The following is an 84,907-nucleotide window of genomic DNA, read 5'->3' as shown; positions in this document are numbered from 1 at the left end:
CGGCAACGTGGTCGGCCTCATGCCGCACCCCGAGCACGCGGTCGAGCTCGGCTTCGGGCCGGACACGGCGACCCACATGGCCTCCGGCCTCGACGGGCTCCCGATCTTCCGCAGCGCCGTCGAGGCGCTCCTCGCACGCGTCTAGACGTTGCCTGAAGCGAAGAGGGCGAGCGCGCCGATGACGCAGGCCGAGGCGACAACCCCCGGGACCACCGCACACGGCAGGCACCTCACCCCGCGCATCTTGCTGCGCGCCGTCTCGATCGGCGAGGCCATCACGTGGGCTCTTCTGCTCACCGGCATGTTCCTCAAGTACGTGACGCAGACCACCGACCTGCTCGTGTCAGTCGGCGGTTCGCTGCACGGCGCGATGTTCATGGTCTACCTGGTCGTGACGGCGTTCGTCGGCATCAACCAGCGCTGGCCGTGGTGGATGTTCGGGCTCGGCTGGTTCGCGGCGATCCCGCCGTTCGCGACCCTACTCTACGACTGGTGGGCCGAGCGCCGCGGCGCACTCGAGGGCGGCTGGCGCGACGCGCCCGCGAAGGGCTTCTCGTTACAGCGCATCGTGCGGTGGTTCGTCGACCGTCCCATCACGATGAGCGCGGCCGTCATCGTGCTCGCCGTCGTCATCCTCACGGGCTCCCTGAGCGGGGCGCTGGTCGGGCCGACCGGCGCCCACTAGGGCCGCCAACACACCCCAGACGAACGAAGAGGGCGGATGCACGCGCATCCGCCCTCTTCGTCTGTCCCAGGTCAGCGACCCGGCGGCCTAGCGGCCGAAGAAGATCTTCGCCTGGTCCCAGCGGTCCTGCGGGACGGTCTTGAGGCCGTCGAGCGCCTCCTCGAAGGCGACCGTCTGCATCTCAGTGCCGCGAAGCGCAACCATGTTGCCCCACTGCTTCGCGTTGACCATGTCGACGGCGTACTGGCCGAAGCGGGTCGCGAGCACGCGGTCGAACCCGGTCGGCGCACCACCACGCTGGATGTGGCCGAGCGTCGTGTTGCGGGTCTCAATGCCCGTGAGCTTCTCGAGCTCAGCGGTCACGTAGTCGCCGACACCGCCGAGCAGCGGACGCCCGGAAACCTCGGTGCCCTGTGAGAGCACATCGTCCATACCCTCGGGGATGAAGCCCTCGGCGACGACGACCAGCGGCGAGCGGCCACGCTGGTGCACCTCCTTGACCCATTCGGCGACCTGCGTCATCGCGACCTTCTGCTCGGGGATGAGCACGGCGTGCGCGCCGGCCGCCATGCCAGAGTGCAGGGCGATCCAGCCGACGTGGCGACCCATGACCTCGGCCACCATCACGCGGTGGTGCGACTCGCCGGTCGTGCGGAGACGATCCATGGCGTCGGTCGCGATCTGCACGGCCGTGTCGAACCCGAACGTGTAGTCGGTTGCCTGGAGGTCGTTGTCGATGGTCTTCGGCACGCCGATGACCGGGATGCCCGCGTCAGCCAGGCGCTTCGCGCCGGCGAGCGTGCCCTCGCCGCCGATCGCGATGAGAGCATCCACCGAATGGCGCTCCATCATGACGGAGATGTTGTCCGGTCCACCGTTGGGGCCGTCGAACGGGTTCGTGCGCGAGGTGCCGAGGATCGTGCCGCCCTGCTTCGCGAGGCCGCGCACCTTCGTGCGGGGGAGGTCCATGACATCGCCCTCAATGACGCCCCGCCAGCCGTCGCGGAAGCCCACGAACTCGTTGTCGTAGGTCTTGATGCCGTGGAGCACGCTGCCGCGAATGACAGCGTTGAGTCCGGGGCAGTCGCCGCCGCTGGTCAGCAGTCCGATCTTCATGCGTTCGTTCTCCTCTGGGTGTGGCAATACACGCAAACAGCCATCACGGTCGAGTAGCCCACCCACTGCGGAACGAATTCAGTGCAGAAGCGGATTCCTGCGTTGGAAGACGGCTCGACTGCGACAGTACCGGGTCCGGGTGTCTCGCGCGATTTCTGCCGATTTCCCAGCCCCGCCGCGAGCTACGCCGAGGCCTTGCCGACCATGCGCAGCGCGAGGAAGATCGCGCCAACCATGAGCACGGCGCCGACCGCCGACGTGACGGTGCTACCAGCATCAAAGGCGTGGAACGCCGAGTCGAGGAGCGTCTGCGCCTGCGCCGTCATGCCGCCCGCCTCGAGCTCGTTCGAGACGTTCACGGCGCCAGCGAGGGTCTCGCGTGCCGCGTGCGCCTGCTCAGCTGTCGCGCCCTCCGGCACAACCATGCCGGACCGGTAGCTCGCGGTGAGCACCCCGCCGAGCACGCTTGTCCCGAGCACCGCACCAACCTCGTACGCCGTCTCCGAGACCGCGGATGCGGCACCGGCCTTGGCGGGCGGCACACTCGCGATGATGACGTCGTTCGAGAGCGTCTCGGCGATCGCGATGCCGGCCGCGAGCAGCGTGAACGCCGCCACGAGCATCCAGAGCGGCGCGGAGCCGCCCGTGATGGCGAGCGACAGGTAGGCGAGGAAGGCGAGCCCGAGCCCGAACGCCATCGCGATGTGCACCTTCACGTGGCGCACAACCCGCACGATGAGGAGGCCGGCAACGATCATCATGACCGTTCCTGGCAGCAGCATGAGGCCAGCCTGGAGTGGCGTGAGGCCGAGGATGAGCTGCAGGTGCTGCGACAGGAAGAAGAGCAGTCCGACGAGCGCGACGACGCTCACGAGGTTCACGAGCACCGAGCCGGTGAAGGCGGGCACCGCGAAGAGTCGCATGTCGAGGATCGGGTTCTCCTGCTTCAGGAGTCGCCGCACGAACAGCCAGCCGGAGAGCAGGCCAACCAGGAGCGCGCCGACCGAGATGAAGTCGAGGCCGTCGGTCGCCGTGTGCTTGATGGCGAAGACGATGGGAGCAAGCGCCGCCATCGAGAGCAGGATCGCGGGCACGTCGATGGGGCCGGGGTTCGGGTCGCGCGACTCGGTGACGAGCAGGGGCGCGAAGATCAGGAGCGGCAGCAGGAACGGCACCGCGATGAGGAACACGGAGCCCCAGTGGAAGTGCTCGAGGAGCACGCCGCCGACGATCGGCCCGATGGCCGTGCCCGCTGAGAAGCCGGTCGCCCAGATGGCGATGGCGAGGCGGCGCTGCGCGCGGTCGTGGAACATGCCGCGCAGCAGCGAGAGCGTGCAGGGCATGATCATGGCGCCGAAGACACCGAGCAGCAGTCGCGAGAGCAGGAGCATCTCGGCCGAGACGGAGAACGCGGCCAGCACCGAGACGAGCGCGAAGCCCGTCGATCCGATGAGCAGCAGCTTCCGGCGGCCGATGCGGTCGCCGAACGAGCCCATCGTGACGAGCAGTCCGGCCAGAACCAGCGGGTAGATGTCGATGATCCAGAGCTGCATCGCCGCACTCGGCTCGAGGTCGAGCGCGATGTAGGGAAGGGCGAAGCTCAGGACCGTGTTGTCGATCGACACGAGGAGGACGGGGAGCATCAGCACCGCGAGGCCGAGCCATTCCTTCCGGCCTGCGCGCTGTTCGATCAGTGTGGTCATGAAAGAGGACTATACCGACCAGCCGGTACAGTTGGCAACTGTAGGATGGCGGCCATGAGCTCCGCCAGAGAGAAGATCCTCGACGCCTACGAGGAGTCACTGACAACAGTGGGCGTCGCCGCGACCACCCTCGACGCCGTCGCCCGCATCGCCGGCGTCTCCAAGGGCGGGCTCATCTACCACTTCCCGTCGAAGGAGGCGTTGGCGGATGCGCTCATCGCGCGCTTCGCGGGCATGGCTCGGGCCAGCGCAGATCAGCTGCAGGGCGACGCTGCGACCACGGTCCGCCACTTCATCGAGATGAGCAGCTCCGTCGGCGACGAGCTCGACACCGCCTGGCTCGCCGTCATGAATCTCTCCCGCAACGGCAACCAGAGCGCAACCCGGGCCATCCTCGAACTCGAGCGTTCGTGGCACGACGCGATCCTCGAGTCGACCGGCAGCCCCCTCGTAGCCCACATGACGAAGCTCGTCGGCGACGGCCTCTACCACTCGACGTCGTTCGTCACCGAGTCACGCGAGAGCCTCCCCGAGGCAGCCAAGCTCCTGCCGAGCGAGGAAGAACGCGAGGCGATCATCCGCACCCTCCTCGACCTGCTCGAGGACTAGCGCGCTTCACCTGACCAACTTGCGGGACGAAACACCTCAGACCGACCCCGGGCACGAATGTCAAGCTGTGTGGAGTCACTTGCGTCATGCTGCGACGGGTTCGTTGGGGAGGTTGATGCCGACTCGGCTGGCTGGTGATGGGGTCTTCGGGCGGGCTCGGAAGCGCGCGGGATGAGCGTCGTGGTAGACCTGAAGTGCGGTATCGCGGGCCGTCCAGATCTGCCGCCAGGAGCCGTCGTGGACCTGCGCGGGCGTGAATAACGCGATCGCGGAATGCCGATGCTCCGTGTTGTACCAGATCACGTAGTCCTGGATGTAGGCGCGGGCCGCGTCGAGGTCGGTGAACACTTTCGGGTAGCCGGGCCGGTACTTCATGGTCCGGAATCCGGCCTCGGAGAACGGGTTGTCGTTCGACGTGTACGGGCGGTTATGCGACATGCCCACGCCATGCGCGGCCAGGGCATCGCGCAACAGAGTCGAGCGCATCGCTGCCCCGGAATCCGCGTGCACGAATTGGGGCGCGCCATGCGCTCGAATCGCGTCCTCGAACATGTCCCTCGCGAGGGAATCTACTTCCCGGTCCTCGACACGGAACCCCACGATGCGGCGGGAGTAGATATCGATGACCTTGTACGCCTTGAACGTCTTGCCCCGCCAGGGCGAGTAGAGGTCGGTGATGTCCCACGACCACACCTGCCCCGGACCCGAGGCGCTCGCTCGTGAGATCGCCACGGCGATCGAGGGCGTCAGCACTCCCTTCGATGCCATCCTCCTCGCCCAGTACTCACTTGCCCCCGCCGCTCCCCTGCTGAGCGAGCAGCTCGACGTCCCGCTCTTCTCCACCCCCGGCAGCGCGGCCGATCTCCTGGCCGCACGCCTCAACGCGGCGGGACAACGCTCGTGATCGGCGCGATCGCCGACGACTTCACTGGCGGCACCGACGTGGCCGTCGCGCTCCGGCAGGGCGGGCTGCGCACGCTCATCTATTTCGGCGCACCAGACCCGGTCGAATCGCTGCCCGAGCACGACGCCATCGTCATCGCGCTCAAGACACGCACCGTGGCCCCGGCTGACGCGGTCGCCCAGTCGCTCGCCGCAGCCGAGTGGCTGCTCGCGCACGGTGCGACGCAGCTCTTCTTCAAGTACTGCTCGACCTTCGACTCCAAACCGGAAGGCAACATCGGGCCGGTTGCGGATGCGCTGGCCGCACTTGTCGGATCCCGGGTCATCGTCGCGGTTCCGAGCGCGCCTGAGCACCTGAGGACGCAGTACATGGGGCATCTGTTCGTCGACCGGCAGCGTCTCGACGAGTCGCCGCTTCGCCATCACCCCCTCACGCCCATGACCGACTCGTCCGTGCCAAGGCTGCTGCAGGCGCAGACCACCGCTCGCGTCGAACTCCTGGACCTGCGAGCCGTGCGCAGCGGGAGCATCCACCTCCGCCAGCGCCTCGACGCGCTGGTGGACGCGGATTCGCGAGGTGCTACGGAGACACGAAGCTACGCAGTTGTCGATGCCCTGACAGAGGACGACCTGGTCCAGATCGGCCGGGCCTGCCTGGGCGACCCGCTCCTGACCGGCGCTGCTGGCCTCGCCAGAGGGCTCGCGACCGCCGTCACCGAGACGCGAGCCGCGTCGCTCGCCGCGTTCGAGCTGGGCGACGACCTCCTGCCAGCACCAGGGTCAGCCGCGGTGCTCGCCTGCAGCTGCTCGGCGCGCACGTTGCAGCAGATCGCCGTGCTGCAGTCGCACGGCCACCCCTCGTTCCAGCTCGATGCCCGGCGCACACAGGACCCCCTCGCACTCGCCGGGGACGCGCTGCGATGGTTCGACGAGCTGGACACCGTCAAGGAGCCGCTGTTCTTCTCCTCGCTGCCACCGGCTGAGCTGCGCGCTGTGCAGCTCGAACTCGGGACAGACACAGCGTCCGGCATCCTCGAAACCGCTATGGGGCTCATCGCAGTCGGGTTGCGCGCCAGAGGCACGGCGCGGGTCATCGTCGCCGGCGGCGAGACCTCGGGGGCCGTCGTGACTGCGCTCGGCATTCAGGGCGCCATTATCGGCGCCGAGATCGCACCGGGTGTGCCCTGGATCCACACGGTCGACGAGGCCCCGATCTCGCTCCTCCTGAAGTCCGGCAACTTCGGCGAGGTCAGATTCCTCGCCGAAGCTCTCGAGGAGACCGTGGTGGTTTGATGAGCCCCACCGGCGAGCAGCGTTCCCGGGAGGAGCTCGCCAACGCGGCACGTTCCCTGTTCTCGCGGGGCCTCACCCACGGAAGCACGGGCAACGTCAGCGTGCGCTCTGGTGAGCAGATCCTCGTTACCCCCACGGGGGTCAGCCTCGGGCGGGTCGAGCCAGACGCGCTCTCCGTTATCGATGCTGCCGGCCGTCACATCGACGGGCCAGCGCCGACCAAGGAGGCGTTCTTGCACGCCGCCGTACTGCGGGCAAGACCGGACGCGAACGCCGTCGTACACACGCACTCCACCTACTCGGCGGCGGTCTCCGACCTCGAGGCGCGCTACCCCGCCGTGGCCGTCACGCGCTGAAGCCGGACTCGGCCCTGCACGTCCACTTCTGGACTCGGTGAGCACCGCCGGCCAACTCGCGTGACGATACGAACGTGTGGCAGCCATTGCACGCCGGTGGGGCGCATCCATCACGGAAGTTGGACGGCGCCTACCGGGTCAAGGACGCGGCTCTGCCAGCCGACCTCAAGGCCGCGCTCGACGCGAACCCGGCTGCGCTCGCCTACTTCGAGGCGATGAAGAAGCAGGAGCGCTTCCAGGTCATCTTCCGCATCACGAACATCAAGACTCCCGCGATCCGCGCCGCGCGCATCCAGGACGTCGTCGAGAAGGCCGCCCGCGGCGAGAGCCACTACAAGTAGGCACCTCGCGCGGCGCCACCCCACGAGAAAAGCTGGCCAGATGCATCCCCCTGAGATCAGGAGAGGTGCATCTGTCCAACTCTTGTGCCCGTCGGGGCGGCCGGGGGCCGCCAAGCAGGTGCGGGTCAGCGCAGTACGCGCTCCGAGATGAACGCGCGCAGAGCCTGCTCGTCGTCGTCGAGCTCGACGACCCGCTGCGGGGCGTCGAGGAGGGCCTGCGTCTCCGCGTCGACCTCCACCTGAGCGCCGAGCGCCTCGGAGATCGTGTCGGCGAACTTCTGCGGCTTCGCGGTCTCGAGCACGAGCATGGGCACGCCGTCCTCGAGGTGCTCGCGCGCGACCTTCACGCCGTCGGCGGTGTGCGGGTCGATCGTGACACCGGATGCGTCGTGCACGCTGCGGATCGTCGCGAGGCGGTCCGCGTGGGTGCTCGTGCCGCTGACGATGCCGAAGAGCGGCTCGAACGTGTGCTGTGCCTCCGACAGGTCGATCTCGCCCGTCTCGGCGAGCTCGCTCCACGCGGCAGCGGTGCGACCGCCGTCGCGGCCGAGCAGCTCGAACACGAAGCGCTCGAGGTTCGACGCGCGCGACACATCCATCGACGGGCTCGACGTGGCGAGCGTGTTCTCAGCGTTGCGCGGGCGGTAGAAGCCCGTGCGGAAGAACTCGTCGAGGACGTTGTTCTCGTTGACCGCGAGGACAAGCTTGCGCACGGGCAGGCCCATGAACTTCGCGTACAGGCCGGAGAGGATGTTGCCGAAGTTGCCGGACGGGACCGCGAACGACACCTCGAAGCCGTCGCGCGCATCCGCCGACAGTTCGTCGGTCGCACGCAGCCACGCCCACACGTAGTAGGCGATCTGGGCCGAGATGCGGCCGAAGTTGATGGAGTTGACGGCGCCGATGTTGTTGGCGCGCTTGAAGTCGATGTCCTCCGCGAGGCGCTTCACGAGGTTCTGGCAGTCGTCGAAGACTCCCTTGACCGCTATGTTGTGCACGTTCTCGTCCTGCAGCGAGTACATCTGCGCGCGCTGGAAAGCGCTCATGCGGCCCTGCGGCGAGAGCATGAAGACGGAGACGCGCTCGCGACCGCGCAGCGCATGCTCGGCGGCCGAGCCGGTGTCGCCGGACGTCGCGCCGAGCACGTTGAGGACGCGGTCGCGCTTGCCGAGCACGTAGTCGAGCGTCTGCCCGAGGTACTGCATGGCCATGTCCTTGAACGCGAGGGTCGGCCCCTCGGACAGGCCGACGAGCGTGAGCTGCGCATCCAGTTTCTGGAGCGGCACGACGTCCTCGGAAACGAAACGACCCTCGCCGTACGCGTGCGCCGTGAGCTGCTCCAGGTCTTCGCGCGGGATGTCGGTCGCGAAGAGTCCAAGCACCGCCGTCGCGAGACCTGCGTAGTCGAGCGAGCGCCAGCTCTCGAGGTCCTCGTTCGTGAAGCGAGGTAGCAGCTCCGGCACGGCGAGCCCGCCGTTCGGCGCGAGGCCCTCGAGAAGAACGTCGGAGTAAGAACCGAGCGTGCCGCCACGGGTAGAGATGTATTGCAAGTTCGCTCGCCTCAGTCGTCATGTTTCACCGGGAATGTGCGCACCCATCGTATCGGGGCGGCTCAGTCGCGCGAGGTGCCCTTGACTTCCGGCGTCTGCTCCGGCGTCGGCTCTGGGGCCTGGACTTCCAGCGCGCGCGTCTCGTCGACGAGGTCGGCGCGACGCTTGCCTGCCGCCCCGACGGCGAACTGATAGGCGAGAAGCAGCAGCACGAGCCACACCGCGCCTACGACCAGCGCGACGCGCGTGTTCTCGAACCAGCCGAGCACGCCGAGCACGAACACGAGGAAGCCGAGGGTCGCCCACGACGCGTACGGCCACAGCGGCACGGGGAACTCGGATGCGCTGCGCCCGCCGCGCGCGATGTCGCGCTTCATGGCGATGTGCGAGCAGACGATCATGATCCACACCCACACGGTCGCGAAGGTCGCGATGGAGGCGATCACGAGGAACACGTCCTCTGGGATCACGGCGTTCATCCACGCGCCGACCGAGAGCGCCGCGACCATGAGCGCTACCGTCGCCCACGGCACGCCGTTCCTCGAGACGCGCAGGAACACGCGGGGCGCCTGCCCCTGCTCGGCGAGGCCGAAGATTATGCGGCCCGCCCCGAACACGTCCGAGTTGATAGCGGAGAGCGCCGCCGTGATGACGACGAAGTTCAGGATGTGCGGGGCCGCCGGGATCCCGAGGCCATCGAAGATCGACACGAAGGGGCTCGCGTCTCCCGTGATCGTGTTCCAGGGCGCCAGCATCATGATGACCGCGAGCGCGCCGACATAGAAGAGGAGGATGCGCAGCGGCACGCTGTTGATGGCTTTCGGGATGACGCGCTTCGGGTCCTGCGCCTCGCCCGCCGTGATGCCGATGATCTCGATGCCACCGAACGCGAAGACCACGATCGCGAACGACGCGATGAGCCCTTCGATGCCCATGGGGAAGAATCCGCCGGTCGCCGGGTTGAAGAGCGCCCCGATGCCCGACGCATCCGGCGACTGGTTGCTGAACCCGAAGATGATGATCGCGATACCGCCCGCAATCATCGCGATGATCGCCGTGACCTTGACGAGGGCCAGCCAGAACTCGAGCTCGCCGAACGCGCGCACGCCGAGCAGGTTGATGGCGGCGATGAACAGGATGACGGCGACGATCCACACCCACCGGGCCACGTCGGGGTACCAGAAGCCCATGTAGACGCCGAAGGCGGTGACGTCGGCGATCGCGACGACGACCATCTCGAACGCATACGTCCAGCCGGTGATGAAGCCCCAGCGCGCGCCGAGGTAGCGGTTCGCGAACTGCCCGAAGGACCCCGTCACAGGGTGACGCACCGTCATCTCGCCGAGGGCGCGCATCACCATGAAGACGGCGGCGCCCGCGATCATGTATGCGAGCAGCACCGCGGGGCCAGCCGCCTGGATCGCGGCCGACGAGCCGTAGAAGAGGCCCGTTCCGATGGCCGAGCCGAGCGCCATGAAGCGGATGTGCCGCGCCGTCAGTGCCCTCGCGAGCGGCCGCTTGCGCGTCGCCCCGGTGTCGATTGCGGTGTTCTCGACCGTGTTCATGCGCAACTCGTGTCTCTCGTGATTCGCGTGGCGCATCCACCCGACCGTCTCCTGCGCCGGCGCGCCACCTGCGGAATCGTAGCGCCTCGCGCGGTGCGGGTTTCGGCAGCACGGCGGCAGCGACAGCCCCGCAAGCTGGCAGCCCGGCAGCGGCCTGGGCGCTGCCTGGCGGCTGCTTGGCGGCTGCTTGGCCGCGGGCCCAACTGTCAATTTGAGGGCGAATCCGTGGGGGCTGTGGGCGACCGCCCCGGTTTTGCAAGGGCGCTCGGTCTGCGGATATGGGGCTGCGAGGCGCTTCGCCCCCAAATTGACGAGGAAGCGAGCGAGCAGGCAAGCCGATATGCGGCCACCCCAGCGCGCGACGCTCTGGCATCTCTGAGCGCGGCACGCTGACGGCGCCCGTCAGGCTCACGCTCGGCGCAGCAACATGCCGAGAACACACACAAAACTCCTGCAAGCGCACGGCTGCTTGCCCTAGGTTGGCGTCGAGCATCTGCCCCCGGTTCGCAGGGGCGTCGAGGAGGACACCATGCCAGAGACACTTCCGCTACCGGAATCGCCCCGCCAGGGCGTTGAGCGCTTCGACCTGACCGCCGTGCCGCTCGCCGTCGCGCGCTACGACAAGGTCACGATGGGCGAGCTGCGCACGCTCTTCGACACCACGTTCCAGGCCCTTGGCGCCGCGATCGGGGCTGACAAGGTGCAGCCGGCAGGGCCCGCCCTTGCCGTCTACCACGGTGACCCGTCGCAGACGTTCGACGTGGAGATCGGCTTCCCGGTCGCCGAGCCCATTCGAGAGAAGACGCTCGTCGGCGACATCACGATCCAGAACTCCACGCTGCCGGCCGGTCCTGCGGCGGGAGCTTCGCACCTCGGCTCGTTCGACGGCCTCGGAGAATCCTGGGGGCGCCTTATGCAGGACATCCTCGACTCCGGCGACGGCCCTGGCTCGATGGTGGAGATCTACGTCACCGAACCGAGCCCCGACATGAACCCCGACGACCTGCGCACCGACCTCATCGTGTCGCTCGCCCCGCGCGGGTAGGCCACCGGCAGGTCCGCAGACCTGGGCCCCGGGCATCCGTTCGGCGGCGAGCGGATGCGCAAGCCCCACGTCCGTGCAGGGAAAGCGCGGTGCACTCGCGCAGACCTATGACGCGCGCATCCGCAGTGCGTTCTGCCGGTGCGCAATGCCGACGTCTGCGAGTAGAACGCCCCGCGCGCCAACAGACCTGGGCCCGGGCATCCGTTCGGCGGCAAGCGGATGCGCAAGCCCCACGTCTGCGGCGGGACTGCGCCCGCCCCGCAGGAGGAGCAAGCTTCAGGCCGGGGTGCAGACGCCCCGCGGCCGCGTCTCAGACGAGGGCGGCGCCTTGGGAGGGGAGCACCTCGAACGTTGCGGGCTCGGTGAAGCCGGCCGCGGCGAAGGCGTCGTGGATGCTGCGCGAGATGGATGCGAGATCGTCGCGTTCCACGAGCGCGATCGCCGCTCCCCCGAAGCCGCCGCCCGTCATGCGCGAGCCGATCGCGCCTGCAGCGACGGCCGTCGATACAGCGAGGTCGAGCTCGGGCACTGAGATCTCGAAATCGTCGCGCATCGATGCGTGCGACTCGGCGAGCAGCGGGCCGATGCTGCGCGGCCCCGCGTCGCGGAGCGCATCCACGACGGCGAGCACCCTCGCGTTCTCGGTCACGATGTGGCGCACGCGGCGGAAGGTCTCCTCGTCGAGCAGCTGCTGTGCCCGCTCGAGGTCGTCGACGCTCACGTCGCGCAGCGACGAGACGCCGAGCCCCACGGCTCCCCGCTCGCAGGACGCGCGCCGGTCGGCGTAGCCGCCGTTGGCGTGGGCGTGCTCGACGCGCGTGTCGATGACCAGCACCGCGAGCCCCTGCGCCTCGAAGGCGAGCGGCACAACCGTCGCCTCGAGCGAGCGGCAGTCGAGCAGCACGCCGGAGTCGCGCTGGCCCAGCAGCACCGCGGACTGGTCCATGATGCCCGTCGGCGCGCCGACGGCTTCGTTCTCGGCGAGGCGGCCGATGCGGGCGAGCGTCCGCCGGTCGAGCCCGAGCTGCCAGAGCTCGTCGATCGCGACGGCCACGGCCCCCTCGAGGGCAGCGGATGAGGACAGCCCAGCCCCGAGGGGCACGTCAGACTCGACGTGTAGGTCGACCCCACGAACCGAACTCAGGTCGCCGCCCAGCTCGCCGGCCGCCCAGATGACCCCGAGGGCATACGCCGACCAGCCGTCGAGCGCATCCGGTGCCAGGTCGTCGATCGCGATCTCCTCGACGCCATCGCGCAGACCACTCGAGACGCGGACGAGGCGGTCGTCGCGCAGCCTGGCGGCGACAACCGTGTGCCGGTCGATCGCAAACGGGAACACGAAGCCCTCGTTGTAGTCGGTGTGCTCGCCGATGAGGTTCACGCGTCCCGGCGACGACCAGAGGCCGGTCGGTTCGCCACCGTGGACGCGCGCGAATGCATCCGCCGCGGCCGTCGCGAGCTCGGGCCGGGTCACGCTGCGTCCACCTTCGCGAGTGCCGCGCGCAGCAGACCTGCGGTGGCTTCTGGCGGGACGTCGCCGATGAAGGCGCCCATGGCGGACTCGGATCCGGCGAGGAATTTGAGCTTGTCCTCGGCTCGACGAGGCGACGTGATCTGCAGCATGAGCCTGATGTCCTCTCGGCGCCGCTTGACGGGCGCCTGGTGCCAGGCGGCGATGTACGGGGTCGGGGTGTCGTAGATCGCGTCGATGGCGCGCAGCACGCGGCGGTACTCGCGGGCGATCTCGTCGCGCTCCTCCGGCGTCGTCTCGGCCAGGTCGGCTACGTGGCGGTGCGGCAGCATGTGCACCTCGAGGGGCCAGCGGGCGGCGAACGGCACGAAGAACGTGACGTGCTCGCCGCGGATGAGCACGCGGTCGGAGGCCTGCTCGAAGTCGAGGATGTCCTGGAACAGCGTCGGCCCGTAGCTCTCAACCGAGCGAATGAGGGCGGCCGTGCGGGGCGTGATGTACGGGTACGAGTAGATCTGACCGTGCGGGTGGTGCAGCGTCACGCCGATGTCCTTGCCCCGGTTCTCGAAGGGGAAGACCTGCTGCACGCCTGGCAGCTGCGAGAGGGCGGCCGTGCGGTCGGCCCAGGCCTCGACAACGGTGCGGGCGCGCGAGAGCGAAAGCGAGGCGAACGACCCCTCGGACTCGGGGCTGAAGCACACGACCTCGCAGCGACCGATCGACGGCTTGGTTCGACCGAGGCCGACGGATGCGAGTTCCGCGAGCTGCGCATCCGGGTCGAAGTCGGCGCCGGCGAGCGTCGGTCCGAACGAGGGCGACTTGTTCTCGAAGACGGCGACGTCGTAGTTGCTCGGTACCTCGGTAAGGTTCGCCGGCGACGAAGGCGCGAGGGGGTCGAGGTGCTTGGGCGGCAGCATGACGCGGTTCTGGCGGGCGGCGGCGATGGAGATCCACTCACCGGTGAGCGGGTCCTGACGCATCTCGGCGACGGGCGGCCGGTCGGCGGGCACGCGGCTGTCGAGAGCGCGCTCCGGGTCGAGCGTCGTGTCGGCGTCGTCGAAGTAGATGAGCTCGCGGCCGTCGGAGAGCAGCGTCTGGCGCTTGACGATGTTGTTCGTGAGGGATTGCACGCTCCGATTACGCCACTTTCGTTTTCGAAAGTCAAGCGCGAATTTGCTTGCGAAGGCGTAAGCTGTGCAGTGTGGTGAACAACGACACGACCCCAGACCGCCCAGCGGAGGCGCGCAGAGCCGACGTGGTCGAGCTCGTCAAACGTACCGGCTTCGCCAGGGTCGCGGATCTGAGCCGCGAGCTCGGAGTGTCGGAGGTCACGGTGCGGTCAGACCTGACCGCGCTCGAGCGCGAGGGAATCCTCGGCCGCGTGCACGGCGGGGCCATCTACGGGCACGGGCCCGCGGGCCTCGAGACGTCCTTCGAGACGGCGCAGCAGAACGCCGCCGACGAGAAGCGCCGCATCGGCGCCGCCGCGGCCGCGCTCGTCACGAGCGGCTCGAGCGTGCTCCTCGATGTCGGCACGACGACGACCGCCGTCGCCGAGGCCCTGCTCGCGCGGGACGACCTCGACGACGTCGTCATCATCACCAACGGCCTCTCGATCGCGCTCGCGCTCGAGTCGGCCATCCCCCGCTTCACGGTCGTCGTGACCGGCGGCACCCTGCGGCCGCTGCAGCACTCGCTCGTCGCGCCGTACGCCTCCGCGATGCTCGAGCAAATCCACACCGACCTCGCGATCATCGGATGCACGGGCGTGCAGGTCGGGGCGGGCGTCACGAACGTGAACCTGCCGGAGTCGGAGCTCAAGCGCGCCATGCTGCGCACCGCCGACCGCTCCGTCGTCGTCGCCGACGCGAGCAAGCTCGGCCGCGCGCACGTCGGCGTCATCGGCGGCCTCGACGAGTTCGAGAGCGTCATCACCGGCACGGAGGCTGATGCTGCCGAGGTCGCTGCGCTCCGCGCCGCCGGGTGCGACGTGCGCCTGGTGTAGCGCCGCTCCCGTCACTGTCCATTTCCAGTGCGATTTCGGCGCCTGCGGACGCCGAGAGGCCGCAAACCGCCGAAATCGCACTCGAATTGGTCAGCGGCCCTAGGCGGGCTCGCCCTCAGCCACCAGAGCAGCCTCGAGGCTCGCCGTGCGGGCAACCGCGAGCGCGGGCGCCGGATGCACGTCGACGGACACGACGCTGCCCGGCTCGAGCGCCCCGGTGTCCCTGCTCCGCATGTGCGCGCGCAGGAGCGTGCCGTCGGCGAGGCGAGCCTGGACGACGACGTGAGCGCCGAGGAACCCGGTGGAGACGACGCGCGCGAGCGCCTCGCCGGCCGGCAGCCCGCCCGAGGCATCGGACGCAGCCGACGCAGCCGGCGCATCGACGTTCGTCGATGGTGCAGCAGTGCCCGAGGCACCGACCGCCGCGAACGACACGTGCTCTGGCCGCAGCAGCACCTCGACCTCGCCCTCCGCGCTGCCGTCGAGCAGCGGGACGCGCTGCCCGAGGACCGTCGCCACGCCTCCGTCAGCGCTCGCCCGCACGCGCGAGTGGTGCCCGATGAAGTCGGCGACGAACGCGTTCTCGGGCGTCGAGTAGATGGCCTCTGGCTCGCCGAGCTGCTCGATAATGCCGCCGCGCATGACGGCCACCCGGTCGGCGACCGCGAGGGCCTCCTCCTGGTCGTGCGTGACGAACACGGTGGTGATGCCCACCTCGAGCTGGATGCGGCGGATCTCGTCGCGCAGCTGCACGCGCACCTTCGCATCCAGCGCGGAGAGCGGCTCGTCGAGCAGCAGCACCTTGGGCTGCACGGCGAGCGCCCGGGCGAGGGCCACGCGCTGCTGCTGCCCGCCCGAGAGCTCGTTCGGGTAGCGATCGCCAAATCCGCCGAGGCCCACCAGCTCCAGGTACTCGGGCACGCGCACGTTGCGCTCCCTCGCGGAGATGCCGCGCCGGAGGCTGAGCGGGAACGCGACGTTCTGCGCGACCGTGAGGTGCGGGAAGAGCGAGTACGACTGGAACACCATCGCCATGTCGCGCTTCGACGCAGGGACGTGGGCGACGTCGCGCCCGCCCACGATGATCTCGCCCTCGTCGATGTCCTCGAGCCCGGCGAGGGCACGCAGGGCGGTGGTCTTGCCGCATCCGCTTGGCCCGAGGAGCGCAACCAACTCGCCGGGCTTGATGCTCAGGTCGAGGCCGCGCAGTGCGACGGTCGAGCCGAAGCGACGCGTGACGCCCCGCAGCTCGACGCCGACGGCGGCCTGCGAGTGCGCTGCGGAAGCGGCCGATGCGGCCGGCGCGGGGAGGGTGCTGGTCATGAGGTTGCCTTTCCGGGCTTGCGCTTCGAGCGCCCCGCGAGCAGGTCGAGGACGATGAGCAGGATCGTGGTGACGCCGAGCGCGAGCAGCGACATGACGGCCGCGATCTGCCCGTCGGACAGGTTGATCTGGAAGAGCGCGGTCTGCAGGTTGTCGCGCGCGAGGAAGCGCGCGACGGTGAACTCCCCGAGCACAACCGCGATGGTCACGAAGCTCGCCGAGATGAGGGCTGTGCGGATGTTGGGGAGGATCACGCGCAGGATGATGACGGGCCAGGATGCGCCGAACGAGCGGGCGGCCTCAGTGAGGGTCCTGAGGTCGATCGACCTGAGACCCGCGTCGATCGAGCGGTACGCGAACGGCAGCACCAGCACGACGTAGGCGAACGCAAGCCACACCGTGTTCGAGCCGAGCGGGGTGGACGCGATGAAGCGGTAGATGGGCGCGAGGCCGACGACCAGCACGACGGCCGGGATCGTGAGCGGCAGGAGGCAGATGAACTCGACCGCGCGATCCATGGCTGGCACCTTCAGGCGCACCCACACCATGGTCGGCACGAGCAGCAGGAGCATGATGGCGACGGTGAGCACGCACATGATGAGCGAGTTCGTGAGGCCCGACCAGAGCACGTCGAGCGTCGAGTACTCGCCCGTGTTTCCGGCGAAGACCCGCTCCCACGCGTCGAAGCTGACCTCGCCCGTGAGCGGGAAGCGGATGGAGAACTCGAACAGGCTGACGAGCGGCACGAGCAGCGCGACGGTCGTGAGCGCGAGCACCGTGATGCGGAAGGTCTGCTGGCGGCGGCGCGCGCGTTCGACGAGGCCGCGGCGGCGGGCGGGGGTGGCCGCCGTCTGCGCGGAGGCAGTGGTCTGCGTCATCGCGACAACCACCTCGAGCTGCGCTTCTGCAGGAGCGCGTAGAGGGACATGACGATCGCGACGACCACGATCATCCCGAGGGCTAGGGCCTGCGCATACGACTCGAGGCCCGCCGTGTTCTCGTTGCGAAGCGCGGCTTCGATCTCCATCGGCACGATGATCGTCTGCTGCGAGATGAGGGCGGCCGCGGTCGCGAAGGCGGAGAAGGAGTTCGCGAACAGCAGCAGCACGGACCCGAGGAAGCTCGGCGCGAGGAGCGGGCCGGCGACCCGGAACCAGTAGACGAACGAGCTGCCGCCGAGCATGACGGTCGCGTCGCGCCATTCCTTGCGGATGCCATCCACTGCCGGCAGGAACACACTGACCATGAGTGGCACCTGGAAGTAGAGGTAGACGGCGACGAGGCCTGGCACGCTCGAGAGGAAGCCCGAGTCGACTTGGAAGCCCGCCGCGCCCTGCAGAAAGCGGGTGAGCATCCCGTTGGTGCCGATCGTGGCAACGAACGCGAAGGCGAGCATGACGCCGCCGAACTGCGCGAGCACCGAGTTGAAGGCCGTGAAGACGCGTCGACCGATGCTGTTCGCGGGGCTCGTGGAGAGCGCGTACGCGACGACGGCGCCAATGATGGCGCCGAGCACCGCGGTAACGACCGAGAGCCAGGTCGAGGTCCAGAAGATGGTGATGGATGCGGGCGAGAAGAGCCTCTCGAACCCGCTCGTCGTGAAGACGCCCTGGCGGGTGAAGAATGCGCCGACGACGACCAGCAATGTCGGTAGTAGGAGGAAGACTCCCGTGTAGACGAGGAAGGGGGCGACACCGATGAGAGACGTGCGCGACGCCGCCCGGGGTGCGCCCCACGGGCGGCGGCCGAGCGCGGAGGAGGCGACTGCTGGTGCAGCGGCTCCCACCGGCTCGGTCGCCGCCGCGAGGGGTGCGGTGGCAGTCATCAGGAGATCGTCGAGTCCCAGTTCTCGGCGAGGAACGCGTTTGCCGTCTCGGCCTCTTCCAAGGTCGGCGTCAGCGGCGTTCCGTCGACCTCGGGCAGGCTCTCGAGCGCCTCCTGGTCGAGCGTTCCTTCGGCTTCCATCCAGTCGAACAGCACCGGCATGGCGCCGCCGGCGAGCCAGATGTTCTGCACCTCGGGCGAGTACAGGTACTCCATCCAGAGTCGGGCCGCGGCGGGGTTCGGGGCGTCGACGTTGATGGCTTGGTTGTAGTACGCGGCGATCTCGCCGCCCTCGGGCACGAAGGTCGCCCATTCGACGCCCTTGGCCTCGAGGCGCTCGACGGTCGACAGCTGGTTGTAGCTCCAGTCGAAGACGACCCCGTGCTCGCCGGCGTCGACGGTGCCCGCGGTCACGTCCTTGAGGTTGAGGGTGCCTGCCTGCTTGAGCTTCGCGAAGTAGTCGAGGCCGGGCTGCAGGTCGGCGAAGTCGCCGCCAACCGCGTTGTTGGCCGAGAGGAAGCCGTTGAACGCGGCGCCAGCCTCAGCAGGCTTGCCGTTGAGGGCGACCGAGTTCGCGAACTTCGCATCGGTGAGCTGGTCGATCGAGGTGATCTCGCCGTACTTCGTGGCGTTGTAGCCGACCGACATGATGCCCGTGTAGTCGTTCACCCAGAGGCCGGTGGCCTCCTTGTTGGCATCTGGGATGTGCTCCCAGTTCTCGACCTGGTACGGCGCGAAGTAGTCGGTGGATGCGAGGGCGACGTTCGCGCCGAGGTCGAACACGTCTGGCGCCTGGTCGGTGCCCTTGTTGGCGTCGGCGGCCGCGATCTCCTCCTGCGAGGAGGCGTCGGGCAGGATCGAGTTGACGGTGATGCCGTACTTCTCGGTGAAGCCGGCCTTGATCTCGCCGTAGTTCGCCCAGTCGTCTGGCAGCGCGATGACGTTGATGGTGCCCTCGGCCTTTGCGGCCTCGACAAGGGCGTCCATGCTGCCGAAGTCCTCGAGGCTCGTCGCGGTCGCCGCCTCGGCGGTGTCGCCGGTCTCACCCGTTGCGGGGCTCTGCGAGCACGCCGTCAGGGCAAGTCCCGCGAGGGCGAGCGTCGCCACAATTGAAAGTCGCTTGTTCATGCGAAGTCGATGTCCTTCTCGGAATCGTGGTGGGGCCGGAGACCAGCTGGCCTGCCGGCGAAGCCCTGCCGACTGGCCGGGCGGAGACAGGCCACCACGCTCGCGTGAACACCAGCGGTCACCGGATGAACGCGGATGGACGCCCAGTTGAACGGCGGGCGTCGCCCGGTGAACGGCGTCCGACCTTTCCCGTCCGGCGCGAAACGAGCGCCCAGCCGAGCGACCACCCGCGCAACCCAGCGCGCGCATCCACGGCCCTTCGCGCGGGCACCCGCGAACGCCGTAGACTCGTCCGGTGCGGACACGCCCCGACTTCTCCGCATCGCGCCGCCAGAAGGAGCCTCGCCAGTGAGCAGCCAGACCACACACGTCCCGGACACCGTCGACAACGCGAAGGCGACTCCCGAGAAGGAGCAACCGTACGGTGCCCTCGGGCTGAAGCCAGACGAGTACGACAAGATCCGCGAGATCCTGGGCCGCCGCCCCACCTCGGGTGAGCTCGCCATGTACTCGGTCATGTGGTCGGAGCACTGCTCCTACAAGTCCTCGAAGAACTACCTGCGCCAGTTCGGCCAGAAGGTCTCTGACGAGATGAAGAAGAACCTCATGGTCGGCATGGGCGAGAACGCCGGCGTCATCGACGCGGGCGAGGGCTGGGCGGTGACCTTCAAGGTCGAGTCGCACAACCACCCCTCCTACATCGAGCCGTTCCAGGGCGCCGCGACCGGCGTCGGCGGCATCGTGCGCGACATCATCTCGATGGGCGCCCGCCCCGTTGCCGTCATGGATGCGCTCCGCTTCGGCGCCATCGACGAGGCCGACACGGCGCGCGTCGTGCACGGCGTCACGAGCGGCATCTCCTTCTACGGCAACTGCCTCGGCCTGCCGAACATCGGCGGCGAGACCTGGTTCGACAGCGTCTACCAGGCGAACCCGCTGGTCAACGCCCTCGCGGTCGGTGTACTTCGCCACGAAGACCTCCACCTCGCAAACGCGCGCGGTGCCGGCAACAAGGTTGTGCTCTTCGGCGCCCGCACGGGTGGCGACGGCATCGGCGGCGCCTCCATCCTCGCGTCCGACTCGTTCGACGAGAAGGGTCCCACGAAGCGTCCAGCAGTGCAGGTCGGCGACCCGTTCGCCGAGAAGGTGCTCATCGAGTGCTGCCTCGAGCTGTTCCGCGAGAAGGTCGTCGAGGGCATCCAGGACCTCGGCGCGGCAGGCATCTCCTGCGCGACGAGCGAGCTCGCGGCGGCCGGCGACGGCGGCATGTACATCGAGCTGGACAAGGTGCTGCTGCGCGACCCGAACCTGACGGCTGAGGAGATCCTCATGTCGGAGAGCCAGGAGCGCATGATGGCGGTCGTCGCTCCCGACAAGCTCGACGCCTTCATGGCGATCGTCAACAAGTGGGATGTCGAGACGAGCGTCCTCGGCGAGGTCACCGACACGGGCCGCCTCGTCATCAACTGGCGCGGCGTCGAGATCGTGAACGTCGACCCGCGCACCGTCGCGATCGACGGCCCCGTCTACGACCGCCCCGTCGCCTACCCGACGTGGATCGACGCGCTGCAGGCCGATTCGGCATCCGCGCTCCCCCGCCCGCAGTCCGGCGAAGAGCTCCGCGAGCAGGTGCTCGCGCTCATCTCCTCCGCGAACCTCGCGAACCCTGAGTGGATCACGCAGCAGTACGACCGCTACGTGCTCGGCAACACGGCCTTCGGCACGCCAGAGGACGCCGGCATGGTGCGCATCGACGAGGAGTCGGGCCTCGGCTTCGCCATCAGCCTCGACGCCAACGGCCGCTACGCGCAGCTCGACCCTTCGGCGGGTGCGAAGCTCGCCCTCGCCGAGGCGTACCGAAACGTCGCAGCCACGGGCGCCCGCCCGGCCGCCGTCTCCGACTGCCTCAACTTCGGCAGCCCGGAGAACCCCGAGGTCATGTGGCAGTTCTCGCAGGCCGTCGAGGGCCTCGCCGACGCCTGCCTCGAGCTCGGCATCCCCGTCACGGGCGGCAACGTTTCGTTCTACAACCAGACGGGCGACGTGCCGATCCACCCGACGCCCGTCGTCGCTGTGCTCGGCCTCATCGACGACGTGGCCCGCCGCGTCCCGTCGGGCTGGCAGGAAGAGGGCGACAACCTCTACCTCCTCGGAACCACTCTCGAAGAGCTCTCCGGCTCCATCTGGGCCGACGTCGTTCACGGTCACCTCGGCGGCCTGCCCCCGCAGGTGAACCTCGAGCGCGAGAAGGCACTCGCCGACCTCGTCATCGGCGCCGGACAGCAGGGCCTGCTCACTTCAGCGCACGACCTCTCCGAGGGTGGCCTCGCGGCTGCGATCGTCGAGTCGTCGACGCGCTTCGGCGTCGGCGCGCGCATCGTGCTCGACGGCCTCATGCAGAAGGAAGGGGTGGATGCGGCTACCGCACTCTTCAGCGAGTCAGCCGGGCGCATCCTCGTCTCCGTCCCGCACGACGACGACGTGCGCTTCCAGGCGATGTGCGAGGCCCGCGACTTCCCCGTCACGCGCGTCGGCGTGAGCGATGGCACGGGCGCCGACGCGAAGCTCGAGGTGCAGGGTCTCTTCGAGTTCACGCTCGCCGAGCTCTCCGAGGCGCGCGGCGCGACGCTGCCGAAGCGCTTCGGCGACGTCGTCGGTCCGAACTCGGCACCGATCTCCGCCGTCACCTCAGCCGCCACTTCAGCCGCGATCACCTAAGGGCCGCCGCTCTTGAGTCTCGGGATGGGTTCCACGCTTCGAGATGGGTTGCTACCCATCCCGAAACGGGAATCCCATCCCGAAACTGTTGGTGCGGGTGAGGTCTTCGCGAGCATCCTTGCGTCAGCCACGTCCGCGGGCTTCGCGCTCGACGACGGGCAGCGGATGGTCGCCCTGCGTCTCGCAGGCCTCGGCGCGCAGATCGTCGGGCACGAGGCAGCGCCTGGTGAGCGCCGCGCCGTGGGCCCAGATGCAGGCGACGTTTCCGGCGTTTCGAGCTCAAGCGGGCTCGGTGCCGTCGAGACAGAGGATGCCGATGCGCCCACTGCCGAGTCGGCGACCCCGCGCGGGTTGTACCTCTGGGGGCCGGCGGGTCGCGGGAAGTCGTGGCTGCTCGACGCGTTCTACGACGCCGTCCCGATCGAGCGGAAGCTGCGCGTGCACTTCCACTCGTTCTTCAACGAGCTGCACTCGCGCATCTTCGCGAACCGCGGCTCGGACACCGTCTTCGCGAATGCCGTGAAGGAGCTCATCGGCGACGCCCACCTGCTGCTGTTCGACGAGTTCCACGTGCACGATCCCGGCCACGCGACGCTGCTGACGGGCCTGCTCCGCTACGCTCTCGAGCACGGCATCACGGTCGTCGCCACCTCGAACTACCCACCGCAGGGCCTCCTCCCAAGCCCCGTCTATCACCACATCTTCGAGCCTGGCATCGAGCTCATCGAGCGTGAGCTCGACGTCGTCGAGCTGCCCGGTGCGGTCGACTACCGCCGTTCTCGCGCGGATTCCGTCGAGCGGCGAGGCTTTGCGACCGGCTCGTGGATGCACTCGGGTAGCGCCGCATCCGCCGCTGCCCGCCCGTCGACAGCCGAGGCGACAAGCCTGGAACTCGGCGGCCGCACCTTCGAGGTCACCGCCGTGCGCGGCCGCGAGTTGTGGGCGACGTTCGCGGAGCTGTTCATCGTGAAGACGTCGTCGCTCGAATACCTGCAGTGGGCGCGCGACTTCGACACGTGGCACGTGCTGGACGTTCCCCTCCTCGCATCCGTCGGGCGTGATCCGCAGCAGCGCTTCGTGAACGCCGTCGACGTGCTCGTCGACTACGACATCGAGGCACACTTCCACGCCGACGCTTCGTTCGACGAGTTTGTTGCCGCCGCCGCGGGTCGGGCCGACGCGTTCCGCATGGTCAGCCGCCTCCATCTCCTGCAGCGCTGACCAACATCAGTGACGGCTGACCAACTTCCGTGACGAATGGGGCCGCGAGCTCCGTTTGGGTTGCGGATGCCGGCATCCATCACGGAAGTTGGACAGCGGCAGAGAGGCGCAGCAGCGCCGACAGCGCCGGCGCCGGATACTGCGCTCGAGTTGGCTACGAAGGCACGGCGGAGCTCAGCCCTGCACCTTGCGCTGCCAGACGCCGAAGCGGTTGCCAAGCGGGTCGCGCAGGTGCGCGAACTTGATGGTCCCGTTGTCGACCAGCGGGATCACGGTCTCGGCGCCGTTCGCGGCGGCCTGCTCGAGCTTCGCCTCGATGTTCTCGACCTCGACGTAGAACACTGCCCAGCCGCCGCCGACGGTGTTCGAATCCCAGAGCCCGCCGCCGTTGCCTGCGCCGTCGACCATGCCATAGCCGCCGGGCTCGAGCGAGCCGAACGTCCAGCCGAAGGTGTCGCCGTAGAAGGCCTTGGCCGCCTCCGGGTCGGTCGTGCCGATCTCGAAGTAGTTCACGTTATCCGACATGGTCGTTGTCCTCTCGTTCAGTTGCGCCGCCGCGCCCCTGCGCTGCGACGCCGGCGTCGCCGCCGGTGAACCGATCGTGAGGTCTCACACAGTGTCAGAGTCAAGTGCCGGTCTCAGGCCGCAATCGGTACGTTCACCTCGGTGACCCAATTGTCGGGGTTCGGGTCGCGGCCAGGTCCGTGCACGTACACGTTGAAGATCGGGCCGACTCGGGTGCGGCCCCGCTCAGCGACCCAGGCGCCAGCGGTCGCGGTGGCATCCCCGATGGTCTCGAATCCACCCCGGTGCGTGACCGTCGCGACGCGCTGCTCGGGAAGTTCGACCACTTCGTATCCGTCGGGCACGGATGCACCGCGGTATTCGCGCCAGATCGCCATCTCGACGTCGGAATCGCGGTACTCGTCGTCGAAGTAGGTGGCACCGCCCACGTCGCCGAAGGCCGCCGGATCTCGCGAGGTGAGCTCGGCGACCGGCCCGCGGAAGTTGACCCAGAGCGGCCCTTCGGACGGGTAGTCCGCGACGGTCCGCCGCAGGTAGAGCACGCGCAGCGCGGGGAACGTGCGCTCAACGACGTCGGGCCGCCGTGCTCGGGCCTCGAGCTCGCCAAGCAGGTTCACCGCGAGCGCCTGCTGCTCGGCAACCCGCTGCGCCTGCGCCTTCAGCTCGTCGAGGTGCGACTGAAGGCGGACTCGCAGCACGTCCGGAGACTCGAAGAGCGGCAGGAGCTCGGCGATAGCCGGGATGCCGCAGCCCGCGTCGCGCAGCATCCGCACGCGTCCTGCGTCCTGCAGCTGCCCGGGCGCGTAGCGTCGGTACCCGCTGAACTCGTCGACTTCGGCTGGTACCAGCACGCCCCGATCCGCGTAGTGCCGCAGCATGCGCACGCTCAGGCCCGAGTATCGCGAGAAGTCGCCGATGCTCATCAGGCTTCCGGGATGCTCACCGTTCATGCGCCAAGTGTGGCACCGGGTTGGCTGAGCCGTCGATCGCTGTCCAACATCAGTGCGATTTTTGGCGTTCGACGCCGTTCGGGCACTGGATGCGCCATTTATGCACTGATGTTGGTCACGGCCCACGCAGCCCGCGCGGCCACGACACCGGCAACGGCAACAACGGCAACGGCAACGGCAACGGCGGAGTTCGCGCCGCCGCGCTACTTGCGTGCGGCCCGCGCCGCCTCGCGCCGACGGTCGCGCTCGGCGTCTGCCGCGGCGGCTTCCTCGGGCGTGGGTGCCGTGCCGCCGAGCACGCGCGGCTGCCACCACTTTCCGGTTCCGTCTTCCGGGTAGCTCGACTGCAGTTCGCTGAGCAGCGCCTCCATAGTCGACTTGAGCTTGGCCGTGGCTACGGCCGGGTCCTCGTCCGGCGAGACGTGAATGGGCTCACCGAACGAGAAGTGCACAGGAATGTTGAGGCGCTCCTTGAGCGTGATCTTGCGGTTCTTGGTCAGCAGCCGGTGCCCGCCCCACACGGCAACCGGAATGACCGGAACTTCGGCCTGCGCGGCGAGCCGCACGGCCCCGGTTTTGAAGTCGCGGATCGTGAACGACGCGCTGACGCCCGCCTCGGGGAAGACCCCGATGAGCTCGCCGCCTCGAAGTGCGGTAGCGGCGGCCGCAAACGCGTCGGCACCGGCCTTCATGTTGACCGGGATGTGCCGCATGCTGCGCATGAACCAGCCGACGACGGGCTTCTCGAAGACGCTCTGCTTTGCCATGAAGCGGATCCGCCGCTTGTTGTGCATCCAGGTCGCACACTCGACGAGGGCGAACTCGAGGTAGCCGAAGTGGGTCATCGCGATGACCGCGCCGCCGGTGTCCGGGATGTGCTGCGTGCCTCGGGCCGTCTGGCGAACGCGAAGCGCGGCGAATACCGTGCGGCCGACCCCGATCGCAAGTGAATAGACGGGTTCGCGAGTCATGTGGCTCCCTGATCCAAGTGTGAGATGCCAGTTTATTCGCGGCACCTGGGACAAATTCGGTGCGCGTACGGGTGCCGGTGCTGTCGGGGCATCCGGGGTCTTGCCAGGTGCTCGCTCCAGATGCGATACTTGCGATACTGCACGTTCGTACGATCTTTAGTGCAACTTTGTGCATTCATCCGCTAGGAGCAACTGACAATGGCTGTCCCCATCCCTGTACGGAGCCCGTTTCTCATCGTCAACCCCAAGGCGTACCTGACGGGCAGCGAGCTCATGAAGCTGGCCTACCTCACCGACGAGCTGGCGGGAGCGTTCGACATCGACGTCGTCTTCACCGCGCAGCACATCGACCTCCGGTCGGTGGTCGCCGAGACGACGAACCTGTGCGTCACGGCGCAGCACGTCGACCCGATCGTGCCCGGCCGCGGCATGGGCCACATCCTCGCCGAGGGCCTCGCGGAGGCCGGCGTCAAGGCAGTGGTGCTCAACCACGCCGAGCATCCCCTCACCTTGGCCGACCTCGACGCGACGATGCGCCGTTGCGAAGAGGTCGGTCTTGCAACAATCGTGTGCGCCGACTCCGACCTGCAATGCAGGGCCGTCGCCGACCTCGACCCGTCCGGCATGATCTGCGAACCCACCGCCAACATCGGCACGGGGCAGATGGATGCGGGCGACTACATCGAGCGCACGACCCAGATCGTGAAAAACGTCGACCCTTCGATCCTCGTCGTGCAAGCGGCTGGAGTGAGCCGCGGCGCGGACATCACGCGCGTCCTGCAGCAGGGTGCCGACTGCTCAGGCGGCACGAGCGGCATCATCAAGCACCCTGACTGGCGCGAGATCCTCACCGAGATGTTCCAGGCGCTCGCCGACCACCGCGACGCACAGGCATCCGCCTCCCCCGCAAACTGACCAGCTCCCTCACAGAGCCACCAGAGAGAAGACCACCACATGCTCATCGGACTCGACGAAGCGCTCCGCTACGCACAGAAGAACAACATCGCCATCGCGGCGGTCAACACCCCCTACTTCGAGGGGCTCCTCGGCACGATCGCGGCGGCCGAGAAGGCTGGCGTTCCCGTCATCCTGCAGCACGCTCAGGTGCACGAGAGTACCCTCTCGATCGACGACATCGGGCCCGCCATGCTGGCCCTCGCGACGCGAAGCGAGGCGCCGTTTGTGCTGCACGTCGACCACGGCGAGGACATCGACTACATCGCCCGCGGCCTCGACATTGGCTTCAACTCGGTGATGATCGACGGCTCGACCCTCCCCTACGAGGAGAACGTCGCCCGCACGACGGAGGTCGTGAAGCTCGCCAAGGAGCGCGGCGTGGGCGTCGAGGGCGAGCTTGGCGTCATGACGGGCAACGAGAACGGCGACCCGAGCCAGGGCATCGCCGACGAGACGCTCTACACCGAGCCGGCGCAGGCGAAGGAGTTCGTCGAGCGCACGGGCGTGACCGCACTCGCAGCCTCCTTCGGTACCGTGCACGGCATGTACCACCAGGAGCCGAAGCTCAACTACGAGCTCATCGAGCAGCTCCGCGACGCGACGGGCGTGCCCATCGTCATGCACGGCGGCTCCGGCCTCAGCCTCGACGAGTACCACCGGTCCATCACGCGCGGCGTCCGCAAGATCAACTACTACACGTACGCGGCGAAGGCGGCACTGGATGCTGCGCTCCGGGCCGCGGACGAGCCCAACACGATCCTGTTCCCCAAGGTGGCGAAGGCCGTCTCGGCGCAGGTCGAAAGCGACGTGGCCGAGTTCATCCAGGCGCTGCGCCCCGGCGCCTGAGCCGCGGCAGCGGCATCCACTGACACCCGCGCGCGCACCGGCGCACGCGCATCCATCACGACCTCGAGGAACCCCGATGACCGTCTTCCAGACCACTCTCCAGCTGCAGTCGCACGGAGGCACCCCCAGCTACATCGACGTCACCACTGAGGTGAAAGAAGCGATCGCGGCGAGCGGCATCACGTCCGGCACCGTGACCGTCATCTCGCCCCACACGACCTGCGCGGTCTTCTTCGAGGAGTTCGTGCACGACCGCCTCGAGGACGGCACCGAGTTCCTGCAGGCCGACCTCGATGACGTGCTGAACCGCATCGCACCGAACCAGACGGCCGTGCCGCCCGAGGGCGAGTACCGCTACCCGGGGCCGGAGCACTACGCAGACGTCGAGTCGTGGCCGGACGCCGAGGTGTACCTGCCTGGCGGCGACAAGACTGCGCTGCTCAACGCGGAGGCGCATATCAAGGCGACGATCCTCGGGTCAAGCGAGGTGTTCGCGGTCATCGACGGCAAGCTCGGCGTCGGCGTCACCGGCTACATCTACTTCGTCGACTTCGACCGCACGCGCGCTCGCTCGCGCAAGTGCCAGGTCGTTGTCATGGGCGAGTAGGTCCCCCAGCTTCCTCGCTCCTGAACGCCGCCACAGTCGTCGGCGAGCGACGCCGCCGGTCGATCGCGCCGCTGATTCCCCCGTCGGCGGCACGGTCGGCCGGCGGCGTTGTGCTGCCGGATGCATCCGGCAGGAGGCGCGCGTACCCTGCCGCCATGACGGTCGTAACGTTGACCCCCTGGGCGCCTAAGTACCTCCAGCTGCTGTTCGCAGCAAACTCGCTGGAGATGACGCGCTACTTGGTGGGCCCGGAGAGCGACGACGAGGTGCGCCGTCGGCATGAGCGCTACCTGCGGGCCAGCGCGGGTGAACCGCCGCGCACGAGGATGTTCGCGACCCTGGCTGACGGTGTGCCCGTCGGCGGCATCGGGGTGTGGCCGTCGCAGGAGAACGACGAAGCCGCCCTGGAGACCGGCTGGAACGTGCTGCCCGAGTGGCAGGGGCGCGGCATCGCGAAGCTGGCCGTGCGGCTGCTCATCCCGATCGCTGCGTCGCTCGCCGATCCGGGGCAGCGGTTGATCGCGAACCCGGATGTCGCGAACGGCCCATCGAATGCCCTCTGCCAGTCGACCGGTTTCGCGCCCATCGGCGAGCAGCGCTTCCCGTTCAGAGGCGGGGTCCTTCACACACGCATCTGGGCTCTTGACCTTGACGGCGTGTCCGCGCAGTGAGCGAAGCCCACTAGGCGCGGGCTCCCCACTCCCGCCCAGCGGATGCGGTTGAATCGTCGTGTGTCGATTCAAACCTTTCCCGCCCTTGCCCCGCTCACCTGGAGCCGCGCATCCGGTCAGCAGTCCTTCGATGTCAGCTCGTCAAAGTTGACGCTGACTGCAGAGGCTGGCACAGACTGGACCAACGACGCGACCGGCGGTGAACCGCAGCACGGCGCAACGAGCCTGGGCTTCGTCCCGGAGGGCGACTTCCAGCTGTCGGCCCGGGTGAGCGTCTCTGGCCCACGCACGACATTCGACGCCGGTGTGCTGGCGATCTGGATCGACGAAGCCCACTGGGCGAAGCTGTGCTTCGAGTTCTCACCGCAGGGCACAGCGATGGTCGTCAGCGTCGTCACGAACGAGTACTCGGACGACGTGAACTCCACCCTGGTCGCTGGTGACGCGGTGTTCCTGCGCGTCTCGCGACTGGGCGAGGCGTGGGCGTTCCACTCGTCGGCGGATGGCATCAACTGGGACTTCGTGCGCCTCTTCCGCCTCTATGCGGATGCGCCTGCGCACGTGGGCTTCCTCGCGCAGGCCCCGTTCGGCGACAGCTGCGAGGCAACCTTCGACGAGGTGCGCTTCCTCCCCGAGCGTCTCTCCGACCTCCGCGACGGCAGCTAGGCCGCTCGCCCGCACCGACGACCTACACGAGCTTCACGAGGGCGCGGGCGAGGTCCTCGTCGAGGATGACGCCGTTGAGGGCTCCCGTGCGCAGCGACCCCGCGACACCTGGCGCCTTCTCGGCGCCAGCCGCGAAGCCCACGACCTCGGGGATGTTGGCGAGCTGGTCGAGGGTGATGCCGATGACGCGCTCCGAGACTGGTGAGCCGAGCGCGCGCCCTGACGCGTCGAAGAAGCGGCCGCAGATGTCGCCAACCGGTTCCTGCGCGTCGAGTTCGGCGCGCTCGGCGTCGCTGAGGCGCATGGCGGAGACGATGTGGCGGGACGCGTGGAGGCCGTACGAGCCGATGCCGACAAACGCGAGTTGCACATCCGTCGCCCGCTTGATCGCGGAGGAGATCGACGACTCTCGGGTGAGCGCCGCCCAGGTCTGCGGCGACTCGACGACCGCCGGCGACTCGAAGCGGAACGCCTTCGCCCCCGACTTCTGGGAAAGCCGCTCGAGGGCGGTGTTGCCGGCCGGACCGGAGTCGAACGGCATGCCGCCGACAAGTGGGCAGAGAGTGAGGGCGCGGCCCGTCGACTCGAGGTGGATCTGCTCGACAAACGCGTCTATCGACTTGCCCCAGCTGAGGCCGACGGAGCCGACGGTGGGCACGCGTTCGGCGAAGTAGTCGGCCGCGGCACCTGCGACGACGTCGAGCGGATGGCGACCGGGCATGCCCGACACGACGACCGCGGAGCCGACGCCGAACGCATCCACGATCTCCTGCTCGAGCTCACCCACACGGCCAACCACGTGCGGGTCGTGGATGCGGATCTCGACGATCCCCTGGTCGCGGGCGGCCGACAGGATGCGCGAGACACTCGCCCGGGAAACCCCGAGGGCGGTGGCGACATCGCTCTGCGAGAGGCCGTCGAGGTAGTAGAGGCGCGCTGCCCGAACGAGGGTGTCGGCGTTACGAGGTGCTGGCATCCCGTCTCTCCTTCGTCGTGGTGCGGCGGTGGGTGGGACGTGCGGACGACGCCCCAGTCGTTTGCAGCTCCCTTGCCGCGCATCCACACCACTTCGGAGCCGGTCCGGCGCCGCGCACGGGGCGCGACGCCGGTTGTCCGATTCACATGATCCTACCGAGCGGCGGACACCCGGCAGGCCGAGGGAGCGCTCAGACGCCGATGACTCCTGCGGCCACAAGCGAGTCCTGGAGGCGACGCATGGCGATGAGCGGGCGGGTCTCGTCGAGCTCGACGTCATCGTAGGAGACGATCTCGCCTGCCTTGATGTCGCGCTTCAGGATGCCGCCGGAGATGAGGCCGATCGGGATCGAGTTGTTGGCGCGAGCCTCGTCGGCGTCCACGGCCCAGCCGTGCACGTGGTGTCCGCCCATGCCCTCGAGCTTGGTGCCGGCGGCGAGGTCGAACTTCGCCTTCGACGCGACCTCGGTGCGCCAGGTGATCGTCTGGAAGTCGGCGCGACGCTCGAGCACGGCCTCGCTGATTGAGAGGATTGCCTCGACGGATGCGAGGTGGTACGGCCGGTAGAGCGCGTAGTAGGGGCCCTTGCCGAGCTTCAGGTAGTCGAGCTCGTGCGTGACGACGTCGTCTTCCGACTTCACGACGACGAACACACCGGGCGCGACGTCGCCCTCGACCGTGTACTCGACGGCCGGGGTGGAGGTGAGCACGCCGCCGTCCTCGACGGGGATGAGCGTCGTCGCGAGGGTTGCGATGTCGGCGGCAGGGCCGTTCATGCCCGGCTTGTTGACGGGGAAGCCCGTGGCGTTCGACAGCGACGCCATCTCGATCTGCGTCTTCGTGCCGTCAGTGAACTCGCACAGGATGCGCGGGTTCATGTTCTTCGCCTTCGCCTCTTCCATGACGTCTTCCGGCACGTCGGTGGGGCGGTTGGGGTTGTTCTTGCCCTTGCCTGCTGCGACGACGGTGAGGCCGAGGTCGGTGGCGTGCTCGACGAGCTTGAGTGCCTCGACGGGCTCGTCGCCGCGGCAGATCGTGTAGACCTGCTCGCCGGCGTTGGCGATGCTCGCGAGGAAGAGCCCCACGGTGACATCGGCCTCGACGGTCATGAGCGCGACGTCCTTCTTGCCGAGGAGCGAGGCGTAGGCGACCTGCGCCGCGATCTCGGTGACACCCGAGACCTCGAGCACGACGTCGACGGGGAGCTTCGGGATGAGGAGTCCGTCGTTGATGACCACCGGGCGGCGGGCTTCGATGTGCTCAGCGACGATGCCGAGGTCGTTCTCCACCTGCACGTCGCTGCGGCCGGCGCGAGTGTATGCATCCACACCTCGCTGGACGGCGATGTCGGCGACGACGGCGACTTCCATGCCTTTCGCGCGTTCGATCTGGGCGATGAGGCCCGAGCCCATCTGGCCCGCCCCCACGACGCCGACGCGGATGGGGCGGCCAAGCTCTGCTTCGCGCTGGATGAGGCGCTGCGTGTAGTTCATGTGCGTTCCTTTTGTGCTTCGTTCGTGGGGAGGACTAGTTGCTGATGTGAGAGAGGCCGGCGAACTGCTTCGGGGCCGCGCCCTTGACCGCGGTGGGCTGCCCGCGCTTCTTGCTCTTGGCCGGTGGCAGCGTGACCTGCGCGCGCACCTTGTGGGGCAGCATGCTGATCGCCTGGCGCACGGCGGTTCCGAGGTGCTTGTGGCGGGCTTCTGCGCGGTCGTAGACCGTCTTGAGCGGCCCCTCGAGTTCGGGGGCGGGCTTGAGGCGGCCAAACACACTGAACCCGACGAGCGCGCGGGCCTCGACGACCTCGAGCGTGGTCGGGTCGACGAGCAGCACGGCGATCGCGCCGCGGAAGGCACCCTTGCCGCGTCCGCTGACGAGGTTCAGGTTCTTGCCCGCGTTCGCCTTGGCGATCTCGTTGACCTGGGCCATGTAGGCGCGCATCTGCACGCCGGACATGACCATGCTCAGGACAAGCGCGAGAACCAGTACGGCCGGGAATCTCCAGTCCATGATCTAGACCTCGTTCCGGCGCACGCTCACGAATGCGCCCTCGGTTGGTGTGGAAAGGGTGCCGGTCGCCTGGATGGCGCCGGGGAGGAGCGCGGTGTCCTCCGCGTTCAGGTACAGCACAACGTGCCCAAGCTCCTGCAGGTTCGGGTTGGCGAGGTCGCCGACCGCCGTGATCGTGACGGCCTCGTCGCCGAGCACGAACTCGTCACCGGCCTTGACCGGCACGAACTCGCCCATGTGACCCTTGTGCACGAGGCTGACTTCGGCGAGGGCGTCCGGCACGGGCTCGCCGAACAGGATGTAGACGCCGCCCTCGAACATGTCGTTCGCGTCGGGTCCGATGCGTGCGATTTCTGACTGCCAGATGGTCGTGGACACGTTGTGGTCCTTTCTTGCCGTTGACCGGCGGAGAGTGCGAAGTTCAGTGGTGGATGCGCGGGCGGGCCGGGGTGCGGCCCGCCCGGCACCACCTAGATGAGGAGGAAGGAGGCGAAGTAGGCGAGCACAACCGCGAGGGGCGACGTGATCTGCCTGGAGAAGAGCACGGCAGGGACACCGACCGCGACCGTCTCGGGTTCTGCCTCACCAAGGGAGAGCCCGACGGGGATGAAGTCGCAGCCGACCTGACCGTTGACCGCGAAGAGCGTCGGCAACGCGTACTGCACGGGCAGGGCGCCCGCTGCGATCTGCGTTCCCATGAGCACACCGACGACCTGGGCGATCGCGGCGCCGGGGCCGAGGATCGGCGACAGGAACGGGAGGCCCGTGATGACGCCGAGCAGGATCAGGCCGATCGGGTTCGACGCGAGCGGCGACACCGCGTTGGCGATGAAGTCGGAAGCGCCCGTGTACGTGACGACTCCGATGAGGAGCGAGACGTACGCCATGAACGGCAGGATCGTGTTCAGCGTGAGCTTGATCGCCTGGCGGCCAGACGAGAGCAGCGTGTTGATGAAGTAGCCGATGGCGTTACCGAACTTCACGACGAAGCCCGTGAATCCGCTTCCTTGAGCTGCAACCCTGGCGCGTGCATCCGCCTTGGCCTTCGCTGCGATCTCCTCCGGGCTCTGCGCCGGTGCCGTAGCCGCGGCCGGTGCGCCGGCCGCTGCGGTTGCCTCTGCGTCGAGCGCAACCACGTCGCGGGGCGCGACGTCGGAGACGAAGATGTCCTCGGTGATGAACTGGGCGAGCGGGCCGCCAGGTTCTCCCGGGTACACATCCACGGTCGGGATGCGCTTCTTCGGGTAGACGCCGATGCGCGCCGTGCCGCCGCAGTTGATGACCGCGCAGAGCACGTTCGCGTCAGGCACGTTGTTCTTGAAGCCGTCGACCGCTTCGGCGCCCGTCAGCTCAGCGATCTTCTGCGCGACGGGGTGGATCCCGCCGCCGGTGACCGAGAGGACGATGTTCTTCTCGGCGTTCGGGACAAGGGTCAGGCCGTCGCCCCAGCCGCCGCGGCCACGGTTGACCTTGACGCCCTTGTAGTCGGTCGTGCCTGCGCTGGCGTTCTCAGCAGCGCCGGCGTTCGTGTTCTCAGCGTCTGTGCTCACAGGACACCACCTTCGGTCTTGGAGCCCTGGAGGTGGCCCTGTGCGTACATCTCGTCGAAGCGAGCGAACGTCGCCTCGTGGCCACCGCGCTTGATGAGGATCCTCGTGATCCACTGCGTGGTTATACCGCGGATGAAGATGACGACGATGCCGACCATGAAGTAGAGGGCAGCGAGCGTCGCGTACTTGTCTGGCGCGATGGCGAGGACGCCGGCGGAGATGCCCGTCCAGACGAACAGCTCACCAGCGTTGGCGTGCGGAAGGAACGCCGTGACCGGGTGCACAAACGACACCGCGGAGTCGTAGAAGGCCGGCTTGTAGCGTTCGGGGAGGAAGCGACCGAACGTGTACGCCATGGGGTTCGTCAGCATGATGACGGCGATGATCGGCATGACCGTGTAGCGCGTGATCGCGTACTTGCCCGCCCAGCGGACGGCGCGCGTGACGCGCTCCTCGCCGATCCACGTGGTCACGGCGTACATTGCCGTGAGCAGCACGAGAAGGAGAGGGAGGATGCCCGTGATGAGACCCATGAGGCTCTCGGCGGAGGCATTGAAGAGGCCGATGAAGTTCTCGGCGATCCAGGTGATTACTTCCATGCCGGCTGCCCTCCCGACGTGGTCACCGAGCTGTGCTCGATGGTGCTGGCCGCATGGGCGGCGAGCGGCGACTTAAACCGCATGTTCTGACTCCTTTGTCGGGGGTGTGCACGAAGTTGCAAATAGATCTGATCGTTTGTGCACCTGCGTGAAGTGTAGGCAGGACCGACGAGGCACGCAAGAGGGAATTGACCAACTTGCGGGACGCAACCGCTCTGCGAGCCGCCGAGCGCGCATCCGCCGCCCCCACATCACAGAAGTTGGCCATCCTTGTCGACTGACGGGCCCTGACAGAACCTGTCTCCTCTCGGCCCGGAGACGTAGCGTTCTGAGCATGAGCATCACGAACCTGACCCTGAACAACGGAGTCGAGCTACCCGCCATCGGCTTCGGCGTCTTCCAGTCGGCGCCGGACGAAACGGCCGCGGCCGTCACCGAGGCGCTGCGCGTCGGCTACCGACACATCGACACGGCCGCCGCCTACGGGAACGAACGCGAGGTCGGACAGGCGATCGCCACATCCGGCCTCCCCCGCGACGAGATCTTCATCGAGACCAAGATCTGGATCAGCGACTACGGCTACGACGAGACACTCCACGGCTTCGAGAAGTCGGCGGCCAAGCTCGGCGTCGAGCAGATCGACCTGCTGATCCTGCACCAGCCCCTCCCCACAGCTTGGGAGAAGACGCTCCGCGCCTACCGCGCCCTCGAGCGCCTGCTCGCCGACGGCAAGGTCCGCGCGATCGGCGTGAGCAACTTCATGCCAGACCACCTCGCCTCCCTGCTCGAGGCGACCGACGTCGTACCGGCCGTCAACCAGATCGAGCTGCATCCCTACTTCCAGCAGAAGGAACTGCAGGCAGCGGATGCGCGCCACGACATCCTCAACCAGGCCTGGTCGCCCATCGGCGGCATCACGTTCTACCGCGACGGCGACGGCGGCAGCACCCTCGAAGACCCCACGATCACGGCGATCGCGGAGGCACACGGCAAGAGCCCAGCGCAGGTCATGCTGCGCTGGCACGTGCAGGAGGGCCGCTCGGTGATCCCGAAGTCGGTCAAACCGCACCGCATCGCCGAGAACTTCGACATCTTCGACTTCGAGCTCACCGCCGACGAGGTCTCGCAGATCGACGCGCTCGACAAGGGCGTGCGCCGCGGGCCAGAGCCCGAGTCGCTGACGCTCGAGGCGTACGGCCGCCCCATCCCGGAGGCCTGATCTCGAGTCCGGTCCCGCCTCGCTCCTGAACCGAGGTCGCGGCGCTGCGCCTCCGCGAGTGTCCAACTTCCGTGACGCGATTGCGCCGGCGCGCCCGAAACGAGCGATCTAGTCGATTTCGTCACGGAAATTGGACGGGGCCCAGCCCGAGTCGCGCCATCCGAGCCGCGACAGACAGCCGCGAACGCCTCCGATCACGCCTGAACCGACTCACGAAACGAAAGCAAGCACCAAGCGAGTACTCATCATCGGAGCGACCGGAAGCGTCGGCCGCCACGCGGTCGCCGCATCCATCGCCGCCGGCCATCAGACCAGGGCGCTCGTGCGCGACCGGTCGCGTGCCGACCGCATCCTCGACCAGTCGGCCGAGCTCGCCGTCGGGGACGCGAGCGATGTCGATTTCCTGAAGCACGCCGTGGCAGACATCGACGCCGTCGTCTTCACCCACGGTGGGCACGGTGGCCTTGGCGAGGCAGAAGCAATCGACTACGGCATCGTCCGCGCGACCCTCGAAGCGCTCGGCAGGCGGCGCGTCCGCATCGCCCTCATGACGTCGATCGGCGTGACCGTGCACGACGGTGCCTACAACCGGGCGTCGCAGTCACACGACTGGAAGCGTCGTGCCGAGCGCCTCGTGCGCGCGAGCGGCAACGACTTCACCATCGTGCGTCCAGGGTGGTTCGACGAGGGCGCAGCCGCGCATCCCGAACTGCTGTTCCTGCAAGGCGATACGCGGCGCGCTGGCTCGCCGGAGGACGGCTGGGTCGCTCGCTCGCAGATCGCGCGGGTGCTCGTCGAGAGCTTGACGTCGGCGGCGGCGAACCCGAAGACGCTCGAGCTCGTCGCCGAGCGCGGTCCCCGGCAAACGGATCTGGATCCGCTCTTCGCCGCCCTTCGCCGCGATGCGGATGGCGAGCTCGACGGCGTCCTCGACCCGGACACACTCCCGCTCGATCATGAGCCTGACGGCGTCATGGCGGAGATCGCCGAGGCCGCGCGCCGCGGGCAGGTCAAGCTCTCAAGCTGAGGGTCAGCCTCCGGAAGCCTCGGCCTCCGGCGCAGATCCGGCCGGGGAGAAAGCGCTGAGTTCTGGGCAGGTACTCGCGGGACCTCCCTCGCTCGGGTCTGCGCGCGTAGCTTGGACGCATGAACGATGTGCGCGAGCAAGTGAAGGAGTTCCTCAGCTCCCGCCGGGCAAAGATCACGCCCGAGCAGGCCGGACTGCCGGCGTACGGCGGGAACCGACGCGTTGCTGGGCTGCGCCGCGAGGAGGTCGCGATGCTCGCGGGTGTCTCCGTCGACTACTACGTGCGGCTCGAGCGTGGCAACCTGTCGGGTGCCTCGGAGAGTGTGCTCGACGCTATCGCGTCGACGCTGCAGCTCGACGAGGCCGAGCGGGAGCACCTCTTCAACCTTGCCAGGGCGAGCGCACCGTCGCGCCGCACGTCAAAGAAGCAGCTCGACGGCGAGCTGCGCCCCGCCGTCCGACAGATGCTCGACGCGTTCTCCGAAGCACCCGCGTGGGTGCGCAACGACAGGCACGACGTGCTCGCCGCCAACCGCCTCGGTCGTGCGCTCTACTCTCCGGTCTTCGACGACCCGCGCCGCCCCGTGAACACCACGAGATACATCTACCTGAACCCGGCCGCCCGCGACTTCTGGGTGGACTTCGACCGCATCGCCGCCGACGCGGCTTCGATGCTGCGGATGGAGGCTGGCCGAAACCCGCACGACCCCAAGCTGCACCAGCTCATCGGTGAGCTGTCGACACAGAGCGAGCTTTTCCGCGAGATGTGGGCAGCGAAGGACGTGAAGTTCCACCGCAGCGTCGTGAAGCGCCTCAACCACCCGGTAGTTGGCCTGCTCGAGCTCAACTTCGAGTCGCTGCCGCTGCCGAGCGAGCCCGGTCTCACGATGAACGTCTACACGGCCGCCGAGGGCAGCCCGAGCGCCGACGCCCTGCGCTTGCTCGCTTCCTGGGCGGCGACAGAGTTCCCCGCCGAAGCACGAGCTGCTTTCCAGCAGCAGTAGGCGGGAGCAGCAGCCGAGAGCAGTACGCCTCATTGCCACTGACAGCGGCAGTGGCAGTGCTCCGCGAGCGCAAGAATGAGCCAGATGCATCCACACGAATCGGTTCTGGATGCATCTGGCTCACTCTTGCGATCACTATTGGCGGCGCCACACGCCGCGCCCACCTGCCTCGCCCCTCGCCGTCTTGCTGTCTCCCCGTCTGCAAACTCCAGCCAGCGAAAAGCGTGAGCGAGACGCATCCACAACGGCTGACTTCGGATGCATCTTGCTCACTCTTCGGGGTTTTCGAAGCTTGAGGCGGGGGAACGCTCGAACGCAGCCGTGGCGGACGTAGCCGGGGCTACTGCCCCGGGTACTCCTCTGGCGCGAGCCGCTCGCCCCACACGGTATCGGGTTCGTCGGAGTCGGCGCCCGGCCCTTCCCACAGGGCCAGGTGGCACATGAAGTTGTCGGCGGATGCGCCGTGCCAGTGCCATTCGCCGGCCGGCGTGGAGACGGTGTCTCCCGGCCGGAGCTCGATGAGCTCCTCGCCGCGTGACTGCACGTAGCCGTAGCCCTCGGTGACGTGCAGAGTCTGTCCGACGGCGTGGCGGTGCCAGGCCGTGTGCGCGCCAGGTGTGAAGCGCACGAGGTTGAGCCGTGTGCGCGAGGGCTCGGTGCCCGCGTAGTACGCGTTGAAGTAGACGTCGCCGGTGAACCACTCGGCTGGCCCCTTGTTGGTCGGGGTCTTCGGCTGGAGTTCTGTGCTCATGAGGAGGTTCCTTGTGCTGAGGCGGAGGCTGAGGTGGAAATCGAGGCGGAAGGTGTGGTGGATGCGCGCTCGCCCCTCCTGCTCTTCGGCAGGATGAGGGTTGCGCAGATGAGGAGCGCGATCCCGAGCAGCACGGCACTGCCAGTGAGCGCAGCGAAGACCTGCGCGACTGCCGCGGCGCCAGCGGTCGCCGCGTCTGCGCCCGCATTGACGGACACGGCGACGAGGACTCCGAGCCCGAGCGCCATGCCGAGCTGGTGGAACGTGTTGACGAGTCCGGATGCGGCGCCCGCGTGCTCGGCGGTCGCGCCGGACATGCCGGCCGTCGTGAGCGGCGCGAACACGAGCCCCTGCCCGGCACCGATGACCAGCATCGGGAGGGCAACGCCGAGCAGGTAGCCGGCATCCGGGGTGAGTCGGCTGAGCCAGATCATGCCCGCGAGAGTGAGGGCGATGCCCAGGATGAGCGGCAGCCGGTCACCGATGCGCCTGGTCAGCTGCGGCAACAGCAGGGCGACGGCGAAGTTCACGAGCGTCATGGGCAGGAACCCGAGGCCCGCCTGGAGCGGGTTCATGCCGAGCACGTCCTGCAGGTACTGGGTGGTGAAGTAGAAGAAGCCGATCATGGCGCCCATGTAGAGCATCCGCCCCACATAGCCGCCCACGCGGACGCGGCTCGCGAAGAGTCGCAGCGGCATGATCGGGTCGGATGCACGCGCCTCGTTGACGACGAGCAGCGCGAGCAGTACAACTCCGGCGGCAAGAGACGCAACGGTGACCGGGGAGGTCCAGGTCGATTCGGCGGCGTGGATGATGCCGAACACGAGCGCTCCGACGCCGCCCGTCGCAGTGAGCGCGCCGAGCACGTCGAAGGCTCCGCGGGCTGGCTTCGTCTCCGGGAGGAAGCGCGGGGCGAGCGCGGGGCGAGCGCGATCATGGCGATCCCGATGGGCACGTTGATGAAGAACCCAGCCCGCCAGGAGATCCACTCGGCGAACGCGCCGCCGATTACCATGCCGAGGCTCGCGCCGATTCCGGCGGTCGCGCCGTAAAGCACGATCGCCCGCGCGCGCTCCTTGCCCTCAGGGAAGCTGACAGCGATGAGCGACAGCGACGCGGGGGCGACGATGGCCGCCCCGATGCCCTGCAGAGAGCGAGCCGCGATCATCCACTCGCCGGACGGCGAGAAGCCGATGAGCAGCGACGCGAACGAGAACACGACAAGCCCGAACACGAACACGCGTCTGCGTCCAAAAAGGTCGCCGGCGCGCGCCCCGTCGAGCGACGCAGCCCCGTCGGGGCGGTTCCGGTTGGCAGCTGCACCGGGGACGTGTTGGGCATGGGGCGGGTTCCGTTCGGGTCGTGCTGCCAGGTTGTGTCGGCTGAGCCGGCTCAGCGGATGCGCGTTGCTGGTTCGCGCGCGGCCGTGCACTGCCTGCGTGCATTGGCACGCGAGTCGCGTGCACGGCCGCGGAGCGCCTACATCTGGACGAGCACCTTGAGGGCTTCGCGTGCATCCATCGCGGCGTAGCCGGCTGGCACCTCGTCGATGCCGATCGTGCGGTCGAAGACGAGGCCAGGGTTGATCTCGCCGTTCAGGACCTGCTGGATCGCGGGCTCAAGGTAGGCGCGCACTGGGGCCGGGCCGCCCGTGAGGGTGACGTTCTTGCCGAAGAGAGAGCCGAACCCGATGGGAGCTACCTCGTACTGGGGCACACCGACGCGCGAGATGACGCCGCCGGGGCGCACGATGCCGTACGCCTGCTCGTAGGCGGGCATGTGCCCGACGGCTTCGAGGACGACGTGGCTGCCTTCGCCGTTCGTGAGGTCCATGACCTTCGAGATGCCCTCTTCGCCTCGCTCGGCGACGACGTCCGTGGCGCCGAAGCGGACGCCGAGGTCGGTGCGCGAAGTGTGGCGGCCCATGAGGATGACGCGCTCGGCGCCGAGCTGCTTGGCGGCGAGCACCGCCGAGAGTCCGACTGCGCCGTCGCCGATCACGGTGACGGTCTTGCCGGCCTCGACGCGGCCCATGTGGGCTGCGTGGTAGCCGGTGAGGTACACGTCTGAAAGCGTGAGGAGGCTCGCCGCGAGGTCTGCGCTCTCCCCGCGGGCGAGTGCGTCCGCGTCGACGCCGGGCACAACCACGAGGCTGCCATCGGCCTGCGGGATGCGTGCGAGCTCGGCCTGCAGACCACCGACCTCGGGGCTGCCGTAGAAGCCGCCGTGGATGCAGGAGGTCTGCATTCCCTCGCGGCAGAACACGCAGGTGTTGTCCTGGAACGCGAACGGCGCGATGACGAAGTCGCCGACCTTGAGAGTCGAGACGGAGGTGCCGATCTCCTCGACGATGCCGATGAGCTCGTGGCCCATCGGGGACCCGTGCTCGCTGGCCTGCATCGAGTGATACGGATGCAGGTCCGAGCCGCAGATGCAGGCCTGCGTCACGCGGACGATCGCGTCGTTCGGCTGCTGGATGGCCGGGTCTGCGACGGTCTCGACTCGGACGTCGCCTGCTGCGTACATGAACGTTGCCTTCATGGGTGCCTCTCGTTGCGCTTCCGGGAAACGGCGGCGAGCAGGTCCGCCCTCATCGAGAGCACCGGCCACCGCCGTTCCTTCATTGGATCGCTACCAGCGTGCGCCCGGGAGGGGCAGTCGTGCCAGGTACTGGCGTTGCCTGCCAGGGGCGCCGCGGCGAGGCGTTCGAGGCGCGGCGCGGAGCGCAGCGGGCGGCGTGGAGCGCAGCGGGCGGCGTGGAGCGCGGCGGGTGGTGGGCGGCGCGGCGGGTGGTGCGCGGCGCGTGACCAACTTGCGTGACGAGAGACTCGCCCGAGGCTTCTGGGGCGCATCGCGGGCTCATTCATCCCGGAAGTTGGACAGCGGGCGGGGCCCGGCGTCGCGTAACCAACATCAGTGCAAAAACGGGCTCTGGAGGCTGTTTTTGCGCATCTGGGGCCGTTTCTGCACTGATATTGGACAGGCCGCGCCCGGCTGCGGCCAACTTGCGGGACAGGAGACGTGCCCGAGGGGCCGAACGGCGCATCGCGGGCTCATTCATCCCGGAAGTTGGACAGCGGATCCCGGGGGCTGGACAGCGGATCCGGGGGGCTGGACAGCGAATCTCCGGGGCTGGACAGCGGATCCAGGGAGTTGGATTACGGACTCCGGGGCTGGACGGCGAGATCGAGCGAGCGCGCGAGCAAGCAGGGCCGGGCCGGGCGAGCGGGCCGCGATCAAGTCGGGCCAAGCAGGCCCAAGCGCGGCGAGCGGGGCTCGAGCAGTGCGCGCGACCTCACGCCTCGGCGGTGAGACCCTCGTGGATGCGGCGGAGGTCTTCGATGAGCGAGCCGATGAGCACCCAACTGCCACCCTTCGGCGCGGAGACGACAAGCGGTGCGGTGAGTGCTGGCGGTTCCAGGATGAACGCCTGCGGCTCCCCGGGTTCGCTCGGGATGAGTATGCGAGTGTCGTGCGCGGCCCGCCGCAGCTGCTCGGCGATCGCGATGGCCTGTGGCTCGTCGGCGAGCGTCGGCTCCCAATGTTCGGCGACGGCGCGGGTCATGCCGGTGAGCTGCGTGACGATGGGGCGGAAGCGGTCAAGAAGCTCGCGGCACTCGACGAGTTCCTCGTGGTGCCTGGACTTGCGTGGGTTGAAGGCGAGCGACTCGAGGCCTTCTGCGATGGAGTTCTCGGCGGCGCCCGCCATCGGCCGCACGAGGCGCGCCTTGAGGAGCATCTCGGTGAGACTCTCGGGCGTCTGCGGCCGCTCGATGGCGTCGGCGAGGCGCTCGAGCGACGCGGCAATCTCGTTGCCGAGCATGGCGGTGTCGCGTTGCGCCGGGGCGACGAGCACTGGCGGCAGGATGATCGCGTTGATGAGCAGCCCGAACGCGGCGCCGATCAGGGTTTCGAGGATGCGGTCGAGCGCATATTCGGGGGTGGATGCGCCGAGCGCGAGCACGAGCATGGCGCTGATCGCGACCTGGTTGCTGGTGGTGGAGGTCATGCGCAGTAGCCACGCGACGATCATGGCGACGACGATCGCGAGGAGGATCACCCATGACTGCGGACCGAGGACAAGCGAGATCGCGCTCGCGACGGCGACGCCGATGACAACTCCGGCGCTTCGCTCGAGCGCTTTGGCGAACGACTGGTTGACGCTCGGCTGCACGACGAGCAGTGCGGCCACGGCGGCGAAGACGGGCAGCGGGCCGGGGATCAGCCAGCCGGCGAGCAGCCACGCACCGACCGCGGCGATGGCGGTCTTCGCGACCTGCAGGGCCGGCACGCGCTTGGTCGCCTGAATCCGGTCGAGGCCGGTGAGACGAGTGAGGGAGCGCACGTGCTCAGCGTAGAACGCCGGGTGAGTCCGACGCCCAGGCGTCGCCCAGCGGCGTGGTCAGCGCCTGCCGCGCGATTCGCTCAGCTCGTGGTCGCGCTGAAGACCACAAACGCCACGACGATGACCGCGATCGTCATGAAGGCGATGACGCCGCCGGCGATCAGCAGCCCGAGTGCGATGGGATGCGCCTGCCACCAGGGCACGAGGCGCGGGTCCCTCGCTCGCAGCTGGGGAGGCGAGACGGGTTCGGGCACTGAGAACCACGGCACGCCGCGGCTCGCGAGGTCCTGCATGATCGCGGTGAGCTGCTGCGTGGTCCACATCTGCCCGACGAGGATGAGCAGACGGCGGTCGCGGCCGGTCACGATGAGGTGGTGCGTCGGCGCTCCTGCGAAGCCGCCGAACGACATCTGGTCGACCGTGACGACGCTGGTCGCCTCGGCCGCCGCGAACCGGCGCGTGCGGAACATCCACTTGTGCTCGATCCAGCCGTCACCGAACCGGATGTACGTGTCTCGCATCGACGTGCGGGCGAGCCAGAGCGAGAGGGGCACGGACCCTCCGATGAGCACGACGATCAGGGCGCCGTACCCAAAGCCGAGCCAGAAGTCCTGCAGCGAGAAGATCACGATGAGCGCCAGGAAGATGGGCGCGAGCATGGCCAGGCTGATCCAGGACTGTCTCATGTTGAGGGCGATCGCGCGGCGCTGGGCTTCCGGGGTGAGGCGTAGCTCGTGCATTCACAGAGCCTAGAGCGTGGGCCCGTATCGTGAGCTGATGCTGAAGCGCTCACTGGCCACACCGCACGGGGTGGATGCGACGAGCTCGGTCGTCGCCGGCCCGCACGGCCCGATTCCGGTTCGGACTTACTCCCCTGCTCCCGGCATCTCGCGCTCAACTGCCTTGCCCTTCGTCTGGCTGCACGGCGGCGGCTTCTACTCTGGCGGGCTCGACCAGCCGGAGACTCACGAAGTGGCGCTCGCCTTGGCCCGCGCCGGGTTCGAGGTGACGACGGTCGGCTACCGCTTGGTGACGCTCGGCGGCCGGGAGCGAGCGCAGCTCGAGGAGGGCCCCCAAGGGTTGAGTCGCGCGGGCCGTGAGCGTCGCCCCGATATCCGTTTCCCGGTGCCTCTCGACGATGTGCTGGCGGTCGTCGCAGCCGTCAGCGCGCGATCACCCGATGGTGTGGTGCTCGGCGGCGCGAGCGCCGGCGCATGCCTCGCGGCTGCCGCGGCGTACCGACTCGAGCGCGACGGGGCGTCTCCCCTGCGCGGGCTCTTCCTCGCCTACGGCACGTTCCACGCGGAGCTGCCCGAGCGCTCCCCCGAGCTGCTGAGCCGCGTCAAGGGTCGGCGCCGGTATGTCCACACCCCGTGGCTCATCGGACAGATGAACCTCAACTACGCGGGCAGCGAGGAAGTGCTCTCGCGCCCGGACGCGTTCCCTGGCGGGCACGACCTGGCCGGCTTCCCGCCCTCGCTGGTGGTGGATGCGGACCGCGACGCGATGCGCGCATCCGGTTCCCGTTTCGCGCGGGAGCTGGCCGAGGCTGGCGTCGAGACCGAGTACCGAGTGCTCCCGGGCAGCTCGCACGCCTTCCTGAATCGGCCCAACGACCCTTCGTTCACGCGAGGCATCGACCTCGTCAGCGAGTGGATGCGGCGGCTCGCCTGAGGAGATGCGCTTTTGTTGCGTGGGCCGCGGCTCAGCGCCGCGGCGCGCGCGGCGGGTTCGGGTCCTTGGACACGCCGACACGGGTGACGAACAGCGGCACGTCGCGGCGAGAGAGGCCGAGCCTGTAGTGCAGCTCGCCCTGCGCGAGCGACGAGTCGATGACTTCGGAGGCGGGCGAGAACGCCGCACCTCGGGCGGTCGCAAGAAGCCACAGCCGCATGAGCGCTCGGCCAGCTTCGAGCACCCGCTCCGGCGGGAGCCCAAGCGGGGAATCGAGGATGCGGGTCGCATCGGCGCCCGAGCCGAGCTCGAGCAGCTTGGTGTCGGCGACCAGCGCAAACGCGGTCGCCGCGGCGGGCGCGTCCTCTCCCGCTGCCGAGACCGGCACCTCGAGCAGCACCCTCCGCCACAGCTCTCCGACTGGAGTCACCACGCGCACGGCCGCCTCGCGGAGGCGCCGATTCCGCGTGAAGGGCGCGACGAGGCGCGACGCGACCGTCGGCACGCCGAGCACGCGGTTGTTGAGCCCGTCGACGTCGTAGCGCGGATGCGCGGGGTGCAGCCGCAGCCAGTGGGCCAGCTCGCGCGCGACGGCCGGCTCCCGCAGGGTGTCGGCCGTGCCGAGCGACGAGAAGTGACGCAGGTCGTCGGCGTCGACGGGCACGAGGCGCAGCCACTCGGGAAGCGTGCCCGCGAGTTCGAGCACCAGACCTTTCGCCGGTTCGAGGCCACCGCGCACCGTCTTGCGGGCCGCGAGCATCCGCCTGCTGGAATCGGGATCGGACTGCGATGCGGAGGCCGATTCCCCCTCGATTTCCGCCGCCCCGGCCGAGTCGCACAGCTGGATGCGCATCACCGGCTCGTCGCTCCGCGCGTGCACGATGGCCTCGGGGTCTGCCAGCGCGGGCAGCAGCTCGACCTCGAAGGCGATGTCGTGCGCCGCAGCGCTCACGCTGAACGCCTCGAGCCAGGCACCCAGCCCGAGCAGCGTGTCTCGCCCCGTCGGGTCAGAGGCGGGAAGCGTCCGCTTCCGCGACACTCGAAGCTCGACCGCGGCGCCATCACCGATCATGCGCGGCGACCACGGCTGCGTGTTGTGGGCTGAAGGCGCCGACGCCGCGTCGGCGATGATCTGGTTCAGCGTGTGGATGCTCGTCATGGCTGCTCCCCCTCGTGTGTTGCGTTCCCATCGGCGCACGCTCGCACGGGCCTCCTGTAGAAGACCGTCTCGTGCAGCGCCTTCCCGCCCATGCGGCCGAGCTGTCGCGCGGAGGCGGGGTTGTCGCGGCCGATGTAGGTCGAGCGCAGCGCCGTGTAGCCGCCCTCGATGAGCGCCTCCCCCACCGTGCGCCCGAGTAGCGTGCTGATGCCGCGGCCGCGGCCCTCGGGAGTCGTGCCCTGGATGGTGAGCACTGCTTCCCTCGGTTCCTTACGCTGCCGCCAGATCTCGAGCAGCTGCCGCAGCCCGATTCGGCCGGACGAGCGCTGGACGATGCGGGTCACGTCGGGGACGCAGAGCAGAAAGCCGAGCGGCTTGCGGGTCTTCGCATCGAGCGCAGACACCCAGATGTTGGGGTCGATGATCGCGATGAGTCCGCTTGTGGCTTCTCGCATCTGCGCTCGCGAGATCTGCGTGTAGTAGGGCAGCTCGGCGAAGGCGGCGTTGACAAGCTCGCGCTGGCGGGCGACGTCGCGCGGGAATCGCAGGCGCGATGCGCGCTCGATGACGATGCCGGCGGCCTCGAGCTCGGCGTCGGTCGGCGCTGTGAAGGCGTCACTCTCGATCTGCCCGAGGCGCCCCTGCTCGAGGCGAGCGATCCAGGTCGCCGATTCGTTCCAGGTTGTGAAGCCGAGCCCCTCGTAGGCGCCGGGCACCCAGTCCGGGTTCCAAGCGCCCTCGACGAAGCCTCGCTCGCCGAAGCCACTCGTGATGACCCCGCCCACCTGGTTCGGGAGCAGCGTGACGGGGCCGAGGAGCTCGCTCCGACCGGCGTTCGCGGCACGTGTTTCGACGGCGCCGATGATCGCGCCGAGGGCCTCCGCGTCGGCCGCCGCGACGGCCCCGAACAGCTGGAGGCTCGATGAGAGCTCTGCGTCGAGCGCAGCGCTCGTGTGCGTGACAGCTCGGGCGACGGGTGTGCCCTCGCGGTACGCGAGCAGCAGCTCGACCGGGGACTCGTGCGCGTGCTTGTCCTTCCACCACGAGCGGAGAGTCGACTCGAGCACTGGCACCTCGCGGCTCGGGTCCGAGACGCGCCCCGGCAGCTCGACGAACTCGAGGAACTCGAGCTCCGAGCTGACGCGACGCACCTCGATCCCGCGCGACTTTGACTTCGTCCCAGCACGCCCAGAGAGCGCGTCGGGGGTCAGCATCGAGCCGGGCGCCGCTGCGGCCGGGCCACGCGCATCCGCATCCGTGAGACGACCGTCCCCCTCGTGCCCCACGGTGCCTTCGACGGCCGCCAGCTCCTCCTCGCTCGCGAAGAGGCGAATGAACCCGGCGTTGGCGTTCCTCGTGTCCTTCACGATCCACTGCATGAGGTGCCTGTGCTCGGGCATTCTGGCGAAGCGCAGGAGCGCGTCGCGCGTGGAGAAGTTCGCGAGGGTGCCGAGGGTCCACGGCGCCTCCCAGTAGATGCCGTGCCAGCAGTAGTCGGGCATCCTCCGCATCTTGCCGGTCATCTGCCCCCAGACGCGGCCCGTCACGGCCCAGGCGAGCGGGGACGTGTACCGGGTTGCACCGACGAACATCGATGCAGTGTCGAAGATGGTGTGGGACGGCGGCGGGACCGGGGTAGTGAGCTTTCTCGGCTTGCGCGTCGGCTCGTCGACGCGCGGTGGCATGCGCCCTTCCGCGCGTTCCTTGGAGACGGACGCGAAGTGCGGGTTATGCGCCATCTCGCCTGGTGGAGGCTCGGGGTCGGCTCGCCAGATGCCGTTCGAGTAGCCGCGGGTCTCGGCGAGCAGTAGCTTCGTGCGCCCATCGTGCCCGGCTGCGACCTCACGCGCTCGCTCGACGCTCTCGAACAGCAGGAGTTCGCCGGAGACCCGGCGATCCGTGAAGCGCTGCCGCCAGATCACGCCTTCACGGTCGGCGCCGCGCCCTTCGACGATGACCAGCGCCTCGGCCCTGCCCTGAACTGGAGCCTTCGAGAAGTCGGTGGTGAACACGGCTTACTCGGCGTTCTTGACGACGTAGACGTTCTTGATCTTCGCATTGCCACCCGTGAAGGGCCCCGTGCCGAACGGATGCACCTCGATTCGGAGGTCGCCCGTCGACGGGTCCTCGTCGAGCGACTGGGCGAAGTCGCGCGACACGGAGGCGAGGTGCTCGACGATGCCGGCCCTCGTCGTCTCGCTGAGCTTCGCGATCTCCTCATCCGCGAGCGCCACGCCGTCGCGCAGCTGGAGGTGCACGATGGGGCGCTGCTCGTGACCCTCGAGCTCGAGCAGGCCGAGCTTGAACGACTCGATGTCGCCCGCGTGCGGGTTGTCGCGGTAGAGGCCGTTCTCGATGTCGATCGGGTACAGATTGGCGCCCATGTAGGAGATCGTCGAGTCCTTCCTGCCGAAGAGCAGGAGTAAGGGCAGCTTCATCCGCTGCACCGCGAATGCCCGGTGGAACGCCCTCGACAGCGCCGGGTCGAGTTCGGCGATCTTCTCTCGCACCTCGGGGAAAGAGAGGATCTTCGCCTCGTCGCCGATGTTGTAGCGAAGCTTCGGGCTGAGCACGGCAGACGAGTTGAGCGTCACGACGAGCTCGTTGTTCGCGTTCGTCTCGAGGTACGTCTCGAGCGGGTTGTACTGGAAGACCATGGGGATGCGCGACTCGTCGTCACCGAGGAGCGCCCTCCTCAGCGGCTCGTCGGCGAACATCGCTCGGCGCAGCCACACGCAGGCGTCCGACTCGCCTGCCATGCCGATCGTGAGGTCGGAGGCCCCGTATCCGGAGTACACGCGGCCGAAGCGCTCCTCGAGGTAGTCGCGCAGCCCTTCCGTCATGGCCTCCCCACCCACAAACCCGTTGAGGCGGTGCTGCGACCAGTCGAACCACTCCTCCCCGTCGAGCCTGTCGCGCAGGTGCTTCAGGAACGGCGGGTAGGCGCTCACGAGGTACTGGTACTTGGGCCCGAAGTGGCGGATCGTGTCGACGATCTTGTCGATGTCTGGTCCCGTGTTCTTGACCATCGAGATCTTCGAGAGCGCGTGCCCGGTGTTGGTGCCGGTCGCCCACGCCCCCATCGAGAAGGCATTGATGCCGAACAGCTTCTTCGTGCCAAACAGCAAGGTGATGTAGCCGGCCACGTTGTTGTGGATGGTCTTCAGCTCGTGTCGCCCGCGGATCCAGTTGAAGGGCGAACCGCTCGAGCCGCTCGACTCGTCGACGACCGTGCCCACGGTGTCGATCTCGCCGCCCCAGCAGCGCTCGTCCTCCGTGTAGCGCTTGACGTAGTCGTCCTTGCTCGTCTCCGGGTAGCTCGAGAGCTGCCACCAGCGGAATCGGAAGTCGTTCTCGTGCAGCCAGCGCTGGTAGGCGGGCACGTCGAGATTCGCGCGCTGGCAGATCATCCACGCGTTGAACTTCGCGAAGTCGCCCATCGCGGGCACGTAGTGGCGGGCGGTCCAGCGCCAGACGGCCGGATGCAGGTGGTACAGGTCGTAGGTCTTCGTGAGCGCGCCAGACCCGAGCCGCAGGAGCGACTGCCGCAGCTTGGATGCACGCCGCAGGCCGGCCGGTCCGGGCGCAACTTCGCTGCCCGCTCCCGACTCCCGTACACCGATCTGCTGAGTCACGTTGCTCCCCCGCTCACGTCTTCCCTGAAGTGTGCGCATAGCTAAGCACGAGCCACGGACATTCAGCCTGGGATGCGCGCCATAGCCCTGGCATAGGAACGCCATAGCCCCCTGCCTGGCCGGCGGCTCATGCTGACTCTCGTTCCACGACGAAGAGCAGGAGAGTTGCCATGATCAAGATTCCCGAGCCCGACCTCACCCCAGACGGCCCCGCCTACGAGGGCAGGCTGCTCGACCGAGCTGACGAGGAGGTCGTCGACCAGGGCGTCTCCTTCGACATCGGCACGCTCATGTCGCGTCGCGGCCTGCTGAGCATCTTCGGGGTTGGGGTCGGGACGGTGGCGCTCGCCGCCTGCACGCCGGCGGGATCGGGCGCGTCCAGCACGACGGCCGCAACAGCGACTGCAACAGCGACGGCCAGCCCATCGGCGAGCGCGTCCGCGACGGCCGTCGCTGTGCCTGCGAGCGAGATCCCCGATGAGACCGCAGGCCCGTACCCTGGCGACGGCTCGAACGGCGCGGACGTGCTCGAACAGTCCGGGGTCGTGCGCAGCGACATCCGCTCGAGCATCGGCAGCGGCACCACCGCGGCAGGCGTTCCTATGACCCTCACACTCACGGTCCTCGACATGGCAAACGGCGACAGGCCGTTCGAGAACGTCGCCGTCTACGTCTGGCACTGCGACGCCACGGGCGGCTACTCCATGTACTCAGAGGGAATCGAGAACGAGACGTTCCTGCGGGGCGTGCAGGTCGCGGATGCGCAGGGCAGCGTCACGTACACCTCGATCTTCCCCGCCTGCTACACAGGGCGCTGGCCGCACATCCACTTCGAGGTGTACCCGACGATCGACGACATCACCGACTCGACGAAGGCCATCTCGACCTCGCAGGTCGCGCTGCCCGAGTACGCCTCGAACGCCGTCTACGCCTTGTCCGGCTACGAGGGTTCAGCCTCCAACATGGCGCAGGTCAGCCTCGACTCCGACAACGTCTTCGGCGACGACGGCGGAGCCCTGCAGCTCGCGACCGTCACGGGCGACACGACAAGCGGCTACAACATCGCCCTCACGGTCCGTGTCGATACGACGACCACACCGACCGCGGGGGCAGCGCCGTCAGGCGGAGGCGCGGGCGGCCCCGACGGTTCTGGCGGCCCAGGCGGCCCAGGGAACTGAACCCGGCGCATCCGGCCAGACGGAACTCTCAGACACCCACACCGCAGAAGACCAACCCGACGAAAGACGACCATCATGCTCGCGAACCTCACCGGCCGGCACGGCATCGCCGTGCTCGCCATCATCGTGCTCGTCTTCGGCGCCTCGAAGCTGCCGGCCCTCGCGAAGAGCGTCGGGCAATCGATGCGCATCCTCAGGACCGAAGTGCGAGACCTCGACGTGGATGCGCCCGCAGACTCGCGTCAGTGAACGTCGACGACTACCTTGATGGCCTCGTCCTTCTTCTCGATCACCGTATTGAAGGCCTCGAGCACATTCTCTTGCGCGAGGTGGTGCGTGACGACCTGTGTGGGGCCAACGCGTCGCTCGTCGAGGTATGTCACGACCCCCTGCAATGTCCTCGTTGCTGTAGGTGAGGGAGGTCAGAGTGGAGAGCTCTTGGAGCACATCGTCTGCGAGACCTCGATCGAGCCGCTTGGCCGGCGAGCTGTGCGCCAGGCTTGCGCCTCTCTCGGATCTCGGGCCGATATTTGGCGCACGCACATAGTGCCGACGTTGCGTTGGGCTCGATCGAATCAATTAGTTGCATCTACAACTTCTTGCTGCTAGCAAACTACTTGCAGCTACAAGTAACAGTCAGCCAAGTGCATTCGCACGGGATTGACGACCAAGAGCAAGGAGCCCCCAACATGACTCAGGTCACCATCTTCGGAACCGGCAACATGGCCTCCGCAATCGCAAGCGTTCTCGACAAGGGCGGCGCGAACGTCACCCAGATCTCCCACGAGCAGGCATCAACCGCAACCATCGAAGGTGACATCGTCGTCTTCGCCGTCCCGTACCCGGCCGTCGCCGAGATCGTCGCCACCCACAGCCCCGCCCTCGCAGGCAAGACGGTCGTCGACATCACGAACCCCCTGAACTTCGAGACCTTCGACAGCCTCGTCGTCCCTGCCGGCTCCTCCGCAGCCGCCGAGATCCAGGCAGCCCTCCCCAACAGCGCGGTCATCAAGGCCTTCAACACCAACTTCGCCGTGACGCTCACATCCGGCCAGGTCGGCGAAACCGCCGCAACCACCGTGCTCATCGCGGGCGACGACACCGCAGCCAAGGCGACACTGAAGGCCGCCATCGAGGCTGGCGGACTCGGCGCGATCGACGCAGGCTCGCTCCAGCGCGCCCACGAGCTCGAGGCGCTCGGCTTCCTGCAGCTCACCCTCGCAGCAGGCGAGCAGATCAGCTGGGCAAGCGGCTTCAACGTCGCTCGCTAGGCCACAGCCGCAAAGCAAGCCCGATAATGAGGCCCGACGCAGACACCTGCGCCGGGCCTCACCACTTACATCCGTGCAGAAATAGTTCCATGAATTGAAGTGTCGGTCCGGCCACGCCTCCCCAACACGGGAGCCGCGATGATCGAGTTCACGCACGTCAGCAAGCAGTACTGAGACGGGACGGTGGCCGTAGACAACTTCAACTACGTGATCCCGTCGCATTGCACGGTCGCCTTCGTCGGCTCTTCAGACTCAGGAAAGACCATCATCCTGGTCGCTCACGATGCTGACGAGGCGCTCCGCGTGGCCGACGAGGTCGGCGTACTGCGCGTGCACGGCTCCATCGCCCAGGCAGGCACGCTGCAGGAGATCGTAGCCGCGCCTCAATGCGAAAGCACAACGAGTTCCGCCCGGTTACGGGCGCCCGCCTTCCTCAGAAGGTTCGAGACATGGAACTTCACCGTATTCACACTGATGGCCAGCTCGGCCGCAATCTCCTGGTTCCGGCGCCCCTCCACAACAAGTCGCAGGACGTCTCGCTCTCGAGCACTCAACTCGACGCCACCATCCAGGTGCGCCACCCCGGAAGGCGGATCGAGCGGCAGCGTCACGCTCACGTCCGACCCCCAACCCGGAGTGGATGCGACACCAAGCACGCCGTCGAGCGCCGTCACCCTCTCAGCGATGGGCCTCAGCGCGTCATCATGCACCGTGAGCTCGCCCGCGCCGTCGTCCCGGATGCCGATCAGCAGGTTCAAGCCGTCGCAATCCCACTGGATACGAACCCGACGAGCCTCACCCGCATCCACATAGGCGAGCACAGCCGTGCGCACGATCGCCCGCGCGGCGTGGGCAACCTCCCCCGGGAGCGCCCGACCCGTCGCGGGAGGCTCCACGAACTGCACATCGAGGTCGCCGAACCGGACGAGGGGACGCAGGTCTGTCCTGAGCCGCGCGAACGCACCCACTACCGGCTCCAGGATCTTCCCTCGCTGCTGATCGGTCTCCGTCCTGAGCCCAACAAGCGCCGACGCGGCGACGTCGATCGCCATGGATCTCGCGGCTTGGTCGCCGACGCGCGGCGACCGCAGGATCGCGAGGACCGATTCGAGTGTCACCGCATGCCGGTCTGCGAGTTCTGCGACCGTCTGCGCGAGGTCAGCGGCACTCTGCCGAGAAGCCGATGACGGAGAGTCACTCATTCCATCCACGCCGCCAACTTACCCGTACTCCCCCACCCACCCTTTCAGGTAGGTAGAACTCCTCCGGCGGGTGGCTGCCCCCTGGTGCCGCGAGGCGAAGACTGAGGCCATGGCAGCAACACGCGTCACCGAATCCCTCGACATCATCACTGGAGAGCTGCAGAGGTCAGCAGCCTCCATCAGCGAGACCGAGCTCGCCGGCACCGCCGCACTCCTCGTCGATGCCGGGCGCGTCTTTGTGCACGGCGCCGGGCGATCAGGCCTCGGCCTGCGCATGACGGCGATGAGGCTCATGCACCTCGGGCTCGACGTGCATGTCGTCGGCGAAGTCACGACCCCGGCGATCCGGGAAGGCGACGTGCTGCTCACCGCAAGCGGCTCCGGCACAACCACGGGCATCGTCGCGGCCGCGCGCACCGCCAAGAGCGCGGGCGCCCGAGTCGCTGCCGTCACCACGGACCTGACCTCCCCGCTCGGGGAACTCGCCGACACGATCATCGTCGTCCCCGCCGCTACCAAGCTCGACCGCTCAGGCACCGCGAGCGCCCAGTACGCGGGAAGCCTCTTCGAGCAGACGGTGGTGCTCATCGGCGACGCGCTCTTCCACAGCCTTTGGCTCGGATCCGGCGCGACCGCAGACGAGCTCTGGCCGCGGCACGCGAACCTCGAATAAGAGGCACCACCCCGCCCACGAATTGGGCACCCAAGACCCACACCACGGAACACGAAGGAGATCACCCATGAAGCTGCAGTTCGCAATGGACACCCTCACCACCGAAGCCGCCCTCGAGCTCGCGGCCGCCGCCGCTCCGAGCGTCGACATCCTCGAGCTCGGCACGCCGCTCATCAAGAGCGCCGGCCTCTCCGCGATCACCGCGATCAAGGAAGCCCACCCGGACAAGATCGTCTTCGCCGACCTCAAGACGATGGATGCCGGCGAGCTCGAAGCCGACATCGCCTTCTCCGCTGGCGCCGACCTCATCACCGTGCTCGGCGTCGCGGGCGACAGCACCATCGCGGGCGCCGTGAAGGCAGCAGAAGCACACGGCAAGGGTGTCGTCGTCGACCTCATCGGCGTGCAGGACAAGGCAGCCCGAGCCAAGGAAGTCGTCGCCCTCGGCGCCAAGTTCGTCGAGATGCACGCGGGCCTCGACGAGCAGGCGGAGGACGGCTTCACGTTCGAGACCCTCCTCGACGCGGGCCGCGCGTCTGGCGTGCCGTTCTCGGTCGCCGGTGGCATCAAGATCACCACTATCTCGTCCGTCCAGAACGCCGGAGCAAAGATCGCCGTCGCCGGCGCATCCATCTACGGTGCGGACGACGTGGCAGCAGCCGCGGCGACTCTCCGCGACGCCATCAAGTAGCACCGGACGAAGCAAGAAAGAAAGGCGGGCGCAGGGTTACCCCTGCGCCCGCCTTTCGCGATGGTCAACCCGTTCGCGACCCCGAGCCCCGCCGGGTGAGCGCCGGACCGCTCAGGCGTCGGAAGCCGCGAGGCGGTCGACGGCGGCCTGCAGGTAGGTCGACGTCGCGCTTCCGGCAACCCCCGCGACCTCCCGCGGGGTTCCCTGCGCGACGATCGCCCCGCCCTCATCCCCCGCGCCAGGACCCATGTCGACGACCCAGTCGGCGCCAGCGACGACGCGCATGTCATGCTCGACCAGGATGACGGTGTTGCCGAGGTCGACGAGGTCGTGCAGGTGCCCGAGCAGGCGGTCGGAGTCGGCAGGGTGCAGGCCGGATGTGGGTTCGTCGAGCAGGTAGAGCGTGTCGCCCTGCTGGGCGCGCCGCAGCTCGGACGCGAGCTTCACCCGCTGCGCCTCGCCGCCGGAGAGCTCAGGCGCGGGCTGGCCGAGCGAGACGTAGCCGAGGCCCACGTCGATGAGCGCGTCCAGGTGCTGGACGACGTCGGCGTGCGCCGCGAACTTCTCGCGCGCAGCGGTGACGCTCAGCGCCAGCACGTCAGCGATCGAGGAGCCGTCGAACTCGATCTCCAGGGTCTCCGCGTTGTACCGCTTCCCACCGCACGTCGAGCACGGCGCCTGCACCGTCGGGAGGAAGAGGAGTTCCACCTCCATGGTGCCCTCGCCCTTGCACGTCGGGCATCTGCCGCTCGGCAGGTTGAACGAGAACCGACTGGCGCTGTAGCGTCGCCGCTTCGCCTCCTCCGTCGCCGCGAACAGCGAGCGGATGCGGTCGAACAGCCCCGTGTAGGTGGCGACGTTCGAGCGCGACGTGCGCCCGATAGGTGCCTGACTGACCTGCACGATGCGCTTGAGCCGGTCGGCGGGCCCGGTCGCCCGGCCCCGCGTAGCCTCGGCCTCGACGGCCAGCATCGGATCGCCGCGCTCCGACTCGTCCGCGGCGCTCGCCTCGCCGACCTCGCTCGCCAGGCTCGCGCGGAGCAGGTCGGGGAGGGCCTGGTTCACGAGCGTCGTCTTGCCGGAACCCGACACCCCAGTCACGGCGGTCAGGCAGCCGAGCGGGAACTCGACCGAGAGGCCCCGGATGTTGTTGCGCACCACACCGTCGAGCCGCACGTGCTGCGTGCGCGGTCGCGGCTCGCGCGGCTTCGGCCGCGGGGAGTCGGGGCAGTCGAACAGGTACCGACGCGTCACCGAGTCGGGCGCATCCCGAAGCCCGTCGAGTGCGCCCGAGTAGACGATGCTGCCGCCAGACGCGCCGGCGCCCGGGCCGATGTCGACGATCCAGTCGGCCTCGCGGATGACGTCGAGCGAGTGCTCGACATAGAAGACGGTGTTGCCCCGGTCGCGGAGCCCCCGGAGGATTCCGAGGAGTGCCTCGGTGTCGGCGGGATGCAGGCCGGCCGACGGCTCGTCGAGCACGAACACGACGCCGAAGAGGCCTGCCAGCAGCTGGTTCGCGAGCCGCAGCCGCTGGAGCTCGCCGCCGGAGAGCGTGCCCGTCTGGCGGTCGAGCGAGAGGTACCCGAGCCCGAGATCGGAGAGCGGCGCGAGCCGGGCGCAGAGCTCGCCGGCCAACCGTCGGGCGGCGAGGAGCTGCTCGGGCGCCAGGGGCTCGTCACCTCGCGTGCCCCGCGCCGGGGCCCAGCCTGGCTGCAGCACCCCTTCCATGAGCGCCGCAAGTTCGCGCAGCGGCATCGCGGCGATCTGCGTGATGTCACGGCCCTCGAACGTCACCGCGAGCGCATCCGGCTTCAGCCTCGTGCCACGACACGCGGGGCACTGGACGCTCTCCATGAACGTCGCCGCCTTCTCGCGCATCCGCTCGCTCTTCGAGTTGGCGAAGGTGTCGAGCACGTAGCGCTTCACACCGACGAACGTGCTCATGTAGGACGGCTCGTCACCCGCAGCCACGGCCGCGCGCACCCTCGCGGGCGACAGCCCCGTGAACACAGGCACCTGCGGCTTCTCGGTCGTGTGCAGCAGCCAAGACCGCTGCTTCGCCGGGACCTCGCGCCAAGGGATGTCGATGTCGTAGCCGAGCGAGACCAGGCTGTCACGCAGCTGCTTGCCGTGCCAGGCCGTCGGCCACGCGGCGATGGCCCCGTCGCGGATCGTGAGCGATGCATCCGGCACCATGAGGGCCTCCGGCACCTCATACACGCGGCCGAGCCCGTGGCAGTTCGGGCAGGCCCCCTGCACGGTATTGGCCGAGAAGTCCTCCGCGAACAGCATGGGGGCACCCTCCGGGTAGTCGCCCACCCTCGAGAAGAGCATCCGCACGACGTTTGCGATCGTCGAGGTGCTGCCGACCGTCGAGCGTGCGCTTCCGCCGCCCCGCTGCTGCGGGAGCGCGACCGCGGGAGGCAGCCCCTCGACGGCATCGACGTCGGGTGGGGAGACCTGGTTCATGAGGCGGCGCGCGTACGGCGCGACCGACTCGAAGTAGCGGCGCTGCGCCTCGGCGTACAGCGTTCCGAAGGCCAGGGAGCTCTTGCCGGAGCCGGAGACTCCCGTGAACGCGACCAGCGCATCCCTGGGGATGTCGACGTCGACGTCACGAAGGTTGTGCTCGCGAGCGCCACGGACGATCACCCTGTCCGGCGCTGCAGCTGACGCGTCTCCTACGGCGGTGTGTCCCTCGGCAAAACCCATCAGGACAGCATGACACCCTCGGCGACGGCCAAGCTGAGCGCTTCAGGTAACGCAAGGTTACGCAAAGCTACGACGGCCCGAAACCGCGTAGAAATGTCTCGTTGTCCGAACATATGACAGCTACAGCCTGGATAGAGCCCATCCTGGACAAAGGAGTTCCCATGACCGACCAGACCACCCCAAGCACGCGCACGATCGGCGTCGGCCTCATCAGCGTCGGCTGGATGGGCCGCCTCCACTCGCGCGCCTACCGCGCCGTGCCCGACCACTTCCCCGAGCTCGGCATCAAGACCCGGCTCGTCGTCGCCGCCGACCCGATGCCCGAGGCGCGCGCCCAGGCAGAGGAGCGCCTCGGCTTCGAGCGCACCGTCGCCGACTACCACGAAGTACTCAGCGACCCCGAGGTCGACGTCGTCTCGATCTGCTCGCCCAACTTCCTGCACGCGGAGATGGCGATCGCGGCCGCCGAGGCCGGCAAGCCGTTCTGGATCGAGAAGCCCATGGGACGCTACGCGTCGGACTCGCGGCGCATCGCATCCGCAGTGGATGCTGCCGGCAGCATCACGGCCGTCGGCTTCAACTACCGCAACGCACCGGCGATCGCCTACATGAAGCAGCTCATCGAAGAGGGCGCGATCGGACGCGTCACGAACGTGCGCGGCGCGCTGCTCGCGGACTACTCGTCGGACGCGCTCGCCCCGCTCACCTGGCGCTTCGAGCGCGAGCGAGCCGGCTCTGGCGTCCTCGGCGACCTGCTCTCGCACGGCCTCGACCTCGCGCAGCACGTCGTGGGCCGTATCGGCAGCGTCTCGGCCACGGCGGAGACCTACATCACCGAGCGCCCCGCCCCCGGCACCGGTATCGTCGACCGCTCGGCCCCGGGAACGGGCGAGCTGAAGCCTGTCGAGAACGAGGACTACGCGGCCCTCCTCATGCGCTTCGACAACGGCGCCATCGGGATCATGGACTCGAGCCGCATCATGCGCGGCCCCCGCGCCGAGTATGCCCTCGAGGTGTACGGCACAAAGGGCTCCATGCGCTGGGACTTTCAGCGACTCAACGAGCTCGAGGTCTGCCTCGACTCGTCGAGCCCGTACGGCTATACGACCGTCTACATGTCCCCCGGCCACGGCGAGTTCCACCGCTTCCAGCCAGGCGGCGGCACCGGCATGGGCTTCGACGACCTCAAGACCATCGAGGCCGCCCGCTTCCTGGAGAGCGTCGTCACCGGCGTGCAGGTCGCGCCATCGGTCGCCGACGGGCTCGTCGCCGCACAGATCGTGGAGGCCGCCGAGGCGTCGATCGAGGACGGCCGCTGGCACGACGTCCCCGCCCGCGCGTAACCGCGCATCCGCCTGCCGCCCGCCCGCGAGTTTCGGGATGGGTTCCACGCTTCGGGATGGGTTGCAACCCATCCGCGTGCGTGGAACCCATCCCGAAACCGTGATTCGGAGAGGTCGCTCGGCTGAACCGGGCCTCTCGCTCGGGGCCGTCTCTCCCGTTAGAACGTCGCGGCGTCGATCACGAAGCGGTAGCGCACGTCCGACTTGAGGACACGCTCGTAGGCGTCGTTGATCTGGGCGGCTTCGATGAGCTCGACCTCGGGCGCGATGTTGTGCGCGGCGCAGAAGTCGAGCATCTCCTGCGTCTCGCGGATGCTGCCGATGGTCGACCCCGCGAACGAGCGGCGATTGTTGAACAGCGTGAAGGCGCGTACGGGGATGGGCTCGGCGGGTGCGCCGACGTAGACCATGGTGCCGTCGAGCGTCAGCAGGTTGAGGTACTGGTCGATCTCGAGGTTCGCGCTGACCGTGTTGATGATGAGGTCGAACGTGTTCCGGAGTTCGGAGAACGTGGCCTCGTCGCTCGTCGCGTAGTAGTGCTTCGCGCCGAAGCGGAGCCCGTCTTCCTGCTTGCTGAGGGTCTGCGAGAGCACGGTGACCTCTGCACCCATGGCGACGGCGATCTTGACGGCCATGTGGCCGAGGCCGCCCATACCGACGACGGCGACCTTCTTGCCTGGGCCCGCCTGCCAGTGGGCGAGCGGCGAGTAGGTGGTGACACCGGCGCAGAGCAGCGGGGCCGCCTTCTCGTACGGGATGCTCTCCGGCACGCTGAGCACGAAGTCGGCGTCGACGACGACGTTCGTCGCGTAGCCGCCCTGCGTGATGCTGCCGTCGCGATCCTTGCCGCCGTACGTCATGACGTTGCCGTTGGTGCAGTACTGCTCGGAGCCTGCCTTGCAGTTGTCGCACTCGCGGCACGAGTTGACCATGCAGCCGACGCCGACGCGGTCGCCGACCTTGTGCTTCGTGACGTCGCCGCCAACCTCGGCGACCGTCCCGACGATCTCGTGCCCGGGAGCGAGCGGGTACGGAACCCGGCCCCACTCGCCACGCACCGTGTGGATGTCGGAGTGGCAGATGCCCGAGTAGGCAATGTCGATGAGCACATCGTTGGGGCCGACGGCGCGGCGCTCGATGGTGGTGGGCTCGAGCGGCTCGGTGGCTGAGGGGGCGGCGTACGCCTTTGCGGTCGTCATTCATGCTCCTTCGGGATGTTCGTGGAGGTCACTGACCGCCCGCTCTGGTTTACAGAGCGAGGCGGGACCGAGGAGACTCTATGCCTCCCCTCCGACATTCATTCCCCGGGGGCGTTCAGGTCGCCGCGTTTGAGGGCGACGTTGGGGTTGGTCGGCGGTGCCGGCTTGACGTCCGTTCCTGCCGAGCCGCCTGCCGCATCCACAACCTCGTCCACCGAGACGATGCGAAGCATCCCGGTCTCGAGCCCGACTGCGACCTCGTCTGGGATAACAAAGAGCGCGCGCGTTTCCGGGCCGGCGGTCGCGGTGCCGCGGAACTGGCGCTTCGACATGACCATCGGCTCCGGCGTCGTGTTGCGGCGGCGCCGACGCCGCCTGAACTGGCGGGCGAGGAAGCGGCCGAGTGTCACGCCGCCCGCGATTCCGATGCCGATGGAGCCAGCCTGCACGAGCCGCAGCACGCCGTCGTCGGAGGATTCGCTCGAGGTGATGTCGAGCATCCCCTGGTAGATGGCGAGGCCGGGCAGGAGGGGCACGGTGCCGCAGACGGCGGTGATGGTGGCCGGGATGTGCAGCTTGCGAGAGAGCGACTCGGCGAGGAGGCCGACGATCAGGGCCGGCACGGCGGTCGCGACGAGCGGCTCGGTTCCGGCGGTGACCAGCACGTCGTAGACGAGGTAGGCGATGCCGCCGAAGATCATGACGACAAATGCGGTGCGCATCGTCGCGTAGGAGGCGAGCGCCCACGCGGCGGCCGCGATGGCGGCTCCGAAGACCTGCACGGCCGACGGCCACGGCTGCACGGACCGCTCAACGAGACGCAAGTCGACGCCGAGCCCACGGGCCACGTCGAGCACAATCGCGATGCCCACGATGAGGCCAAGGGTGAGCAACACCACCTCGAGGAGCCTGCCCATGGCGGTGATCGGGAAGCCGTTGATGGCGTCGTCGGCCGCGCCCACGAACGACATTCCGGCGAGCAGCACAACAAGACCGGATGCGACGACAAGCGCCGGCGGGAGGGCCGCGAACTCGTCGGGCAGCACGGGAAGGGCCGCGAGGAGCCCGACCGCGACGCCCGTCGCGATGGCGGCGCCGGCGATCTGGAGGAAGAACGCGGGCAGCCCCCAGCGGCCGAGGGCCCGCAGCACGAGGTCGACAACGACCGTCGTCGCGGCGGACAGGAGGCAGACGAGCGGGCCGCCGCCGAGCAGGAAGCCGACCCCGCCCGCCATGAGGGCGAGCCAGAGCGTGACTATCGAACGGCGGAAGCGCTGCGGTGCGACGAGGATCTCGTCGAGGCGCTGGTGGAACGACTCGAGCTGGTTGAGCGCTTCCTCGAGCTTGGCCGGGTCGTCCATCGTCTCGGCGACGTCGATGTCGTTCGGGTCGGCGGCGATCTCGCGCGACAGCTCCATGACGCGAGTCAGGCGGTCGTAGTCGGGCAGCCGACTGTTGACGACGCGCAGCAGGCTGATGCCCGCACCGTCGTTGGCGCCGTCGTGCACGACGAGGATCGACGTGAACGTGAGGTCGATCTGGCAGTCGACGCCGAAGGCCTTCGTGGTGCGGCGGATCGCGTCGGTGACATCGGTCGCGGATGCGCCGAGGGCAAGCATCGTCTCGCCGAGCCGCACGGCCAGCTCGAGCACTTCGCGGATGCTGCGCTCGGCCATGAGGGCACGCTGCGCGCGGCGCCCCACGGTTGTCGACGGGGTTTTGCCGCCGACCTTCCTGGCCAGGTTGTCGAAGAAGTTCTTACCGCGCACGGCCGGAGTCTAATTGCGTCGGTGGGGCCGCGTCAGCGCCCCGAGGCGATGTGCACGAGTCCTCGCAGGGCCTCGCCGAGCGGCGCGACCTCCTCGGCGGTGTTGTGCACGTGGAAGGACAGCCGCAAGTTACCCGCGCGGTTCGCGGCCATGACGTCGAGGCGCGCGAGCGTGTCCCTGATCTCCTCCGCGGCGCCCTCGACGGGGGTGAGCGCGAGGATCGCGGAACGTGCATCCGGGAGGCCGGCGGCGGAAGCGAACGCGGCGCTCACCTCGAGGGCGTGCGCCTCCAGCTCCGGGGCTCCGACGCCGAGCAGAAACTGGAGCGACGCCTCAGTGCCAACCCACGCGTGCCAGGCGGGCGAGACGTCGAAGCGACGCGCATCCGCTGCAAGCCTGAGCGGCAGCCCGTAGATGCTTGTCCACGGATCCTCCCCCGCGTACCAGTTCGCGGCGAGGGGGCGGATGCTCTCGTGCAGCTCAGGATTGAGCGTCAGGAACGCGGTTCCGCGCGGGCTCAGGAGCCACTTGTAGGCGGCGCACACGGTCGCGTCGAAGCGGCTCGCGTCGATGTCCAGCCATCCCGCCGCCTGGGTGAGATCGATGAGGGTGCGCGCTCCGTGCTTCTTCGCGCCCGCTTCGATGGCGTCGAGGTCGGCGACGGCGCCGGTCGCGGACTGCACCGCCGACACCACAACCCAGGCCGTGTCGGGGCCGATCTCATCGGCGATGCGATGCACGGGCACCTCGCGCAGGCGCAAGCCGCGGTCGGCGTGTGCCGCGAACGGGAAGCTGACGCTAGTGAAGTCGTTCGCGGCGAACAGCACCTCGGCGCCGTCGGGCACGGATGCGGCAATCAGCCCGACGAGCGGCGAGACCTGGTTGCCGATCGCGACCCACGAGGCCGGTACGTGCACCAGCTCCGCGTACAGTTCGCGCGACCTGCTGACGGTTCCGTCGTAGTCGTTCGCCTGCCGTCGCCCCGCGCTCCACCCGGCGAGCTCGCGGGTGAGCGCATCCGAAGTCGCCCTCAGCGGGAGGCCCATCGACGCGGTGTTCAAGTAGAGGGGCTCCGCCGAGAAGGCGGCTGCGTGAATCCAGGACATGAGGTCAGGGTAGCGACCTGAGGTCCGGCAACGGCTGTTGACAGTGCTTCCCTCCTCGGCGCACGACCAAGACATTGATGCCATGGCCATTCCTTCGCGGAAAGTACGGGAAACGACGCTCGCGAGAGCGGCCAGCGTAACGCTCGCGTGCCTTGCGTTGCTCACTGGATGCGCCTCCGGCGCGGCCACGGATCTGCCGCTTCCGACCCCTCTCGACGGCCTCCCTGTAACGGCGACATACGAGCTGGAGCCCGTCGCGCCGCGCTTAGCGACTGAGGCGGAGATGGAGGAAGCTCGAAGCCTGTGGGCGGAGGGTTAGCGCGAGCAGCTCGGGATCCCGCACAGCGCCGTTTTCCTCGACGAAGGCGGCACAACGTTCCGTATCATCCGGATCAGCTCCCCCGACCTCCAGTGCGGGACTGCCCCGCTCACCTTGGAGGTCGTCGGCGACGCGGCGATGCGCATCACCATTGGAACAGCGCCGGGCGGCGGCGGCAATTGCTTGGCCATTGGCTACACGGTCGTCGACGAGCTGGAGCTCCCCCGCGAAGTCACGGGCCGACCGATTTCGGTGGAGCTGGTCGAGCGCGTTCCATCACCCGGGCTCTACCTGATGGCAGAGTGAGCTTCCCAGAGCTTGGCCGCAATCTCACCGTGAGATCGTAGACGCATGAAACTCGCCGAAGCGCTCCTGGAGCGCGCCGACCTGCAGAAGCGCGTCGAGTCGTTGCAGGCTCGCATCGTCGCGAACGCCTCGTATCAGGAGGGTGAGCAGCCCACGGAAGACGCGGGCGAGCTCCTCGACGAATGCGCGACACGACTCCTGCAACTCGAGCGCCTCGTGACCTCCATCAACATCACCAACGCGACCGCCGCCACGGAAGACGGGCGCACGATCACTGCCCTCCTCGCGGCGCGCGAGACCCTACGCAGTCAGCACAGCATCCTGGTCCGAGCAGCGGATGCGGCAGCCGGGTCATGGGGTCAGCGGCAGATGCGCAGCGAGCTGCGTCAAATGTCTGCCCTGCCGGTGCGCGACGTGCGCGCCAAAGCCGACGGAGTAGCGCAGGCGCTCCGTGAACTCGACGTGATCATCCAGCGCACGAACTGGGAGGTCGAACTTCTCGAGGCCTAGGCCTCGAGTAACAGGTAGCGAATCGAGTAGCGCAGCGAGTCGGTAGGCGCACGGAGCGAGCACACACCGAGGGCTGGCGGTTTCCAGTCCACCTGCAGACGCGGCGGGCAGCGTCATGGCTTCGGCCGTCACACCTCAGCCCAGCACCCATCACCGGGAACAGCGCACGCAGGACACCTCATCACCACGTGCTGGCCGGACGCCGAGGGCGGGATCGGGGACCTCACTGCGCCGCGCGAACAGAATCCGGCTTGTTACGTCTGAACTGTGGGCTGCACGGAGACGGCGAACCACTGCCCGTAGCCGTCCTGAGCGAACGTGAGTGTCGAACCGCGATCGATGACGGCGGTGTTGTGAGTACCGCACATCGAGACATCCTGCGTGTCGTACTGGACGCCCGGACGGACCTTGCCATCCACGATCGGCAGCAGGGCAACCGGCCCTTCGGTGTTGAGGCCGGGCAGATCACGGTCGCCGATGCGGAAGCGGTCACGTTCGATGCCGGAACTCGCGGCGAGCGCATCCACGTCGCTGTACGGGCAACCAAGCACGAACGCCGAGGCGTCGTCGGGCAGGAGCTCGTCGATGTCCATCGTGGCCGACAGCTCGTTGACGGCGAGATGGTCGAGGAGCCGCTCTGGCTCAGGTGGCGCGCAGGCCGACAGCGATGTCGCGGCGAGCACGCTGAGGGCGGCGAAGCTCACAACTCGACGGGGATGCACATCGTCGAGCGTACGCGCTGGACCGCCCCAATCGCGTCATCCGAAGTGGTGAACTTCGTTATCCGGCAGATGGATGCGGCGAAAAGGAGTCCATGCGTGCGCGCTTCGCCCTCACCTCGTTCGAAATCGGCCTGGGCATCACTTCGTTCGACTCGAGCAACTCCGCCCGGTGCGTGCCGCAGCTCACGCAGGAACTGTAGACAACAGTGCCGAGCGAGGTCGAGTGACGCGACGCCGTAATCCAGCCGTGCTCAGCACAGGCGCTCGACACGACCCCACGAACCTCCTCGACAGTGGCGCGCATACCTTCGGGGCGCCCACCCGGAAGCTGAACCGGGAGCGAAATCGGGCGGGTTGCGAAGTCGTCTGCGGGGGTGAGTTTCTTCATGCAACCAAGCCTGCTGTAATAGCCATATGCATCTCAACCCTTACGGTGAGTACGCGGTCGTCCTTGCCGCATCCCTGGCCAATGACTGGCCTCAAGACCGCCCCACCCTCCTCGCACGCACTCGCGAGCACGGCATGACGATGCCATTCCCACCGGAGGCACACGACCACGCTCGCACCCGAGAGGTCATCGACAGCTGGCTCCGGGTCGTGGATGCCCCCTCCGAGCGGGATCGCGCGGACGTCCTCAACTCACTCATGGCCACAGCGACCGCCTACCCTCGCCTCACCAACCACGACAACGAGGGCTGGCACCTCCACTACCGCGACTGGGACATGTCCCTGCCAGACATCCTGCTCGCCGTGATCACGGTCGGCACAGCCCTGCACCTCACGACGCGGGGCATGCACCGACTGAGCCGATGCGCGGCCGGACTCGATGACGGCGACGACTGCAGGAACGTCGTCGTCGACGTCACCAGGAACGGTCGCCAGCGCTACTGCTCCGTGCGCTGCGCGAACCGAGCAGCGGTGCGCCGACATCGCGCCCGGAGTGTTTGAGACCCAGGCTTCCTGCGGATTCTTCAAGAAATTTTAGTGACTCGCATTTCACTGAGTCTCGCGAGGCACGATAGTACACATATACGAAGATCTTGGGTGCCAAGTTGCTTTCATATCTGGGGATAACTCGGAAGTGCCCCTGTGGACGGCGGGTTTCGGGATGGGAAGTTATCCACGACCCTCTCGAATGTCGGTGGTGGTCCGTAGTGTTGGGGGCATGCAACAGCACCGCGATGCCGACCTTCCGGGCCTTGGGTTTGACTCCTCGGACCCGGCGTCGGTCGCGGCCCGTCGCACGGAGATCCTCGCGATAGAGGAACAGGCGGCCGCGATGATCGCGGCAGGGTCCGCGATGCAGCTACGGGCCCACGCGGCAGCCTACGACTTCGGGCACGCGCTCGACGTGGCCGACGGATGCGCGAAGTCCGCCATGCATGTCTGCTCGATCGCGGACGAGGTCGCGTTGATCGTGAAGGTCACCACAGGCGTCGCGCAAGGACAAATGGCGCTCGCGTCGAAAACGCGCGACGACTTCCCCGCCCTCGTCGTCGCGCTCGACAAAAACGTCGCGACGCCCGCCCAGGTACAGAAACTCGTCGAGGTGGGATTCAAGGTCAACCACGACGACCCCAGCGAGCAAGCCGAACGGCGAGCTTTGTACGTGGACGTGATGCTCGAACGCATCCGGCAAGAACCGCTGCCACCGCGGGCGCTGCAGAAGGCGGCGGAGCGGGTCGCGGAAGAGCTCACCGGGGAGTCCATCGACCAGCGCCACGCACGAGCGAAGCGACAACGCCGCGCGACCGTGGAGGATCTGGGTGACGGGATGAGCATCCTCCGGGTCACGACCGATACGTTCGTCGCGCACGCAATCCGGGACCGAGTGCGCAAGCAAGCGCTCGCGATCATCAAAGCGCGACCGAAACCCGGAGCTGCACTCCACGGCGGCGATAAAGCCGCAGACGGAACAGCGACATCCGGAGGCGGGAGCGCGTTCGGGGGCGCTGTCGACGACGCCCGCGCGAGCGCCGAGGCTGCAGAGACTGCCGAGGAGCCGGACGAGCGGAGCCTCAACGAGGTCATGTCCGACGTCGTCGCCGACATGCTCCTCACCAGCGACCCGATGGGCAACTCCGCCGCCGCCGGCATCCAAGCCAACGTGCAGCTCTCCATCCCGATCACGACCGCACTCGCCAAGAGCCCCAACGCCGGACAAGCACCAGCACTGCTCGACGGCATGACGCCCATGCCGATCGAGGACGCGAAGCGCCTCGCCGCGACCGCACCAGCGTTCGTGCGCGTGCTCACGCATCCCATCACCGGGGCGGTGCAAGCCGTCGACTCCTACAAGCCGTCCCCGGCAATGCGGGCGTTCTTGCAGGCCCGCGACATCCACTGCCGCTTCATCGGCTGCCGACAACCCGCCATCAACTGCGAACTCGACCACACCAAGGACTACCAGTACGGCGGGGAGACCGCGGTCTGGAACCTCAGCGACTTTGCAAACACCACCACATCGTGAAACACCACACCGCCTGGAAAGTGAAACAACTCGGCGGCGGCGTGCTCGAATGGACCACCCCAAGCGGGAAGGTCTACATCAGCAGACCAGAACCACACGGCGTGATCTTTGGGCTGCCGCTATGTTCTCGGACAGTAGCTCCCCGGTAAATTGGGTAGGGAAGTCGCCGGGAGGGGCAATTCATGTCTCGTAGAAGATTTACGCAGGAATTTAAGGACGAGCTCTGTCAGGAGGTGATCGCGTCGTCGAAACCGATCAAGGACGTTGCAGCGTCGTATGGTGTGGGCGCGGAGACTCTCCGGAATTGGCTCGCGAAGTATCGGGCGGACAACCCGGTCACGGAACTCCCTGTGAGTGGATCGGAGCGAGAGCGACTCCGTGAGCTCGAGAAGGAAGTCCTGGAGCTACGGGCGGAGACCGCGTTCCTGAAAAAAGCTACGGCTTACTTCGCGCGGGAGCAGCGGTGGTGAGCAAGTATGAATACATTGACTCCCTGACCATTGACGCGAGTGTTAATCATTCCGTCACGAAAATGTGCGCTTGGCTTGGTGTTTCGAAATCTGGTTTCTATTCCTGGAGGGACCCGACGCCAACTCGCACGCAGGAGCGACGAGACGCACTTGTCGAGAAGATCACAATGTTCTTCGAAGCGTCGGACGGGACGTATGGGTATCGGCGAATTCACGCTGACCTTGCCGAGGCTGGCACGCACTGTTCCCCGGAGCTCGTTCGCCGCCTGATGGCTGAGCACAAGCTTGTGGCCTGCCAGCCTCGACCGTTCCGAGTCACGACAACCACGGATGGCGAGGAGCATGCCCTCCCGGATCTCGTCGAGCGCGACTTCACGGCCACCCGACCGGGTCGGAAATTCGTCGGCGATATCACCTACATTCACACCTGGCAGGGTTTCGTGTATCTCGCGACCGTCATCGATTGCTATTCAAAGAAAGTCGTTGGGTGGGCCATTGAGGACCACATGCGGACCGAGTTGATCGAGCAGGCGCTCAGAAATGCCGCCGAGAGCACACCGATTGAGGAGGGCGCTGTGTTCCATTCCGATCGCGGAAGTGTCTACACGTCCAGCGATTTTCGGAAGTCGGTGAAAGATCTCGGAATGCGTTCCTCGATGGGGCGAACTGGTGTATGTTGGGATAACGCGATGGCCGAATCATTCTTCGCTGCCTTGAAAAATGAGCGAGTGTATCGGACGACGTATCCGAGCAAGAAGCATGCTCGGAAGGATATCGTTCGCTATATCGAGGGGTTCTATAACAGTCGGCGTCGCCATTCGGGGTTAGGGTATCAAACGCCGAATCAGGTCCATCACGGGCCACTCACGTTGGCAGCATAAAAGTCATCGCATTCAGGCTGGGGACAGTCCGAAAACATCGCGGCAGACCACTTCAGACCGACCAACGAACTCGCTCGCGCGGGCGCGACCAGGTACGGCGACCCGGTCGACGGGACCCCTAACTCACCACAATCGCCGCCAACGCCCACGCCGACGCCGCTGCCGCTGCCGCCACTACGCCAGCAAGCACCGAAACCGCCGCCGTTCTAGCCGCGGCGTCCGCCGGCGAGATTTCCCTGGCGGCGTTAGCTGGCGGGACCTCCCTCGCGGCGTTCGCGGGCGCGCTCGAACAACCCGTAACCACCGATGACAAGAGGGACCAAGATGAAACCGACGCCGACCATGATGGCCTGGAGATTGCCCTGTGCCGTCCCGATCCACAAGGACACCAGTCCCCCGACTACCGCGAGGGGCGATCCGAACGTCTTCACCACCACCGGCGGGATAAACCCCGATCGCAGACCCGCGATGTAGAAGCCGACGATGGCGGCAACAAAACCGAGGAGGGCAACAGCCACCCACGGGCCATCCGCGCTGCTCGCAGCCACCGCGCCGAACAACGACACCCCGACGGCAACCCCAGGCACAACACCCCACCGGCCCACCATCAGCAGACCGCCTGTGACCCCTGCAGCCGCCACAAGCCCGGCGAACAGCCCGATGACGCCCCCGAGGATCAATCCGACGCCGCGGTCCGCATCCATTGGCGTCACGAACCCGAGAAGCCAGCCGCCCAGCACGACGCCGACGAGGATCACCCCCGCCCAAAGCTGCACAAGACCCGCCGTCGGAAGCTTCACCCCAAGCGGGCGACGCCGCGCGCGCTCCCCCGCCTTCGATGAGCGGCGCGAGTAGTCGTTGTCCCGTCGGCGCTTCTTGGACATGCCCACCAGCCGGTGCGCTTACGCCTTAGTCGCCTCGAGTCCACGCTCGAGGTCGGCGAGGATGTCGTCGATCCCCTCGATACCGATCGACAAGCGGATGAGACCTGGCGTCACGCCCGCCTCGTCGCGCTGCTCCTGAGTGGAGCGCTTGAAGATCGTCGACTCCATGTGCAGCGCCAACGTGCGCACGTCGCCGATGTGCGTCATGTGGCTGACTAGCTCGAGGGCCTCCACGAACTTGCGCGCCGCATCCGGCCCACCGGGCAGGTCGAACGAGACGACAGAACCGGCACCGTCCGGCAGGTACTTCTGCGCGAGCTCGTAGTAGGCGTTCGAGGGCAGGCCCGAATAGTCGACCGAAGCAACCTCGGGACGCGCCTCGAGCCACTCGGCGACGCGCTGCGCGTTCTCGACGTGGCGCTCCATACGCAACGACAGTGTCTCGATACCGTGCAGCAACAGGAACGTGCTCGTCGGCGGCACCGTGGGGCCGTAGTCGAGCACCGTCACCGACTTCACGTAGCTCATGAACGTGTCAGCGCCGTAGCGCTCGATGAACGAGGGCGCCCCTTCGAAGGAGCCCTTCGTGAAGTGCGGGAAGCGCTCCGAGTTTGCCGCCCAGTCGAACTTGCCGGCGTCGATGATGACGCCGCCGATGACCGAGCCGTGGCCAGAAAGCCACTTCGAGGTCGAGTGGATGACGATGTCAGCGCCCCACTCGATTGGCCGACACAGGTAGGGGGTCGCGACCGTATTGTCGACGATGAGCGGAACGCCAGCACGCGCGGCCACCCGGCCAAGGAGCTCGAGGTCGACGACGTCGTTCTTCGGGTTCGGCACCGACTCCGTGTACACAGCCCGAGTTTCGGGTCGCACGCGCGCGAGCCACTCCTCCTCGGTTGCATCCGCACCGAGGAACTCGAAGTTCAAGCCCTGCCTTGTGAGGCTGCCGTCGAAGAGCTGACGCGTGCCGCCGTAGAGGCTCGCGGTCGAGAGGACGTGGTCGCCCGATGCGGCCAGCGAAAAGAGCGTCATGGCGATGGCCGCCTGCCCGCTCGACACGACGAGCCCGTTGCGGCCGCCCTCGAGGTTCGCGATGCGCTTGCCAGCCACGACATTCGTGGGGTTGTCGCCTCGCGAGTAGGCGCGCCCGACGCTCTCACCAGAGAACCTCGCCTCCGCCTCGTCGTACGACGGGAAGACGTACCCAGCACTCTGGTAGATCGGCGTCACCCGCGCGCCGACGTCGCTGTCGACGACCGCGCCGGCGTGGATCTGCCTGGTCGCAAAGGTCTGTTCGTTTCGCTCTTCAATAGCCACAGGGTCAACGTACGGAACTCGCGTCAGCTTTTGGAGCCGCGGCGAAACCTTTGGAAATACGCGAGGGCCCCCGAGCGTTCACGTGGCTACGCTTCCCCCATGCCCACGCCGACAAGCAAGACACCCGCGTCAAGCACGGTTGCGACCACGACGCGCTTCGACACCATCACTCGCGACGAGCTGGCTCGCCCGGACAGCCGCAAGTGGAGCCTCAATGAGGGCACGATCGGCGCGTGGGTCGCGGAGATGGACTTCGGCACGGCCTCCAACGTGCGGGAGGCGATCCTCGGTGCGGTCGCCAAGGACGAGCTCGGCTACCTCGCCCCACCCACGTGGGCGCGGACGACGGCCGCCGCATCCGCCTTCTTTGAGCGTCGCTACGGCTGGGCCGTCGAACCCGAACGCATCCACCACGTCGCCGACGTCATGGGCGCCTTCGACGTGTTCGTCCGGCATTTCACCGCCCCCGGCTCGCCCATCATCGTGCCGACGCCCGCCTACATGCCGTTCCTCGTCACGAAGGAGCTGCAGGGGCGCGAAACCATCGAGGTGCCAGGCGTCATCGAGGACAACCGCTGGACACTCGACTTCGACGGCATCGAGCGGGCCTTCGCGAACGGCCCCGCCAACGTGGTCCTGGTCAACCCGCATAACCCGACCGGTGCCATCTACACGCGCGAGGAGCTCCTCCGCCTCGCCGACATCGTCGAGCGCGGCGGAGGACGCGTCTTCGCCGACGAGATCTGGGCACCGCTCACCCTCGACGGGCCGCCGCACATCCCCTACGCCTCCATCTCAGCGGAGGCCGCCCGTCACTCGGTGACCTCGACCGCAGCGTCAAAGGCGTGGAACGTCGCCGGCCTGAAATCGGCGCAGATCATCTTCACGAACGACGACGACCTCGAGCACTACCGCACGTTCGGCTTCGGCGTCGTCTGGGGATCCTCGATCCTCGGGGCCTTCGCGGCAGAGGCCGCCTACCGTGACAGCGACGACTGGCTCGGCGAGGTCAACGGGGCGCTCGTCGAGAACCGCGACCTGCTCTTCGCGCTCGTTGCCGAGCACCTGCCCGGCGTGCGTACGATCGTGCCCGAGTCGACCTACGTGGCCTGGCTCGACGTTTCTGCGCTTGGCATCGAGGGCTCCCCGGCGAAGTTCTTCCTCGACAACGCCGGCGTCACGCTCACCGCCGGAGCATCTTGTGGGGCCGGCTTCGAGCAGTACGTGCGCATCGTCTTCGCAACGCCCAAGCCAGTCCTCGAGGAGATCATCCAGCGCATGGCGGATGCACTCGCCAGCCGCTAGCGAGCTGTACGGCTAGCCCTGCTCGGCAATGCGCTCGTGGTGGCGGATCACCTCGGCGATGATGAAGTTGATGAACGTCTCGGCGAACTCTGGGTCGAGGTGGGCCTCCTCCGCGAGCTGACGCAGGCGCAGAATCTGGCGGCGCTCCCGATCCGGGTCCGCGGGCGGGAGACCGTACTCGGCCTTCAGCTCGCCCACGAGCGTCGTGAACTTGAACCGCTCGGCGAGCATGTGCACGAGGGCTGCATCGATGTTGTCGATGCTGCCGCGGATCGAGGTCAGTCGACGCAGCGCCGCGTCGTCAGCCTCGTGTTCAGCTTGGGTGGGGGCGTCGGGCGATGAAGGCATGGGAGGAGCCTAGCGGGGGTCGGGGCACGTCGAAAAGACGTTGAACTGAGGATTGTCAACAATCTACGTTCGAGCTACGCTAAGGTCATGTCGACACCCCGCGAGCCAGAAGACGCTCACCCCCACGGCGGTCATTCGCCAGAGCACGACCACGAGGGTGGCGAGTCATTCAGCCCGACGCACCCCTGCGTCGATCGCTCTGTCGCGGACGCAGACGGACACGGCCACAGCCACGGCCTGGGCGACCACACCACGGCGACGGGCAAGCACCGCAAGAAGCTCATCATCGTGCTCGCGATCACGGCCAGCGTGTTCCTCGTGCAGGTCGTCGGCGCAATCGCCTCAAACTCCCTCTCCCTACTCGCGGACGCCGGCCACATGCTGACCGACGCCGCCGGAGTCACGGTCGCACTCCTCGCGAGCTACGTCGCGACGCTCCCCGCATCATCCAAGCGCACCTTCGGCTTCCAACGCGCCGAGGTGCTCGCCGCCCTCATCAACGGGCTCATCCTCGGCGTCATCGCCGTGACGATCTTCATCGAGGCGATCCGCCGCTTCGGGCAAGAGGTCGAAGTCGAGTCGGGCATCATGCTCCTCGCGGCCGCCATCGGCGCCGTCGCGAACCTGATCTCCCTCCTCGTTCTCCGCTCGGGACAGAAGGAGAGCCTCAACGTGCGCGGCGCGTACCTCGAGATGCTGGGCGACCTGCTCGGCTCGGTCGCCGTCATCATCGCCGCCATCGTCATCTGGGCGACGGGGTGGATGGTTGCCGACCAGATCGCGTCGATCCTCATCGCGATCCTCATCTTCCCGAGGGCGATCAGCCTCCTCCGCGAGGTCGTCGACGTGCTCATGGAGGCGACCCCGAAAAACGTCGATCTCGACGCCACCCGCGAGCACCTTCGCTCGGTGCCTGGTGTCGTGGATGTGCACGACGTCCACGCGTGGACCATCACCTCTGGGGTTCCCATGTTCTCCGCCCACGTCGTGGTCGCCCCAGAGGCCCTCGACGAACGAGGCCTCGACGCCGTTCTGTGCGAGCTCGACGCCTGCCTCAAAGAGCACTTCGAGACGAGTCACAGCACGTTCCAGGTCGAGCCCGCCGCCCACGTCAGCCACGAAGCCCACTCCGGCCAGGTGCACTCATGAGCGCGTCAGACCTGACCACGGCGCCACTCCCCGGAATCCAGAGCCAGTCGACGTCTGCGATCATCGCCGAGCACTTGCGCGAGCGTGTCGTGGACGGCACCTTCGCACCTGGCTCCCAAATGAACGAGGCAAGAATCGCCAGCGACTTCCAAGTTTCCAGGGGCCCCGTGCGCGAGGCTTTGCAGCGGCTCGTCCAGGAGGGGCTACTCGAGAGCCGACGCAACCGCGGCGTCTTCGTTCGAGAACTCACCGACGACGACGCGGCGGAGATCTTCGCGGCCCGCGAAGTGCTCGAGTGCGCCGCGGCCGCCGTCATCGCCGCCAAGCCTGCCGCGGAGAGGAGCGCCATCGCGGCCGCGCTCTCTTCGGTTGTCACCGAACTCAACGCCGCCATCGAGGCGGGCAACGAAGCGCGAGCCCTGCGCCTCGACCACGAATTCCACAGCCGGTTCGTGGAGAGCGCAGGCAACTCCCGGCTCGCTCGCGCCTACGCGACCATCGCCACCGAATCGCTCATCTGCTCGTCGCACGCCGTGGGCGCGCATCCGCCGCTCGGAGACTTCGGCACCCATCACGAAGCCCTCGTGCACCTCACCGAGCGGGGCGACATCGAAGGCATCCACGCGGCCGTGCACCAGCACCTCACTCGTCACTGACAAGCCCAGCGCGCAGTAGAAGCTCAGCGCACAACACGAGGCTCGCGCTCCCGCAGGTGGGGAACACGAGCCTCGTGTTGTAATCAGCTCAGATGAGCCGTTGGAATGGGCTAGGCGGAGAGCCCGTCGAGCACGGCAGCGGTGCCGGAGAGCCCGAGGCGCGACGCGCCAGCCTCGACCATGGCAAGCGCATCCGCCGTCGAGCGGATGCCGCCAGACGCCTTGACGCCGAGACGTTCGCCAACGGTGCTGCGCATGAGCGCCACGGCGTGGGTGGATGCTCCCCCAGCAGCAGAGAAGCCCGTCGAGGTCTTCACGTAGTCGGCGCCAGCAGCCTCGGAGGCCTCGCACGCCGCGACGATCTCGTCGTCGGTGAGCGCGGCCGACTCGATAATGACCTTGAGCAGGGCGCCTGGCGCAGCCGCACGGACCGCAGCCACATCCGCCTGCACGAGGTCGGCGCGACCCGCCTTGAGCATGCCGATGTCGATCACCATGTCGAGCTCGTCTGCGCCGTCCTCGACGGCCCTGGCGGCCTCAGCCGCTTTGATCGCCGAGTGATGCTTGCCCGACGGGAACCCGATGACGGTCGCGATCTTCACGTCGCCCGCGTCGCCCTGCACGGGAAGCATGTTCGGAGACACGCAGATCGAGAACGCCCTGAGCGCCTTCGCCTCATCGAGGAGCGCGGAAACCTGGTCGGGCGTGGCGTCGGTCTTCAGCAGCGTGTGGTCGACGATGGCCGCCAGCTCCGCCCTCGGGACCTGGTCGTCGCGGCCGGACTGTTCGTTCAGATCGGTCATCAGCTGATGACGTTGATCTGCACGTCGACGTTGCCGCGAGTGGCGTGCGAGTAGGGGCAGATGTCCTCGTGCGCGACGCGGGCGACCTCGGCGGTCTCCTCGGCGGAGAGGTTCGGCGCGTACACGTCGTGGACCACCGACAGCTCGAAGCCTGTGGGCTCGCGCTTGCCGATTCCCAGCGAGGTGGAGACGGCGGCGTCCTTCGTGTCCTTGCCGAGCTGCTTGCCCGCCGCGTGGAACGCGCCGAGGAAGCAGGCCGAGTAACCGGCCGCGAAGAGCTGCTCAGGGTTGGTGCCCTCGCCGCTGCCACCCATCTCCTTGGGGGGACGCGTGTCGAGGTCGATGCGGTCATCTTCCGAACGCACGTGGCCGTCGCGGCCACCACCGGAAGCGTGGGCAATTGCGGTGTACACAGGAGTCGTCATAGCTCCATGGAACCACGTCTCCCGAAAGACACGCTCAGTCGCCGCGCGTCACTCCGATTGGGCGGCGGGATCGCCCGCCGAGAGCAGCCCCGCCCCGCGCTCCACACGGGCGAGCAACGCCCGCCGCACATCCGGCCACTCCGACTCGATGATGGAGAAGCGAACCGTATCGCGCCAGGTCCCGTCGGCACGAGGCCGGTGCCGACGCAGCACCCCTTCCCTTGTCGCTCCGAGCTTCTCGATAGCGGCCTGCGATCGCTCATTGAGGTTGTCCGCGCTGAAGGCGACCCGCCCGAAGCCGATCTGGAAGAGGTGGTCGAGCAGCACGAGCTTCGTCGCTGGATTCACGATGCTGCCCCAGACCGCGGGCGCATACGCCGTCCAGCCGATCTCGGCCGACTCGGTTGCGAGGTCGACTCGTCCAATCGAGGTAGTGCCGACGGCTCGACCGTGCTGGGCCCCGCCTTCTACTCGAACGATGTAGGTACATCCGGCCTGCGGCCCGGGGGTGTAGTTCGACACCCATTCGTCCCAGTCGGCGCGAGCCGGGAGGCCGGCTGGACCTCCGCCCCACCCCGAAGCGAACACTTCTGGAACACACAGCGCGTCACCGAGCTCGGCCCAGCCGTCAGGGCTGGCTGGCTCGAGGGTTACGTGGAGCCCGGTGAGCGACTTCTCCGGATCAAGGTTCATGGCTTCATATAACACGATGAGGTCGTTTTCGGGAGTACCCACGAGTGACATATCACACACCATGGTCCGGAATAGCCAACAACCAGGCGGAAAGGCGATTCTTGCAGGGACAAGCATGGATCGGTCGATTCGTCCAGGTCAGAACTCCCCTGGTCAGAAGCGGATTCTGGGTGCCCAACCAACCAGACGGCACGCGGACGATATCCATGGACTAAATACGCCTATTGGGACCCCCCAAGAGTGCAACCGCGGCTCGTTCTCGTGTTAGTTTCCTTCTCGTGAGAGCGATACAGGCTCCATCCGGACTGCCCAACGCAAGTGAAGCGGCTTTCGGAGGTAGCGCCCCCACATCCCCCAGATTTCGAGCCTCGGCCCGAGATCCACGACGGAACAGAGAGCAACCAAATACTCCCCGCGCCGGCGCGTAACGCCCGGTTTGAGGAAATACAGGCCCCAATCGACACCGGGGCGGGCGTCGTCGGGGGACGACGCCCAACTGCACTACTCGCCAAGGCGACCGCGGCAGGGGACGATGGGCACCAACTTCGGGGGAAGTTGGTGCCCATCACTACTTTCACGGGACACTCGCGCGCATGCGAGTCAACCTCTTGAGAGTTCAAGGGCGGCGAACCCATCGGGTTCGCCGCCGTTTCGGCGCTCACGCCGCCCGGTACCTGCCCGGTCGATGGTTGAGCATGATGATGACGCTCATGACTCCGGCACCCAGTGCCGAGATGAGGACCAGCAGCGGGTCGATGACCGTGAGCGACGCGAGCACGACCAGCAGGTCGAGCCCGAGCAGCACGTACCCCGCCCGGATCCCGAATCGATCCTGCACAACAAGCGCGACCACAGTGAAGCCGCCGAGGCTCGAGTTATGCCGGAAGAGGATCAACAGGCCAACCCCACAGATCACGTTGCCGAGGACTGCCGCATAGAGGGGATGCAGTTCGATCTGACCGAAGCCTGCCGTCGAAGCGTGCAGAGACGTCAGCAGCGACACGAGCCCGATCGACACGAGGCTCCTCACGACGAAGCGCCACCCCTTGCCCCTCGCTGCGAGTGCGAAGAACGGCAGGTTCACGACGACGAAGATGATTCCGAAAGGGACAGGGAACACGTACCCCAGGAGCAGCGACAGCCCTGCGGTTCCCCCAGTGACGAGCCCGCCGGATCTCAGGATGAAGAGCCCGAGCGAGACGACGAGCGCACCAACCGCGAGGCCGGCGATGTCGTCGATGGCGCGGTGTCGTGGGGGTTCGACCAATTCAGGCATGCGCAGAGCTTTGTCTCCAAGGGTAGTCTGCGCAACACAGGACATCAACATTGAGCAATCTGCTCACATATGTCTCACCAAGGAGCGAATATGCCCAAGCAGAGCGGCTTCGACGCCTTGGATGCTCGAATCATCCGCGCGCTCGACCGGCACCCGGGAGCATCTGTCTTAGCACTCGCCCGCGAGCTCGGGGTCGCGCGCAACACGGTGCACGCCAGGCTGACGAAGCTCGAGCGCGAGGAGATGCTCGCCCCCGAGAGTCGGCGCCTCGACGCCACAGCCCTCGGCTACCCGCTCACCGCCTTCGTCGCGCTCTCACTCAGCCAGAACGCGGCGGACGAGGCATACGCACTGCTTGCCGAGCTGGCTCAGGTCGTCGAGGTGCACTCCACCACGGGAGACGCGGACCTGCTGGTGCGCGTCGTCGCCAAGGACACGAGCGACCTGCACCGGGTGACGCGGGCGATGCTTGATCTGCCCGGCGTCACCCGGACGAGCACAACCGTCTCGCTGTCCGAGGTTGTGCCGTACCGGCTCAGCCGAATCCTCGACGCCATAGCCGAGGGGGACGAGCCAGCCGTTGGTCGCTAGTCCTGCGCTGTCGCTGGTCCTGCCCTGTAGCTAGTCCTGCTTGGTCGAGAACGCCGAGTCGAAGGCAGCCTCGGACGGGCGGTACGTGGAGAGCTTGCGCACAAACCCGAGCGCTTCCGGGGCGCCGACGAGGCGGTCCATGCCCGCGTCCTCCCACTCCACCGAGAGCGGGCCCTCGTAGCCGATCGCGTTCAGCATGCGGAAGCAGTCCTCCCACGGCACGTCCCCGTGACCGGTCGAGATGAAGTCCCAGCCCCGCCGCGGGTCCGCCCACGGCAGGTGCGACGACAACCGCCCGTTCCGCCCGTTCGACAGGCGCTTCTTCGTGTCCTTGCAGTGCACGTGATAGATCCGGTCCTGGAAGTCCCACAGGAACCCGACCGGGTCGATGTCCTGCCACACCATGTGCGAGGGATCCCAGTTCAACCCGAACGACTCCCGATGCCCGATCGCTTCCAGCGCGCGCTTCGTCGTCCAGTAGTCGTACGCGATCTCCGATGGGTGCACCTCGTGCGCGAACCGCACACCGACCTCCTCGAACACGTCCAGGATCGGGTTCCACCGGTCCGCGAAGTCCTGGTACCCCGCATCCACCATCGCTTCCGTGGCGGGCGGGAACATCGCGACGTACTTCCAAATCGAGGACCCCGTGAACCCGGTGACGGTCTTCACGCCGAGCGCCGCGGCGAGGCGGGCCGTGTTCTTCAGCTCCTCCGCGGCACGCTGACGGACCCCTTCCGGTTCGCCGTCGCCCCACACCCGGTCGGACACGATGTCGCGGTGCCGCTCGTCGATCGGGTCGTCGCAGACGACCTGGCCTTTGAGGTGGTTCGAGATCGTCCACACTTTCAGGCCGTTGCGCTCCAGCACTTCGAGCTTGGAAGCGACGTACTCGGCGTCGTCCCACCGCCACGGATCCAGATGATCACCCCAACAGGCGATCTCGAGACCGTCGTACCCCCACTCCCCTGCAAGCCGGGCGACCTCCTCGAACGGCAGATCGGCCCACTGACCGGTGAACAACGTGACAGGACGAGACATGGACTAGCTCCTCTGGAGTTCTGGTTCGGTTGAGGCTCGTGCGGCGTCGGCCGGGACAGGGATCGCGACCCAGGAGCTGCCGTTGGCAGAGCTCTCCTCGACGGCGGCCAGCACGCGTTGGACGGCGAGCCCATCGGCGAAGGACGGCGCCGGTGCTCGCCGAGCCGCGATGTCCTCGACGAGCTCAACCGCTTGGTGCGTGAAAGCGTGCTCATAGCCGAGGCCGTGGCCCGCGGGCCACCAGGCCTTGATGAAGGGGTGGTGGTCTGGTTCGGTGACGAGGATGCGCGTGTAGCCTGCGGTCGCCTGGTCCCCGCTCGCGTCGAAGTACTCGAGCACGTTCATGTCCTCGAAGTCGAAGGCAATCGAGCCTTTCGTGCCGTTGATCTCGAGGCGGATGGCGTTCTTCCGCCCGTAGGCGAAGCGGGTCGCCTCGAAGACGGCGATGGCCCCTCCTTGCAGGCGCCCGAAGAAGACCGCAGCGTCGTCGACCGTGACCGGGCCACGCTCGCTGCCACCCGTTCCGGAGAGCCCCGCGAAGTCGTCGGCGATCGGCCGCTCCTTCACGAACGTCTCGACTAGGCCGGAGACGCCGCTGAGCTGCTGCCCGGTGATGAAGTGGGTGAGGTCGACAATGTGCGCACCGATGTCGCCGAGCGCCCCTGAGCCGGCCTTCTCTTTGTCGAGACGCCAGGAAAGCGGCGCGTTCTCGTCGGCGAGCCAGTCCTGCAGGTACTGGGCCCGCACCTGACGCACGTCGCCGATACGACCGTCCGCGACGAGCTGCTGCGCCAGCCGGATTGCAGGCACCCGGCGGTAGGTGAAGCCCACCATGGCGCGCACGCCGCGAGCCTCTGCTGCGATGGCCGCCGCGTTCATCCGCTCGGCCTCTTCGACGGTGTTGGCAAGCGGCTTCTCGCACAGCACGTGCTTGCCAGCCTCGAGGGCGGCGATCGCGATCTCCGCGTGCGTGTCGCCTGGAGAGCAAATATCGATGAGCTGCACGTCGTCGCGAGTCAGCAGCTCGCGCCAGTCGGTCGTACTCGACGCCCAGCCGAGCTTGTCGGCTGCCTGAGCCGCCCGCTCGGCGTTACGGCCTGCGACGACCTGCATCCGAGGCGCGAGCGGCAGGTCGAAGAACCTCGGAGCATTGCGCCACGCCTGCGAGTGCGCGGCACCCATGAAGGCGTAGCCGACCATGCCGATGCCCAGGTCAGGCTGTGCGTCTTGACTCATTGTTCACTCTTTCGTTCTGGAGGCCAACGCGGGGCGGAGTCAGAGAGGAGGAGAGCTCCGCCCCGCGTGGACAGTGTGGGCGACTGGCTACGACTCGAACGCCGTGTCGATGTACTCGTCGACGTTCTCGCTCGTCACGACTGGCGCGTAGAGCTGCACGAGACGCGGAACGCTGTGCGACGAGAGGTCACCGAGCGAGCGGTCGTGCGCGATGAGGCGGGCGAGCTTGATGCCATCGGCAGCCTGCGTCGACGGGTAGATGACGGTCGCCTGGACGACGCTGTCACCTTCCTGGATCTCGCGCATCACGTTCGCAGAGCCAGCGCCACCGACGAGGAAGAACTCGTCGCGGTTGGCGTTCTCGATAGCCGAGAGGACACCGACACCCTGGTCGTCGTCGTGGTTCCAGAGTGCGTCGATCTTCGGCGCCGCCTGGAGGAGGTTGGTAGCAGCCTGCTCTCCACCCTGCACCGTGAAGTCAGCGGCAACGCGGTTCGAGACCTTCAGGCCGCAGTCCTCGAGCGCATCCGCGAAGCCCTGGCTGCGCTCCTGCGTCAGCGGCAGGGAGTCGATGCCAGCGATCTCCGCGACGATGGCGTCTGGCTTGTCGGCGAGCTCTTCGCACATGTAGGTTCCGGCACTGACGCCCATGCCGTAGTTGTCGCCGAGCACCGTGGTGCGGGCGGCGAAGGGGCTCGTGAACTCGCGGTCGACGTTGATGACCGGGATGCCGGCCTCCATCGCCTTCGTCGCGACCTCCGTGAGCGCAGCACCGTCGAAGGGAAGCAGCACGATGGCGTCGACGCCGTCGTTGATGAAGCCCTCGATCTGGCTGATCTGGAGGTTCACGTCGTTGGTGCCCTCCGCGACGCGCAGCTCGACGTCCTCGTACTTCGCGGCCTCGGCCTCGGCTGCCGACGTGATGGCACCCATCCAGCCGTGGTCAGCGGCGGGGGCCGAGAAGCCGATGACCAGCGGCTCTCCGGCCGCGTCATTGTCGGATGCGGTTGCGTTGCCGCCAGCTGGTGCTTCGCCCTCCGCTGCCGGCGGGGTGTTCGAGAGGCAACCGGTGAGCAGCAGCAGCGCCGATGCGGCCGTTGCTCCCGCTGCGAGGATCCGGCGCTTCCGGGAAGCTGTCTTCCTGAAGGAACTCGTGGACATGGGGATCTCCTTTGATGCTGCCCTTGTGGTGGGGATGTGGGTCTGGTGAGGGTCGATGAGTCGTGCAGATCGGGGCGTCGTCAGGACGTCTTCGCTCGTGACGAGAAGCGCTGCTGGAGGAGGACCGCGACCACGATGATCGCGCCCTTTGCGATGGCCTGGACGGAGCTGTCGAGGTTCGCCTGGATGAAGATGTTCGTGAGCGTCGCGAAGATGAGGACGCCGAGTACGGTGCCGACGATCGTGCCGCGGCCACCCACGAGCAGGGTGCCACCGACGACAACCGCCGCGATCGCATCCAGCTCGTAGAGCATGCCGTTCGTGGACGACCCTGCCGTCGTACGGGCGAGCATCATGACGGATGCGATACCGGCCGTCAGACCGACGAGTGCGTAGAGGTACATCGTGTGGCGCTTCACCTTGATGCCGGCGAGGCGCGCAGCTTCGGGGTTGCCGCCGACCGCCACCGTGCGGCGGCCGAAGGTCGTACGGTTCAGGAGGAACCAGCCGCCGACGGCGACGAGCACGAAGATCCAGACGATAACGGGGATGCCGAGGATGTCGCCACGGAACGTCTCGAGGAACGAGTCGACGTTGACGATCTGGGTGCGGCGGCCGGCGATGAGCTCGGCGAAGCCTCGGGCGGCGACCATCATGGCGAGCGTCGCGATGAACGCGACCACCTTGCCGTAAGCGATGAGCACGCCGTTCACGACGCCGGCTCCGAGGCCGACGAGGAGCGAGGTGAGCACGATGACCCACCACCCCCAAGCCTCGGCGTAGGCCTGCGTCGACAGCGTCGTCGCCCACACGGAGGCGAGCCCGAGCACGGAGCCGACCGACAGATCGATGCCGCCAGCCGTGATGACAAACGTCATGCCTATGGAGAGGACGCCGATGATCGAGGCCTGGCTCAGCACCACCATGAGGTTGTCGACGCTCGCGAAGCGCTCGCCCGCAGAGACGGTGCCGGCGATGCACAGCACGACCAGCGCGAGGATGAGGCCGAAGTTGCGGGCCGAGCTGCCCCGGAAGAAGCCGCCGCGCTTCGCATTGTCGTTTGCCACCTCGTGCTCGACCCGCGAGCTCTCGTTGGCGGCCGGGGCGATGACGCCGTCGCCGTTCGGGGATGAGGACTGGGGAGTCTGAGTGCTCATGCTGCGCTGCTTTCCATAACCATGTCGAGTACGGCGTGCTCATCAAGAGCGGATGCGGGGCCCTGGTGGACAACTTGTCCTTCTGAGACAACAAGCACCCGGTCGGCGAGGCCGAGGACCTCAGGGATCTCGCTCGAGACGACAACAACCGCCGCCCCTTCACCTGCAAGCTTGCGGATGAGGGCGTAGATCTCTGCCCTCGCCCCCACGTCGACTCCTCGCGTTGGCTCGTCGAGCAGCAGCACGCGGCAGCCGTGCACCAGCCAGCGGGCCAGCATCGCCTTCTGCTGGTTGCCGCCCGAGAGGGTGCGGATGTCGCGCTCGACGCCGGCGGGCCGCAGGTCGAGGTACTCGGCCTGCTCCTTGGCGGCCCTGCGCTCGTCACCCTCCTTCAGCCACGAGAAGGAGGCGAAGCGCTGGAACGTGGAGAGGGTGATGTTGCGATAGACCGGCTCGTCGAGGAGCAGCCCCTGGCTCTTGCGCTCCTCCGGAGCGAGGCCGATGCCCGCGTTGACCGCGGCGGTGACAGAACCGCGCTTGAGCGTCTTACCCTCGACCGTGACCGTGCCGCCCGTGGCCTTTCGCGCCCCGTAGATGGTCTCGATGATCTCGCTGCGACCAGCCCCGACGAGGCCAGCAAACCCGACGATCTCCCCGGCAGAGACCGTGAAGGAGACGTCCGAGAACGTGTCGGCGAGGGCGAGGTCCTGCACGTCGAGCAGAACGGGAGCATCCGCCGGAAGCTCCGGCGACTCGGGGAACAGGTACTCGACCTTGCGGCCCGTCATGAGCGTGATGAGCTCGGAGGTCGGCGTCTCGCTGACCGGGAGGTTCTGGGCGACCGTGCGGCCGTCCTTGAGTACCGTGATGCGGTCGCCGATGGTGCGGATCTCTTCCAGGCGGTGGGAGATGTAGATGATCGCGACGCCCGCCTTCGTGAGCTCCTCGACCACGCGGAAGAGGTTCGCGACCTCTTCCGAGTCGAGCACCGCGGAGGGCTCGTCCATGACGATGATTCTGGCGTCGTGCGACAGCGCCCGTGCCATGGAGACGATCTGCTTGCCGGCGGCCGACAGCTCGCCGACCTCCGTCGTCGGCGAGATCTCGGAGTGACCGAGCCGCGCGAGGATCTCCCTCGTGCGCTGCTTCGCCTCGGCGCGACGCGAGACGCCAGCCGTGTCGAGCTCGTGCCCGAGGTAGACGTTCTCTGCGACGGTCAGCCCGTCGACGACGTCGAGCTCCTGGTACATCGTCGCGATGCCGAGCCCGAGGGCGGCGACGGGGTTCGGGATGGTGATGGGCTCGCCGTCGAGGAGGAGCTGCCCTTCGGTCGGCTGGTGTGCGCCGGCAAGGACCTTGATGAGCGTCGACTTGCCTGCACCGTTCTGGCCGAGCAAGCAGTGCACCTCCCCGGGGAGGACGTCGAGGTCGACGCCGTCGAGAGCCCGTGCTCCAGGGAACTGCTTGACGATGCCGCGCATCTGCAGGAGTGGGGATGGACCCGATGTGGGGTCTTCGTTGACCATGTGTCGAAAGCTACCCTCACTTCTGTCGACGGTCAAGCAAAAGTCTCATGCCTGTTGCACAATTGAGATACGCCACCACGCAGAAGCATCGCAGTCACCGTCGACGAACCGCGCGGTAACGTGGCGAAGTCGGCTTCCACCGACAGCCGAACCGAGAAGGGAGACCCCCATGGTCGTTGAACAGCTGCCGAAGCCGGCGTCGCGCCAGACAGGACCCGGGGAGCTCTTCCAGATGCTCAGAGACGGGGCCCCACGCACACGCGCCGAGCTCGCATCCGTCACCGGCCAAGCCCGCTCCACGGTTGCGACCCGCATCGACATGCTCATGACGGCCGGCCTCATCGTCACCGTCGGCGAGGCCCACTCGACGGGCGGCAGGCCCCCCGCGGTCTTCGCCTTCTCCCCCGAGAGCCGAGTCGTTCTCGCCGTCGACCTCGGTGCCACGCACGCCCGCATGGCCCTCACCGACCTAGCCTCGAACATCATCGCCGACTCCGAAGACAAGCTGCCCATCGACCTCGGGCCGGACACGGTGCTCGCCTGGGTGTGCAACAAGGGCGACGAGATGCTCGCCGCCTCCGGCCGCGGGCGCCGAGAGCTCGTGAGCGTCGGCGTCGGGTTGCCTGGCCCCGTCGAGTTCAGCTCGGGCCGCCCCATCAACCCGCCCATCATGCCCGGCTGGGACGACGCCGACGTCGCCGGCAGGCTCGGAGCCCACTTCGACGCGCCCGTGCTCGTCGACAACGACGTCAACATCATGGCCCTCGGCGAGCACCGCAGCGAGTGGCCAGACGTCTCCGACCTGCTGTTCGTGAAGGTCGCGACTGGCATCGGCTCCGGCATCATCGCCGACGGCTCGCTACGCCGCGGCGCTCGGGGCGCGGCAGGCGACATCGGCCACATCGCCGTGCCGGGGGCGGACGACATCCCCTGCCGCTGCGGCAACCTCGGCTGCCTCGAGGCCGTCGCCGGCAGCGACGCGATCGCCCGCAGGCTCCGCGAAGAGGGCATCGAGGTCTCAGGCAGCGCCCAGATCGTCGCACTCGTTCGCTCGGGCGATCTCAACGCGGCCCGCGCACTCCGCCAGGCCGGGCGCGACGTCGGCACCGTGCTTGCCGCTTGCGTCAGCATGCTGAACCCGTCGATGATCGTCATCGGCGGAAGCATCGCCGAAGCCGGCGAGCAGCTCATGGCCGGCATCCGCGAGGTTGTCTACTCGCGCTCGCTGCCCCTCGCTACGCAGCACCTCAGGGTCGTCGCATCCCGAGCGCGGGGCGAAGCCGCCATCCTCGGGGCGAGCGCGCTTGCCGTCGACCATGTCCTTTCGGCTGACGCCATCGACGCGGCGCTCGCCTGAGAGCGCCAGCGCAGCCAGGGATGAGCAGCTACGGGACGACGCGCGTCGCGTCCCAGCCGTTGCCGACCCTCGTGAAACGGTAGCGCAGGTGCTCATCGGCTGACAGGTCGATCGCATCGATATTGTTCACGTGCACGGCGACCCACGCGAAGCGTGC

Annotated in this window: 87 protein-coding genes and 2 pseudogenes (1 of these 89 running past the window's edge); 38 read left to right on the top strand and 51 right to left on the bottom strand. The window is 67.8% G+C overall.

The genetic code is table 11. The features are described 5' to 3' along the window. Both FHX72_RS19055 and FHX72_RS12265 read left to right on the top strand, forming a co-directional pair. Positions 1 to 145, top strand: a pseudogene (locus tag FHX72_RS19055) (phosphoribosylformylglycinamidine synthase subunit PurQ); the annotation flags it as partial. Positions 146 to 178: 33 nt separating this feature from the next. Then, positions 179 to 685 (top strand): DUF3817 domain-containing protein, encoded by a 507-nt coding sequence (locus FHX72_RS12265; RefSeq protein WP_068482541.1) that lies wholly within the window; start codon positions 179 to 181, stop codon positions 683 to 685. A gap of 87 nt (positions 686 to 772) precedes the next feature. Here FHX72_RS12265 and FHX72_RS12260 read toward each other — a convergent pair whose 3' ends face one another. Then, positions 773 to 1,801 carry an ATP-dependent 6-phosphofructokinase gene (locus FHX72_RS12260; protein ID WP_068482538.1) on the bottom strand — a complete coding sequence of 343 codons (1,029 nt, stop codon included), beginning with the start codon at positions 1,799 to 1,801 and terminating at the stop codon, positions 773 to 775. 182 nt (positions 1,802 to 1,983) lie between these two features. Continuing rightward, the gene (locus FHX72_RS12255) at positions 1,984 to 3,504 is read right to left on the bottom strand and encodes an MFS transporter (protein ID WP_068482535.1); all 1,521 of its coding nucleotides are present in this window, start codon (positions 3,502 to 3,504) and stop codon (positions 1,984 to 1,986) included. A gap of 54 nt (positions 3,505 to 3,558) precedes the next feature. Between FHX72_RS12255 and FHX72_RS12250 the strand changes: the two genes are divergently transcribed. Next, positions 3,559 to 4,113, top strand: coding sequence for a TetR/AcrR family transcriptional regulator (locus FHX72_RS12250; protein ID WP_068495148.1), 555 nt, complete (start codon positions 3,559 to 3,561; stop codon positions 4,111 to 4,113). Positions 4,114 to 4,197: 84 nt separating this feature from the next. On the opposite strand, the gene FHX72_RS12245 is transcribed toward FHX72_RS12250, so the two are convergent. Then, positions 4,198 to 4,806, bottom strand: a complete 609-nt coding sequence (locus FHX72_RS12245) for a DDE-type integrase/transposase/recombinase (protein ID WP_183625380.1) — start codon at positions 4,804 to 4,806, stop codon at positions 4,198 to 4,200. On the opposite strand from FHX72_RS12245, the gene FHX72_RS12240 reads away from it, so the two are divergent. From FHX72_RS12240 to FHX72_RS12225, 4 genes are all read left to right on the top strand, one after another. After that, complete coding sequence (locus FHX72_RS12240) at positions 4,790 to 5,017, top strand: hypothetical protein (RefSeq protein ID WP_183625378.1); 228 nt, start codon at positions 4,790 to 4,792, stop codon at positions 5,015 to 5,017. The genes FHX72_RS12245 and FHX72_RS12240 overlap by 17 nt on opposite strands. After that, positions 5,014 to 6,309, top strand: coding sequence for a 3-oxo-tetronate kinase (gene otnK, locus FHX72_RS19740; protein ID WP_183625376.1), 1,296 nt, complete (start codon positions 5,014 to 5,016; stop codon positions 6,307 to 6,309). The genes FHX72_RS12240 and otnK overlap by 4 nt, the downstream gene beginning before the upstream one ends. After that, positions 6,309 to 6,665: a class II aldolase/adducin family protein gene (locus FHX72_RS12230; protein WP_183625374.1), complete on the top strand. Its 357-nt coding sequence runs from the start codon at positions 6,309 to 6,311 to the stop codon at positions 6,663 to 6,665. Before otnK ends, FHX72_RS12230 begins: the two co-directional genes overlap by 1 nt. A gap of 74 nt (positions 6,666 to 6,739) precedes the next feature. Then, entirely contained in the window at positions 6,740 to 7,006 is a 267-nt protein-coding gene (locus tag FHX72_RS12225; RefSeq protein ID WP_183625372.1) for a YdeI/OmpD-associated family protein, read from the top strand. A gap of 125 nt (positions 7,007 to 7,131) precedes the next feature. Here FHX72_RS12225 and thrC read toward each other — a convergent pair whose 3' ends face one another. Both thrC and FHX72_RS12215 read right to left on the bottom strand, forming a co-directional pair. Then, positions 7,132 to 8,556: a threonine synthase gene (thrC, locus tag FHX72_RS12220; protein WP_183625370.1), complete on the bottom strand. Its 1,425-nt coding sequence runs from the start codon at positions 8,554 to 8,556 to the stop codon at positions 7,132 to 7,134. A gap of 62 nt (positions 8,557 to 8,618) precedes the next feature. Beyond that, positions 8,619 to 10,121, bottom strand: a complete 1,503-nt coding sequence (locus FHX72_RS12215) for an amino acid permease (protein ID WP_244964200.1) — start codon at positions 10,119 to 10,121, stop codon at positions 8,619 to 8,621. Positions 10,122 to 10,650: 529 nt separating this feature from the next. On the opposite strand from FHX72_RS12215, the gene FHX72_RS12210 reads away from it, so the two are divergent. Further along, the gene (locus FHX72_RS12210) at positions 10,651 to 11,166 is read left to right on the top strand and encodes a GyrI-like domain-containing protein (RefSeq protein WP_183625366.1); all 516 of its coding nucleotides are present in this window, start codon (positions 10,651 to 10,653) and stop codon (positions 11,164 to 11,166) included. 310 nt (positions 11,167 to 11,476) lie between these two features. Here FHX72_RS12210 and galK read toward each other — a convergent pair whose 3' ends face one another. Together galK and galT are read right to left on the bottom strand one after the other, a co-directional pair. After that, complete coding sequence (galK, locus tag FHX72_RS12205) at positions 11,477 to 12,640, bottom strand: galactokinase (RefSeq protein ID WP_068482509.1); 1,164 nt, start codon at positions 12,638 to 12,640, stop codon at positions 11,477 to 11,479. Further along, positions 12,637 to 13,767, bottom strand: a complete 1,131-nt coding sequence (gene galT, locus FHX72_RS12200; protein WP_068482506.1) for a galactose-1-phosphate uridylyltransferase — start codon at positions 13,765 to 13,767, stop codon at positions 12,637 to 12,639. The genes galK and galT overlap by 4 nt, the downstream gene beginning before the upstream one ends. Positions 13,768 to 13,838: 71 nt before the next feature. Here galT and FHX72_RS12195 point away from each other — a divergent pair, with 71 nt between their 5' ends. Beyond that, positions 13,839 to 14,642, top strand: a complete 804-nt coding sequence (locus tag FHX72_RS12195; RefSeq protein WP_282856576.1) for a DeoR/GlpR family DNA-binding transcription regulator — start codon at positions 13,839 to 13,841, stop codon at positions 14,640 to 14,642. Between the two features lie 99 nt (positions 14,643 to 14,741). Here FHX72_RS12195 and FHX72_RS12190 read toward each other — a convergent pair whose 3' ends face one another. Genes FHX72_RS12190 through FHX72_RS12175 form a run of 4 tightly spaced genes read right to left on the bottom strand, consistent with a single transcriptional unit; the run spans position 14,742 to position 18,917 of the window. Further along, positions 14,742 to 15,965, bottom strand: a complete 1,224-nt coding sequence (locus FHX72_RS12190; RefSeq protein ID WP_183625364.1) for an ABC transporter ATP-binding protein — start codon at positions 15,963 to 15,965, stop codon at positions 14,742 to 14,744. Further along, a complete protein-coding gene (locus tag FHX72_RS12185) occupies positions 15,962 to 16,843 on the bottom strand; it encodes an ABC transporter permease (RefSeq protein WP_183625362.1) in 882 nt (293 codons plus the stop codon). The genes FHX72_RS12190 and FHX72_RS12185 overlap by 4 nt, the downstream gene beginning before the upstream one ends. Further along, a complete protein-coding gene (locus tag FHX72_RS12180; RefSeq protein ID WP_183625360.1) occupies positions 16,840 to 17,790 on the bottom strand; it encodes an ABC transporter permease in 951 nt (316 codons plus the stop codon). The genes FHX72_RS12185 and FHX72_RS12180 overlap by 4 nt, the downstream gene beginning before the upstream one ends. Beyond that, positions 17,790 to 18,917 (bottom strand): ABC transporter substrate-binding protein, encoded by a 1,128-nt coding sequence (locus tag FHX72_RS12175; RefSeq protein WP_183625358.1) that lies wholly within the window; start codon positions 18,915 to 18,917, stop codon positions 17,790 to 17,792. The genes FHX72_RS12180 and FHX72_RS12175 overlap by 1 nt, the downstream gene beginning before the upstream one ends. A 348-nt stretch (positions 18,918 to 19,265) precedes the next feature. Between FHX72_RS12175 and purL the strand changes: the two genes are divergently transcribed. Both purL and zapE read left to right on the top strand, forming a co-directional pair. Continuing rightward, positions 19,266 to 21,635 carry a phosphoribosylformylglycinamidine synthase subunit PurL gene (gene purL / locus FHX72_RS12170; RefSeq protein WP_338110122.1) on the top strand — a complete coding sequence of 790 codons (2,370 nt, stop codon included), beginning with the start codon at positions 19,266 to 19,268 and terminating at the stop codon, positions 21,633 to 21,635. A gap of 24 nt (positions 21,636 to 21,659) precedes the next feature. Next, on the top strand, positions 21,660 to 22,856 hold the full coding sequence (gene zapE / locus FHX72_RS12165; RefSeq protein WP_183625354.1) for a cell division protein ZapE: 1,197 nt from the start codon (positions 21,660 to 21,662) through the stop codon (positions 22,854 to 22,856). 174 nt (positions 22,857 to 23,030) lie between these two features. On the opposite strand, the gene FHX72_RS12160 is transcribed toward zapE, so the two are convergent. The 3 genes from FHX72_RS12160 to FHX72_RS12150 form a co-directional block, all read right to left on the bottom strand. Next, complete coding sequence (locus FHX72_RS12160) at positions 23,031 to 23,381, bottom strand: VOC family protein (protein WP_183625352.1); 351 nt, start codon at positions 23,379 to 23,381, stop codon at positions 23,031 to 23,033. Between the two features lie 113 nt (positions 23,382 to 23,494). After that, on the bottom strand, positions 23,495 to 24,331 hold the full coding sequence (locus FHX72_RS12155; protein WP_183625350.1) for a MerR family transcriptional regulator: 837 nt from the start codon (positions 24,329 to 24,331) through the stop codon (positions 23,495 to 23,497). Positions 24,332 to 24,534: 203 nt separating this feature from the next. Continuing rightward, the gene (locus FHX72_RS12150; protein WP_068495172.1) at positions 24,535 to 25,302 is read right to left on the bottom strand and encodes a lysophospholipid acyltransferase family protein; all 768 of its coding nucleotides are present in this window, start codon (positions 25,300 to 25,302) and stop codon (positions 24,535 to 24,537) included. A 198-nt stretch (positions 25,303 to 25,500) separates the two neighbouring features. Here FHX72_RS12150 and FHX72_RS12145 point away from each other — a divergent pair, with 198 nt between their 5' ends. From FHX72_RS12145 to FHX72_RS12135, 3 genes are all read left to right on the top strand, one after another. Beyond that, positions 25,501 to 26,217, top strand: coding sequence for a triose-phosphate isomerase (locus FHX72_RS12145; protein WP_068482469.1), 717 nt, complete (start codon positions 25,501 to 25,503; stop codon positions 26,215 to 26,217). A 39-nt stretch (positions 26,218 to 26,256) separates the two neighbouring features. Then, positions 26,257 to 27,105: a class II fructose-bisphosphate aldolase gene (locus FHX72_RS12140; RefSeq protein ID WP_068495175.1), complete on the top strand. Its 849-nt coding sequence runs from the start codon at positions 26,257 to 26,259 to the stop codon at positions 27,103 to 27,105. A gap of 76 nt (positions 27,106 to 27,181) precedes the next feature. Continuing rightward, on the top strand, positions 27,182 to 27,712 hold the full coding sequence (locus FHX72_RS12135; RefSeq protein ID WP_068495176.1) for a YjbQ family protein: 531 nt from the start codon (positions 27,182 to 27,184) through the stop codon (positions 27,710 to 27,712). On the opposite strand, the gene FHX72_RS12130 is transcribed toward FHX72_RS12135, so the two are convergent. After that, complete coding sequence (locus FHX72_RS12130) at positions 27,699 to 27,869, bottom strand: hypothetical protein (RefSeq protein WP_183625348.1); 171 nt, start codon at positions 27,867 to 27,869, stop codon at positions 27,699 to 27,701. The genes FHX72_RS12135 and FHX72_RS12130 overlap by 14 nt on opposite strands. Here FHX72_RS12130 and FHX72_RS12125 point away from each other — a divergent pair. Both FHX72_RS12125 and FHX72_RS12120 read left to right on the top strand, forming a co-directional pair. Continuing rightward, positions 27,868 to 28,383, top strand: coding sequence for a GNAT family N-acetyltransferase (locus FHX72_RS12125; protein WP_183625346.1), 516 nt, complete (start codon positions 27,868 to 27,870; stop codon positions 28,381 to 28,383). The genes FHX72_RS12130 and FHX72_RS12125 overlap by 2 nt on opposite strands. 60 nt (positions 28,384 to 28,443) lie before the next feature. Continuing rightward, positions 28,444 to 29,049: a DUF1349 domain-containing protein gene (locus tag FHX72_RS12120; protein WP_338060525.1), complete on the top strand. Its 606-nt coding sequence runs from the start codon at positions 28,444 to 28,446 to the stop codon at positions 29,047 to 29,049. Positions 29,050 to 29,071: 22 nt separating this feature from the next. Here the strand turns inward: FHX72_RS12120 and FHX72_RS12115 are convergent, their stop codons facing one another. The 6 genes from FHX72_RS12115 to srlA form a co-directional block, all read right to left on the bottom strand. Next, the gene (locus FHX72_RS12115) at positions 29,072 to 30,025 is read right to left on the bottom strand and encodes a sugar-binding transcriptional regulator (RefSeq protein ID WP_068495179.1); all 954 of its coding nucleotides are present in this window, start codon (positions 30,023 to 30,025) and stop codon (positions 29,072 to 29,074) included. Between the two features lie 190 nt (positions 30,026 to 30,215). Then, the gene (locus tag FHX72_RS12110) at positions 30,216 to 31,517 is read right to left on the bottom strand and encodes an NAD(P)H-dependent oxidoreductase (protein WP_068482455.1); all 1,302 of its coding nucleotides are present in this window, start codon (positions 31,515 to 31,517) and stop codon (positions 30,216 to 30,218) included. 34 nt (positions 31,518 to 31,551) lie between these two features. After that, positions 31,552 to 32,034, bottom strand: coding sequence for a transcriptional regulator GutM (locus FHX72_RS12105; protein WP_183625344.1), 483 nt, complete (start codon positions 32,032 to 32,034; stop codon positions 31,552 to 31,554). Positions 32,035 to 32,037: 3 nt separating this feature from the next. Then, positions 32,038 to 32,412, bottom strand: a complete 375-nt coding sequence (locus FHX72_RS12100) for a PTS glucitol/sorbitol transporter subunit IIA (RefSeq protein WP_183625342.1) — start codon at positions 32,410 to 32,412, stop codon at positions 32,038 to 32,040. A gap of 92 nt (positions 32,413 to 32,504) precedes the next feature. Continuing rightward, the gene (srlE, locus tag FHX72_RS19735) at positions 32,505 to 33,584 is read right to left on the bottom strand and encodes a PTS glucitol/sorbitol transporter subunit IIB (protein ID WP_183625340.1); all 1,080 of its coding nucleotides are present in this window, start codon (positions 33,582 to 33,584) and stop codon (positions 32,505 to 32,507) included. Continuing rightward, a complete protein-coding gene (gene srlA, locus FHX72_RS12090) occupies positions 33,581 to 34,183 on the bottom strand; it encodes a PTS glucitol/sorbitol transporter subunit IIC (RefSeq protein WP_183625338.1) in 603 nt (200 codons plus the stop codon). The genes srlE and srlA overlap by 4 nt, the downstream gene beginning before the upstream one ends. Before the next feature lie 334 nt (positions 34,184 to 34,517). Between srlA and FHX72_RS12085 the strand changes: the two genes are divergently transcribed. The 3 genes from FHX72_RS12085 (at position 34,518) to FHX72_RS12075 (ending at position 37,433) form a co-directional block, all read left to right on the top strand. After that, on the top strand, positions 34,518 to 35,402 hold the full coding sequence (locus FHX72_RS12085) for an aldo/keto reductase (protein WP_183625336.1): 885 nt from the start codon (positions 34,518 to 34,520) through the stop codon (positions 35,400 to 35,402). Between the two features lie 193 nt (positions 35,403 to 35,595). Beyond that, positions 35,596 to 36,429: an NAD(P)H-binding protein gene (locus tag FHX72_RS12080; protein WP_183625455.1), complete on the top strand. Its 834-nt coding sequence runs from the start codon at positions 35,596 to 35,598 to the stop codon at positions 36,427 to 36,429. Between the two features lie 119 nt (positions 36,430 to 36,548). After that, positions 36,549 to 37,433 (top strand): helix-turn-helix transcriptional regulator, encoded by an 885-nt coding sequence (locus tag FHX72_RS12075; RefSeq protein ID WP_183625334.1) that lies wholly within the window; start codon positions 36,549 to 36,551, stop codon positions 37,431 to 37,433. A 340-nt stretch (positions 37,434 to 37,773) separates the two neighbouring features. Here the strand turns inward: FHX72_RS12075 and FHX72_RS12070 are convergent, their stop codons facing one another. After that, positions 37,774 to 38,184 carry a (R)-mandelonitrile lyase gene (locus FHX72_RS12070; protein WP_183625333.1) on the bottom strand — a complete coding sequence of 137 codons (411 nt, stop codon included), beginning with the start codon at positions 38,182 to 38,184 and terminating at the stop codon, positions 37,774 to 37,776. Beyond that, on the bottom strand, positions 38,181 to 39,008 hold the full coding sequence (locus tag FHX72_RS12065; RefSeq protein WP_338110121.1) for an MFS transporter: 828 nt from the start codon (positions 39,006 to 39,008) through the stop codon (positions 38,181 to 38,183). The genes FHX72_RS12070 and FHX72_RS12065 overlap by 4 nt, the downstream gene beginning before the upstream one ends. Here FHX72_RS12065 and FHX72_RS19730 point away from each other — a divergent pair. Beyond that, on the top strand, positions 38,991 to 39,236 hold the full coding sequence (locus FHX72_RS19730) for a hypothetical protein (protein ID WP_282859904.1): 246 nt from the start codon (positions 38,991 to 38,993) through the stop codon (positions 39,234 to 39,236). The two genes, FHX72_RS12065 and FHX72_RS19730, sit on opposite strands and share 18 nt — an antisense overlap. On the opposite strand, the pseudogene FHX72_RS19725 reads toward FHX72_RS19730, so the two are convergent. After that, positions 39,161 to 39,403, bottom strand: a pseudogene (locus FHX72_RS19725) (MFS transporter); the annotation flags it as partial. The gene FHX72_RS19730 and the pseudogene FHX72_RS19725 sit on opposite strands and share 76 nt — an antisense overlap. A 260-nt stretch (positions 39,404 to 39,663) precedes the next feature. Next, positions 39,664 to 40,725, bottom strand: coding sequence for a zinc-binding dehydrogenase (locus FHX72_RS12060; protein WP_183625453.1), 1,062 nt, complete (start codon positions 40,723 to 40,725; stop codon positions 39,664 to 39,666). Positions 40,726 to 40,844: 119 nt separating this feature from the next. Here FHX72_RS12060 and FHX72_RS12055 point away from each other — a divergent pair, with 119 nt between their 5' ends. Then, positions 40,845 to 40,991, top strand: coding sequence for a hypothetical protein (locus FHX72_RS12055; RefSeq protein WP_183625331.1), 147 nt, complete (start codon positions 40,845 to 40,847; stop codon positions 40,989 to 40,991). A gap of 488 nt (positions 40,992 to 41,479) precedes the next feature. Here the strand turns inward: FHX72_RS12055 and FHX72_RS12050 are convergent, their stop codons facing one another. Continuing rightward, positions 41,480 to 42,529 carry an FUSC family protein gene (locus FHX72_RS12050; RefSeq protein WP_183625329.1) on the bottom strand — a complete coding sequence of 350 codons (1,050 nt, stop codon included), beginning with the start codon at positions 42,527 to 42,529 and terminating at the stop codon, positions 41,480 to 41,482. 80 nt (positions 42,530 to 42,609) lie between these two features. Beyond that, positions 42,610 to 43,269, bottom strand: coding sequence for a hypothetical protein (locus tag FHX72_RS12045; protein ID WP_156475813.1), 660 nt, complete (start codon positions 43,267 to 43,269; stop codon positions 42,610 to 42,612). A 37-nt stretch (positions 43,270 to 43,306) separates the two neighbouring features. Here FHX72_RS12045 and FHX72_RS12040 point away from each other — a divergent pair, with 37 nt between their 5' ends. Beyond that, positions 43,307 to 44,203 (top strand): alpha/beta hydrolase, encoded by an 897-nt coding sequence (locus FHX72_RS12040; protein WP_183625328.1) that lies wholly within the window; start codon positions 43,307 to 43,309, stop codon positions 44,201 to 44,203. 31 nt (positions 44,204 to 44,234) lie between these two features. On the opposite strand, the gene FHX72_RS12035 is transcribed toward FHX72_RS12040, so the two are convergent. From FHX72_RS12035 to FHX72_RS12025, 3 genes are read right to left on the bottom strand one after another with little or no spacing between them, the layout of a single operon-like run. Next, complete coding sequence (locus tag FHX72_RS12035; RefSeq protein ID WP_183625326.1) at positions 44,235 to 45,362, bottom strand: hypothetical protein; 1,128 nt, start codon at positions 45,360 to 45,362, stop codon at positions 44,235 to 44,237. After that, positions 45,359 to 47,374 (bottom strand): hypothetical protein, encoded by a 2,016-nt coding sequence (locus tag FHX72_RS12030; protein ID WP_183625324.1) that lies wholly within the window; start codon positions 47,372 to 47,374, stop codon positions 45,359 to 45,361. The genes FHX72_RS12035 and FHX72_RS12030 overlap by 4 nt, the downstream gene beginning before the upstream one ends. A 3-nt stretch (positions 47,375 to 47,377) precedes the next feature. Continuing rightward, positions 47,378 to 48,997: a phenylacetate--CoA ligase family protein gene (locus FHX72_RS12025; protein WP_221186904.1), complete on the bottom strand. Its 1,620-nt coding sequence runs from the start codon at positions 48,995 to 48,997 to the stop codon at positions 47,378 to 47,380. Between the two features lie 170 nt (positions 48,998 to 49,167). On the opposite strand from FHX72_RS12025, the gene FHX72_RS12020 reads away from it, so the two are divergent. Further along, positions 49,168 to 50,175, top strand: a complete 1,008-nt coding sequence (locus tag FHX72_RS12020) for an intradiol ring-cleavage dioxygenase (RefSeq protein WP_068482425.1) — start codon at positions 49,168 to 49,170, stop codon at positions 50,173 to 50,175. A gap of 75 nt (positions 50,176 to 50,250) precedes the next feature. Next, entirely contained in the window at positions 50,251 to 50,424 is a 174-nt protein-coding gene (locus FHX72_RS12015) for a twin-arginine translocase TatA/TatE family subunit (protein WP_183625322.1), read from the top strand. Here FHX72_RS12015 and FHX72_RS12010 read toward each other — a convergent pair. Further along, a complete protein-coding gene (locus FHX72_RS12010; RefSeq protein ID WP_156475812.1) occupies positions 50,418 to 50,558 on the bottom strand; it encodes a hypothetical protein in 141 nt (46 codons plus the stop codon). The two genes, FHX72_RS12015 and FHX72_RS12010, sit on opposite strands and share 7 nt — an antisense overlap. Before the next feature lie 306 nt (positions 50,559 to 50,864). Here FHX72_RS12010 and FHX72_RS12005 point away from each other — a divergent pair, with 306 nt between their 5' ends. Continuing rightward, the gene (locus tag FHX72_RS12005) at positions 50,865 to 51,446 is read left to right on the top strand and encodes an NADPH-dependent F420 reductase (RefSeq protein WP_068482422.1); all 582 of its coding nucleotides are present in this window, start codon (positions 50,865 to 50,867) and stop codon (positions 51,444 to 51,446) included. 252 nt (positions 51,447 to 51,698) lie between these two features. Here the strand turns inward: FHX72_RS12005 and FHX72_RS19440 are convergent, their stop codons facing one another. Continuing rightward, positions 51,699 to 51,833, bottom strand: coding sequence for a hypothetical protein (locus tag FHX72_RS19440; RefSeq protein WP_268874005.1), 135 nt, complete (start codon positions 51,831 to 51,833; stop codon positions 51,699 to 51,701). Beyond that, the gene (locus FHX72_RS12000; protein ID WP_068482419.1) at positions 51,830 to 52,648 is read right to left on the bottom strand and encodes a helix-turn-helix transcriptional regulator; all 819 of its coding nucleotides are present in this window, start codon (positions 52,646 to 52,648) and stop codon (positions 51,830 to 51,832) included. The genes FHX72_RS19440 and FHX72_RS12000 overlap by 4 nt, the downstream gene beginning before the upstream one ends. 109 nt (positions 52,649 to 52,757) lie before the next feature. On the opposite strand from FHX72_RS12000, the gene hxlB reads away from it, so the two are divergent. Together hxlB and hxlA are read left to right on the top strand one after the other, a co-directional pair. Further along, positions 52,758 to 53,321: a 6-phospho-3-hexuloisomerase gene (hxlB, locus tag FHX72_RS11995; RefSeq protein ID WP_183625320.1), complete on the top strand. Its 564-nt coding sequence runs from the start codon at positions 52,758 to 52,760 to the stop codon at positions 53,319 to 53,321. 67 nt (positions 53,322 to 53,388) lie between these two features. After that, positions 53,389 to 54,012, top strand: a complete 624-nt coding sequence (gene hxlA, locus FHX72_RS11990) for a 3-hexulose-6-phosphate synthase (RefSeq protein WP_068495187.1) — start codon at positions 53,389 to 53,391, stop codon at positions 54,010 to 54,012. A 111-nt stretch (positions 54,013 to 54,123) separates the two neighbouring features. Here hxlA and FHX72_RS11985 read toward each other — a convergent pair whose 3' ends face one another. Continuing rightward, a complete protein-coding gene (locus tag FHX72_RS11985; protein WP_183625318.1) occupies positions 54,124 to 56,727 on the bottom strand; it encodes an excinuclease ABC subunit UvrA in 2,604 nt (867 codons plus the stop codon). Between the two features lie 161 nt (positions 56,728 to 56,888). Between FHX72_RS11985 and FHX72_RS11980 the strand changes: the two genes are divergently transcribed. Then, positions 56,889 to 58,070: a Gfo/Idh/MocA family protein gene (locus FHX72_RS11980; protein ID WP_183625316.1), complete on the top strand. Its 1,182-nt coding sequence runs from the start codon at positions 56,889 to 56,891 to the stop codon at positions 58,068 to 58,070. 158 nt (positions 58,071 to 58,228) lie between these two features. On the opposite strand, the gene FHX72_RS11975 is transcribed toward FHX72_RS11980, so the two are convergent. The 3 genes from FHX72_RS11975 to FHX72_RS11965 all read right to left on the bottom strand — a co-directional run bounded on the left by FHX72_RS11975 (position 58,229) and on the right by FHX72_RS11965 (position 62,144). Beyond that, positions 58,229 to 59,269 (bottom strand): NAD(P)-dependent alcohol dehydrogenase, encoded by a 1,041-nt coding sequence (locus tag FHX72_RS11975; RefSeq protein ID WP_068482403.1) that lies wholly within the window; start codon positions 59,267 to 59,269, stop codon positions 58,229 to 58,231. A gap of 98 nt (positions 59,270 to 59,367) precedes the next feature. Next, positions 59,368 to 61,038: a threonine/serine exporter family protein gene (locus tag FHX72_RS11970; RefSeq protein WP_183625314.1), complete on the bottom strand. Its 1,671-nt coding sequence runs from the start codon at positions 61,036 to 61,038 to the stop codon at positions 59,368 to 59,370. A 32-nt stretch (positions 61,039 to 61,070) separates the two neighbouring features. Then, positions 61,071 to 62,144: an aminotransferase class V-fold PLP-dependent enzyme gene (locus FHX72_RS11965; RefSeq protein ID WP_183625312.1), complete on the bottom strand. Its 1,074-nt coding sequence runs from the start codon at positions 62,142 to 62,144 to the stop codon at positions 61,071 to 61,073. Positions 62,145 to 62,601: 457 nt separating this feature from the next. Here FHX72_RS11965 and FHX72_RS11960 point away from each other — a divergent pair, with 457 nt between their 5' ends. Both FHX72_RS11960 and FHX72_RS11955 read left to right on the top strand, forming a co-directional pair. Beyond that, a complete protein-coding gene (locus FHX72_RS11960) occupies positions 62,602 to 62,769 on the top strand; it encodes a hypothetical protein (RefSeq protein WP_183625310.1) in 168 nt (55 codons plus the stop codon). Positions 62,770 to 62,814: 45 nt separating this feature from the next. Beyond that, the gene (locus tag FHX72_RS11955; protein ID WP_068482391.1) at positions 62,815 to 63,279 is read left to right on the top strand and encodes a DIP1984 family protein; all 465 of its coding nucleotides are present in this window, start codon (positions 62,815 to 62,817) and stop codon (positions 63,277 to 63,279) included. 254 nt (positions 63,280 to 63,533) lie between these two features. Here the strand turns inward: FHX72_RS11955 and FHX72_RS11950 are convergent, their stop codons facing one another. Beyond that, entirely contained in the window at positions 63,534 to 64,001 is a 468-nt protein-coding gene (locus FHX72_RS11950) for a hypothetical protein (RefSeq protein WP_156479803.1), read from the bottom strand. A gap of 414 nt (positions 64,002 to 64,415) precedes the next feature. Between FHX72_RS11950 and FHX72_RS11945 the strand changes: the two genes are divergently transcribed. From FHX72_RS11945 to FHX72_RS11935, 3 genes are all read left to right on the top strand, one after another. Beyond that, complete coding sequence (locus tag FHX72_RS11945; RefSeq protein WP_183625308.1) at positions 64,416 to 64,949, top strand: CGNR zinc finger domain-containing protein; 534 nt, start codon at positions 64,416 to 64,418, stop codon at positions 64,947 to 64,949. 217 nt (positions 64,950 to 65,166) lie between these two features. Further along, entirely contained in the window at positions 65,167 to 66,471 is a 1,305-nt protein-coding gene (locus FHX72_RS11940) for an HNH endonuclease signature motif containing protein (RefSeq protein ID WP_183625306.1), read from the top strand. 182 nt (positions 66,472 to 66,653) lie between these two features. After that, positions 66,654 to 67,822 (top strand): IS3 family transposase gene (locus FHX72_RS11935; protein ID WP_183623042.1). Its coding sequence is split into 2 segments (ribosomal slippage): positions 66,654 to 66,909 and positions 66,909 to 67,822, totalling 1,170 coding nucleotides; the frame shifts between segments, so codons are not numbered across the junction. A 245-nt stretch (positions 67,823 to 68,067) separates the two neighbouring features. Here the strand turns inward: FHX72_RS11935 and FHX72_RS11930 are convergent. Beyond that, the gene (locus tag FHX72_RS11930) at positions 68,068 to 68,706 is read right to left on the bottom strand and encodes a hypothetical protein (RefSeq protein WP_183625304.1); all 639 of its coding nucleotides are present in this window, start codon (positions 68,704 to 68,706) and stop codon (positions 68,068 to 68,070) included. 18 nt (positions 68,707 to 68,724) lie between these two features. Next, a complete protein-coding gene (locus tag FHX72_RS11925) occupies positions 68,725 to 70,026 on the bottom strand; it encodes an O-acetylhomoserine aminocarboxypropyltransferase/cysteine synthase family protein (RefSeq protein WP_338110120.1) in 1,302 nt (433 codons plus the stop codon). A 99-nt stretch (positions 70,027 to 70,125) separates the two neighbouring features. On the opposite strand from FHX72_RS11925, the gene FHX72_RS11920 reads away from it, so the two are divergent. After that, positions 70,126 to 71,331, top strand: a complete 1,206-nt coding sequence (locus FHX72_RS11920; RefSeq protein ID WP_068476569.1) for a MalY/PatB family protein — start codon at positions 70,126 to 70,128, stop codon at positions 71,329 to 71,331. A gap of 12 nt (positions 71,332 to 71,343) precedes the next feature. On the opposite strand, the gene FHX72_RS11915 is transcribed toward FHX72_RS11920, so the two are convergent. Next, entirely contained in the window at positions 71,344 to 71,679 is a 336-nt protein-coding gene (locus FHX72_RS11915; protein WP_068476567.1) for a chorismate mutase, read from the bottom strand. A gap of 87 nt (positions 71,680 to 71,766) precedes the next feature. Between FHX72_RS11915 and FHX72_RS11910 the strand changes: the two genes are divergently transcribed. Beyond that, positions 71,767 to 72,828, top strand: a complete 1,062-nt coding sequence (locus FHX72_RS11910) for a cation diffusion facilitator family transporter (RefSeq protein ID WP_183625302.1) — start codon at positions 71,767 to 71,769, stop codon at positions 72,826 to 72,828. Continuing rightward, positions 72,825 to 73,484: a GntR family transcriptional regulator gene (locus tag FHX72_RS11905; RefSeq protein ID WP_183625300.1), complete on the top strand. Its 660-nt coding sequence runs from the start codon at positions 72,825 to 72,827 to the stop codon at positions 73,482 to 73,484. Before FHX72_RS11910 ends, FHX72_RS11905 begins: the two co-directional genes overlap by 4 nt. 110 nt (positions 73,485 to 73,594) lie before the next feature. Here FHX72_RS11905 and deoC read toward each other — a convergent pair whose 3' ends face one another. The 4 genes from deoC to FHX72_RS11885 form a co-directional block, all read right to left on the bottom strand. Then, the gene (deoC, locus tag FHX72_RS11900; RefSeq protein ID WP_183625298.1) at positions 73,595 to 74,287 is read right to left on the bottom strand and encodes a deoxyribose-phosphate aldolase; all 693 of its coding nucleotides are present in this window, start codon (positions 74,285 to 74,287) and stop codon (positions 73,595 to 73,597) included. Further along, on the bottom strand, positions 74,287 to 74,712 hold the full coding sequence (locus FHX72_RS11895; RefSeq protein ID WP_183625296.1) for an organic hydroperoxide resistance protein: 426 nt from the start codon (positions 74,710 to 74,712) through the stop codon (positions 74,287 to 74,289). The genes deoC and FHX72_RS11895 overlap by 1 nt, the downstream gene beginning before the upstream one ends. 48 nt (positions 74,713 to 74,760) lie before the next feature. Further along, a complete protein-coding gene (locus FHX72_RS11890; protein ID WP_338110119.1) occupies positions 74,761 to 75,447 on the bottom strand; it encodes a GNAT family N-acetyltransferase in 687 nt (228 codons plus the stop codon). Between the two features lie 616 nt (positions 75,448 to 76,063). Further along, positions 76,064 to 76,681 carry a YitT family protein gene (locus FHX72_RS11885; protein ID WP_068476556.1) on the bottom strand — a complete coding sequence of 206 codons (618 nt, stop codon included), beginning with the start codon at positions 76,679 to 76,681 and terminating at the stop codon, positions 76,064 to 76,066. A 90-nt stretch (positions 76,682 to 76,771) separates the two neighbouring features. Here FHX72_RS11885 and FHX72_RS11880 point away from each other — a divergent pair, with 90 nt between their 5' ends. After that, on the top strand, positions 76,772 to 77,272 hold the full coding sequence (locus FHX72_RS11880) for an Lrp/AsnC family transcriptional regulator (RefSeq protein ID WP_183625294.1): 501 nt from the start codon (positions 76,772 to 76,774) through the stop codon (positions 77,270 to 77,272). A 30-nt stretch (positions 77,273 to 77,302) separates the two neighbouring features. Here the strand turns inward: FHX72_RS11880 and FHX72_RS11875 are convergent, their stop codons facing one another. The 5 genes from FHX72_RS11875 to FHX72_RS11855 form a co-directional block, all read right to left on the bottom strand. After that, on the bottom strand, positions 77,303 to 78,313 hold the full coding sequence (locus FHX72_RS11875) for a sugar phosphate isomerase/epimerase family protein (RefSeq protein ID WP_183625292.1): 1,011 nt from the start codon (positions 78,311 to 78,313) through the stop codon (positions 77,303 to 77,305). 3 nt (positions 78,314 to 78,316) lie between these two features. Further along, on the bottom strand, positions 78,317 to 79,549 hold the full coding sequence (locus FHX72_RS11870; RefSeq protein ID WP_183625290.1) for a Gfo/Idh/MocA family protein: 1,233 nt from the start codon (positions 79,547 to 79,549) through the stop codon (positions 78,317 to 78,319). A gap of 87 nt (positions 79,550 to 79,636) precedes the next feature. Further along, positions 79,637 to 80,710, bottom strand: a complete 1,074-nt coding sequence (locus FHX72_RS11865) for a substrate-binding domain-containing protein (protein ID WP_068476549.1) — start codon at positions 80,708 to 80,710, stop codon at positions 79,637 to 79,639. A gap of 80 nt (positions 80,711 to 80,790) precedes the next feature. Continuing rightward, on the bottom strand, positions 80,791 to 81,867 hold the full coding sequence (locus FHX72_RS11860; RefSeq protein WP_183625288.1) for an ABC transporter permease: 1,077 nt from the start codon (positions 81,865 to 81,867) through the stop codon (positions 80,791 to 80,793). Next, entirely contained in the window at positions 81,864 to 83,393 is a 1,530-nt protein-coding gene (locus FHX72_RS11855) for a sugar ABC transporter ATP-binding protein (protein ID WP_183625286.1), read from the bottom strand. The genes FHX72_RS11860 and FHX72_RS11855 overlap by 4 nt, the downstream gene beginning before the upstream one ends. Before the next feature lie 169 nt (positions 83,394 to 83,562). Between FHX72_RS11855 and FHX72_RS11850 the strand changes: the two genes are divergently transcribed. Continuing rightward, positions 83,563 to 84,750 (top strand): ROK family protein, encoded by a 1,188-nt coding sequence (locus FHX72_RS11850; RefSeq protein ID WP_183625284.1) that lies wholly within the window; start codon positions 83,563 to 83,565, stop codon positions 84,748 to 84,750. 28 nt (positions 84,751 to 84,778) lie between these two features. On the opposite strand, the gene FHX72_RS11845 is transcribed toward FHX72_RS11850, so the two are convergent. After that, positions 84,779 to 84,907 carry the end of a pyridoxamine 5'-phosphate oxidase family protein gene (locus tag FHX72_RS11845; protein ID WP_183625282.1) on the bottom strand. Its footprint extends 459 nt past the window's final position, so 129 of the gene's 588 nt are visible here — the last part of the coding sequence; its start codon lies beyond the right edge, outside the window; it ends in the stop codon at positions 84,779 to 84,781.

Source organism: Pseudoclavibacter helvolus (genome assembly GCF_014191305.1).
Classification (GTDB): Bacteria; Actinomycetota; Actinomycetes; order Actinomycetales; family Microbacteriaceae; genus Pseudoclavibacter; species Pseudoclavibacter helvolus.
Note: the sequence above shows the minus strand (reverse complement) of the source record. Positions and strands in the feature narration are given on the sequence as shown.

Coding starts and splice junctions, on each gene's coding strand:
- FHX72_RS12265 (WP_068482541.1), top strand. CDS start 179: ATGACGCAGGCCGAGGCGACAACCCCCGGGACCACCGCACACGGCAGG.
- FHX72_RS12260 (WP_068482538.1), bottom strand. CDS start 1,801: ATGAAGATCGGACTGCTGACCAGCGGCGGCGACTGCCCCGGACTCAAC.
- FHX72_RS12255 (WP_068482535.1), bottom strand. CDS start 3,504: ATGACCACACTGATCGAACAGCGCGCAGGCCGGAAGGAATGGCTCGGC.
- FHX72_RS12250 (WP_068495148.1), top strand. CDS start 3,559: ATGAGCTCCGCCAGAGAGAAGATCCTCGACGCCTACGAGGAGTCACTG.
- FHX72_RS12240 (WP_183625378.1), top strand. CDS start 4,790: ATGTCCCACGACCACACCTGCCCCGGACCCGAGGCGCTCGCTCGTGAG.
- FHX72_RS12230 (WP_183625374.1), top strand. CDS start 6,309: ATGAGCCCCACCGGCGAGCAGCGTTCCCGGGAGGAGCTCGCCAACGCG.
- FHX72_RS12215 (WP_244964200.1), bottom strand. CDS start 10,121: ATGAACACGGTCGAGAACACCGCAATCGACACCGGGGCGACGCGCAAG.
- FHX72_RS12210 (WP_183625366.1), top strand. CDS start 10,651: ATGCCAGAGACACTTCCGCTACCGGAATCGCCCCGCCAGGGCGTTGAG.
- FHX72_RS12190 (WP_183625364.1), bottom strand. CDS start 15,965: ATGACCAGCACCCTCCCCGCGCCGGCCGCATCGGCCGCTTCCGCAGCG.
- FHX72_RS12185 (WP_183625362.1), bottom strand. CDS start 16,843: ATGACGCAGACCACTGCCTCCGCGCAGACGGCGGCCACCCCCGCCCGC.
- FHX72_RS12180 (WP_183625360.1), bottom strand. CDS start 17,790: ATGACTGCCACCGCACCCCTCGCGGCGGCGACCGAGCCGGTGGGAGCC.
- FHX72_RS12175 (WP_183625358.1), bottom strand. CDS start 18,917: ATGAACAAGCGACTTTCAATTGTGGCGACGCTCGCCCTCGCGGGACTT.
- zapE (WP_183625354.1), top strand. CDS start 21,660: ATGGGTTCCACGCTTCGAGATGGGTTGCTACCCATCCCGAAACGGGAA.
- FHX72_RS12160 (WP_183625352.1), bottom strand. CDS start 23,381: ATGTCGGATAACGTGAACTACTTCGAGATCGGCACGACCGACCCGGAG.
- FHX72_RS12155 (WP_183625350.1), bottom strand. CDS start 24,331: ATGAACGGTGAGCATCCCGGAAGCCTGATGAGCATCGGCGACTTCTCG.
- FHX72_RS12150 (WP_068495172.1), bottom strand. CDS start 25,302: ATGACTCGCGAACCCGTCTATTCACTTGCGATCGGGGTCGGCCGCACG.
- FHX72_RS12145 (WP_068482469.1), top strand. CDS start 25,501: ATGGCTGTCCCCATCCCTGTACGGAGCCCGTTTCTCATCGTCAACCCC.
- FHX72_RS12140 (WP_068495175.1), top strand. CDS start 26,257: ATGCTCATCGGACTCGACGAAGCGCTCCGCTACGCACAGAAGAACAAC.
- FHX72_RS12135 (WP_068495176.1), top strand. CDS start 27,182: ATGACCGTCTTCCAGACCACTCTCCAGCTGCAGTCGCACGGAGGCACC.
- FHX72_RS12125 (WP_183625346.1), top strand. CDS start 27,868: ATGACGGTCGTAACGTTGACCCCCTGGGCGCCTAAGTACCTCCAGCTG.
- FHX72_RS12130 (WP_183625348.1), bottom strand. CDS start 27,869: ATGGCGGCAGGGTACGCGCGCCTCCTGCCGGATGCATCCGGCAGCACA.
- FHX72_RS12115 (WP_068495179.1), bottom strand. CDS start 30,025: ATGCCAGCACCTCGTAACGCCGACACCCTCGTTCGGGCAGCGCGCCTC.
- FHX72_RS12110 (WP_068482455.1), bottom strand. CDS start 31,517: ATGAACTACACGCAGCGCCTCATCCAGCGCGAAGCAGAGCTTGGCCGC.
- FHX72_RS12105 (WP_183625344.1), bottom strand. CDS start 32,034: ATGGACTGGAGATTCCCGGCCGTACTGGTTCTCGCGCTTGTCCTGAGC.
- srlA (WP_183625338.1), bottom strand. CDS start 34,183: ATGGAAGTAATCACCTGGATCGCCGAGAACTTCATCGGCCTCTTCAAT.
- FHX72_RS12085 (WP_183625336.1), top strand. CDS start 34,518: ATGAGCATCACGAACCTGACCCTGAACAACGGAGTCGAGCTACCCGCC.
- FHX72_RS12075 (WP_183625334.1), top strand. CDS start 36,549: ATGAACGATGTGCGCGAGCAAGTGAAGGAGTTCCTCAGCTCCCGCCGG.
- FHX72_RS12070 (WP_183625333.1), bottom strand. CDS start 38,184: ATGAGCACAGAACTCCAGCCGAAGACCCCGACCAACAAGGGGCCAGCC.
- FHX72_RS12060 (WP_183625453.1), bottom strand. CDS start 40,725: ATGAAGGCAACGTTCATGTACGCAGCAGGCGACGTCCGAGTCGAGACC.
- FHX72_RS12045 (WP_156475813.1), bottom strand. CDS start 43,269: ATGCACGAGCTACGCCTCACCCCGGAAGCCCAGCGCCGCGCGATCGCC.
- FHX72_RS12040 (WP_183625328.1), top strand. CDS start 43,307: ATGCTGAAGCGCTCACTGGCCACACCGCACGGGGTGGATGCGACGAGC.
- FHX72_RS12035 (WP_183625326.1), bottom strand. CDS start 45,362: ATGACGAGCATCCACACGCTGAACCAGATCATCGCCGACGCGGCGTCG.
- FHX72_RS12020 (WP_068482425.1), top strand. CDS start 49,168: ATGATCAAGATTCCCGAGCCCGACCTCACCCCAGACGGCCCCGCCTAC.
- FHX72_RS12015 (WP_183625322.1), top strand. CDS start 50,251: ATGCTCGCGAACCTCACCGGCCGGCACGGCATCGCCGTGCTCGCCATC.
- FHX72_RS12005 (WP_068482422.1), top strand. CDS start 50,865: ATGACTCAGGTCACCATCTTCGGAACCGGCAACATGGCCTCCGCAATC.
- FHX72_RS12000 (WP_068482419.1), bottom strand. CDS start 52,648: ATGAGTGACTCTCCGTCATCGGCTTCTCGGCAGAGTGCCGCTGACCTC.
- hxlB (WP_183625320.1), top strand. CDS start 52,758: ATGGCAGCAACACGCGTCACCGAATCCCTCGACATCATCACTGGAGAG.
- hxlA (WP_068495187.1), top strand. CDS start 53,389: ATGAAGCTGCAGTTCGCAATGGACACCCTCACCACCGAAGCCGCCCTC.
- FHX72_RS11985 (WP_183625318.1), bottom strand. CDS start 56,727: ATGGGTTTTGCCGAGGGACACACCGCCGTAGGAGACGCGTCAGCTGCA.
- FHX72_RS11980 (WP_183625316.1), top strand. CDS start 56,889: ATGACCGACCAGACCACCCCAAGCACGCGCACGATCGGCGTCGGCCTC.
- FHX72_RS11975 (WP_068482403.1), bottom strand. CDS start 59,269: ATGACGACCGCAAAGGCGTACGCCGCCCCCTCAGCCACCGAGCCGCTC.
- FHX72_RS11965 (WP_183625312.1), bottom strand. CDS start 62,144: ATGTCCTGGATTCACGCAGCCGCCTTCTCGGCGGAGCCCCTCTACTTG.
- FHX72_RS11960 (WP_183625310.1), top strand. CDS start 62,602: ATGCGCATCACCATTGGAACAGCGCCGGGCGGCGGCGGCAATTGCTTG.
- FHX72_RS11955 (WP_068482391.1), top strand. CDS start 62,815: ATGAAACTCGCCGAAGCGCTCCTGGAGCGCGCCGACCTGCAGAAGCGC.
- FHX72_RS11945 (WP_183625308.1), top strand. CDS start 64,416: ATGCATCTCAACCCTTACGGTGAGTACGCGGTCGTCCTTGCCGCATCC.
- FHX72_RS11940 (WP_183625306.1), top strand. CDS start 65,167: ATGCAACAGCACCGCGATGCCGACCTTCCGGGCCTTGGGTTTGACTCC.
- FHX72_RS11930 (WP_183625304.1), bottom strand. CDS start 68,706: ATGTCCAAGAAGCGCCGACGGGACAACGACTACTCGCGCCGCTCATCG.
- FHX72_RS11920 (WP_068476569.1), top strand. CDS start 70,126: ATGCCCACGCCGACAAGCAAGACACCCGCGTCAAGCACGGTTGCGACC.
- FHX72_RS11915 (WP_068476567.1), bottom strand. CDS start 71,679: ATGCCTTCATCGCCCGACGCCCCCACCCAAGCTGAACACGAGGCTGAC.
- FHX72_RS11910 (WP_183625302.1), top strand. CDS start 71,767: ATGTCGACACCCCGCGAGCCAGAAGACGCTCACCCCCACGGCGGTCAT.
- FHX72_RS11905 (WP_183625300.1), top strand. CDS start 72,825: ATGAGCGCGTCAGACCTGACCACGGCGCCACTCCCCGGAATCCAGAGC.
- deoC (WP_183625298.1), bottom strand. CDS start 74,287: ATGACCGATCTGAACGAACAGTCCGGCCGCGACGACCAGGTCCCGAGG.
- FHX72_RS11895 (WP_183625296.1), bottom strand. CDS start 74,712: ATGACGACTCCTGTGTACACCGCAATTGCCCACGCTTCCGGTGGTGGC.
- FHX72_RS11885 (WP_068476556.1), bottom strand. CDS start 76,681: ATGCCTGAATTGGTCGAACCCCCACGACACCGCGCCATCGACGACATC.
- FHX72_RS11880 (WP_183625294.1), top strand. CDS start 76,772: ATGCCCAAGCAGAGCGGCTTCGACGCCTTGGATGCTCGAATCATCCGC.
- FHX72_RS11875 (WP_183625292.1), bottom strand. CDS start 78,313: ATGTCTCGTCCTGTCACGTTGTTCACCGGTCAGTGGGCCGATCTGCCG.
- FHX72_RS11870 (WP_183625290.1), bottom strand. CDS start 79,549: ATGAGTCAAGACGCACAGCCTGACCTGGGCATCGGCATGGTCGGCTAC.
- FHX72_RS11865 (WP_068476549.1), bottom strand. CDS start 80,710: ATGTCCACGAGTTCCTTCAGGAAGACAGCTTCCCGGAAGCGCCGGATC.
- FHX72_RS11860 (WP_183625288.1), bottom strand. CDS start 81,867: ATGAGCACTCAGACTCCCCAGTCCTCATCCCCGAACGGCGACGGCGTC.
- FHX72_RS11855 (WP_183625286.1), bottom strand. CDS start 83,393: ATGGTCAACGAAGACCCCACATCGGGTCCATCCCCACTCCTGCAGATG.
- FHX72_RS11850 (WP_183625284.1), top strand. CDS start 83,563: ATGGTCGTTGAACAGCTGCCGAAGCCGGCGTCGCGCCAGACAGGACCC.